Annotated in this window: 107 protein-coding genes, 1 tRNA gene, 2 rRNA genes and 5 pseudogenes (2 of these 115 only partly in view); 52 read left to right on the forward strand and 63 right to left on the reverse strand. The window is 32.5% G+C overall.

Annotated elements, in window-relative coordinates; translation table 11 throughout:
- The 5 genes from AAGD45_RS02560 to ybeY form a co-directional block, all read right to left on the reverse strand.
- Positions 1–179, reverse strand: partial view of a cation:proton antiporter gene (locus AAGD45_RS02560; protein ID WP_341761868.1) — the 5' end (the start) only. 1,549 nt of this gene lie to the left of the window's left edge; only the first 179 of its 1,728 coding nucleotides appear in the window; it begins with the start codon at positions 177–179; its stop codon lies off the left edge, out of view.
- An 83-nt stretch (positions 180–262) separates the two neighbouring features.
- Complete coding sequence (rsfS, locus tag AAGD45_RS02565; RefSeq protein ID WP_341761869.1) at positions 263–592, reverse strand: ribosome silencing factor; 330 nt, start codon at positions 590–592, stop codon at positions 263–265.
- Positions 593–896: 304 nt separating this feature from the next.
- Positions 897–2,531, reverse strand: a complete 1,635-nt coding sequence (locus tag AAGD45_RS02570; protein ID WP_341761870.1) for an ABC-F family ATP-binding cassette domain-containing protein — start codon at positions 2,529–2,531, stop codon at positions 897–899.
- Entirely contained in the window at positions 2,528–3,463 is a 936-nt protein-coding gene (locus tag AAGD45_RS02575) for a hemolysin family protein (protein WP_375331542.1), read from the reverse strand. Before AAGD45_RS02575 ends, AAGD45_RS02570 begins: the two co-directional genes overlap by 4 nt.
- 3 nt (positions 3,464–3,466) lie before the next feature.
- Positions 3,467–3,964: an rRNA maturation RNase YbeY gene (ybeY, locus tag AAGD45_RS02580; RefSeq protein WP_341762192.1), complete on the reverse strand. Its 498-nt coding sequence runs from the start codon at positions 3,962–3,964 to the stop codon at positions 3,467–3,469.
- A 177-nt stretch (positions 3,965–4,141) separates the two neighbouring features.
- Here ybeY and dusB point away from each other — a divergent pair, with 177 nt between their 5' ends.
- Positions 4,142–5,113 carry a tRNA dihydrouridine synthase DusB gene (gene dusB / locus AAGD45_RS02585; protein ID WP_341761871.1) on the forward strand — a complete coding sequence of 324 codons (972 nt, stop codon included), beginning with the start codon at positions 4,142–4,144 and terminating at the stop codon, positions 5,111–5,113.
- Between the two features lie 680 nt (positions 5,114–5,793).
- Positions 5,794–5,872 (forward strand): annotated as a pseudogene (locus AAGD45_RS08700) (transposase); the annotation flags it as partial.
- A 177-nt stretch (positions 5,873–6,049) separates the two neighbouring features.
- Here AAGD45_RS08700 and AAGD45_RS02595 read toward each other — a convergent pair.
- Positions 6,050–6,382 (reverse strand): HesB/IscA family protein, encoded by a 333-nt coding sequence (locus AAGD45_RS02595; RefSeq protein WP_341761872.1) that lies wholly within the window; start codon positions 6,380–6,382, stop codon positions 6,050–6,052.
- Between the two features lie 215 nt (positions 6,383–6,597).
- Between AAGD45_RS02595 and AAGD45_RS02600 the strand changes: the two genes are divergently transcribed.
- The 5 genes from AAGD45_RS02600 (at position 6,598) to AAGD45_RS02620 (ending at position 11,693) form a co-directional block, all read left to right on the forward strand.
- A complete protein-coding gene (locus AAGD45_RS02600; RefSeq protein ID WP_341761873.1) occupies positions 6,598–7,749 on the forward strand; it encodes a deoxyguanosinetriphosphate triphosphohydrolase in 1,152 nt (383 codons plus the stop codon).
- A gap of 3 nt (positions 7,750–7,752) precedes the next feature.
- Positions 7,753–9,486: an arginine--tRNA ligase gene (argS, locus tag AAGD45_RS02605; protein WP_341761874.1), complete on the forward strand. Its 1,734-nt coding sequence runs from the start codon at positions 7,753–7,755 to the stop codon at positions 9,484–9,486.
- Positions 9,487–9,510: 24 nt separating this feature from the next.
- Positions 9,511–10,320: an SPOR domain-containing protein gene (locus tag AAGD45_RS02610; RefSeq protein ID WP_341761875.1), complete on the forward strand. Its 810-nt coding sequence runs from the start codon at positions 9,511–9,513 to the stop codon at positions 10,318–10,320.
- A gap of 51 nt (positions 10,321–10,371) precedes the next feature.
- Positions 10,372–10,836, forward strand: coding sequence for a dUTP diphosphatase (gene dut / locus AAGD45_RS02615; RefSeq protein WP_341761876.1), 465 nt, complete (start codon positions 10,372–10,374; stop codon positions 10,834–10,836).
- An 86-nt stretch (positions 10,837–10,922) separates the two neighbouring features.
- Complete coding sequence (locus AAGD45_RS02620) at positions 10,923–11,693, forward strand: transposase (protein WP_341761877.1); 771 nt, start codon at positions 10,923–10,925, stop codon at positions 11,691–11,693.
- A 67-nt stretch (positions 11,694–11,760) separates the two neighbouring features.
- Here the strand turns inward: AAGD45_RS02620 and AAGD45_RS02625 are convergent, their stop codons facing one another.
- Positions 11,761–12,465, reverse strand: coding sequence for a winged helix-turn-helix domain-containing protein (locus AAGD45_RS02625; protein WP_341761878.1), 705 nt, complete (start codon positions 12,463–12,465; stop codon positions 11,761–11,763).
- A 472-nt stretch (positions 12,466–12,937) separates the two neighbouring features.
- Here AAGD45_RS02625 and rpsF point away from each other — a divergent pair, with 472 nt between their 5' ends.
- The 6 genes from rpsF to AAGD45_RS02655 all read left to right on the forward strand — a co-directional run bounded on the left by rpsF (position 12,938) and on the right by AAGD45_RS02655 (position 17,870).
- On the forward strand, positions 12,938–13,306 hold the full coding sequence (rpsF, locus tag AAGD45_RS02630) for a 30S ribosomal protein S6 (protein WP_341748149.1): 369 nt from the start codon (positions 12,938–12,940) through the stop codon (positions 13,304–13,306).
- 27 nt (positions 13,307–13,333) lie between these two features.
- Entirely contained in the window at positions 13,334–13,618 is a 285-nt protein-coding gene (gene rpsR / locus AAGD45_RS02635; RefSeq protein ID WP_341762193.1) for a 30S ribosomal protein S18, read from the forward strand.
- A 13-nt stretch (positions 13,619–13,631) separates the two neighbouring features.
- Positions 13,632–14,186, forward strand: coding sequence for a 50S ribosomal protein L9 (gene rplI / locus AAGD45_RS02640; protein ID WP_341761879.1), 555 nt, complete (start codon positions 13,632–13,634; stop codon positions 14,184–14,186).
- Positions 14,187–14,319: 133 nt separating this feature from the next.
- Positions 14,320–14,847: a hypothetical protein gene (locus AAGD45_RS02645; RefSeq protein WP_341761880.1), complete on the forward strand. Its 528-nt coding sequence runs from the start codon at positions 14,320–14,322 to the stop codon at positions 14,845–14,847.
- 308 nt (positions 14,848–15,155) lie between these two features.
- Positions 15,156–16,217: an IS110 family transposase gene (locus AAGD45_RS02650; protein ID WP_341761881.1), complete on the forward strand. Its 1,062-nt coding sequence runs from the start codon at positions 15,156–15,158 to the stop codon at positions 16,215–16,217.
- 702 nt (positions 16,218–16,919) lie between these two features.
- The gene (locus AAGD45_RS02655; protein ID WP_341761882.1) at positions 16,920–17,870 is read left to right on the forward strand and encodes an IS110 family transposase; all 951 of its coding nucleotides are present in this window, start codon (positions 16,920–16,922) and stop codon (positions 17,868–17,870) included.
- Between the two features lie 54 nt (positions 17,871–17,924).
- Here the strand turns inward: AAGD45_RS02655 and AAGD45_RS02660 are convergent, their stop codons facing one another.
- The 3 genes from AAGD45_RS02660 to AAGD45_RS02670 all read right to left on the reverse strand — a co-directional run bounded on the left by AAGD45_RS02660 (position 17,925) and on the right by AAGD45_RS02670 (position 20,908).
- The gene (locus tag AAGD45_RS02660) at positions 17,925–18,677 is read right to left on the reverse strand and encodes an IS5 family transposase (protein WP_341761883.1); all 753 of its coding nucleotides are present in this window, start codon (positions 18,675–18,677) and stop codon (positions 17,925–17,927) included.
- 140 nt (positions 18,678–18,817) lie between these two features.
- Entirely contained in the window at positions 18,818–19,768 is a 951-nt protein-coding gene (locus tag AAGD45_RS02665) for a transposase (RefSeq protein WP_341761884.1), read from the reverse strand.
- A 405-nt stretch (positions 19,769–20,173) separates the two neighbouring features.
- A complete protein-coding gene (locus AAGD45_RS02670) occupies positions 20,174–20,908 on the reverse strand; it encodes a TylF/MycF/NovP-related O-methyltransferase (protein WP_341761885.1) in 735 nt (244 codons plus the stop codon).
- Positions 20,909–20,925: 17 nt separating this feature from the next.
- Between AAGD45_RS02670 and AAGD45_RS02675 the strand changes: the two genes are divergently transcribed.
- The 4 genes from AAGD45_RS02675 (at position 20,926) to AAGD45_RS02690 (ending at position 26,558) form a co-directional block, all read left to right on the forward strand.
- Complete coding sequence (locus AAGD45_RS02675) at positions 20,926–23,592, forward strand: sensor histidine kinase (protein ID WP_341761886.1); 2,667 nt, start codon at positions 20,926–20,928, stop codon at positions 23,590–23,592.
- A 7-nt stretch (positions 23,593–23,599) separates the two neighbouring features.
- Complete coding sequence (locus AAGD45_RS02680; protein WP_341761887.1) at positions 23,600–23,971, forward strand: hypothetical protein; 372 nt, start codon at positions 23,600–23,602, stop codon at positions 23,969–23,971.
- 8 nt (positions 23,972–23,979) lie between these two features.
- Positions 23,980–24,579 carry a hypothetical protein gene (locus tag AAGD45_RS02685; RefSeq protein ID WP_341761888.1) on the forward strand — a complete coding sequence of 200 codons (600 nt, stop codon included), beginning with the start codon at positions 23,980–23,982 and terminating at the stop codon, positions 24,577–24,579.
- Between the two features lie 308 nt (positions 24,580–24,887).
- Positions 24,888–26,558 carry an IS1634 family transposase gene (locus AAGD45_RS02690; protein WP_341760830.1) on the forward strand — a complete coding sequence of 557 codons (1,671 nt, stop codon included), beginning with the start codon at positions 24,888–24,890 and terminating at the stop codon, positions 26,556–26,558.
- A 151-nt stretch (positions 26,559–26,709) separates the two neighbouring features.
- Here AAGD45_RS02690 and AAGD45_RS02695 read toward each other — a convergent pair whose 3' ends face one another.
- Positions 26,710–27,129, reverse strand: a complete 420-nt coding sequence (locus AAGD45_RS02695) for a helix-turn-helix domain-containing protein (protein WP_341761837.1) — start codon at positions 27,127–27,129, stop codon at positions 26,710–26,712.
- Between the two features lie 429 nt (positions 27,130–27,558).
- Here AAGD45_RS02695 and AAGD45_RS02700 point away from each other — a divergent pair, with 429 nt between their 5' ends.
- A complete protein-coding gene (locus tag AAGD45_RS02700) occupies positions 27,559–27,924 on the forward strand; it encodes a hypothetical protein (protein WP_341761889.1) in 366 nt (121 codons plus the stop codon).
- Positions 27,925–28,094: 170 nt separating this feature from the next.
- Here AAGD45_RS02700 and AAGD45_RS02705 read toward each other — a convergent pair whose 3' ends face one another.
- The 9 genes and pseudogenes from AAGD45_RS02705 to traW all read right to left on the reverse strand — a co-directional run bounded on the left by AAGD45_RS02705 (position 28,095) and on the right by traW (position 31,739).
- Complete coding sequence (locus AAGD45_RS02705; RefSeq protein WP_341761890.1) at positions 28,095–28,316, reverse strand: transposase; 222 nt, start codon at positions 28,314–28,316, stop codon at positions 28,095–28,097.
- A gap of 100 nt (positions 28,317–28,416) precedes the next feature.
- A complete protein-coding gene (locus AAGD45_RS02710) occupies positions 28,417–29,046 on the reverse strand; it encodes a hypothetical protein (protein WP_341761891.1) in 630 nt (209 codons plus the stop codon).
- Positions 29,033–29,170: pseudogene (locus AAGD45_RS02715) on the reverse strand (transposase); the annotation flags it as partial. The pseudogene AAGD45_RS02715 and the gene AAGD45_RS02710, both read right to left, overlap by 14 nt.
- A gap of 90 nt (positions 29,171–29,260) precedes the next feature.
- Positions 29,261–29,419, reverse strand: coding sequence for a TraU family protein (locus AAGD45_RS02720; RefSeq protein ID WP_341761892.1), 159 nt, complete (start codon positions 29,417–29,419; stop codon positions 29,261–29,263).
- A gap of 116 nt (positions 29,420–29,535) precedes the next feature.
- Positions 29,536–29,952, reverse strand: a complete 417-nt coding sequence (locus AAGD45_RS02725) for a type II toxin-antitoxin system VapC family toxin (protein WP_341761893.1) — start codon at positions 29,950–29,952, stop codon at positions 29,536–29,538.
- Entirely contained in the window at positions 29,949–30,215 is a 267-nt protein-coding gene (locus AAGD45_RS02730) for a type II toxin-antitoxin system prevent-host-death family antitoxin (protein ID WP_341761894.1), read from the reverse strand. Before AAGD45_RS02730 ends, AAGD45_RS02725 begins: the two co-directional genes overlap by 4 nt.
- Positions 30,216–30,369: 154 nt before the next feature.
- A complete protein-coding gene (locus tag AAGD45_RS02735) occupies positions 30,370–30,777 on the reverse strand; it encodes a type II toxin-antitoxin system VapC family toxin (protein WP_341761895.1) in 408 nt (135 codons plus the stop codon).
- A 5-nt stretch (positions 30,778–30,782) separates the two neighbouring features.
- Positions 30,783–31,034 carry a type II toxin-antitoxin system prevent-host-death family antitoxin gene (locus AAGD45_RS02740; protein ID WP_341761896.1) on the reverse strand — a complete coding sequence of 84 codons (252 nt, stop codon included), beginning with the start codon at positions 31,032–31,034 and terminating at the stop codon, positions 30,783–30,785.
- Between the two features lie 108 nt (positions 31,035–31,142).
- Positions 31,143–31,739: a type-F conjugative transfer system protein TraW gene (gene traW / locus AAGD45_RS02745; RefSeq protein ID WP_341761897.1), complete on the reverse strand. Its 597-nt coding sequence runs from the start codon at positions 31,737–31,739 to the stop codon at positions 31,143–31,145.
- Positions 31,740–31,815: 76 nt separating this feature from the next.
- On the opposite strand from traW, the pseudogene AAGD45_RS02750 reads away from it, so the two are divergent.
- From AAGD45_RS02750 to AAGD45_RS02770, 5 genes and pseudogenes are all read left to right on the forward strand, one after another.
- Positions 31,816–32,658, forward strand: a pseudogene (locus AAGD45_RS02750) (IS5 family transposase).
- A 352-nt stretch (positions 32,659–33,010) separates the two neighbouring features.
- Positions 33,011–34,891, forward strand: coding sequence for an LTA synthase family protein (locus tag AAGD45_RS02755; protein WP_341761898.1), 1,881 nt, complete (start codon positions 33,011–33,013; stop codon positions 34,889–34,891).
- 111 nt (positions 34,892–35,002) lie between these two features.
- A complete protein-coding gene (locus AAGD45_RS02760) occupies positions 35,003–37,039 on the forward strand; it encodes a ComEC/Rec2 family competence protein (protein WP_341761899.1) in 2,037 nt (678 codons plus the stop codon).
- Positions 37,040–37,042: 3 nt separating this feature from the next.
- Positions 37,043–37,912, forward strand: a complete 870-nt coding sequence (locus AAGD45_RS02765) for a hypothetical protein (protein ID WP_341761900.1) — start codon at positions 37,043–37,045, stop codon at positions 37,910–37,912.
- 171 nt (positions 37,913–38,083) lie between these two features.
- Positions 38,084–38,662, forward strand: a complete 579-nt coding sequence (locus AAGD45_RS02770) for a ribonuclease HII (RefSeq protein ID WP_410521071.1) — start codon at positions 38,084–38,086, stop codon at positions 38,660–38,662.
- Positions 38,663–38,798: 136 nt separating this feature from the next.
- Here the strand turns inward: AAGD45_RS02770 and AAGD45_RS02775 are convergent, their stop codons facing one another.
- Together AAGD45_RS02775 and lipB are read right to left on the reverse strand one after the other, a co-directional pair.
- Positions 38,799–40,127 carry a DUF2748 family protein gene (locus tag AAGD45_RS02775; protein ID WP_341761902.1) on the reverse strand — a complete coding sequence of 443 codons (1,329 nt, stop codon included), beginning with the start codon at positions 40,125–40,127 and terminating at the stop codon, positions 38,799–38,801.
- Between the two features lie 18 nt (positions 40,128–40,145).
- Positions 40,146–40,769 carry a lipoyl(octanoyl) transferase LipB gene (lipB, locus tag AAGD45_RS02780; protein WP_341761903.1) on the reverse strand — a complete coding sequence of 208 codons (624 nt, stop codon included), beginning with the start codon at positions 40,767–40,769 and terminating at the stop codon, positions 40,146–40,148.
- A gap of 432 nt (positions 40,770–41,201) precedes the next feature.
- Here lipB and AAGD45_RS08705 point away from each other — a divergent pair, with 432 nt between their 5' ends.
- Positions 41,202–41,561, forward strand: coding sequence for a hypothetical protein (locus tag AAGD45_RS08705; protein ID WP_410521072.1), 360 nt, complete (start codon positions 41,202–41,204; stop codon positions 41,559–41,561).
- Here AAGD45_RS08705 and AAGD45_RS02785 read toward each other — a convergent pair.
- Positions 41,559–41,939: pseudogene (locus AAGD45_RS02785) on the reverse strand (IS110 family transposase); the annotation flags it as partial. The gene AAGD45_RS08705 and the pseudogene AAGD45_RS02785 overlap by 3 nt on opposite strands.
- A gap of 147 nt (positions 41,940–42,086) precedes the next feature.
- Complete coding sequence (locus AAGD45_RS02790; RefSeq protein ID WP_341761904.1) at positions 42,087–43,601, reverse strand: IS1634 family transposase; 1,515 nt, start codon at positions 43,599–43,601, stop codon at positions 42,087–42,089.
- Positions 43,602–43,726: 125 nt separating this feature from the next.
- Here AAGD45_RS02790 and AAGD45_RS02795 point away from each other — a divergent pair, with 125 nt between their 5' ends.
- The gene (locus tag AAGD45_RS02795; RefSeq protein ID WP_341760830.1) at positions 43,727–45,397 is read left to right on the forward strand and encodes an IS1634 family transposase; all 1,671 of its coding nucleotides are present in this window, start codon (positions 43,727–43,729) and stop codon (positions 45,395–45,397) included.
- A 55-nt stretch (positions 45,398–45,452) separates the two neighbouring features.
- On the opposite strand, the gene AAGD45_RS02800 is transcribed toward AAGD45_RS02795, so the two are convergent.
- The 10 genes from AAGD45_RS02800 to odhB form a co-directional block, all read right to left on the reverse strand.
- Positions 45,453–45,779, reverse strand: coding sequence for a hypothetical protein (locus tag AAGD45_RS02800; RefSeq protein ID WP_341761905.1), 327 nt, complete (start codon positions 45,777–45,779; stop codon positions 45,453–45,455).
- Between the two features lie 110 nt (positions 45,780–45,889).
- Entirely contained in the window at positions 45,890–46,585 is a 696-nt protein-coding gene (gene dnaQ / locus AAGD45_RS02805; protein ID WP_341761906.1) for a DNA polymerase III subunit epsilon, read from the reverse strand.
- Positions 46,573–47,148, reverse strand: a complete 576-nt coding sequence (gene coaE, locus AAGD45_RS02810; protein WP_341761907.1) for a dephospho-CoA kinase — start codon at positions 47,146–47,148, stop codon at positions 46,573–46,575. The genes dnaQ and coaE overlap by 13 nt, the downstream gene beginning before the upstream one ends.
- Positions 47,149–47,161: 13 nt before the next feature.
- Positions 47,162–47,284, reverse strand: coding sequence for a hypothetical protein (locus AAGD45_RS02815; RefSeq protein WP_341761908.1), 123 nt, complete (start codon positions 47,282–47,284; stop codon positions 47,162–47,164).
- Between the two features lie 2 nt (positions 47,285–47,286).
- On the reverse strand, positions 47,287–48,225 hold the full coding sequence (locus AAGD45_RS02820) for a DNA cytosine methyltransferase (protein ID WP_341761909.1): 939 nt from the start codon (positions 48,223–48,225) through the stop codon (positions 47,287–47,289).
- A gap of 503 nt (positions 48,226–48,728) precedes the next feature.
- Positions 48,729–49,301 (reverse strand): VUT family protein, encoded by a 573-nt coding sequence (locus tag AAGD45_RS02825; RefSeq protein ID WP_341761910.1) that lies wholly within the window; start codon positions 49,299–49,301, stop codon positions 48,729–48,731.
- Between the two features lie 301 nt (positions 49,302–49,602).
- Positions 49,603–49,717 (reverse strand): 5S ribosomal RNA (gene rrf, locus AAGD45_RS02830).
- A gap of 156 nt (positions 49,718–49,873) precedes the next feature.
- A 23S ribosomal RNA gene (locus tag AAGD45_RS02835) occupies positions 49,874–52,653 on the reverse strand.
- Between the two features lie 198 nt (positions 52,654–52,851).
- On the reverse strand, positions 52,852–57,288 hold the full coding sequence (locus AAGD45_RS02840) for a pentapeptide repeat-containing protein (RefSeq protein WP_341761911.1): 4,437 nt from the start codon (positions 57,286–57,288) through the stop codon (positions 52,852–52,854).
- A gap of 21 nt (positions 57,289–57,309) precedes the next feature.
- On the reverse strand, positions 57,310–58,509 hold the full coding sequence (gene odhB / locus AAGD45_RS02845) for a 2-oxoglutarate dehydrogenase complex dihydrolipoyllysine-residue succinyltransferase (protein ID WP_341762194.1): 1,200 nt from the start codon (positions 58,507–58,509) through the stop codon (positions 57,310–57,312).
- A 193-nt stretch (positions 58,510–58,702) separates the two neighbouring features.
- Here odhB and AAGD45_RS02850 point away from each other — a divergent pair, with 193 nt between their 5' ends.
- A complete protein-coding gene (locus AAGD45_RS02850) occupies positions 58,703–59,482 on the forward strand; it encodes a hypothetical protein (protein WP_341761912.1) in 780 nt (259 codons plus the stop codon).
- Here the strand turns inward: AAGD45_RS02850 and AAGD45_RS02855 are convergent.
- The 3 genes from AAGD45_RS02855 to fabD all read right to left on the reverse strand — a co-directional run bounded on the left by AAGD45_RS02855 (position 59,479) and on the right by fabD (position 63,689).
- On the reverse strand, positions 59,479–60,468 hold the full coding sequence (locus tag AAGD45_RS02855; protein ID WP_341761913.1) for a ribonucleotide-diphosphate reductase subunit beta: 990 nt from the start codon (positions 60,466–60,468) through the stop codon (positions 59,479–59,481). The genes AAGD45_RS02850 and AAGD45_RS02855 overlap by 4 nt on opposite strands.
- A 393-nt stretch (positions 60,469–60,861) precedes the next feature.
- Positions 60,862–62,688 (reverse strand): ribonucleoside-diphosphate reductase subunit alpha, encoded by a 1,827-nt coding sequence (locus AAGD45_RS02860; protein WP_341761914.1) that lies wholly within the window; start codon positions 62,686–62,688, stop codon positions 60,862–60,864.
- A gap of 71 nt (positions 62,689–62,759) precedes the next feature.
- A complete protein-coding gene (gene fabD / locus AAGD45_RS02865; protein ID WP_341761915.1) occupies positions 62,760–63,689 on the reverse strand; it encodes an ACP S-malonyltransferase in 930 nt (309 codons plus the stop codon).
- Positions 63,690–63,727: 38 nt separating this feature from the next.
- On the opposite strand from fabD, the gene AAGD45_RS02870 reads away from it, so the two are divergent.
- The 5 genes from AAGD45_RS02870 (at position 63,728) to AAGD45_RS02890 (ending at position 68,954) form a co-directional block, all read left to right on the forward strand.
- Positions 63,728–65,686, forward strand: coding sequence for a lytic transglycosylase domain-containing protein (locus tag AAGD45_RS02870; protein WP_341761916.1), 1,959 nt, complete (start codon positions 63,728–63,730; stop codon positions 65,684–65,686).
- Positions 65,687–65,779: 93 nt separating this feature from the next.
- Complete coding sequence (gene rpmH, locus AAGD45_RS02875; RefSeq protein WP_341761917.1) at positions 65,780–65,914, forward strand: 50S ribosomal protein L34; 135 nt, start codon at positions 65,780–65,782, stop codon at positions 65,912–65,914.
- A 3-nt stretch (positions 65,915–65,917) separates the two neighbouring features.
- Positions 65,918–66,328 (forward strand): ribonuclease P protein component, encoded by a 411-nt coding sequence (gene rnpA, locus AAGD45_RS02880; RefSeq protein WP_341748130.1) that lies wholly within the window; start codon positions 65,918–65,920, stop codon positions 66,326–66,328.
- Between the two features lie 373 nt (positions 66,329–66,701).
- Positions 66,702–67,520: a hypothetical protein gene (locus AAGD45_RS02885; protein ID WP_341761918.1), complete on the forward strand. Its 819-nt coding sequence runs from the start codon at positions 66,702–66,704 to the stop codon at positions 67,518–67,520.
- Positions 67,521–67,586: 66 nt separating this feature from the next.
- The gene (locus tag AAGD45_RS02890) at positions 67,587–68,954 is read left to right on the forward strand and encodes a hypothetical protein (protein ID WP_341761919.1); all 1,368 of its coding nucleotides are present in this window, start codon (positions 67,587–67,589) and stop codon (positions 68,952–68,954) included.
- 86 nt (positions 68,955–69,040) lie between these two features.
- On the opposite strand, the gene AAGD45_RS02895 is transcribed toward AAGD45_RS02890, so the two are convergent.
- The 5 genes from AAGD45_RS02895 to sdhC all read right to left on the reverse strand — a co-directional run bounded on the left by AAGD45_RS02895 (position 69,041) and on the right by sdhC (position 73,987).
- Positions 69,041–69,676 (reverse strand): histidine phosphotransferase family protein, encoded by a 636-nt coding sequence (locus tag AAGD45_RS02895; RefSeq protein WP_341761920.1) that lies wholly within the window; start codon positions 69,674–69,676, stop codon positions 69,041–69,043.
- A gap of 4 nt (positions 69,677–69,680) precedes the next feature.
- Complete coding sequence (gene sdhA / locus AAGD45_RS02900) at positions 69,681–71,471, reverse strand: succinate dehydrogenase flavoprotein subunit (RefSeq protein WP_341761921.1); 1,791 nt, start codon at positions 71,469–71,471, stop codon at positions 69,681–69,683.
- Between the two features lie 369 nt (positions 71,472–71,840).
- The gene (locus AAGD45_RS02905) at positions 71,841–72,674 is read right to left on the reverse strand and encodes a HEPN domain-containing protein (RefSeq protein ID WP_341761922.1); all 834 of its coding nucleotides are present in this window, start codon (positions 72,672–72,674) and stop codon (positions 71,841–71,843) included.
- Positions 72,675–72,695: 21 nt separating this feature from the next.
- On the reverse strand, positions 72,696–73,079 hold the full coding sequence (gene sdhD, locus AAGD45_RS02910) for a succinate dehydrogenase, hydrophobic membrane anchor protein (RefSeq protein ID WP_341761923.1): 384 nt from the start codon (positions 73,077–73,079) through the stop codon (positions 72,696–72,698).
- Between the two features lie 521 nt (positions 73,080–73,600).
- On the reverse strand, positions 73,601–73,987 hold the full coding sequence (gene sdhC / locus AAGD45_RS02915) for a succinate dehydrogenase, cytochrome b556 subunit (protein WP_341761924.1): 387 nt from the start codon (positions 73,985–73,987) through the stop codon (positions 73,601–73,603).
- A gap of 337 nt (positions 73,988–74,324) precedes the next feature.
- Here sdhC and AAGD45_RS02925 point away from each other — a divergent pair, with 337 nt between their 5' ends.
- Positions 74,325–74,537, forward strand: coding sequence for a hypothetical protein (locus tag AAGD45_RS02925; protein WP_341748051.1), 213 nt, complete (start codon positions 74,325–74,327; stop codon positions 74,535–74,537).
- Positions 74,518–74,865: a type II toxin-antitoxin system PemK/MazF family toxin gene (locus tag AAGD45_RS02930; protein WP_341761925.1), complete on the forward strand. Its 348-nt coding sequence runs from the start codon at positions 74,518–74,520 to the stop codon at positions 74,863–74,865. The genes AAGD45_RS02925 and AAGD45_RS02930 overlap by 20 nt, the downstream gene beginning before the upstream one ends.
- A gap of 265 nt (positions 74,866–75,130) precedes the next feature.
- On the opposite strand, the gene AAGD45_RS02935 is transcribed toward AAGD45_RS02930, so the two are convergent.
- Positions 75,131–77,647 (reverse strand): DUF3971 domain-containing protein, encoded by a 2,517-nt coding sequence (locus tag AAGD45_RS02935; RefSeq protein WP_341761926.1) that lies wholly within the window; start codon positions 77,645–77,647, stop codon positions 75,131–75,133.
- Between the two features lie 111 nt (positions 77,648–77,758).
- Between AAGD45_RS02935 and AAGD45_RS02940 the strand changes: the two genes are divergently transcribed.
- Positions 77,759–79,063, forward strand: a complete 1,305-nt coding sequence (locus tag AAGD45_RS02940; protein ID WP_410521084.1) for a UDP-glucose dehydrogenase family protein — start codon at positions 77,759–77,761, stop codon at positions 79,061–79,063.
- Complete coding sequence (dnaE, locus tag AAGD45_RS02945; protein ID WP_410521073.1) at positions 79,053–82,637, forward strand: DNA polymerase III subunit alpha; 3,585 nt, start codon at positions 79,053–79,055, stop codon at positions 82,635–82,637. The genes AAGD45_RS02940 and dnaE overlap by 11 nt, the downstream gene beginning before the upstream one ends.
- A gap of 423 nt (positions 82,638–83,060) precedes the next feature.
- Here dnaE and AAGD45_RS02955 read toward each other — a convergent pair whose 3' ends face one another.
- From AAGD45_RS02955 to coxB, 5 genes are all read right to left on the reverse strand, one after another.
- On the reverse strand, positions 83,061–83,822 hold the full coding sequence (locus AAGD45_RS02955; RefSeq protein WP_341762197.1) for a gamma-glutamyl-gamma-aminobutyrate hydrolase family protein: 762 nt from the start codon (positions 83,820–83,822) through the stop codon (positions 83,061–83,063).
- Positions 83,823–83,833: 11 nt separating this feature from the next.
- Positions 83,834–84,274 (reverse strand): RDD family protein, encoded by a 441-nt coding sequence (locus tag AAGD45_RS02960; protein ID WP_341761928.1) that lies wholly within the window; start codon positions 84,272–84,274, stop codon positions 83,834–83,836.
- Positions 84,275–84,543: 269 nt separating this feature from the next.
- Positions 84,544–86,145, reverse strand: a complete 1,602-nt coding sequence (ctaD, locus tag AAGD45_RS02965; RefSeq protein WP_341761929.1) for a cytochrome c oxidase subunit I — start codon at positions 86,143–86,145, stop codon at positions 84,544–84,546.
- Between the two features lie 8 nt (positions 86,146–86,153).
- The gene (locus AAGD45_RS02970; RefSeq protein ID WP_341761930.1) at positions 86,154–86,771 is read right to left on the reverse strand and encodes a CatB-related O-acetyltransferase; all 618 of its coding nucleotides are present in this window, start codon (positions 86,769–86,771) and stop codon (positions 86,154–86,156) included.
- 10 nt (positions 86,772–86,781) lie between these two features.
- On the reverse strand, positions 86,782–87,591 hold the full coding sequence (coxB, locus tag AAGD45_RS02975) for a cytochrome c oxidase subunit II (protein ID WP_341761931.1): 810 nt from the start codon (positions 87,589–87,591) through the stop codon (positions 86,782–86,784).
- 184 nt (positions 87,592–87,775) lie between these two features.
- On the opposite strand from coxB, the gene AAGD45_RS02980 reads away from it, so the two are divergent.
- The 3 genes from AAGD45_RS02980 (at position 87,776) to AAGD45_RS02990 (ending at position 90,148) form a co-directional block, all read left to right on the forward strand.
- Positions 87,776–88,525, forward strand: a complete 750-nt coding sequence (locus tag AAGD45_RS02980; protein ID WP_341761932.1) for a YebC/PmpR family DNA-binding transcriptional regulator — start codon at positions 87,776–87,778, stop codon at positions 88,523–88,525.
- Position 88,526: 1 nt separating this feature from the next.
- Positions 88,527–89,261 (forward strand): sugar phosphate nucleotidyltransferase, encoded by a 735-nt coding sequence (locus AAGD45_RS02985; RefSeq protein ID WP_341761933.1) that lies wholly within the window; start codon positions 88,527–88,529, stop codon positions 89,259–89,261.
- Between the two features lie 581 nt (positions 89,262–89,842).
- A complete protein-coding gene (locus tag AAGD45_RS02990) occupies positions 89,843–90,148 on the forward strand; it encodes a hypothetical protein (RefSeq protein WP_341761934.1) in 306 nt (101 codons plus the stop codon).
- 46 nt (positions 90,149–90,194) lie between these two features.
- Here the strand turns inward: AAGD45_RS02990 and AAGD45_RS02995 are convergent, their stop codons facing one another.
- The 5 genes from AAGD45_RS02995 to AAGD45_RS03015 form a co-directional block, all read right to left on the reverse strand.
- On the reverse strand, positions 90,195–90,422 hold the full coding sequence (locus AAGD45_RS02995) for an HU family DNA-binding protein (protein ID WP_341761935.1): 228 nt from the start codon (positions 90,420–90,422) through the stop codon (positions 90,195–90,197).
- 3 nt (positions 90,423–90,425) lie between these two features.
- The gene (gene sppA / locus AAGD45_RS03000) at positions 90,426–91,340 is read right to left on the reverse strand and encodes a signal peptide peptidase SppA (RefSeq protein ID WP_341761936.1); all 915 of its coding nucleotides are present in this window, start codon (positions 91,338–91,340) and stop codon (positions 90,426–90,428) included.
- A 67-nt stretch (positions 91,341–91,407) separates the two neighbouring features.
- Positions 91,408–91,866, reverse strand: coding sequence for an SsrA-binding protein SmpB (smpB, locus tag AAGD45_RS03005; RefSeq protein ID WP_341761937.1), 459 nt, complete (start codon positions 91,864–91,866; stop codon positions 91,408–91,410).
- Positions 91,853–92,734: a 4-hydroxy-tetrahydrodipicolinate synthase gene (dapA, locus tag AAGD45_RS03010; RefSeq protein WP_341761938.1), complete on the reverse strand. Its 882-nt coding sequence runs from the start codon at positions 92,732–92,734 to the stop codon at positions 91,853–91,855. The genes smpB and dapA overlap by 14 nt, the downstream gene beginning before the upstream one ends.
- 305 nt (positions 92,735–93,039) lie before the next feature.
- Entirely contained in the window at positions 93,040–93,942 is a 903-nt protein-coding gene (locus tag AAGD45_RS03015; RefSeq protein WP_341761939.1) for a branched-chain amino acid transaminase, read from the reverse strand.
- Between the two features lie 62 nt (positions 93,943–94,004).
- Between AAGD45_RS03015 and AAGD45_RS03020 the strand changes: the two genes are divergently transcribed.
- The 4 genes and pseudogenes from AAGD45_RS03020 to AAGD45_RS03035 all read left to right on the forward strand — a co-directional run bounded on the left by AAGD45_RS03020 (position 94,005) and on the right by AAGD45_RS03035 (position 97,581).
- Positions 94,005–94,685 carry a response regulator transcription factor gene (locus AAGD45_RS03020; RefSeq protein ID WP_341761940.1) on the forward strand — a complete coding sequence of 227 codons (681 nt, stop codon included), beginning with the start codon at positions 94,005–94,007 and terminating at the stop codon, positions 94,683–94,685.
- Positions 94,669–95,970 (forward strand): ATP-binding protein, encoded by a 1,302-nt coding sequence (locus AAGD45_RS03025; RefSeq protein WP_341761941.1) that lies wholly within the window; start codon positions 94,669–94,671, stop codon positions 95,968–95,970. The genes AAGD45_RS03020 and AAGD45_RS03025 overlap by 17 nt, the downstream gene beginning before the upstream one ends.
- A gap of 76 nt (positions 95,971–96,046) precedes the next feature.
- Positions 96,047–96,889 (forward strand): annotated as a pseudogene (locus AAGD45_RS03030) (IS5 family transposase).
- Between the two features lie 335 nt (positions 96,890–97,224).
- The gene (locus AAGD45_RS03035; RefSeq protein ID WP_341761942.1) at positions 97,225–97,581 is read left to right on the forward strand and encodes a nucleotidyltransferase domain-containing protein; all 357 of its coding nucleotides are present in this window, start codon (positions 97,225–97,227) and stop codon (positions 97,579–97,581) included.
- 141 nt (positions 97,582–97,722) lie between these two features.
- Here the strand turns inward: AAGD45_RS03035 and AAGD45_RS03040 are convergent, their stop codons facing one another.
- Both AAGD45_RS03040 and AAGD45_RS03045 read right to left on the reverse strand, forming a co-directional pair.
- Positions 97,723–97,989, reverse strand: a complete 267-nt coding sequence (locus AAGD45_RS03040; protein WP_341760918.1) for a transposase — start codon at positions 97,987–97,989, stop codon at positions 97,723–97,725.
- A 20-nt stretch (positions 97,990–98,009) separates the two neighbouring features.
- Positions 98,010–98,390: a transposase gene (locus AAGD45_RS03045; RefSeq protein ID WP_341760917.1), complete on the reverse strand. Its 381-nt coding sequence runs from the start codon at positions 98,388–98,390 to the stop codon at positions 98,010–98,012.
- Positions 98,391–98,668: 278 nt separating this feature from the next.
- Between AAGD45_RS03045 and AAGD45_RS03050 the strand changes: the two genes are divergently transcribed.
- Positions 98,669–99,028: a HEPN domain-containing protein gene (locus tag AAGD45_RS03050; RefSeq protein WP_341762198.1), complete on the forward strand. Its 360-nt coding sequence runs from the start codon at positions 98,669–98,671 to the stop codon at positions 99,026–99,028.
- 749 nt (positions 99,029–99,777) lie between these two features.
- Positions 99,778–101,133, forward strand: coding sequence for a recombinase family protein (locus tag AAGD45_RS03055; protein ID WP_341761943.1), 1,356 nt, complete (start codon positions 99,778–99,780; stop codon positions 101,131–101,133).
- 144 nt (positions 101,134–101,277) lie between these two features.
- Here AAGD45_RS03055 and AAGD45_RS03060 read toward each other — a convergent pair.
- Both AAGD45_RS03060 and nth read right to left on the reverse strand, forming a co-directional pair.
- Positions 101,278–101,365, reverse strand: a tRNA-Ser gene (locus AAGD45_RS03060).
- Positions 101,366–101,567: 202 nt separating this feature from the next.
- Positions 101,568–102,206 carry an endonuclease III gene (gene nth, locus AAGD45_RS03065; RefSeq protein WP_341761944.1) on the reverse strand — a complete coding sequence of 213 codons (639 nt, stop codon included), beginning with the start codon at positions 102,204–102,206 and terminating at the stop codon, positions 101,568–101,570.
- Positions 102,207–102,256: 50 nt separating this feature from the next.
- On the opposite strand from nth, the gene grxD reads away from it, so the two are divergent.
- A complete protein-coding gene (gene grxD / locus AAGD45_RS03070; RefSeq protein WP_341747650.1) occupies positions 102,257–102,589 on the forward strand; it encodes a Grx4 family monothiol glutaredoxin in 333 nt (110 codons plus the stop codon).
- Positions 102,590–102,668: 79 nt separating this feature from the next.
- On the opposite strand, the gene AAGD45_RS03075 is transcribed toward grxD, so the two are convergent.
- The 5 genes from AAGD45_RS03075 to AAGD45_RS03095 form a co-directional block, all read right to left on the reverse strand.
- Positions 102,669–103,070, reverse strand: coding sequence for a response regulator (locus tag AAGD45_RS03075; RefSeq protein ID WP_341761945.1), 402 nt, complete (start codon positions 103,068–103,070; stop codon positions 102,669–102,671).
- A gap of 1 nt (position 103,071) precedes the next feature.
- On the reverse strand, positions 103,072–103,920 hold the full coding sequence (locus tag AAGD45_RS03080; RefSeq protein ID WP_341761946.1) for a HAMP domain-containing sensor histidine kinase: 849 nt from the start codon (positions 103,918–103,920) through the stop codon (positions 103,072–103,074).
- A gap of 206 nt (positions 103,921–104,126) precedes the next feature.
- A complete protein-coding gene (recR, locus tag AAGD45_RS03085; RefSeq protein ID WP_341761947.1) occupies positions 104,127–104,726 on the reverse strand; it encodes a recombination mediator RecR in 600 nt (199 codons plus the stop codon).
- Between the two features lie 30 nt (positions 104,727–104,756).
- A complete protein-coding gene (locus tag AAGD45_RS03090; RefSeq protein WP_341761948.1) occupies positions 104,757–105,242 on the reverse strand; it encodes an RDD family protein in 486 nt (161 codons plus the stop codon).
- Between the two features lie 103 nt (positions 105,243–105,345).
- The gene (locus AAGD45_RS03095; RefSeq protein ID WP_341761949.1) at positions 105,346–105,996 is read right to left on the reverse strand and encodes an MJ0042-type zinc finger domain-containing protein; all 651 of its coding nucleotides are present in this window, start codon (positions 105,994–105,996) and stop codon (positions 105,346–105,348) included.
- 95 nt (positions 105,997–106,091) lie between these two features.
- Between AAGD45_RS03095 and dapD the strand changes: the two genes are divergently transcribed.
- From dapD to AAGD45_RS03130, 7 genes are all read left to right on the forward strand, one after another.
- Positions 106,092–106,913, forward strand: a complete 822-nt coding sequence (gene dapD, locus AAGD45_RS03100) for a 2,3,4,5-tetrahydropyridine-2,6-dicarboxylate N-succinyltransferase (RefSeq protein ID WP_341761950.1) — start codon at positions 106,092–106,094, stop codon at positions 106,911–106,913.
- A gap of 122 nt (positions 106,914–107,035) precedes the next feature.
- Positions 107,036–107,725, forward strand: a complete 690-nt coding sequence (gene uppS / locus AAGD45_RS03105; protein ID WP_341761951.1) for a polyprenyl diphosphate synthase — start codon at positions 107,036–107,038, stop codon at positions 107,723–107,725.
- On the forward strand, positions 107,712–108,374 hold the full coding sequence (locus tag AAGD45_RS03110; RefSeq protein WP_341761952.1) for a phosphatidate cytidylyltransferase: 663 nt from the start codon (positions 107,712–107,714) through the stop codon (positions 108,372–108,374). Before uppS ends, AAGD45_RS03110 begins: the two co-directional genes overlap by 14 nt.
- Positions 108,371–108,688 carry a septum formation initiator family protein gene (locus AAGD45_RS03115; protein ID WP_341761953.1) on the forward strand — a complete coding sequence of 106 codons (318 nt, stop codon included), beginning with the start codon at positions 108,371–108,373 and terminating at the stop codon, positions 108,686–108,688. Before AAGD45_RS03110 ends, AAGD45_RS03115 begins: the two co-directional genes overlap by 4 nt.
- Before the next feature lie 14 nt (positions 108,689–108,702).
- On the forward strand, positions 108,703–109,314 hold the full coding sequence (locus tag AAGD45_RS03120) for a ribonuclease D (RefSeq protein ID WP_341762199.1): 612 nt from the start codon (positions 108,703–108,705) through the stop codon (positions 109,312–109,314).
- Between the two features lie 34 nt (positions 109,315–109,348).
- Positions 109,349–111,925 carry an N-6 DNA methylase gene (locus tag AAGD45_RS03125; RefSeq protein ID WP_341761954.1) on the forward strand — a complete coding sequence of 859 codons (2,577 nt, stop codon included), beginning with the start codon at positions 109,349–109,351 and terminating at the stop codon, positions 111,923–111,925.
- Between the two features lie 12 nt (positions 111,926–111,937).
- A complete protein-coding gene (locus tag AAGD45_RS03130; protein WP_341761955.1) occupies positions 111,938–114,013 on the forward strand; it encodes an ATP-dependent DNA helicase RecG in 2,076 nt (691 codons plus the stop codon).
- Between the two features lie 166 nt (positions 114,014–114,179).
- On the opposite strand, the gene AAGD45_RS03135 is transcribed toward AAGD45_RS03130, so the two are convergent.
- Positions 114,180–115,343: the 3' portion of a hypothetical protein gene (locus tag AAGD45_RS03135; protein WP_341761956.1), read on the reverse strand. Its footprint extends 480 nt past the window's final position; the window shows 1,164 of its 1,644 coding nt (coding positions 481–1,644); its start codon lies beyond the right edge, outside the window — the gene reads right to left on this strand; the stop codon is at positions 114,180–114,182.

Here is a 115,343-nt window from a genome sequence, read left to right on the forward strand (position 1 = left end):
AATTCTCCTAGTAATTTTGTTTGATCATATGTTACAATCTTAAATCCATGGTCTCCAATTACCGCTCCTGCAATTAAATAACCCAAAACTGGGCTTAGATTAAGGCGTTTCAGTATTGCTACAACAAATACAGCTGTTCCTATTAAAATTATAATATTGATAAGAATATGCTCTTCCATTTACACCTTTTCCCTAGAAGTATTAATACATTATTTTTTAAATACACTAAGTAGTTTTCAGTAAAAAATCTAATATTTTTAATTTATTTTTTGCTCCACATCTCTTCCAACTTAAAATATTCTCTAGTTTCTGGATAGAAAATATTAACTAATATATTTCCAGCATCTATTAATACCCATTCAGATGTTCCAAGTCCTTCAATATTAGTATCGATATTAGCTTGATGTTTTAACTCTAAAGCTAAATATTCAGCAATTGCTCCAACATTTTTAGTTGAACGCCCGCTTGCAAAAATAATATATTCAGCTAATGTAGTTTTTTGTCTTATATCTATTACTATTATATCTTCTGCTTTTTTTTCTTCTAAACATTTAACCACAAACTCTTTCAATAGTTCAGTATTTTCTATCATAATTATCTCCAATTACGCGAATTTGGGATAAGAATTTATCAATTCTTATCCCAAATTCGGTGAAATTATGGAAACAATCAGATTTGAGACGGCTCTGCATCTGATTGTTAAATTAATATTTTGCTAAAAACATGATTTTAATCTTTTAAAATCATGTTTTTAGCTTTAGAAAGGTTTAAAATGCATTCGCGTTAGCCGCTTTAAGAATGCATTTTTCCTTATATTAAAGCCAATTCGGGATAAGAATTAGTTAATTCTTATCCCGAATTGGAGTCAATTGCTAAAGTAACCTGAGTTTACTATACTATTTCACTCTCTTATTTGCCAACACCCAACTACTATCCAAATAATCATTACCATATTTATGCAAATATTCCTGATATTTACCTTTAAAATCAGTGATAGTTCGGTGGGATAGAGCAATAACCCTTGTGGCTATATTGCTAGCAAAATCTCGATCATGAGTTACTAATATTAGAGTTCCTTGATAGTTAATTAGAGCTTTTTTTAACATATCCTTAGATTCAATATCTAAGTGGTTAGTTGGCTCATCTAATATCAATATATTACTTTCTTCCAATATAATTTTTGCTAGTAATAAACGTGCTCCTTCCCCTCCACTTAAATTTAGAATATTCTTACTTACTTCATCTTTACGGAATAATAATTGACCTAGTACATTACGTAGCACATTATCACTTTCAGTAGGTATTTGGTCGGATAACCAATCAATAACACTCATACTTTCATTTAGTAATTCATGATGATCCTGAGCAAAATAAGAAACTTGCGTTTCATAACCCCATTCATAACTTCCTAAATCAGCAGAAATTTTATTAATAAGAATCTTAAGCAAAGTGGATTTACCAATACCATTTGAACCAATAATAATAATTTTTTCTCCACGTGAGACAGTAAAATTCACATTATTTAATATTTTTTTATCCTCGTAGCTTTTAGAAATACCCTGAACTTTTAACACTAATTTTCCAGATGGTCTTTTTTGCTTAAAATTAAAATATGGACTAACACGCGAACTTTCTTGGATGTCAGGTAATTCCATTTTTTCTATTTGTTTTTCTCGTGATGCAGCTTGCCTAGCCCTAGTAGCCAACGCTCTAAACCGGTCAACGAAACTCTGCATAGTAGCAATTTTTTTCTCTAAATGAGAAAATTCTTTAAGCTTTTGTTCGGTAACCAACTGTTTATCACGAACAAAAATATCATAATTACCAGTATAAATCTTGATAGTACCATAATCTATATCAAGAATATGTGTAGAAATATTATTAAGAAAAACAAGATCGTGTGAAATAAATACCAAAGCACCTTTGAATTTCTGTTTTAGATAATTTTCTAGCCAATAAATTGAGACTATATCAAGATGGTTTGTTGGCTCATCAAGTAACAATATATCAGGATTATTGAATAAACTTTGGGCTAAGAGTACCCTAAGTTTATAGCCGCCGGATAGAACGGATAAAGGCTGAAGATGATATTTTTCTTGTATTCCTAAACCAAGCAGTAACTCAACTGCAAAAATTTCTGATATATATCCATCATTGTCAGCTATAATTTGTTCCAACTCACCTAATCGATAACCGATTTCCTCATCACATTGATCAATTGCTAATAATTTTTCTTTTTCTTGTAGTGCTTGCCATAATTCACTTCTACCGGCAATAACGGTATTAATAATTGAGGTATTTTCATAAAGAAATTGATCCTGCTTTAAACATCCTATACGTGCATTTTTGACACAGGTAAATTCTCCGATACTAGCCTCTTCCTCTTGAAGCAAAATCTTAAAGAACGTGGATTTACCAGCACCATTTGCCCCAACAAGCCCATATCTATTACCATTTTTGATATGAACATTTACGTCGGTAAATAATATTTTTGCACCATAGCTCATGGCCAAATTAGTTGTAATAATCATAAGGTATTATCATGTAATATTGTACCATTTTTTAACCGCAGCTTAACTTGCTTAAGTGATCTTGGGCTTGCATCAATCACTTCAAGTTCAACCTGCTGCTCAATATCAATTTTAGTACCAACCAAAGGGACATTACCTACTTTTGCTAAGACTAGACCACCAATTGTATCGAATTCATCATTTTGGAGTTTTAGTTTCACACCTAGAGCTGATTCAAGATCCTCAACTTTCACTCGAGCATTTGATAAAATAGTATTATTATTGATAATTCTGAAACTATCATTATCTGATTTCTTATCATGCTCATCATTTATTCTGCCAACTATCTCTTCCATAATATCTTCCATGGTTACAATACCGTCAGTTCCACCATACTCATCCACAACTATCGATATCTGTACACGATCCCTTCGCATTTTTGCTAGTAAATCTATCAATTTCATTGAATGAGCAGAGATGATAGGTTTACGAATTATTTTTTTTAGCTGCAATTCTTGATTTGTAATAAGTTGCTTAGTAACAAGTATCTTGAACAAATCTTTTATATGAATAAAGCCAACTATATTATCCAGAGTTTCATCATAAACTAATGTTCTAGTATTAGGTATTCTGCTATTAAGCATTTGGCTTAACTCATCTATACTGGCAGTTAATTTTACTGCCTTAATATCAGATCTAGGGATCATTACATCTTCTACAGTTTTATGACCAAATTTCAGAAGATTCATAAAAATCTTTTTTTCTTCTAACGTCATTTTTTTACTGTTAGATTTTAGCTTTTTAATTGCATCATAAAAATTATCCTCTAGCTTCTCTTTAGAAAACAGCCGAGAGAAAAAAGATTTAAGAGTAATAATTTTTGAAGGATTTTTCAGCATAGCCCTTTTAGAATGAATAGATGTAAGGTTTTCTTTTTTCGAAGAAGTGGACAGAACCTAATATGGAGAGGCAATAGCAAAACCCTTTAATATTTCTATTTCTAAATTTTCCATAATATCTGCTTCCTCGTCATCTTGGTGATTGAATCCAAGTAAATGTAAAATACTATGTACCAAAAGATGGACAAAATGGTCTCCAAAGGCTTTATTTTGACTTATAGCTTCATTTTGAATTATTTCATAGCCAAAAGCTATGTCCCCCAAATACATATAATGTACATTAGGAGTAAATTCAAGTAAATGCCGAAAGTCTAATTCTATATCAGGAAATGATAGTACATTTGTAGCTTTTGCTTTGCCACGAAATTGGCTATTCAAATTCAACATTTCATTATTATTAGTCAGTAATATTGCTAACTCAAACTCTGCAACTCCCTTAAAATTCTTATATTTACTCAGTATAGCACCAACAACCTTCTTCACTAATAGTTTATTAATAAATTTTTGATTTTTCCAATCTTGACAAGCTCGAATAATCTCTACATTGATTTTCATGACATAATTTCTTGGCTGAAAATACTCAACAATAATGCTCAATAATATTATATAACAATATCCTGCAGATAATACTAAAAATTTTTCTTAGTGATAGCATTAGTTTGTGGTATCTTATGATAATTTATAATAATTATTCTATAATTAAAAGCTACTTAAAGTAATGAAAATATATTTATGATAAAAATAGGCAATATTCAGCTACCTCATCCGGTGATATTAGCTCCAATGTCTGGTGTTACTGATCTACCATTTAGAAAGTTAGTGAAAAAATTTGGTGCAGGACTTGTCGTTTCTGAAATGGTGGCAAGTAGAGCGATGATTATTGAAACAAGACAATCTTTGCAAAGATGTGCGATTATTGGGGACGATGCTACTGGTTCATGTGTACAGATTGCTGGGTGCGAACCTGATATAATAGCAGAATCAGCTAAAATGAATGAGGATATGGGGGCAAAGATTATTGATTTAAACTTTGGTTGTCCAGCTAAGAAAGTAGTAGGAGGATATTCTGGCTCAGCTTTAATGAGAGATGAGAAATTAGCTGCAAAAATTTTAGAAACTACGGTAAAATCTGTCAAAATCCCAGTAACTTTAAAAATGCGAACTGGTTGGGATGAGCAAACTAAGAATGCTCCAAATTTAGCAAAAATAGCCTATGATGTTGGAGTGCAAATGATCACCATTCATGGCAGAACAAGATGCCAGTTTTATTCAGGTCAAGCAGATTGGGAGTTTATAAGGCAAGTTAAAGATGTGGTGAGGATTCCAGTTATCGCTAATGGAGATATTACTTCTTTGTCTAAAGCCAAGGAATGCTTACAAAAATCAGGTGCTGATGGCATAATGGTTGGTCGGGGAGTATATGGTAGACCATGGTTTATTTCTCAAATAGCACATTATCTTAAAACCGGAGAAGAACTCCCGCCACCTTCAATAGCAGAGCAGCTAGAAATAATACTGAGTCATTATGATGCTATGTTAGAGTATTATGGAAATGATACAGCTGTTCAGCTAGCTAGAAAACATATAGGTTGGTATAGTAGTGGTTTAGCAAACTCAGCTGAATTTAGAGGAGGGGTTAATATGATGACTGATCCAATTCAGGTTAAAGAAAAGATCATGGAATTTTATGGAAAATTCTTTTAACATCGTGACCATAGTACCCTAAATTTTTCTATAATCGTTATAGCAAGGCTCTTTAGATGCCGTAGCGATCTAGGTAAACAGCTAGGCTGTTTTTTTAGAGTAACGCTTTGTGTATCCTGGATTGCCGCGTCGCCGCTTTTTCGCGACTCCTCGCAATGATGTATAGGGAAGCTATATTTACTAACTTTCGACAGTTATGGTAGAACTCCACGGGAGAAATATAAAGAACTCGGACATACTATTCCTTCTATAGAAGGAGTACATAAAAGTTATGATTCTTCAAAAGAAACTTTTGCTATACAGGATTACAAATATGACCAAGAATTTAAATCTGCTATTAAAAAAAAATATATTAAGTAACCTCAGTTCGATATAAGAATTAATAATTCTTATATCGAACTGGCTTTGTTATAAGGAAAAATGCACTCTTGAAGCGGTTCTACGAGTGCATTTTAACTTTTTTCATCATTCAATATGTGATTTTAATTATTAAAATCACATATTGAATGGAGTGTTATATTTTAACAATCAGGTGGGCAGCCGCTTCAAACCTGATTGTTTCTATATATAACACTGAATTCGATGTAACTTGTTACATCGAATTCAGGTTAAGTACTAAAAGATAAGTCGTAATTTTATCTGACAATTAGCTTGTAACAAGGTCTATAAGTCACACAAGTAGCAAAATAGAATTAGTATTTTTACCTCCCTATAGCCCTAATCTTAATCCGATTGAACGATTATGGAAATTTATGCATAGAATTGTAACAAATAATAAATTTTACCATAATTTTGCTCAATTCTCAGAAGCTATAGATAGATTTTTTGCTAATATTGATAAATCAAAGGTAATTTGCTTACTCTTATAACTGACCAATTTCAGACTATAACTTTTAATCATTTTGCCAACTCTTCAGGTTAATTGAGTATATACAGTTATACAGAGAATGAATTACCACACCCACACTTATTTTTTGCAAGGGGGTTTCTAATTTCAAAATAGGAACTACCTAATTCTTCGATAAAATCTATTATACAATCAACCATAAGCTGCTGAGATATTTCATCGATAACTACTTTAATATTATCTTTTTCTATAGTACAGTCATCTTTTGTTATATCATTGCTTGGAACGAGAGCGTATTTATAAACAAATCCAGAACAGCCTCCACCATCAACAACTACTCTAAGAACCAAACTTGGATTACTTTCTAGTTTTATTAGCTCATCTACTCTTTTAAAAGCATTATCAGTAACTTTTATTGACATAATCTTATATTATAAAGACCATTAGAATAATCCTAAAAACCTAATTTTGCAAGAGTTTCATTTAAAAACCTTGAAAAGCTTGCTAGGTAATTCTATACTGGCTTTGTTATAAGGAAAAATGCACTCTTGAAGCGGTTGACGCGAGTGCATTTTAACTTTTTTCATCATTCGATGTAACTTGTTACATCGAATTCAGATTAAATAGGAGTTAATATATGCTTGCTTCATATGCAGTAGATCCAGCCAAGACTAGGGGGAGATTGTTTAATGAATATCCTACATCTTATAGAAATGAATTTGAACGAGATCGGGATCGCATAATTCATTCAAAGGCTTTCAGACGTTTACAATATAAAACTCAGGTTTTTATTAATCACGAGGGGGATCATTATCGGAATCGCCTTACTCATTCGATTGAAGTTTCTACGGTTGCACGTTCTATTGCTAGAACCCTTAATTTATCAAGTGATTTAGCAGAGACTATAGGTCTTGCTCATGATCTTGGGCATACTCCTTTCGGTCATGCAGGGGAGATAGCACTAAATAAATGTATGGAAGATTATGGTGGATTTTCCCATAATGCTCATTCATTAAAGATTCTTACTAAAGTAGAGAAAAGATATGCGGCTTATGATGGATTAAATTTGACATGGGAAGTGCTAGAAGGAATTGTGAAACATAATGGTCCTTTAATAAATAATATACCTAAATATATAGTAGAGTATGATTTACAACATAACCTTGATTTAACTCATTATTCTTCAGCTGAAGCCCAAATTGCTTCGTTAGCTGATGATATTAGTTATATTTCCCATGATTTAGAAGATAGTATTGGTGCCAAGATTATTGACTTTAATCATCTAACGGAAATTAAATTTATTGATCAATATGCTTTTGAAATTAAGTCCCAATTTGAAAATATAACAACATCTCGACTCATTTATGAAGTAGTGCGTAAGTTGATCAGCGATTTAATTGCTGATTTACTGCTACAAACAAATAATAATTTACAAAAACAGAAAATAATCACAACCGATGATATACGCCATCTTGATTATCAGCTTGTTAATTTTACTGACAAAGCAAAAGAGCGTATAATGGAAATTAAACAATTCTTGTATGATAAAGTATATAGGTATAATAAACTGACCTCTATAACTTTAAAATGTCAGAAAATTGTACAAGAGTTATTTAGAGTATATATGGATAATGTTGATTTATTACCATTTAGTTGGAAAGAATTAATTATACCAGGGGATATAAAATCTAAGGCTGATATAGTAGCAGATTATATAGCTGGCATGACTGACCGCTTTGCTATTCAAGAATATCAGGCTCTTTATTCCTTTAATTCTAACAATATTTGATTTATGAATATATTTAATAAATTACGTGACGATATCATTAGTGCAGCTAGACAAATATGCGATAATGAAGATGTGTTACAATTGGCGGCTATAGAAATTCCTAAAGATAATCTCAATGGTGATCTTTCAAGTAATATAGCTATGATTATCGCTGCAAAACAAAATATTAAACCTAAGGAACTAGCTATTAGATTTAAGGAAATATTAACGCCTCTTCCATATATTGCATCTATAGAAGTTGCTGGTCCAGGATTTATTAACTTTACTATCAAAGCAGATATGTGGCATAACTCTATCAATGACATATTGTTGGATAAGGAGAATTTTTTTAAGATTAATTTTGGTAATAATCAAAAGGTTAATATTGAATATGTATCTGCAAATCCAACTGGTCCTATGCATATTGGTCATGCTAGAGGTGCTGTTTATGGTGATGCTTTAGCCAAAGTTCTAGATAGTACTGGCTATATTGTTACCAAAGAATATTACCTTAATGATGCCGGCTCTCAAGTGGATGACTTAGCTAATTCAGTTATTTTACGCTATAAACAAGCATTAACAAAAGAAGAGATCGTAATACCAGAAGGGCTTTATCCTGGAGAATATTTGGCAGATATTGGACAAAAGTTGGTGGAAAAATTTGGTAATAAATTATTAACAATGGCCGATAGGCAACGTCATGAACTCGTTAAGGATTTTTCAATAGAAGAAATGTTAGCTATAATTAAGCAGGATTTAAAGGAGCTAGATATTGAACACGAGGTATTCTCCTCGGAAAATTCACTGCATGATAGTGGTAAGATTGATGAAGTTGTACAAATGCTTACTAAAATGGGACTAATATATGAGGGGCAGTTGCCCCCCCCTAAAGGTAAAATAGATGAATCTTGGGATTCAAGAACTCAGAAATTGTTTAAATCTACGGCTTTTGGTGATAATCAAGATAGACCAATAGAAAAATCTGACGGTAGTTGGTCATATTTTGCCTCTGATTTAGCTTATGCTAAGGATAAAATAGATCGTGGTTTTGATCATCTAGTTTATATTCTAGGTGCAGATCATTGTGGTTACGTAAAAAGAATTGAGGCAATAGTTAAAGCCCTTGGTGGAGAAAAAGTTAAAGTTGATGTTAAGATTTGCCAGTTAGTAAATTTTGTTGAAAACGGTATCGCTATAAAAATGTCAAAACGTAGCGGTAATTTTACTAGTGTGCGAGATGTAACAAATGAGGTAGGTAAAGATATAATAAGATTTATAATGCTAACCCGTAAAAATGATATTGCTCTTGACTTCGACCTAGTAAAAGTAAAAGAACAATCAAAAGATAATCCTGTATTTTACGTACAATATGCTCATGTTAGGACAATATCTATACTGGAAAAAGCTAAAGAATCCATGCCAAAAGCATATGGTAAATTCTTAGAGAATGAGTATGACTTGTCGTTACTTTCCAGCGAAGAGGAAATAGAAATAATTAAACTTCTTGCTTCATGGTCAAAAGTTTTAGAGATTTCGGCAAAATATTTTGAACCCCACAGAGTAGCTTTTTATCTGATTAATTTAGCTTCAAAATTCCATGCTTTATGGAATTTTGGCAAAGAAAATAATGATTATCGGTTTCTAATTGAAGATAATATAGAGTTAACCACTGCTCGGCTTGCTTTAGCAAAGTCTATTCAAAAGATTATAAAAGTTGGTTTTGATGTTATAGGGGTAACGCCTATGAATAAAATGTAATGAAGTATTGTAATTTATAAGTTGATGACTAACCGCACTTTACTCTTACTAATTATTTTCTCAATAATTAGTGGTATTACATATTTAGTTTATACTAATTACAGCCGAAATAGTGGCCAAGTAGTAACAATTTACCCTGATCCATCACCTACAAAAATTAAACCACAAGATAGTGGGGGGATAGTGATACCAAATGCGAATAATATAATTTATGAGAGTTTACAACAAAAAAAGACCAACAAACCTGTAATATTACAACCTGAACCGGAAAAGCCATTAAATATCGCTAAACAAAAACTAGCAGAAAGTGATGAAGAACTTGACTCGATAGACACGATTTTATTTAGTATAGTAGAAACTGATCAAGCTAAGTATGAAAAACACAAACTAAGTAAAGATGAAGAAGAAACGGAAACAATTTTGCCTAATATAATAAAAAATGACTTGGTGCAAAAAGAGAATTTAATAGAGCAAAAATCTGTTCCAATAGTTCAACAATCTAATAATAAAGCTGGTTTAAATGTCATAAAAGTTACTGAATCACATCGCAAAATTGATGAAACACAGTTAAATAAGTCGAATCAAGGTGGTTATAAAATTCAACTAGCCTCGGTAAAATCTGAATCAGAAGCTAACCAAGAAGGAGAAAGAATCAAGAAAAAATATGCAAAAATTCTTAATAATACAGTAATAACTATCAAGAAGGTGCAATCTGATAAAGGAAATTTCTTCTATTTAATATTAGTAGGTAATTACCAAAGTATAAGCCAAGCTAAAGCGATTTGTAATAAACTATCTTACAATCAGCAAGGTTGTATAATCACTAATCGTTGATGGATTTTTAAGGCAGTTCCAGTCAATATCATACCAAAAAATATTATATTTATGAACATTAAAATTAAAAAATTAGAACATTCTGTAGATATTTTACCCAGTTATGCTACTGAGCATAGTGCCGGTATGGATCTAATAGCAGCAAATATTGAACCAATAACTATAAAATCACAAGAAGTAAAGTTAGTCCCCACTGGAATTTGTATAGCATTACCTAGTCATTTAGAAGCTCAAATCAGACCAAGATCAGGTTTAGCACTAAAACATGGTGTTACCGTGCTGAATTCACCTGGTACAATTGATGCTGATTATCGTGGTGAGATAAAGGTAATTTTAATTAATCATCATCCTAAAGAAGATTTTGTAATTGAGCGTGGTATGAAAATTGCTCAAATGGTTATTGCTAGGTATGAGCAGATCTTATGGGATGAGGTTGATTCGTTAGATGAAACCTCTAGAGGTTCTGGTGGATTTGGTTCGACTGGGAAATTCTGTACTAGTTACGACTTAATCTGACAATAAGTAATAATCAGGCAGCTTGATAAGTAATAGCCAAGTTGTCTTATCTGAGTTAATTGTTGTCTTTGAACCTACTGGTGGATATGAACATACATTTAAGAGAATTTTTAAAAATAAATAAATTGCCTTTTGCTACAGTACACCCTAATAAAGTGCGTAGTTATGCTAAAGCTAAAGGATGGCTTGCTAAAACTGATAATATCGATAGTAAATTGTTGCATGATTATGCAACGTGCTTTGCTTTACCAGTGAAGGTTACTTATGATAGTAATAGCCAACAACAGTTACATGCTTTATTAAAAAGAAGAGAACAATTATTAGTATTTAAGAATCAAGAAATTGCTAGGCAGGATACAGAGTTTAATGCTGTCGTCATTTTATCTTTGAACCAGCATATTGCTAGTTTAACAGCACAATTACAAGAGATTGAGGATAGTATCAAAGAATTAATTTCTCAAGATCAAGAAATAAAGGATAAAATTGATCGGCTTACTTCTATTCCAGCAGTTGGCATTACTCTTGCTAGCACTGTAATATGTGAAGCACCGGAGCTTGGCAATATTACTTTTAGGCAGTTAACATCTTTAGTAGGTCTTGCTCCTTTTGCTAGAGAAAGCGGTAGTTATAAAGGTAGAAGAAGTATTTTTGCAGGTAGAGGTAATCTTCGAAGAGTTCTTTATATGGCTGCAGTAGCTGCCTTACGATGTAATAAGCACCTACGCAATTTTTATGACCACTTAATTGCTAAACATAAACCAGCAAAAGTTGCTCTTGTTGCTGTTATGCGCAAATTACTAGCTTTTATGCACTCTATTGTAAAAAATAATTCTTCCTGGAATGAAAATTTATGTTAAGTTACTATTTTTTTATTGACTTCCATTACGGATGCTCAGGTTAAATAGATAATTTTTTACTTTAATTCTAAGAATTTGGCAAATCAAGGCAATATCCTATAGCACGGATCGTTTTTATAAATACCTCAGATTCTTTATTTTTTAGAGATGTTCTTATTCTATTTATATGTACATCAATAGTACGTAGGTCAATAGCTGTATCTCTGCCCCACACTTTGTCTACAATATCTTGACGGGAAAATATTACTTTAGGTGCTTTGATAAAAAGTTGTAAAATCTTAAATTCTGTTGGTCCTAAACGAATTATCCTGCCTTTATTAGTTACTTTATAGGTAGTAAGATCCATACTTACTTCCTTATATTTTATAACTTTATCTTGTAGAATTAAATTAGATCGTCGGAGTAATGATCTTATTGAAATCATTAGCTGATCTGAAGTGAATGGTTTAGTAAGAGAAACAACAAAGTTATTATCTTCCAAAGTATAATTAGACGGAGATTCTCCGGAATGTAGCAAAAAAATTATTGGTACTTTCTCTAAACCATTAATTTCTCTTAGTTTAGTTGCTATTTCTGTAGCAACTTTATCTTGTACCATTGAATCAACAATAATTATATCAGGGTGATTTGCAATAGAGTAGGCTATAGCTTTTTCTATTGTGTTAGCCTTAACAAGATTAAACCATGCTCTCTCTATGACATTAGATAAAGAAACGTTAATGCTTTTAGTTGATTCTATAATAAGAATTCTAGGTGGTAATTTATCGAACATTTTAAATACTAATTAAATGAAGACTTTAGGCATGACTAAATATCTTCTTTGTATACCCAAATGATTGAGGGATTGGAGCATAAAACAAGGTATAAGCATGCTAAACGTACATGTAAGTAATGTGAAGTACGCGAATCCTCAAAGTTTTTGCTGAGTCAATTTTTAAAGTAAAAAGAGTATAATTCAGTTATGCAAGAGTCTAATGTTACATTATTGTGAATTTATTGTAATGATATTAATTTGACTTTTTAAAGTGCAATATTATCGAATTAATTAATAAATTTCTACTAAATTTATTAATATAAGTCTACTAATTTAATTATTTATTTACAATCCGTGTAAAACGGTTATATTTTTGCAATCAAAAGGTATTAGTGATTTATTAATTATGCTCTATAATAAAGATAACACTTGAATTAAATGTTTTTTATTGTTATAAATGGCTTTATTTTGTAGCTGGAGATTCTTATATATGGCTTTTTACGAATCAGTTTTTATCATACGCCAAGATATTTCGTCTGCTGATGTAGATAAAATTACCGATGACTTTACTAAAATTGTTAAAGATAGTAACGGTGAAGTTATTAAAACTGAATATTGGGGTTTAAGAAGTTTAGCCTATAAAATTGGTAATAATAAAAAAGGACATTATGTTTTTATGGGGCTTAAAACTGATTTTTCGGTAATAAATGAACTGGAAAGGAAAATGAAGCTAAGTGAAAATATTATTAGGTTTGTTAATATCAATGTTGATTCAATAAGTGCTGAACCTTCGCCGATTCTAAGAAGTAAAGGTTCAGATCATGAAGAAATAGTTGATGTAACAATTAATAAAGACTAAATAGTAATAAAATTGGAAAAGATTAAAATGTTTGAGAATGATGCTGTTGACTCTCAGTCAATGACTAGAATGGCTGATAGAAATAATAAAAGAGTGTTTTTTAGAAAACGTAAGGGATGTCCTCTTTCTATTCCAAATGCTCCAGTAATTGATTACAAGAACCCTGATTTGTTAATAAAATTTGTATCAGAAGGTGGTAGAATGTTGCCTAGTAGGATTACCAATGTATGTGCCAAAAAGCAAAGAAAACTGAAGAATGCTATAAAAATTGCTAGAATCCTAGCGTTGTTGCCTTTTGTATTTCAAATTTGAGCAGAGGAATAAGATGGAAGTTATTTTGATTAAACCTGTAAGAAAACTCGGAAAGATTGCAGAGATTCTTAAGGTAAAAAAGGGGTTTGCTCGTAATTATCTTATCCCCAAAAAATTAGCAATTAGGGCAACAGAACCTAATAAACAGTTCATAGAAGCCCAAAAACATGATCTTGAAACGAAGGAGCTAAAAATAAGATCTGAGGCAGAAGCTATTAATAATGTTATAAGTGGTAAGGAATTAATATTTATTAAGCAGTCTGCTGATGATGGTCGGTTGTTTGGTTCAGTGAATAATAAAGAAATTGCTGAAAGTTTGTCTAAGGCTTCTTTGCACTTAATATCACATTTAAGTATAATTCTTGAGAAACCGATAAAGTCAACAGGTGTATTCGTGGTAGAGGTTAGGTTGCACGCTGAGCTTAGTACAAATATAACGGTAATTGTTGCAAGGTCAGAATCTGAAGCACAAGATTACTCAAGGAACAATAAGCAAGATACTATTGACCCCCTTGAAAGTTCTAATCAACAAGAAACCTCTACTCCTAACGATGTGGAGCAGATATAAGGTTTTGTCGCATTTGTAAATCGTGTTCTAACGAAAATTGTAAAACCTTAGATTTTGGATATTATGATGCCATGAGCATAACAAAATTCTCAAAAGTAGAAAAATTATTATTAGCTCCAGTAATTTGTCTTTTTTGAATCATATGAATATTTTCTATACCAGTAATGGTAAAAGATATATTTTAAGAAAAAATGGTTCTATAGCCCGAAAAGTTGAGTTTGATAGGAATAACCGAGTTGAAAAACTAGTTAGCAAGGTGGAAGAACGTAATATATATGTATCAACGCATAAGAAAGCAAAGCCAAAAACCGGTTTAAATAATATTCAAAAAATTGCCAAAGAATGGCGGATAGATAAATTTATCAACCTAAAATTAGACGGCAACCAAATAGTGGTTGAAATTAATCAAGATAAGAAAAAAGAGTTATTTGCTCTTGATGGTTGTTATGCGATTAAAACACAAATTGAAATTAAACTGATGAGTAAAGAATTGGTTGATAAAGCTTACCATAATTTACATGAAGTAGAATCGAATTTTAGCAGTATGAAGACGGGATTACTAGAAGTAAGGCCGATTTTTTTAAGGAAAAGCAATAGAACAAAGGGACATGTATTTGTCTGTATGTTGGCATTAAAAATATGGCACTATAATAAAAAATAAGTTGAAACAGGGTTGTGGAGTAACTAAGGATGGTAAATATAATGTGACCATTGAGGAAGCATTAAGAGAGTTGGAAAAATATGTTTTTTATATTATACTATCAAAGGTTGTAAAGTAGCAAGATTATCAAAATTAACGACTCTTCAACAACATTTATTCAATTTATTTGATCTAACAATGCCCCAAATGACAAAATCTGCAAAATGATAAAATAATGGTATGGACCTCCTGATATACAGAATGAAAAGTAGTTGCTAATCTTCTAGAGTTAATATTAAATATATTAAAACAACAATCAGGAGGCTAAGATGGAAGTTACCACAATTGGTATAGATATTGCAAAAAGAATTTTCCAAATTCATGGTGTAGATAAAAATGGTAAGACGGTATTAAAGAAAAAATTAATGAGAGATCAAGTTTTAACATTTATGGCTAATTTACCAAAATGTTTGGTAGGGATGGAAGCTTGCGGCGGAGCTAGTTACTGGGCAAGAGAAATAACTAAATTGGGGCATACAGTAAAACTAATGGCAGCACAATTTGTCAAACCGTATGTTAAAACTAATAAAAATGATCAAGCTGATGCAGAAGCTATATGTGAAGCGGTAACAAGACCAAATATGAGGTTTGTACCAATTAGAACTGTAGAACAACAAGATATTTTATCAATTCATCTAGTAAGAGAGAGATTGGTAAAAAATCGTACTGCCCTTGCTAATGAAATTAGGGGTCTACTACATGAATTTGGTTTTATTATTCCTCAAGGGATCAATAAGGTTATGACAAAATTAACCGAGATTTTAGATGAAGGAAATTTAAGCCAGCTGGGTTATCAAACATTTAGTGAACTGAAAGAGGAATTTTTGGATAATGACAAAAAAATAAAAGAGATAGAAAAAAGATTAAAAATAATAGCTAGCAACTTAACTCAATATCAACGATTAACAGCTATACCTGGTCTTGGTTTAATTACTGCTACTGCTTTAATAGCATCAATAGGTAATGCTACAAGTTTTGAGAATGGTAGGCAATTATCGGCATGGTTTGGATTAGTGCCAAGGCAGCATTCCAGTGGAGGGAAAGATAAGTTGCTTGGAATTAGCAAGCGAGGTGATGTTTACTTGCGTACTTTATTGATCCAAGGAGCTAGAGCTGTACTAAATGCCAAGATAAGATTTACATCGGAAGAACAAAAATCTAAAAAAGATTTTAGCAAATTTACGCAGTGGATGTTTAATTTATCTGAGCGAAATGGACATAATAAAACAGTAGTTGCTGTAGCTAATAAACTGGCAAGAGTGGTGTTTGCAGTACTAAGGTCAGGGGATGATTATGTAGAGAGTAAAGTTTGTAGCACAAAGCTATTATAATTAACATAAAATAAATAGTGGTTTATTAATTAATAGGTAAACAAAGAATATGTAAGAGATTCCAACCCGGAATATGCGTGAGATAATAATATTGATGGTAAATAAGACAAACCTTAGCTTACAAAAAAACTGATGACTACAATGGCTCTTTGAAGCCGATAAAATGATAAGTATATAGTTTGTAAGCCAGCGAATTCCATCAGGGCTGTAGGATAAATTACACATAATTTATTAACTATAAGCCGGATACATGTATGCATTTGCATTTTTGCTATTAGATGTTATTTTTTTCTTGCATTTTACAGGAGGTTCATACATGTAGTCAGTAACGAGAATTTAATTCTACACTCCACTCGTCGCATAATACTCACGTTCTATAGCATAATTTCTGCTCATATTTATCTCGAAGATGAGTCGCACCACTCGAGAAAAAGTTTAGAAAATCAAACATAGCTTTTTCTTTTTTATTACTTACTAAATCATTCTATCATTAATTATGCTATCACTAAGTTATTTTATCATTACCTAGGTTCTTATATCTTTAAATTATGATATAAGTAATTGTAAGAGGGTGACTTGATAGGTTCTTGATTGAAATAATCGTGCACAGAATAAGTACCCTCTTACAAGGTTTGCTTTGAACAAATTGCAGAAGGTGCTGGAAGCAGCAGCCTTGCACAATAAGATGAAGGAGATTATATCATGAGTAAAATAATAGGTCTAGATGTAAGTAAAAAATGGTTAGATATATGTTTATATGAGTCTAACAATAAACCGATATATAATTGTTTTTCCAATGATAAGTTAGGGCATGAAGAACTGATAAAATTAATAAAAGAGCAAGAAATTAAGATAATAGTATGTGAGCCTACTGGAGGTTATGAAGCAGAGATTTGCCAAGAATTGTATAATAATAAGCAACAGATACATAAGATCAATACCTATAGTTTTAATTCATTTAGTAAATCGGTGAATTTGTGTAAAACTGATAAGAAGGACGCATTTAAATTAGCATATTATGGCGATAAGATGCAACTTACAGCTAATTATTTATATCAAGTTGAATCAGAGACTTTGAAGAGATGTCAGCAAAGGCGAGAAGATTTAGTATTAATGCTTAGCAATGAAAAGAAGAGGCTACATCATAGTATTGATGGCATTGATAAAGAGAGTATAGAAAAACTCATTAAATTTTTACAGAATGAAATAGCTGAGCTTGATAAGAAATTAAATGAGGTAATAGATGAATCAGAAGAGTTGAAAGAGAAGGTAAAAATATTAGAGAGTGTGCCTGGTATTGGTAAATGCGTAGCTAAAAAACTAATTAGTTTTTTACCTGAATTAGGAAATAAAAATTATAGTAGTAACGAATTGTCAGCAATTGTGGGGATAGCTCCTTATGCTCGTGATAGTGGTAATAAGCAAGGACGAAGATTTATTAGAGGTGGCAGGAAAATACCACGAGATGCTTTATACATGGCGGTATTGGCGGGGAAAAATGGTGTCAAAAATAGTTTTCAATATTTAAAAGCTTTATATGATAGGCTTGTTAACAATTTTAAACCTAAAAAGGTTGCTATAGTTGCGTGCATGCGTAAACTACTTGAAGTGTGCCATAAACTTATTCAACAAAAACGTTGTTTTGTTATTTAGATAAATATTTTTTATTTTTTTGAAAATTTAGATAAAAGATAATTGACAAAAATTTTAACGTAACCATATTAAAGTTCCAACGAAATTTAGAAAAGCTAAAAAAGTGGCTGGGGCTTTATCAAATCTAGAAAATATACGCCTAAAATGTTTGATTTTACCAAATAAGCACTCAATTAAATGTCGTTCCTTATAAGTATGTTTATCATATTCACGTTGTACTTTACGGTTAGATTTTGGTGGTATAACAATCTCACACCCCTTATTTTCTAAACTTTCTACAAATGCACTACTATCGTATCCTTTATCGGCTATCACTGTCGTATTCTGAACATCTTGAGTAAGATTTCCCGCTTGAGTTATATCATTTCTTTGCTCAGCAGTTAGTATAAACTTTAATGGATTACCAAGGGCATCAACAAGGGCATGAATTTTAGTACTAAAACCACCTCTGCTTCTACCTAAAGCTGCTTCTTCTTGATTACCTTTGATATATCCAGATGAGCAAGCATGTACTCTTATAATAGTTGCATCAATCATAATCAATTCCATATCTGCATCTACTTTAACATAATCCATTAAAGCATCCCATATACCTTTATCAACCCATCTCTTAAATCTGCGATAAATACTATACCAACAACCATAATCATCAGGTAAAAGACGCCATTGGCAACCTGTTCTAACAATAAACCATATTGCTTCAATAAACTGTCTCATTTTTTCTTCATTCTTGTTGTGTATACCATTTCTTTCCTTAAAAAATGATAAAATTACTTCCCATGCTTGTTCTTCTATGTAATACTTCATATTGGTAGTTCCTTTTTTTGATAACTAGAAACTACCATTTCTTCTTACTATGGCAACTTTCTTTCCTCTTTCCTAACTACAATTTTTGTCAACAGCAATTATCTTTTATCTAAAATTTCAAAAAAATAAAAAATATTTATCTAAATAACAAAACAACGTTTTTGTTGAATAAGTTTATGGCACACTTCAAGTAGTTTACGCATGCACGCAACTATAGCAACCTTTTTAGGTTTAAAATTGTTAACAAGCCTATCATATAAAACTTTTAAATATTGAAAACTATTTTTGACACCATTTTTCCCCGCCAATACCGCCATGTATAAAGCATCTCGTGGTATTTTCCTGCCACCTCTAATAAATCTTCGTCCTTGCTTATTACCACTATCACGAGCATAAGGAGCTATCCCCACAATTGCTGACAATTCGTTACTACTATAATTTTTATTTCCTAATTCAGGTAAAAAACTAATTAGTTTTTTAGCTACGCATTTACCAATACCAGGCACACTCTCTAATATTTTTACCTTCTCTTTCAACTCTTCTGATTCATCTATTACCTCATTTAATTTCTTATCAAGCTCAGCTATTTCATTCTGTAAAAATTTAATGAGTTTTTCTATACTCTCTTTATCAATGCCATCAATACTATGATGTAGCCTCTTCTTTTCATTGCTAAGCATTAATACTAAATCTTCTCGCCTTTGCTGACATCTCTTCAAAGTCTCTGATTCAACTTGATATAAATAATTAGCTGTAAGTTGCATCTTATCGCCATAATATGCTAATTTAAATGCGTCCTTCTTATCAGTTTTACACAAATTCACCGATTTACTAAATGAATTAAAACTATAGGTATTGATCTTATGTATCTGTTGCTTATTATTATACAATTCTTGGCAAATCTCTGCTTCATAACCTCCAGTAGGCTCACATACTATTATCTTAATTTCTTGCTCTTTTATTAGTTTTATCAGTTCTTCATGCCCTAACTTATCATTGGAAAAACAATTATATATCGGTTTATTGTTAGACTCATATAAACATATATCTAACCATTTTTTACTTACATCTAGACCTATTATTTTACTCATGATATAATCTCCTTCATCTTATTGTGCAAGGCTGCTGCTTCCAGCACCTTCTGCAATTTGTTCAAAGCAAACCTTGTAAGAGGGTACTTATTCTGTGCACGATTATTTCAATCAAGAACCTATCAAGTCACCCTCTTACAATTACTTATATCATAATTTAAAGATATAAGAATCTAGAACACATGGATTTAAACAGGAGATTATTTTTTATCGACGCTAGACGAGTAGATGAAGTTGCTTGGTCAAAGGAGCAGTTAAATAGTCCGCTATCGAAGCAAGATATCCCACACACCACATATTAATCCCATTCCGGACCATAATTCTTGCCATTTTATATCTCGAAGATAAGAGTAGAGTTCATCTCTAAACAGTCAGAAACATTTGCTGCATAAAGGCATATGTGATTTAACAAATACGTACTAAGACTTGCTCATGAAACTTATTATAAGCTATGTATTCAAAAGATAAATTAGTATGCTGTATAAATTCTATAAATGACTTATGCTCATGTTCTTCCCAGCCATCGTAATTAAAATATTCATCAAATAATAAAAATGTGCCAACTACTATATTTGTAGATAGATATTTAAATATACTTTTAGTTGAGGAATATAAATCACAATCTATATGTATTAAAGATATGGGTGTGTCTTTTATTTCATTTTTAAACTGGGGGATAGTGTCTTCAAACATACCTTTATATATTGATATATTTGCCAATAAAGGTGGTACAATATCATCGCTTAATTTAAATGTACCTTTATTTGCTCCAGTACGCCAGTCTTCTGGAAGACCATCAAATGAATCAAATCCATAAACAATATTTTTAGAATTCAGTGCCGCAATAATGTTAATAGTTTTGCCAGTGCATACTCCAAATTCAATAATAAGACTATTAGTAACTGTTTTAACACTTTCTAGTGTAAATTTTAATATATCCGCATCGCAATCAAAAATTATGCAACCACGCATGTGCTTTTTTATGTAGCTTATAGTAGACAAATGATCTGTTACAGGTCTATTGGCTGTACAAAAATGAAGTATTTGGTTATTGCCATAATTATGCTTTAATTTTACATCCGGGAATATAATTGCATTATTTTGAAAATAATTGTAATTTTTAAAAGGTATTTTATGCATAACAAAAACAATTTTATATGTATATATCAAAATTATCTTATTTGGACATTAGCATCATTGTTTTATATTTACTAATTACTATTGTAGTAGGAGTATACTATAGAGCAAAAAACGTTAATATAATAGATTATGCAATTGCTAAAAAACAACTTAGTTACCCTATATTATTGTTCAGCTCACTTGCCACTATAATTGGTGCAGGTTCTACTGTAGGAACAATATCTGAAATATATAAACTAGGTGTTATATTTATAATACCTAATTTTGGATATGTTTTAGGTAGCTTTTTATTTGCAAAATTCATAGCCATAAAAATTGATAATAGGTTTAATAACAATATATCAGCTAGTGATATAATTAAAATCTTTTATGGTAAAAACGTGTCCATTGTAACAGCTATAATTGGATTTTCTTATTGTACAGGAATAGCTGGAGTACAAATTACTGCCTTAGGTCATATATTTAACTCTTTACTTGGTATGCAATATGAAATGGGAGTGATAATAGGCGGATTAATTATAGTAGTCTATTCATGTACAGGTGGATTTAGATCAGTAGCAATAACAGATGTAATACAATTTACGTTGTTAATTGTAGTTATACCAATACTAGCAAGTGTAATGCTGAATAAGACTGGAGGTATGACAGCTATACTACTACAATCTGAAAGTAATAAACTATCATTTTTCAATCAGGCTGATTACTTAAATTATATTATACTATTTTTTGCCTTATCTATGCCTACGCATCATTTAAATCCTTCATTAATACAAAGATATCTAGCCGCAATTAATCCAAAAGACATACAATCAATAATGTATACTTATTGTTTTATAAAGTCTGCACTTGTATTTACTTTAGCAATTATCGCATTATCTGGGTTAATTATATATCCTAATATTTTACCACATCACTTATTAAATATAGCAATAATAAACTTATTACCTAGTGTAGTAAAAGGTTTAACTATTGCTGGTATTTTCGCGGTAATTATGTCAACTGCTGATTCAAATATCAACTCAGCAGCTATCCTACTATCACATAATTGTATATTTAAAATACATTCTAGCTTCAATGAATTAAAGTTAGCTAAAATTGCAACATTTATTAGCGGAATTATAGGCATAAGTATTGGTTTGTTAAACTTAAATATTATTAGAGTTATTATGGACTTAGAATTAATATGGGGCATAATGGTTGGTATACCTATGATCATAGGTATTTTAAGACTAAGTAGACCACTTAATTTTTTTTGGTACTGCTGTGTTATAACATGTATTACAATGTTTTTAAATTATTACCTTAAAGTTGAGATTTGTATAAGTACACTTATAGTATCGTTACTAATATCACTCATGATATTAGTTTATAATTTATGGTGCAATAGTGGATTTAGATTAAGGTTAAATAAAAATATTACAAGCAAAAAGCAACATATTATTAAGTCTCAGTATAATATCACCCAATTTATACACTTTATTAAAAATAGAATGGAAGAAAATTCTATCAATGTAAAAGTATATGGTACATTTTGTTGTATAAATTATATAGTACCATGGTTCATGTGGGACTCTGACAAGGTTGATAACTTTAATGTAATCCTAGCATTACGTTTTATAGCGGGTTTTATTTGTGTAATATTATTAACGCATGATTATTGGCATAAAAAATATATCAAATATTTCCCATTATATTGGTATTTTACTTTAATATACACTTTACCTCTATTCACAACATTTATGGTATTGAATAACCCTACTTCTCAGTTTTGGTTAATTAATATTTCTCTTGCTATATTTCTGCTAGCTATGCTAGTTGATTGGCTTAGCTTTTGTATTATTTCATTTATTGGAATTATACTGGGAATAACATTACATTATGTTATTATACCGCATTCTATTCAAGCAGTACACTGTGAAGTAATGTATAATTTTATATATATAGTAATATACAGTACAACCATAGGATTCATTTTTAATAAAAGAAAAGAACTAGTAAGTACAGTAAGATTTAATACTGCAAAAAATATAGCTGGAACGATGATGCATGAAATTAAGTCACCATTACTTACACTTGCCTTAATTAATAATAATATTAAAAGAAAAATAAACAATCAAGACGATATAGGCACATTAAAAAAAATCTTGCCTAGAATAGATCAAGTCATTACAGAAACAGAATATTTAGTAGATAATATTTTAGCAAAATTAAAAAAAGATAGTAATGATATAAAATTAGAGCTATTATCTATCAAGCATGAAATAAATGTAATAATAGATTCTTATCCATTCATGAAGGACGAGCAAAATAAAGTGATACTATCAATAAACTATAATTTTAGCTTTTTAGGTGACAGTAGTTTATTTAAGCATGTCATACATAATTTACTTAAAAATAGTTTGTATTATACTAGGTCAAATAGTAATGCAAAAATATATATAACGTCAGAACGAATTAATGAATACAATTATCTTTTTTTTAAAGATACAGGTGAAGGTATAAAGCAAGAAGATTTAGGGAATATTTTTATACCATTTTATACTAGACGTGCAAATGGTACAGGTTTAGGGTTATCTTTTTGTAGAGAAATAATGCATTCTTTCGGGGGTGATATATCTTGTATATCTGAAGAGGGACAATATACAGAGTTTCAATTAAATTTCCCTAATTATAATAATACATAGCAAACATATGTCATTATTACCATTTTTTTGGCCGACTCAAACTTTAATATTAGATGATGATGAATTGTTTATCGTAGAACTAAAAGAGATATACAAAGATAAAAAGAATATTATTTTTTCTACTAGTCCAATTGACTCATTAAACTATTTATCAAATTTACAATTTGATAATCAATGGTATAAACATTTGTTAGATTACGGTTATTACGAAAAAAAACTATACGATATAGACTATAAAAAAATTTGTAATAATATTTATTCGCCCGAGAGATTTAAGCAAGTTACTACTATTATAGTAGATCACAATATGCCAAGTATGTCAGGTATTGAGTTTTGTACAAGGGTTGCCCAATATTCCATGCGAATAAAATATTATTAACAGCTAATATGGACTACAAACAAGCAGTAAACCATTTAAATCAGTCTATAATTAATGAATTTTATATAAAACAAGATATAATATATAATATAAGTGCATTTTTAGAGAAAATACACCGTAGTAGCTATGAATTTTTTCACAATATATCCAAAGATCTGAGTATATTAATAAGATCTAAAGCATTTCATTCTAAGGAATATAGAAATTATATCTATCAATTAATACAAGACTTAAATATAGCGGAATACTATTTATTAAATGATTTGGGTTGGTATTTACTATTAGATAATAATGGTCAAAGCTATGGAGTATTTATATTTAGCCAAGAAAGTGCAGATGAAATCATAGAAGAAGCAAGATTGCGTTTTGTAGATGCAGAAGCAATACAGTCATTAGCTAATTATCAAAATATTTTATGCTTTTATAGTACTTCAACAACCGATTGGCCAAAATCTCATGTATGGAAAAAGTATATTCATAGAGCAGACAAAATACTTATATCAGGAGATAATTATTACATTGCCTGTGTTAAAGATGGTATAGATATAGACTATAATAATCTATATTTCTATAATCAAATGTTAACTAATGCATCTAGCATTATTTAGCATTTATTAGTCCGAATTTTAAGTGCCCTTCAATCATACCTTTAATGTAAACTTTAGCATACTCAGGCTTCGTATTTGTTTCTAAGTATTGGTATAATGATTCTATATATTCATGCAAAATATTAATACTTATTTCTTCCTGACTTCCGCAGATTTTTTGATATTAGTTGTTATAAGTGGCATTAGTAAGGAGGTGAAGTGGTACTCTCGTTCTGTTGTGCCTAGTAGATATTTTATTATTGACTTTAACTGCGATGTTGTTTATTATTTAATTAATTGAATATAGCCCCATATTTTATAGCCCTAATATGTACATACGTCGTAAAAAAACTCCTAATAGTCCAAGGCAATCTATTCAAATAGTGGAAGGTTATCGTGATAGTAAAGGTAACGTCAAACAGCGTATAGTACGTCATTTAGGAGTCTTCATAGATGAAGTAGAAGAAGCTAAATTAGTTGCCCTAGCACAAGATTTGATTGCCAAGATTAAAGCTGAGAGAGAAGCTGCAATTGGGCAGAGGAATTTGTTTACTGATGATACTAACGAGGTTAAAAGAGGTCGTCCAACTAACAAGTTGTTAAAAGATATTCTACCTGTTAACGAAGTAAAACTAAATGAGGTTGTAGAAGTCAAGCGAGTTGTTGAAGGAGTGCATCAAATAGGGGGGCATGTTTATGATCAAATGCATTTTAACCAGTTACTAGCAAGGAAACGTGACGCTGGGATGCTGAAGGATTTAGTGTTAGCCCGTATGGTAAGACCAAATAGTAAAAAAGGGATAGTTGAGTATTTAAGCGATCAATTTGACAGGCATCATGATCTAGATGCTACTTATCGGATGATGGACAAATTACATGAGCAAATACCTAAAATTAAAGAATTATGCTTTAAAAACACCCTAACCCTGATTCCTAATAAAGAGATTAGCCTAGTATTTTTTGATGTCACTACACTATACTTTGAATCAGTAGAAATAGATGAGCTAAGAGCCTTTGGCTATAGTAAAGATCATCGCTTTAATACTACCCAACTAGTTCTTGCCCTAGCAACTAATGAGGATGGATTACCACTTGGCTATGAGCTGTTTAGTGGTAATACCGCAGAAGTTAGCACCTTAATTAAATCAATTAACAGCTGGCAAGCGTATCTTAAAGTTAAAGATGTCTGTTTTATTGCTGATCGTGCAATGTTTAGTAAAGCTAACTTGCAAGCTCTCGATGAAGGTGGTTATCGTTATATTGTGGCAGCAAAGCTTAAAACACTCAAGAAAGAAAAGAAAGAAGAAATATTATCAGAGGAAAACTATAAGCCTACTGTTATAGGCAATGATCTTACTTGGATTGCCGATCTAGAGCATGATGGTAAACGTCTAATTACCAGTTATAAATCTAAAAGGGCTATTAATGATGCACAGGAGCGACAAAAAATTTTAGATAAAATTAATAAGACTATTGGTGAGTCTGGTAGTACTAAAAAACTTATATCTAATAGTGGAGTAAAAAAATATACTTCTAGTGAAAATGGCAAGAGCTATATTGACGCAGAGAAGATAGAGCAGGATGCGTTGTGGGATGGCATACATGGGGTAATCACCAATGACCAAACTATAACTCCACATGAAGCAATAGCAAAATATGCTAGATTATGGGTAATTGAAGAGCAATTTAGAATCAATAAACATAATTTACAAATGCGTCCAATTTTTCACTGGACTAAACAAAGGATAGAAGCACACATAGCTGTGTGTTATATGAGTTTTGCAGTGCTTAAAACTATAGAATACAAGGTTGCTCTGACCCAAAAGATCAGTGTAACTAACATCGTTGAATTATTAATATCAGTACAGGCTTCAATCTTAAGACATACAAAGACTGGTGATCTTTATAGACTACCAAGTGCAATAAAAAACGAAGCTAGAAAAATCTATAAAACCTTTAACATCAAGCGTTCAGACCATGCTGAAATATATTTAAAATAACAAAATAATGTTGTGCCTAAATTTTAAAAATCCTAGCACTATGAGCCTTCTAAGCTTATGCCTTATTAAAAAATGCGGAAGTCGGGTGGTATAGATATAGACTATAATAATCTATATTTCTATAATCAAATGTTAACTAATGCATCTAGCATTATTTAGCATTTATTAGTCCGAATTTTAAGTGCCCTTCAATCATACCTTTAATGTAAACTTTAGCATACTCAGGCTTCGTATTTGTTTCTAAGTATTGGTATAATGATTCTATATATTCATGCAAAATATTAATACTTATTTCTTGAATTTTTAATGTATCAATAACATCAATAATTATTTGCAAAGCATTTAAATATGTTTTGATATTTACAATAAACTGCTTTTTATTTTTAACTAATGTGTCAATTGGGACATTCAATACATTTGCCACTTTATTATAATATTCAGGTTTCGTAGTTCTGTTGTAAATTATATTTGTAATAGTACTTTCTTTTATTTCTGTTAGCTCAGCAAGCTTGGTTACAGTAATCCCCTTTTCACTCATTAATATTCTTATAATTTCACCTGTAGTCAACATAAAGTAAACTTAATATATCGAATAATTGTAACTATTACAATATTTGCTCAAGTCAATACAATAACCTCTAGCTTATGTGTTTACAAGTAAAATTATAACAGTCAAAAATACTAATGTAGAATATTTTACAATTTTTATACAAAATTATAAAAATATATATACCTGAATAATATTGTATAATACAATATCTACTTGTAGCACAAACTTATTAGGGTATTGATAATATGTACCTCAGTACAGGACAAAGAGATTAAGGAGAGAATAAAAAATAGTAGATAACGCGTAGACAAAGCTCTATTAGTTAGGTTGTTAAAGACTTAAGAGGCAAGAGAATGATTACAGCGTTATCACAATTAATAGGAGACTACTTTATTTAATAGTTTTGCAAGTATAAAATTAATAGAACAAATAATATTAGGATTACTGCAAGTGAGAGATGTAAATCTTACACAACTTGCCTTAACGATAAAAGGAGACAAGCAAGAATCACGCTATAAGAAATTACAGAGATTTTTTGCCAAATGTGAATTATCATACACATCCTTAGCCAAGTTACTGGTTAGGTTGGCTGGAATTGATGCTGAACAATGGTTATTAGTGCTTGATCGGACAAATTGGAAATTTGGTAAGCTTGACATCAATATTTTAGTATTATCTATTTGCCATAAAGGCATTGCTATACCAATTATGTGGGATATGTTGACAAAAGCAGGAACTTCTAATAACGTTGAACGTCAGCAATTAATGGAAAGGTTTATTACTGTATTTGGCCTCAGTACAGGACAAAGAGATTAACAAGGTGATAATCGAAGTAAAGATGGTGTTATGGGCTTAATAAATTTTGTTATAACTTCCATCATTTCTTCAATATTCAAAAATATTCTCTGCAAGTAATCTAAGCCATACCTGAATAAGGAGATAGACTTTCTACCGTGTTTTTTAAGCTTTATGGGTCTGATAGAATTTTACCATTGACCCACAACATAAGCAAAAGTAAATGCTATAGCAAGTAAACCAAGCAATTTACTAATTCTATCTAAATGTATTATATGGGTGTTTTCAAAGTTAAATCCTCGTGTTTTAAGGCAAGCAAAAAGATTTTCTATTTCCCATCTTTTTTTATATATATTTAGTGCTATATTAGGGTTATCATTGGTAGCTATGATTACTAATTCTCCCTTGATCATTACGCAATGCCGCTACAGATACTTCCCAAATATCTTTTTCCTTTAAACAACATATATTCACCATTCTGTAACCTTCTAACAAACTGTTCTAATAGTTTGTTTATGTTTTTACATAATACGTAGCATTTTGTTTGCTGCTCTTAATTAAATGATTAGCAGTAACTAATTCATCTTCTGTTCTACCAATGGTAAGATTGGCTGTGATTCTAATATAAAATGGTATCATTTTATCAGCTAAAAACTTTAGCCATAAATCACCAATCAACTCCCGATCCCCAAGCAATGCTGACATCTTCTCTATGCCAAATACAGTAATAAACCTTTCCATTAATTGCTGACGTTCAACGTTATTAGAAGTTCCTGCTTTTGTCAACATATCCCACATAATTGGTATAGCAATGCCTTTATGGCAAATAGATAATACTAAAATATTGATGTCAAGCTTACCAAATTTCCAATTTGTCCGATCAAGCACTAATAACCATTGTTCAGCATCAATTCCAGCCAACCTAACCAGTAACTTGGCTAAGGATGTGTATGATAATTCACATTTGGCAAAAAATCTCTGTAATTTCTTATAGCGTGATTCTTGCTTGTCTCCTTTTATCGTTAAGGCAAGTTGTGTAAGATTTACATCTCTCACTTGCAGTAATCCTAATATTATTTGTTCTATTAATTTTATACTTGCAAAACTATTAAAAAAGTAGTCTCCTATTAATTGGAAAGTCATGCGGCATATATCTCCACTGACACCCAGTACGTAATACATAAAAAATTGCATTCAAAATCTCTCTTTTGCTATGTTTTAAAGGTCTACCTCCCTTTACATACGATACTTGAAACAACCCCTCTATCCTTAATCATTCTTCATCTGTTAAATCTGTTGGATAATTTTTTCTGCTCATTCTTCTATACTTCTTACTAATAATACTTTGTTCACTTCATCATACCTTAATTTTAGTTTGAGGACAAGCTCTTACACCACTACCAATATTAATTAAGTTGCCTATGCTTATTGGCAATATGCAACTCCAACAAATATCAGTAATTGGATTGACAAAATGCCCCTGACATGTAATACTTGCAGATACTGAAAATGGCATAAAAATAGCCACTAACAGTAGGATACTTAACCGTGTCTTTGTGCCTTGAGCTGGGTCGCCAAACTTTTTGCTCAAGGCCGTATTATTGATATTTGTCAATGTTTTTACCTCTTACATTATTCAAATTCCTCAAAAGGATTTAGTAATTTTACTGCAAATTTAGTAAAATGCTTGGTACTACGAGTAACTAAAACCATATCATGAACTATTGCTTGGGCAGCAATTAGGCTATCTACCTGATTTGTAGCATCAATAGCAAGTAATTCACCCCAACATTTACATACATTATTATCTATACCAATGGTTCTAGCGGTATATTTTTTAATTAAAATATCTTGCCACCTTTCTAAACTTAATGAGGCTATTAAATCTGTTTGTCTCTTTTTAGCAATCCCTTTTTGAATTTCACCAATTGTTAAGTAACTTATATATAATGATTCTATAGGTACTTGATATAACCAAGATATTACTTGGCTATTTGGACTTTTCTTACGAAACTCTGACAATATATTAGTATCAAGTAAATATCTCATATATCAATATCTTCCCTAGCTTTACTTGGTTTTCTTTCAAATAAATCCTCTTCATCATCATTATCAATTTTTGGTATGGATAATAAAAATTCTTTAAATGACATAGGAGGTTTTATTTTATCACCCATATAATCTTCCACTGAGATAATATAGACTGCTTTATGTCTCTTCTTATCATTTACTAATTGAGGTTGCCCGTTTTCAGCAAGTTCAATAATTTCTTCAAAATGTTCCTTTGCCTCTTGTAATTGCCATTTTTGCATAAATTACCTCTAATGTTGTTTATTTGTATATTATAACTGTTTTTTTACGACCACTAATCAATTTCTACTTCTTTTATTCTTAAAACTTTTCCTTCCTGCTGAATTATTGCTAGTACTTGCTTAATTTTATTTGTCAATGTTTTTACCTCTTACATTATTCACATTCCTCAAAAGGATTTAGTAATTTTACTGCAAATTTAGTAAAATGCTTGGTATTACGAGTAACTAAAACCATATCATGAACTATTGCTTGGGCAGCCAATTGGCTATCTATATCATTTGTTCCATCTATTACTAATAACTCAGCCCATTTTTGACAGACAGCTAAATCAACATTTAATATTTTATTGGAATAGGTTATTAGTATTTCTTCTAGCCAATTCTCTAAATTTAACGCTGTTGATTTATCAGTTTTAGCTTTCTTTAGTATCCCCTTTTTTATCTCCCCAACACTAATGCAGCTGATATATAATAACTTCGTAGGAATTTTATCAATCCATGCAAGCACTTTAGGATTTGGTATCTTTCTGTTTAATTCTGAAAGTATATTGGTATCAAGCATATATCTCATAATTCAACATCTCTAGCTTTGCCTTGAGCTCTTTCAAATAAATCTTCTTCGTCATCAACAGTTTTAGGTATTGATAAAAGCATTTCTTTAAAACTTTTCTTTGGAACTCTTGCTTTGTATTTTTCAGCAGAAACTATATATACTACGTCTCTAGATGACTTTACTATCTTTTGCATTTCACCATGCAATGCACTATCAACTAATTCTTCAAAATGTTCCTTTGCTTCTTGTAACTGCCATTTTTGCATAATTCACCTCTAATTTTATTAATTTACTTATAATAGCATTTTATTAGTTATGACTCAAATTTTACCTAAAATAGTCCATTGTGCATTATAACTGTTTTTTTACGACTACTAATCAATTTCTACTTCTTTTATTCTTAAAACTTTTCCTTCCTGCTGAATTATTGCTGGTACTTGCTTAATTTTAAATTTTGTTGTTAAAACTCCTGCTTGATCAAAATATACTTCTCTATCAAGTTCTTTCTGTAAATCAAGTGGTCTACCAGCTACTAATATCAATTTGTCTTCTGCCTTTATTACTGAGCTGCTTTGTTGCTGCTTAAACCACTCGACTTGCTCTTTATCTCTGCTATCAATAAATATCAACTTCTTGTCCAAGTTTATATGATCTAGCGGATTAACTTTTGTACCTATCTTGTGAAGTAGCTTGCCATCTGGCAAAATAATATCCTCTTTTATTATGTAGCTTGGATCATAAGTAAAATCTTGTGCTTTTTGAGTACGTTTGATATTGCTAACTGCTACCGGCTGCTCTATTCGAGTTTTAGCGATTTCTAACATCTTGCTTTTCTCCTGTTCTATATCAACTAATTTTAGTTTTCTTTCGATCATTGCTAAAAATCCTTCTTCTTTAACCTCAAAAATTGTTCCATATATGCCAAAATCCTTAGCAATAGTTATTTGTGGTAGTAGAATTACTAAAATCATTGTAAGAGCTTGTCCTCAAACTAAAATTAAGGTATAATGAAGTGAACAAAGTATTATTAGTAAGAAGTATAGAAGAATGAGCAGAAAAAATTATCCAACAGATTTAACAGATGAAGAATGGTTAAGGATAGAGGGGTTGTTTCAAGTATCGTATGTAAAGGGAGGTAGACCTTTAAAACATAGCAAAAGAGAGATTTTGAATGCAATTTTTTATGTATTACGTACTGGGTGTCAGTGGAGATATATGCCGCATGACTTTCCAATTTGGAAGACAGTATATGAACAATTTAGAAGATGGAAGAAGCAAGGTGTATTTGAACGTATGAACCATGAACTTATCAAGGATGTTAGAAGAAAATTAGGTAGAAATGAGTATCCTAGTGCTTGCATAATAGATAGTCAGTCTGTCAAGACAACAGAAAAAGTGGAGCTAAAGGTTATGATGGAGCTAAGAAAATTAAGGTCAGAAAGAGGCATATTATTACCGATACACAAGGCTTTGTGTTAGGTTGTTATGTCGGTTCTGCGAATGAGAATGATCGATACGGAGCTACAGTGCTACTCAGTAACATGCAAAAAGAGTACACTACTAATTAAACAAATGTGGTCTGATATGGGGTATCAGTCTAAAGATTTAAAGGATCTCATTAAGGAAAAGTATAACATAGATTTAGAAATTGTTAAACGACCAGTGTGCAGATTTTGGATACCAAAAAATACACCACTAGAACTATTGCCAACAAGGGAAGTTGGGTTTAAAGTACAGCCAAGGCGATGGGTTGTTGAGAGAACCTTTGCTTGGATAAATAGAAATAGAAGGCTCTCCAAGGAGTATGATTTTCTTACTGATTCTAGTGAAAATATAATTTTTTTGGCTATGAGTCGATTACTTCTTCGTAGGATTACTTCTATTACTTAGTTTGCGGACAAGCTCTAAGACATCGGTTTAATAGCTTAGGGTGTCAATCCCTGCGTAAGCAGCTTACTATTACCCATAAGTTTTTCTTGACATTTATGGTAATAGGAAGACTAATAGCTAGGGAGATAAGTTAAAATCGTCCCTTTAAAGGAAAGAAATAAACCGTCTATTAGCGAGAAGACCGTAGGTCGACGAAGCAATTGACAAGCTTCATGGATTGCCACGCTTACATACGTTCGCTCGCTAATAGACGGCTTAAGCCTTATAACAACACTTCGCTAATAGACGATTTTTTAACTTTCAACAGTTGTGACCTTACGACCTCCTCGCAATGACGTTAATTTAGATATATATGATAAAAATACTGTTTCATTTTCCTATTGTTAGAATTTACCTAATATTTCAGTTTATTACTCGTATTCTATTAAGCTCATATGCTTTATGGCAACAACAAATAACCATATCTGATCTAGTGTCAATTTTTGTTATTGGTACATTTAATGATCTAATATCTCTTTGTTATTTTTTACCGATAATTTTACTGCTGATCGTTGGTTTTTACAAATTATTGGCTCGATATAAATTGTTGTATTTAAGCTGTTGCTTTATCAGTTATTTCTATACCATTGCTCTCTTAATATTTATTACAATTGCCGAGATTACTTTTTGGGATGAGTTCGGTGTTAGATTTAATTTTATTGCTGTAGATTATCTAATTTATACCCACGAAATTATTGGTACTGTAAAGGAATCTTTACCCTATATAGAAATATCATTAGCTATTATAGTTATTGCACTATTGATTAGTTTTTTCTTTAGAAAATATATAATTAATCAAGCAAGTACTCTAAATGGCAAGAAACATATTTTTTGTGTGATAATGCTATTTTTGTTTAGCCTAGTTGCTTTTTATTTCTATAACCCTAATAAAATTGCTTTTAATTCTAATAAATATGCTATCGAACTTGCTAAAAACGGTTCATATGAGTTTTTCTCTGCCTATTTTAATAATAGCTTAGATTATAATAAATTTTATCCAGTAGTTGATAAAAAACAAGCTTTAGATACTGTTCGCACTAGTTTATCAAAAAACAAAGAACTATACTTAGATGATTCTACTATAGCACGTTATATCAAAGCTAATTCTTCTAATAATAAAAAATATAATATTATTTTTATTACTGTGGAGAGTCTTAGTAGTGAATTCATGGGTAAATTTGGCAATCAACAAAATATTACTCCAAATTTAGATAGATTAGCTGATGAAAGCATATTTTTTACCAATCTATATGCAGTAGGAACTAGAACAGTAAGAGGTTTGGAAGCTATTACTTTATCAGTACCACCAACTCCTGGTTCTTCCATTATCCGTAGACCTGATAACCAATCGCTATTTAATATAGCTACTATTTTTAAGAATGCAGGTTATGTTATTAACTTCATAAACGGTGGCTATAGTTACATTGATAATTTGCAAAATTATTTTCATGGTAATGGTTATAATATAGTTGATCGAGGTAATCTAAAATCAAATGAAATAAGTTTCTCTAATATTTGGGGAGTAGCTGACGAGGATATATTAATAAAATCACTAGAGTTAGCTGATCAAAATTATAAGGAAGGCAAAGCTTTTTTCTCATTAATTATGACTACCTCTAACCATCGTCCTTATACTTTCACCGAAGGTAGAATTGATCTAGCGTCTGGTAGTGGACGTAATGCAGCTGTTAAATATACTGACTATGCTATTGGTAAGTTTCTTGAATTAGCAAAAACTCGCCCTTGGTTTAATAATACTATCTTTGTTATCACTGCTGATCATTGTGCATCAAGTGCTGGCAAAACTGATTTACCGATTAATAAATATCACATACCTCTATTAATATACGCTCCTAATATATCAAAACCACAGATAATTGATAGTTTAGCAAGTCAAATTGACATTGCTCCTACTATTTTGGGATTATTAAACTTTTCCTATAATAGTAAGTTTTTCGGTCAAGATATGTTAAACATACCGGCAAAAAGAGCATTTATCAGCACTTACCAATTGCTTGGTTTTATGAAAGATAATCACTTAGTTATCTTAAGCCCACAGGGACAGCCAAAAACTTATAAATTAGTTGGTAAAGATAAAATAGAGACTGAGAATATTCCTAACTTAGTAGAAGAAGCTATTAGTTTTTATCAGATAGCTTATGATTTATATATTCAGGGTGAAATGAGGGAATAACACGAATTTGGGATCAGAATTTGTCAATTCTTATCCCAAATTGGGGTAAATAGATTTCTTGAATTACATCTAATAGTAGCTTATTTTAAATAAAAACCTACTGTTAGATGAATGACCCTAAGAGATTATAAATTAATTTTTAAGCTTGCCAAAAGCATTTTAGAACAGGAATATCACAATCTCAGCCTTTGGTATTTCGTTAGTTTCATTTATGGTATCGTTATTTATTTTACTTTAAGTAACGAACCTTCCTTTATATCTATTCTAGCTATTTTCACAATTTCTTTATCACTAATAATCTTAAGAAATAACATATTTGGGCGATTTATTTCGGGCATAATTATTGCTTTTTCATGCGGTATGTTAGTGGGCAAATATCGTATATCAAATTTACATGTTGTTGGTATTAAAAAGCCGATAATTTCACAAATAGGTGGCACTATAGAATCGATGAAACCGACCACTCATGGTATGCAAATTATCTTACATCAGGTCAAAATTCAAAAACTTAATAGGTCTAATCAGGTTTTAGAGAAAGTTAGGATAAGCATGCCAGCAAAATATGCTCAAGAAATTAATATTAACGATAGCATTAACCTAGTGGCTCAGCTTTATAAGCCTCAAAGTAGTATTCTACCAGGTGGCTATGACTTTGGCTTTTATGCATATTTGGCAGATATCAACGCCACTGGCTATGCGCTATCACCCCCCCAAATTATAGCACATAGTAATCTCTACACTAATAGTTTTATCTATAAAATTAAAAAAAATATTTACAACCGCCTAATCCAAATACTTGGTTCTATTAAAGGTAATTTCGCCGCAGCAATATTACTAGGAGAAACAAAAGCCATCGATAGAAAATTAATGAAAGAAATGAGACAAAGCGGTATATCTCACATACTTTGCGTCTCCGGTTTACATTTGTCATTGGTAGCTATGCTGTTTTTCATATCAGCAAGATTCTTATTAAATCTATCAAATTATATTGCTTATAATTACAACATAAAGTCAATTGCAGCAATTTGTTCTTTAATAGGCAGTTATGGTTATTTGGAGCTAAGTGGCATGCAAATTGCTGCCACAAGGGCATTCATTATGACGGCAATTTTTATTTATGCAGTTATGATAGGACGGAAGCCCTATCCCCTAAGATCGCTCGCGATTGCAGCTTTCATAATATTATCGGTAAATCCCGAATATATATTTCATCCAAGCTTCCAATTATCTTTTGTGGCAGTATTATCGCTAACTGCTGGTTACGAATTTTATATAAGAAATCAATGGATTTTAGGTAAAAGCAAGGGCATTTTTTCTTCCATAAAATTTTATATTGCCTCTAATATTTATTCAAGCTTCCTTGCAAGCATAGTAACTGCTCCTGTAGTAATAAACCAATTTTATACATTTCCTACTTATTCTATTCCCATGAACCTTATTGCTGTACCTATAATGTCTTTCTTTCTGATGCCGTTATCTATTATCTCATTATTCTTAATGATATTTGGTATAGATCAATATTGTTTAAAATTAATAGGTTTTTTCATTGATATAATTATTGCAGCAGTGAAATTTACTAATACCTTACCATTATCAGTATGGTATTTTGGTTATATAACCAAAATTAGTTTAATTACTTTCTTATTTGGATTTTTTTGGACTTGTTTATGGAGAACAAAGTGGCATTTCTTAGGTCTGATTATAATGATTATATCTGTAATCTTAATGCTAAATTCTCCTAAACCTAATTTCATATTTGATATAAATTTAAATGCTATTGGTATAAAAAATAACAATGGTGAACTTGACATTTATGTGAATGAGATACCAGAGTTTAAGCGTATATATTGGGCCAACTGGTTTGGTCAACAGGATGCTAAAATATTCCCTATAGAAAAAAATATTTTTACTTCCGATGGATACACAATTTTGATAAACTATAAGCCAATTGTTCCAAATAAAATATGTGAAAATGTCGATATATATATTAACATGTCGAGTAGAAACCAATGTAAAGGTAACAAAATTACTATTACTAAAGAATTTCTAAGAGAGTTTGAAGTAATAATGATATTTTGTAATCAGCACGAATGTACAATTAAAACAAATAATAAAAAAAGATGGCAGGGTAACTGCAAGAGTTTTTAGTGATTGCTAACATTAATTAAAGATATTTTTATGCCCAAATTAGAGAAGTTTAAATCAGATATAGCTAATATTGTTGGTGAACCAAAGGAAGGCTTTGTACAGGATATAGATAGATTCAAAAGCCTACTCAACTTTAGCTTTGATTCGAAATATACTCCTGAACTTGCTGAAGCTATGGAAAGCATGGGAATAGAGAAAGAAGTAAAAATACAGGTGTCGTTGGATGATGACACAACAAATGTACTTTCACAAACTGTTGAAGCTACTAGCCAAAAATTTGGTGAATTTAAAGGCAATATTAGCACCACCCTTAATGCTCATGGTGAACTTGCTAAAGGATATTCTGCCGAATATGTTAAAGGACAACCTAATTTAGATAAATTCGGTCAACAAGCTAAACAAATGGATACATTGATAGAAGAGTTTCCACATAAATCCTTACAGAAAACTGAACAAATTGATACAATTGCAACTATAGGAGCTGGTACAGAAAAAATGTATTCGGCATTGGAATTTTCACCAGCTGATCCAATGCATGTCAGAACTATTACAGATTTAGGTGCAAAACTGAGGCATTATATTAAATCATTTGTTAAATCACCTGAGGAACAAAAAGAGGCTTTTATTGAAAATGGTGCTGGGACAATCCAAGCTATTGATAAAGCAAATAGAAGTGATGGATTGCAAACTAGTAAGACTGCATTAGAAAAGATATTAAGCAAACTTGAGGGTACAGCCGGATCTCAAATATATCACCGTCTGAGAAAGACTCTCAATAAAAACGATATATCTATGGGAGATGGTAGTAGTACTATTAAACCTAATACCACCCCTTCTAACACAAAGCATTCTAATAAAGATAAGGGACGGTAGATCCCCGCCGTAGCCGTAACTCATGGGTGTCAATTTAAGCATTTTAAGTAACCTGATTTTTTTATTTTGAGTTCATAATGTCTGTTACTACAGTAACAATAGATGATAGCGATGATGAAGAACTATATATAAGGCGGAAGTACATAGAGTGTCATTTTTATGGGAGGCATGATGTTTAAATTAGAACAAAAATATTCAGGATTAGTAGCTGGAGTAGATGAAGCCGGCAGAGGACCGCTAGTTGGTTCTGTAGTAGCTGCATCTGTTATCATTGATCAAACAAAAATCATACATGGTATCAAAGATTCTAAAAAACTTACTAAAACAATGAGGGAGTTGTTATATAAACAAATAACCCAAAATTATATTTGGTCTGTTGGTATAGTGCATCACGATGAGATAGATAAAATTAATATCCTTGAAGCAACTAAAAAAGCTTGTACTATATCAGTAGCAAATCTTGCTGTTAAACCGGATACGGTATTAATAGATGGTAATATGAAATTTCACGATCCAAGATTTATTAGTATAATAAATGGCGATAATTTATCAATTTCTATTGGAGCAGCATCTATTATTGCGAAAGTTACTAGAGATCGCTTAATGCTTGAATATGCCAAAGAATTTCCGGAATATATGTGGCACAAAAACTCCGGTTATGGTACTAAAGAACATCTAAATGCTATAAGCCTTCACGGTCTTTCGCCTTATCATAGAAAAAGTTTTAAGATAAGAAGTTCTACATTATAGGCTATAGAAGGGCTATTTAAAAAAACTTGATTATACTCTTCTGCTCCTACGAATTGTTTTTTGAAAATATCATGGAAAGGAAAAATGCATTCTTACAGCGGTTTTGCGAATGCATTTTAAACCTTTTTAAAGCTAATTATACTTCTCTGATTTGTTTAAATATTAATTTTTTTTTACTAAATATGTTTATTTTACGAAAGAAATTAGTTAGATATCTTGGCTTTGATATATCACGTTTATAGCTTTGCTTAGTCATTAATACATAGTTAGAAATTAAGGAAGGTATAACTTCGGAATAATATACTTTATATAATCCTTGCATTGTTGCCATAGTCGTTAAATATCCCCATTTCATCACCTGTTGGGGTACTCTTGCTAGAGCTTCTATACAGGCAATTGTTTCTTCGATCTCAGGGTCACTATTTTTATAAACATCTGCGACTGGTGCTAAATTAAACTTCATATCTTCAATCATAGCTCTAATCATCAGCCCCATATATTGCTCTTTTATGAATCTCTTAATAAAAAACAATTTTCTTCTATTAACGAAAAATAAAAATTTCTGTTTATATATAAAGCCAAGTAATCTTGCCCAATAAGCCCTTATACCCCGTATCTTGTTTTTATTATAAAATTTTACCTTTTCTTCATAAGTAATCATTTGCCTCATCCCTATAGAGAGAAGCTTGGCTAATAGTTTATCACAATTAATAATATCATCTATTCTAGCCTGTCTTACATGGGGGGTTGCTTTTGTTCCAGAAAAATTTGCTGAATGACGACTAATTTGACTGCCACTTGCATCTCTTTTAATATCAGCAAAATGCCCAAGTTCTTGCCCAGCTATAATTTGCAATCTAGCAGCTGCTGCCCATCCATCACCATAAGTTGGGTGATTTTTATCATTTTCAGCAAATGGATTTCCACCGCAGGAAACAAAGACTGCTACATTCTTACCGTCAGTACTTTGCATACCACTATTAGAACCCGAACGTTGCCAATCAACTATATCCATCATATCACCGATATTATGGGAATAAGTAATAAATACCTGAACCTTATCATGCAATAACCACCTAATAACTATAGGATGGGCTGACTGAACAAAAAGCCTTGTTAATTTTTCAGTAACGGATTGGTCAACTGGTTGTAATTTCTGAATTTGTTTTTTCAAATCTGTATAAATCGATGCCAGTTTTTTATCTGATATAGAAGATTTGTATAGAGATCTTAATAACTGATTAGTTTGTTCAATTAAATTTGGCTCGGTTATTTCCTCTTTACTTATCATCAAACTAATATTGAACTTTGGATCAGAAAATCTTGCAAAATTACAACTATTATCGGTATCTATCCTAAGTTTTCCTGATTTGATTAATTGCTGAGCTAATTGTTCATATTCTATTTGCATGTCCTCAGGATAAATAGCAGGAATCTTATCAAGTATATGATAAATTGAACTCATAGGGGTATACTGAATATTTTAAAAAACCTCAAAGACTTTATCCTTAATAACTTCATCAAACTGATCTAACGTTATATCAATACCAAGTTTCTTAAACGAGGTCACAGGCATATCTCTCAAACCACAAGCAATAATTCCGGAGAACATATCAAGATTTGTTGAAATATTTACAGCAACACCATGATATGTAACCCATTTTTTAACTCTAATACCTATTGATGCAATCTTTGCGGGTACACCGTTTTCTTTTACCCATATCCCCACTATACCACTTATAGTAAAAGCTTTAATCCCAAAATATAACAGGCTATTTATAATCCATTCTTCTAGTAGTTTAATATATAGTTTTAAATCCTTTTGCCTTCGTTCTGAGGCTAAATCAAGAATGGGATATATTACTCTTTGTCCACTACCGTGGTAGGTAAACTTTCCCCCCCTACCAGTATAAATTACCGGTATATCTCTAGGATTTAACAATTCATTTGCCTTAAAACTAGTACCTGCGGTATAAATATCCTTATATTCAACTAAATAAACAATCTCTTGTGAAGATTTATTGATTAAACTTGTAACCTTATCTTCCATCAACTTTATTGTGTCTTCATATTCTGAAAAGCCTGATAAGGTAACAAATTGAACCATAATATTAACCAAGGGTGAGCGAACGCAAGCAGTACATGAAGTACATAAGTACGCGAAATCCCCGCAATTATTTGCAAAAACCAATTCTTCAAAGCAGAAGAGTATATTATAATAACCTAAGTTCGATATAAGCACCAAACAAAATGCTACGCATTATGTAAAAACATAAACAAACTATTAGAACAGTTTGTTAGAAGAATTATTAATTCTTCTATAGAACTGGCTTTGTCATAAGGAAAAATGCACTCTTGAAGTAATTCTGCGGGTGCATTTTAACTTTTTTCATCATTCAATATGTGATTTTAATAATTAAAATCACATATTGAATGGCTCAGTACAGGACAAAGAGATTAAGGAGAGAATAAAAAATAGTAGATAACGCGTAGACAAAGCTCTATTAGTTAGGTTGTTAAAGACTTAAGAGGCAAGAGAATGATTACAGCGTTATCACAATTAATAGGAGACTACTTTTTTAATAGTTTTGCAAGTATAAAATTAATAGAACAAATAATATTAGGATTACTGCAAGTGAGAGATGTAAATCTTACACAACTTGCCTTAACGATAAAAGGAGACAAGCAAGAATCACGCTATAAGAAATTACAGAGATTTTTTGCCAAATGTGAATTATCATACACATCCTTAGCCAAGTTACTGGTTAGGTTGGCTGGAATTGATGCTGAACAATGGTTATTAGTGCTTGATCGGACAAATTGGAAATTTGGTAAGCTTGACATCAATATTTTAGTATTATCTATTTGCCATAAAGGCATTGCTATACCAATTATGTAGTAGACCCCTAATTTCATTAGCAAGGGCAGTACGATTTTTTACCAATCTCTCTCTTACTAGATGAATTGATAAAATATCTTGTTGTTCTACAGTTCTAATTGGTACAAACCTCATATTTGGTCTTGTTACCACTTCACATATAGCTTCTGCATCAGCTTGATCATTTTTATTAGTTTTAACATACGGTTTGACAAATTGTGCTGCCATTAGTTTTACTGTATGCCCCAATTTAGTTATTTCTCTTGCCCAGTAACTAGCTCCGCCGCAAGCTTCCATCCCTACCAAACATTTTGGTAAATTAGCCATAAATGTTAAAACTTGATCTCTCATTAATTTTTTCTTTAATACCGTCTTACCATTTTTATCTACACCATGAATTTAGAAAATTCTTTTTGCAATATCTATACCAATTGTGGTAACTTCCATCTTAGCCTCCTGATTGTTATTTTAATATTTAATATTAACTTTAGAAGATTAGCAACTGCTTTTCATTCTGTATATCAGGAGGTCCATACCATTATTTTATCATTTTGCAGATTTTGTCATTTGGGGCATCGTTAAATCAAATAAATTGAATAAATTTTGTTGAAACTCGCTTAATTTTGGTAATCTTGCAACTTTGCAACCCTTGATTGTGTAATATAAAAAACATACTTTATCCAGCTCTCTTAATGCTTCCTCAATGGTCACATTATATTTACCATCCTTGGTTACGCCACAACCTTGTTTCAACTTATTTTTCATATAGTGCCATATTTTTAATGCCAACATACAAACAAATACATGTCCCTTCGTTCTGTTGCTTTTCCTTAAAAAGATCGGTCTTACTTCGAGTAATCCTGTCTTCATACTGCTAAAATTCGATTCTACTTCATGTAAATTATGGTAAGCTTTATCAACCAATTCTTTACTCATCAGTTTAATTTCAATCTGTGTTTCAATCGCATAACAACCATCAAGAGCAAACAACTCTTTTTTCTTATCTTGATCAATTTCAACCACTATTTGGTTGCCATCTAATTTTAGGTTGATAAATTTATCTATCCGCCATTCTTTGGCAATTTTTTGAATATTATTTAAACCAAGTTCTAGCTTTGCTTTCTTATGGGTTGATACATATATATTACGTTCTTCAATCTTTGCAACCAATTTTTCAACTCGGTTATTCCTATCAAACTCAACTTTTCGGGCTATAGAACCATTTTTCCTTAAAATATATCTTTTGCCATTATTGGTTACTTCACATAGCTGTTCTTCAAAAAAACTATATTGCAAAACTCCGCTTTTCTTTAAGCTTTCAATCTCAACTTTACTTAAGGTTGTAATATAGTCCCATCCTTCTTTGCTCAGGGCTTCTTTGCCTGTCCTCTTAATCATTCCTTTATCACCAACAAAGACGATATTCTTAATACCAAAATTAGATTTTACTAGCTCAATCTGCTCATAAATGGTAGAAGGATCAGCACTATTACCCTTAAAAACTCTAACAGCCAAAGGTTCGCCATGATCATCAGTTAATAGACCAATCACTATTTGCTTTTTACCCTTCTTTTTATCCCGATTGTACCCATATTCCGCAAGTTCATTCTCTGTTCCTTCGAAATAGCTGGAAGTGACGTCATATAAAAGCATAACAGGCGGCTTGTTATTTTTCTTTTGATAAGTTTTAAATAATTTTAATTCGATCTTTTCTTGGTTCTCTTCTAACCATTCTAGAGCCTGATATAAATGGTTTTCATCAAATGAATCGACAGATAATACATCAGATATCGCATGCGATTTCGCCCATTTCACGCTGGAAAGTCTAGACCCTTGGTGAGCAAAGCGTGCTAAAACCAAAAATAGACTCAATAAAGCTTCTTTGCTTCTAGTACCAAGAGCCTTAGTAATACCAATTTCATCAGCAATTCTTTTTAGTAGAAAAATAGTCCCAAAACTTTCACCAACCTCAGGAACACCATCTAAACCATCAAATTCACCTTTAAGCATCTTCTTCCTGACTTCCGCAGATTTTTTGATATTAGTTGTTATAAGTGGCATTAGTAAGGAGGTGAAGTGGTACTCTCGTTCTGTTGTGCCTAGTAGATATTTTATTATTGACTTTAACTGCGATGTTGTTTATTATTTAATTAATTGAATATAGCCCCATATTTTATAGCCCTAATATGTACATACGTCGTAAAAAAACTCCTAATAGTCCAAGGCAATCTATTCAAATAGTGGAAGGTTATCGTGATAGTAAAGGTAACGTCAAACAGCGTATAGTACGTCATTTAGGAGTCTTCATAGATGAAGTAGAAGAAGCTAAATTAGTTGCCCTAGCACAAGATTTGATTGCCAAGATTAAAGCTGAGAGAGAAGCTGCAATTGGGCAGAGGAATTTGTTTACTGATGATACTAACGAGGTTAAAAGAGGTCGTCCAACTAACAAGTTGTTAAAAGATATTCTACCTGTTAACGAAGTAAAACTAAATGAGGTTGTAGAAGTCAAGCGAGTTGTTGAAGGAGTGCATCAAATAGGGGGGCATGTTTATGATCAAATGCATTTTAACCAGTTACTAGCAAGGAAACGTGACGCTGGGATGCTGAAGGATTTAGTGTTAGCCCGTATGGTAAGACCAAATAGTAAAAAAGGGATAGTTGAGTATTTAAGCGATCAATTTGACAGGCATCATGATCTAGATGCTACTTATCGGATGATGGACAAATTACATGAGCAAATACCTAAAATTAAAGAATTATGCTTTAAAAACACCCTAACCCTGATTCCTAATAAAGAGATTAGCCTAGTATTTTTTGATGTCACTACACTATACTTTGAATCAGTAGAAATAGATGAGCTAAGAGCCTTTGGCTATAGTAAAGATCATCGCTTTAATACTACCCAACTAGTTCTTGCCCTAGCAACTAATGAGGATGGATTACCACTTGGCTATGAGCTGTTTAGTGGTAATACCGCAGAAGTTAGCACCTTAATTAAATCAATTAACAGCTGGCAAGCGTATCTTAAAGTTAAAGATGTCTGTTTTATTGCTGATCGTGCAATGTTTAGTAAAGCTAACTTGCAAGCTCTCGATGAAGGTGGTTATCGTTATATTGTGGCAGCAAAGCTTAAAACACTCAAGAAAGAAAAGAAAGAAGAAATATTATCAGAGGAAAACTATAAGCCTACTGTTATAGGCAATGATCTTACTTGGATTGCCGATCTAGAGCATGATGGTAAACGTCTAATTACCAGTTATAAATCTAAAAGGGCTATTAATGATGCACAGGAGCGACAAAAAATTTTAGATAAAATTAATAAGACTATTGGTGAGTCTGGTAGTACTAAAAAACTTATATCTAATAGTGGAGTAAAAAAATATACTTCTAGTGAAAATGGCAAGAGCTATATTGACGCAGAGAAGATAGAGCAGGATGCGTTGTGGGATGGCATACATGGGGTAATCACCAATGACCAAACTATAACTCCACATGAAGCAATAGCAAAATATGCTAGATTATGGGTAATTGAAGAGCAATTTAGAATCAATAAACATAATTTACAAATGCGTCCAATTTTTCACTGGACTAAACAAAGGATAGAAGCACACATAGCTGTGTGTTATATGAGTTTTGCAGTGCTTAAAACTATAGAATACAAGGTTGCTCTGACCCAAAAGATCAGTGTAACTAACATCGTTGAATTATTAATATCAGTACAGGCTTCAATCTTAAGACATACAAAGACTGGTGATCTTTATAGACTACCAAGTGCAATAAAAAACGAAGCTAGAAAAATCTATAAAACCTTTAACATCAAGCGTTCAGACCATGCTGAAATATATTTAAAATAACAAAATAATGTTGTGCCTAAATTTTAAAAATCCTAGCACTATGAGCCTTCTAAGCTTATGCCTTATTAAAAAATGCGGAAGTCGGGGGAACACCATCTAAACCATCAAATTCACCTTTAAGCATCTTCTTAAAAGCTTCAATACGTAACTCATCCCAATTAGTTAGATTAGCTATGGTTTTATTTAATACTTTCCCGTCTTCGCGATAAGAGGTACGAAGCAATATTGCAGGACGAGAATTTCTATTTGGAACAGTTGTAATATACATGAAAGAGATTATATCTCTAAATTCCAGCATTGTCAAATAAAAAATATCATTTACATGACTACAAACTTCATGCCAAAACCACTGCAAACCTGATTCTTTAGGTGTTTTAAGCACTTTTTCGTCTAGAAGATGAGACGTGAGTACGCGAATACCACGCAGTTTTGCGAAACCAATTCTTCAAAGCAGAAGAGTATATATGTCATTCTCACTTTCACACACTGGTTCTACAACCAAATTGGAGAAAGAATTTTTGACAAAAACTCTTTATGTTTTTGTAACTCTTCCTTAGTTGGTTTGATAACTATAGTATTTTTTTTATTTGCCATAGTAGTTTGAACCACTAACTCGTCTATATTTTGTGCCTTTTGGCTATTAATATTGAAACTTATTTGCCTACCTCCAGTAAGTTCAACATAAACTTCTGCCAGTAATGCCGCATCTTTAAGTGCCCCATGCAACTTACGTGAAGAATTGTCAATTTTATATCTTTTACATAATGCGTCAAGATTAGCTTTCATTCCAGGAAACATCTTCCGAGCTAAAGCAAGAGTATCGGTAACATTGGAAAGTTCTAAATACTCTGTAGAAGGTCTTTTAAGCAGAGATAACTCATAATTAATAAACTTAATATCGAATGCTGCATTATGTATAATAAGCCTGCTATTGTTAATAAACCCTAAGAACTCGTCAACAATTTCTTCAAAAAGTGGTTTATCTTTTAAAAATTCCCCCGATATGCCATGTATTCGATAAGCTTCCGTCGGCATATCTCGCTTTGGATTAATATAAAAATGGAAATGTTTGCCGGTTAGAACTTTATTAACCATCTCAATAGCACCAATTTCAACAATTCGGTGACCACTCTTGGGATCTAAACCAGTTGTCTCAGTATCTAAAATTACTTCTCTTAATTGCTGCATTTTAATTTTTTTATTAGTTGAGTTATTTGTTTATTTAAATCTACTAGATTAACATCAGTATTAATAACAAAATCTGCTTTTTCTATTTTAATCTGTTGTGGCAATTGAATTTGTGCTATTTTATTATAAGCTGTTAAATTAAAAGCCTCTCTAGACATTGCACGTTTTAATCTAGATTCTTCTGAGCAGAATGTTGTAACATAAAAATCAAAATATTGATCAAATCCAGCTTCAAAAAGTAATGGTATCTCAGCAAATGTAATCTCTGATTTACTATTTTGCTGTTTAAAAAGAAACAAACTCTCCACTACAAATGGATGAATAAAATTTTGCAGTTTGTTTCTTGCTGAATCATTAGTGTAGATTAGCTCTGCAATTTTTCTTTTATCAAAGCTTTTTAGATCAGGTAGTAAGTTAAGAACCATATTTTGTATTTCTGACTCTTCGTATAGGTTCTTAACATATTCGTCAGCAGAAAAAGTTATAAATCCTAGATTAGCTAAATAATTTAAGACAAAAGTTTTCCCTGAAGCATAACTACCGGTGATTCCTACCGCGATCATTCTAATAAATATTTTATTTTTCTAAAATTTCTACTTCAAAGTTTTCTTGAATTTTTTGTATGATTTTTTGATGATCTCCTATGCTATTTTTAAACAGAACCTCAACATTTTTTCCTATATAAGCATTTCTATTCATAATTATGATATTCCAATTGAATCATAAATATTACTAATCATCTTTGGTATAACAGCATTGCCAAGCTGTTGACAACCTTTTATCCCTTCTATAACATGGTGATTTTTTGGAAATCCCATTAAGTTTTTACATTCATTAACTGATAATCGTCTAATTCTATTATTAATTAAATATAAGCCAGTTCTTGCACCTACTCCTCCACCAAAAGCGGAAAGAGTTATTGCATGTCCCAAGGGGCTATAGATTCTTTCTCCTTGACCGCCTTTATTAACATAACCAATTCTTAGAGGTCTTAAATTTCTTTCAATTTCTTTATTGCCATCTATTACTATGTCATCTCTTTTAATATATAAACTATCATCAACTTTTTCTTCTAAAATATCATCCAAATAAACTTTTGCAAAAGTTTCTTTTGGCGGTAAATATTTAAATTTTAGATCATTATCGTAATCTTTACGTAAACAAACAAAATAAACCCTTTCTCTTGATTGAGGTATACCAAAAAAAGAAGAATTTAGAATATGCCTATAAACTTTATAACCAATTTCATCCAATTTTATATCTATTGTTTTAATTACCGATCCATTATCAATATTAATTATATTTTTGACGTTCTCAAGCAATAAAACATATGGTTTATGATATTGGGCGATTCTAATTATTTCATAAAATAATCTTCCGTTACTGCCTTTTAATCCCAATTGCTTACCAGAAATACTAAAGGGTTGACAAGGAAAACCTGCACATAGAATATCGTGTTTTGGTATTTTTTTTTCTGAGATTTCATTTAAATCGCCATAAGGTCTTTCTCCGAAATTTTTTACATAAGTTTCTTGAATATCCTTATCTATATCTGAAGAAAAAACACACTCCATTCCTTTTCCTTCTAAAGCAATCCTAAATCCACCAATACCGCAAAACAAGTCTATAAATTTATACACATTATTCCTGTTTAAATAAGTTATGATATAGTTAATTCGGTTAGATTTGATCAGGGCAATTTAAGAACCGTACCAATAGTTGGTATAAATATAATCTTAACTACTATCGATGTCATTCCTGCAAAAGTGGAAATGACATCGCTTTTAGCTAAGAGATCATTGGGTTAGGTATATAGGATGTTAGCAAAGTCATATAAATGCTATATAAAGCAAATTTTTAAGTAATTCTTTAGTTAAATTGCCAACAAAATAAGTAAAAAAGTAAAATTATATAATATATTCTCAAAATATGACGATAATTTTACTTTATTACTACTTTGCCAACACCCTTTAATATCATTTGAGTATATATACTCTAGAATAGAAAATCAAGAATTGCGTCGTCATTATCTAGCGGTACTCACCAACCTAGTCCCTCGGTAACTCCCGCTACTATCATGATTTTGATTACATCGTCTACCAACTCTTGAAATCATAGCAGTATACTCAGCTGTATTTTTTATTCAAAAATTCTTCAGTTCGCGGGTACTCCTATTATTGCAATATACTTTTTGGACTAAAAATGACCCCAAAAATATACATATATAAACTGTTAATGAATATGCACATTTAAATAATACTTCTTTTAAAAACATCGACAAAACTCTACTTGTAGAGAATATATTTACAAAAAATCCTGACATCACAATGCCATCTACAACCGCACCCATCATTAAACCAGCAAAATTTCTTGTATTCAAAGAACATGTTGACTTGAGTTGTACAAATACACTTGTACTACAATATGTTGATAACAATATAGATACAAAAGATACAAGTATAATTCCATTAATAACACGACCATGAATATAATAATTGAAGTCCCATAACAAACAAAAGCTTACTATTATACACAACGTTACAGCAATCCAAGCTTTTTTCCTACCATATAGTTCAGATATGATATTTGCAGTTACAGCTAAAAACACAAATACTAAAGAACACTGAGATATTTTATTAAAAAGATTTAATGAATAAGTGAATATACCAAGTAGTATTACTAGTAGTATGTAAAACTTAGTGTTAATATTGTTCATATTACCTCCTTCTTTTTGTTCTAATTTTATCAAATAATATGGATTATTGTTAGTAGATAATTTAGTTGATTTTTTAAAACTTACTTTTTAAAAGACTTGCTTGCAAGGGTAGTTAAATGATTTGGAGAATTGGAACACAAAACAAATGTCTAATGACAATTTGTATACTCTTCTGCTTTGAAGAATTGTTTTTTAAAAACATCAGGAACTCACGTATTACTTTAGTTTACCCCTCATTTTCAAATCCAATTCGTAGAATCATTTGAGTGTATATGGTCTTCATAAAAAATTTGCATTGCAAGCTTGGCAGCAACTTACTCTCCCATGCCTCAGGGCATAGTACCATCAGCACTACGAGGTTTCACGTTCGAGTTCGGTATGGGATCGGGTGTTTCACTCGTGCTATAACCACCAAGCTAGCAATACAAATTTTTTTTATATAATAGACTTCTTTAGACATTTATTCATAGAACCATAGTTTCAAAAGAGGTCTAAAATTTGAGTTGTTGATAAAACTGAAAACCTTTTTATGTTTCTTGCAGAATTAATGCTGTACACAAGTACAACCTCAGCAAAGTAAAACAATTGAGCTATTAGTACCAGTTAGCTACACACGTTACCGTGCTTCCACACCTGGCCTATCAACGTGGTGGTCTTCCACGGCTCTGATAGGGAAGTCTAGTTTTGAGGTGGGTTTCCCGCTTAGATGCATTCAGCGGTTATCCCTTCCGTACTTAGCTACCCAGCTATGCCGCTGGCGCGACAACTGGTCCACCAGAGGTACGTCCACCTCGGTCCTCTCGTACTAAAGGCAGATCCTCTCAAACTTCCTACACCCACGGCAGATAGGGACCAAACTGTCTCACGACGTTCTAAACCCAGCTCACGTACCACTTTAATCGGCGAACAGCCGAACCCTTGGGACCTTCTCCAGCCCCAGGATGTGATGAGCCGACATCGAGGTGCCAAACGATTTCGTCGCTATGGACGCTTGGAAATCATCAGCCTGTTATCCCCGGAGTACCTTTTATTCGTTGAGTGATGGCCCTTCCACTCGGGACCACCAGATCACTATGACCGACTTTCGTCTCTGCTCGTCTTGTCAGACTCGCAGTCAGGCTAGCTTATGCCATTGCACTCTAATAGTTGATTTCCGACCAACCTGAGCTAACCATCGCGCGCCTCCGTTACTCTTTGGGAGGCGACCGCCCCAGTCAAACTACCCACCATGCATTGTCTCGGATCCTGATTCAAGGATCGCGGTTAGATATCAAGAATCAAAAGGGTGGTATCTCAAGGGTGACTCCACAGTGGCTTGCGCCACCGCTTCATAGTCTCCCACCTATCCTGCACATCTAATTCCTAATACCAGTGCAAAGCTATAGTAAAGGTTCACGGGGTCTTTCCGTCTAACCGCGGGAACTCCGCATCTTCACGGAGAATTCAATTTCGCTGAGTCGATACTGGAGACAGCGGGGAAATCGTTACGCCATTCGTGCGGGTCGGAACTTACCCGACAAGGAATTTCGCTACCTTAGGACCGTCATAGTTACGGCCGCCGTTCACTGGGACTTCAATTCAGAGCTTGCACCCCTCCTCTTAATCTTCCAGCACTGGGCAGGCGTCAGACCCTATACTTCGTCTATTGACTTTGCAGAGCCCTGTGTTTTTAATAAACAGTCGCTACCCCCTAGTTTGTGCCACCTATAAATGGTTGCCCATTTACAGGTCATCCTTCTCCCGAAGTTACAGATGCAATTTGCCTAGTTCCTTCAGCATCGTTCTCTCAAGCGCCTTGGTATACTCTACCTGTCCACCTGTGTCGGTTTAGGGTACGGTCTTTAATGAGGGTGTTATTTCCTGGAAAATATTCACTGCACACGCAATCCAATAAGCGTATACAATTTACTATCTCCGTCACATCCCTCAGGTTCAGGAATATTAACCTGATTCCCATCGATTACGCCTTTCAGCCTCACCTTAGGAGCCGACTAAGCCTGCGCAGATTAACTTTACGCAGAAACCCTTGGACTTTCGGCGAGAATGTTTCTCACATTCTTTATCGCTACTTATGTCAGCATTCTCACTTCCGATACCTCCAGCAAACTTCACAGTTCACCTTCACAGGCCTACGGAACGCTCCGCTACCATTTGCACTATTAAAGTACAAATCCGCATCTTCGGTACATGACTTGAGCCCCGTTACATTGTTGGCGCAAGAAAACTTATTTAGACTAGTGAGCTATTACGCTTTCTTTAAATGATGGCTGCTTCTAAGCCAACATCCTAGTTGTTTTGGTTTTCTCACATCCTTTAACACTTAGTCATGATTTAGGGACCTTAGATGGCGGTCTGGGCTTTTTCCCTCTCGACTATGGACCTTAGCACCCACAGTCTGTCTGCTATGCTGTACTCGTCGACATTCGGAGTTTGGTTGAGTTTGGTAAGTCTGTAGAACCCCCTAGCTCATCCAGTGCTCTACCTTCGACGGTAATCGCTATAACGCTCTACCTAAATAGATTTCGCGGAGAACCAGCTATATCCGAGTTTGATTGGCCTTTCACCCCTAGCCACAACTCATCCCCTACTTTTTCAACAGTAGTGGGTTCGGTCCTTCAGCGGATATTACTCCACCTTCAACCTGGCCATGGCTAGATCACTCGGTTTCGGGTCTAATTCATCTAACTAAAGTCGCCCTATTCAGACTCGCTTTCGCTACGCCTACACCTAACGGCTTAAGCTTGCTAGATAAACTAAGTCGCTGACCCATTATACAAAAGGTACGCCGTCACAGAACATATAAACGAGCTTTAAAACTCAATGTCTGCTCCGACTGCTTGTAAGCATTCGGTTTCAGGTCTATTTCACTCCCCTTATCGGGGTTCTTTTCACCTTTCCCTCACGGTACTTGTTCACTATCGGTCACTAGAGAGTACTTAGGCTTAGAGGGTGGTCCCCCTTATGTTCAAACAGGATTTCACGTGTCCCGCCTTACTCAAGGACTCCAAAACTTTTTACCTATAAGGGGCTATCACCCTCTATGGCCAACCTTTCCATGTTGTTCTAGTTTTTATTCTGAAGCCACTGGCCTAGTCCGCGTTCGCTCGTCACTACTAACGGAGTCTCGGTTGATGTCCTTTCCTCCAGCTACTGAGATATTTCAGTTCACTGGGTTTGCTTCGCATAGCTATGTATTCACTATACGATACCTGCTAAGCAGGTGGGTTTCCCCATTCGGAAATCTTCGGATCAAAGCTTATTCGCAGCTCCCCGAAGCTTATCGCAGCGTATTACGTCCTTCATCGCCTTCTAGTGCCAAGGCATCCACCAAATGCTCTTATTTTATTTACTTTGATTCTTTTAAAGCTTGAGATTGTACGATGTGTACAGAACTAATTCTGCTACTTTACAGTATCCACTCACGATCATAAATTTTTATTATCGCAGTGTGTATTTAGTTTTCAGTTTTATCAACTTTTCAAACAGCTACAGGATTTTTGCCCTGTGTGAAGTTTTATACCGATTATTCAGAACAATGTCAAACATTATTTTATCTGATTAACAGATTTGTTTGTCTTTCTTTGTTAGCATTTCTATCATATCTTTCTCTATGTTCATTTGGCGATATTGTTTGACTTACTTTAGGCACTGGTGGAACAACTTCTATTTTTTTTATAGTAGCTTTACTCAAATCTACATTTTTTAGCAAAGGATTTGATTTAACTTCTTCGCTTATATTCCCAACAACTCTTATATTATCTAAATTCATTGTTTTTTCCGGATGTTTTTTATTATATTTTTTAATTTCCGGAAGAAGTGTAGTTAAAGTATTACCATCAATGATAGCTCCTTCAAAGTCTATATGTTCTTTAAAAGTAACTCTCTTAAAAGAGCATTCTTTCAATTCAGCATTTTTCAGAGAACATTTTCCTAATGTCACTTCATTAAAATTAAATCCTTTAATTTCAAAATTATCTAATTTCATATCTACTTTTTCAAAAGATAATCCTCTTAAATCTTTATTCCTTAAGGAATAATCAAGTATCGGTGAATACTCAGATGAATTATTTCGACTATATTTCTCAGCCTGCTCCTGAAAGATGGAAGATAAATCTATTTTCTTGTCTGACTTAGCTATCACAAGAGGATTTGGCAAGACATCTTCAATAATTTGGTTTATTTTTTCACCAATTACTTTTTCACGTGTTGAATTAGACACAAAATGTTTTTGAAAATTATACTTCCAAAGGTTAACAGTAGCTCCTACAACTAAACTTAGAACTTTTGTATCAGATAACAAATTAATCAATGGACGAACCATTGCACTATATTCTCCCTTCTTATATGAAGCCGTTATTGTTCCTACTTCCTTAGCATGATCCCCTAGTGCTTTAACAACTGCTTCACCTTTTAGTTTTAGTTTTTTACCCATCTCGGTTTCATTTAAAAATTTCTCAACCACAGGACCAAGGTCTTTAGCATGTTTTATTAAAAGCTCAGGTATTTTTTCTTGTAAAACTTCTTTAACCTTAGGATTATCTTTATTAAACTTAATAAGAGAGTTTACTAATTTACCAACTTTTTCTGCTTGTTTGGATTCAGGTACGTTCATAACATCTTTAGTTTGCTCAATGATTCGCTCTACCCCCTCTTTGTCTGCTAAACAACTTTCAGTAAGTTCTGCTATTATCGGTAAAACATCAACAATAAATGGAATAGTTGCTGCTGTTGCATCACGTACAAATTTAGGATTCAGACCAAGATATCTTATATTTTGCTGCACTTCTGTTTTATCCAAAAATTCTAAAATATTCTTTTTATTATCAGCAAAATATTGTGGTAGAGTCGATTTTAAGGCAGGAGCTAAATCTTGAACAACCTTACTAGTACTATCTAAAATAGACAATATCATGGCTTTTTGCGTTCCTATTATTTCTTCTTTTCGAGTCGGAGATAAATTTTTATCAGTCAATAATTCTAAGCCCAAATCTTGATGTTTCATATAAAACTCATAAATCATAACCATTTCAGGAGTATGCTCTAATATCGTGCTACTTGCATTATTTACCAGTGATACAGTATCCCTAAAAAATTCTTTTGACACAAATCTAGTAAATTTATCGTCCAGAATATTCTCAGCAATTTTGGTAATTTCTTTTTGATTAGCTGGATCACGTAAAAACTCAACTAAATCTTTCTTGACTACTTCTACTACTTTAGGGCTAATGAAGATTCCCGAAGCATTCTTAATGATATCATGTCCTGAATTCTCGTTAGAAATTATTAGATTTTTATAAATTTCTTGTACTTTTTTATTTGATTCTCCTTCTAATAAGCCACCTCCTAATTTTAGCACCAACGGCACTATCCTTCTAATAAAATTTTTATCTACTCCATCAAATATATCAGGATTAACTCTACTAGCTTCTGTAGGTGAAATCATTGGAGCGGGATTTAACACAGCTCTTAAAACTGGCAACAAAACATGCTGAGCAATCTGATCTTTCAATAAATCAGATCGTGCTTCATTCAGAGCAGGAATATATATATCAGCTACTACACCAGCTCCCTTGATTAGATTAGATGCATGCTCTACTTGTTCTTTTTGTAATTTTTGCCTTTCTTCGATTAGCAACTTATCACTTAATAATTTTTCACTCACTTCTTGAAATTTTAAGTAATCAGCATATAGCTTATCATATAATAGCTTCTTTGTATCTAGAGGATTCCTAATAGCTGAAGGTACTATACTAACGATATCCAAAAGAAATGTTCCTGTCTCTTTTAATAAACCTACAGCGATGTGAGGTAAATTCTCTGATGTTAATTCTAATTGCTCCGCTTTTTTTACTTGCTCCAATTGTTTTTGCTCTTCTTGAAGCTTCTGCGGGATAATTTCTTGACCATTCTGAATGAATGTGCCTTTTAAACCAATCAAATTTACGTCCACAATATCAGTATCAATATCAACCGTAGCTTTAGACAAATTAGCCTCAGCTAACTTTGCCGCACGTAAATTAACCCCTTCTAACTTAACCTTTTCTGCTTGTACTTTTTCCAATATTGCTTGCTGCAATTTTGATTTTGTAAGATCACCATTCATGAATATTACTTCGGTAAAATTACCTTCCTGAGCATCAATACTCCTCATTATACTATTCGAGAAATCAGCCTTTTGTGCATGAACTTTTTTTAGTATACTATAACTTGCATTAATTCCTTTAGCCTTCGCTCCTTCCAAAACTGCCTCTGTTAAGTTAGCAAATTTGACCTCTACTCCTTCTAAAATTGCATTTTTGAAATTTGCCTTTTGTGCTTCCACCATATTTAGATTGGCCTTAATAAAATTCACTCCTTCAGCATTAATCCTTCTTAGAATAGCTGCTTCTAAATTCGCTCCATCCAGCTTAGTCAAACCACTTAACTCAGCATCCGACAAATCTAATCCTTTTGCTTCTATGTTCTGCAATATAGTATCTTTAAATTTTGCTTTATGTGCTTCAGCCTTTTCCATCAAAGCATTAGATAAATCACTCTCTATAACTTGACACTCTGTTAAAATAGCTTTATCTAATATTGCATGCTGCATTTGTACTCTTCGTAAATCTGCTGAAATTAAAGAAATACCTTGCAAATCTGCCTGATTAAATGTTGAATCAGTCAATTTTGCGTGATCCCATTTACCATTTTTTATATTCGCATAATCAAAGTTGGAGTTATTTATCACAACCTCTTGACCATTAGAACGAACCATAAAAGCATGTGTGAACTGACTATTATCAACGACTGCCTGACTTAAATTACTATTAAAAAAATTCGCGTTATCTGCTTTAGACCCTAAAAAATTAGCTCCATCAAGTTCTGCACTCTCGAAATTCGCTTCACTAATATTAGTGCCATCAAATTTACACCCGGACAAAACGGACCCCGCAAACACAGCACCCCGTAAATCTGCTCCTGAGAAATCTAAACTGGATAAATCAACTCTATCATACCATTCATTATTAGTAGAAGTATCAACTCTACTAGAACAATCTGCAATAATTCTTGCTCCTGATCTTATCTGTGATTTCTCTAATTTAGATTTAGCAAAATCATTTAAGCTTAAATTTTCATTACTCTTTCTTATCTGCAAATATTGCTCTATATCTTTCCGAGCTAAGGGTACATATTGCGTTTCTTGATTTCGCTGTTCTTTAGTTGATCCTCGTACATAAGCTGGATCAAAAGTACAACTGCTACTGCCAAAAATATTTTGAAAAGTTTCATGCATTGAATTATCTTCTCTAGGAAATATTTTTTGCTCAACCATTAGCTTCAGCTCTTCTTCCAGCCTATCATATTCTGAATTCCCGGTTTTATAACCTCCAATACGCCAAGCCTGAGCTTTCAAGCTTAACTTCTTCTCCGCCTCCTCTAATTCTTTTTGTTTACTACTTATAAGATCTTGCTGCTCTTTTTTGCGAACTAAGTCACTTTTTATGTCAGCATATTTTCTGCCTAAAGAAGAAGTAGTACTGAATTTTATCCCCTCAATATCACGTTCTTTCCCTATTTGAGAGTATCCTTTATAGCTATCAGAAAACCTACAATTAGCAAGGTCAGCCCCTCTGAAATCTATGCTTCTTAAGACAGTATCTTCGAAATAAGCATTGTCAAAATCAACATCACAAAACACCGCATCAGCTAAATTACATCCTGTAAAAGTAGTATTTTTAAATATACAACCAGTAAAATCTCCTCCGCTTAGGTCTGTTACATTACTAGACCTACTAAAAGTCCTATCGGATAAATCTGCTGCTACTACTACATTACTATCTGAAAAATATTTTTCCTTTAAATACTGGTTAAGGCTTAAACCTCCCTTGGGATCATCTGCCAAAACTGCATGCTGAGCTGTGATATAATCCTTTATATCCTCGCTAGTAGGACGAAATTTTTCAATCTTAACAGCGAGATCATAGAAAATAGGTTTATTTTTCACCATAACTTATACTCCTTCTTTGTATTAAAGATTTAATAACAATTTCTCAGGATTCTCAATCAATCCCTTTATTTTTACAAGAAAAGTAACTGCTTCTTTGCCATCAATAATACGATGATCATAAGATAAAGCAATGTACATCATGGGACGTATTTCTATCTTACCATTAACCACTACTGGTCTTTCTTCGGTCTTGTGAAGGCCTAAAATACCGGATTGAGGAGGGTTAATAATCGGAGTTGATAATAGTGATCCATAAACACCGCCATTTGAAATGGTAAATGTTCCACCTGATAAATCAGACATAGATAATTTTCCTTCTCTAGCCTTTTTACCCAAACCAGCAATTTCTTTCTCAACCTTAGCAAAACTCAATTTGTCAGCCTGCCTAACTATTGGCACTACTAGACCTTGCTCTGTCCCTACTGCAACACCAATATCATAATAATTCTTATACAGAATCTCATCCCCTTCTATCTCGGCGTTTACCGATGGAACTGCTTTAAGAGCTTCAATAGTAGCTTTTACAAAAAATGACATAAATCCCAGCTTAACGCCATGCTTCTTCTCAAACTCTTCACGATACTGCATACGCAAATTAATAACTTTCAACATATCAATTTCATTAAAAGTAGTTAGAATAGCTGCAGTATTTTGTGATTGTTTCAAACGATCTGCTATAGTTTTACGAAGACGTGACATTTTAACACGCTCAACCATCCCTTCATTTGCCCGTACAACATTGGCTATAACATTGTTTATAACAGGTAATTCTGTTTCTTTTGCAGGCGGGGTATTTATGAACTCTAGTACATCTCCCTTGGTCACTCTGCCTTCTCGACCAGTACCTTTTATGTCAGCTAATTGCAGTTTATTTTCGCTCACTAATCTTTGCACCGAGGGCGGAACATCAATCTTGTTTATACTTGCAGGTTGTTGTTGTATCTCTTTGTCTAGTGTACTAGGTGAAGCTACACTAGAAACTGCTCCTTCGGTAATTTGTCCTACGCTCTCACCCACATATACTGTATCGCCCTCATTCTTAAGTATTTTGCTTATTACACCAGAGGAAAGTGCATTTACTTCTAACGTAACTTTCTCTGTCTCAAGTTCTAAAAGTAGCTCATCCACTTTTACTACATCTCCTTGTTTTTTATGCCATTTAGCAATAGCCGCTTCTGATACAGACTCTCCAAGAGATGGAACTATAATTTCAATACTCATAATTATTTTATTCTCCCAATTATATTCTATTATACTATTATTTATATCTTGCACTAATAACAAAAATTGTTTTAACACTCAAATGATGTTAAAAACATCTATCTATAAAACATTTATTTTTTTGCAGTCATTTTAATATACTATTATTTTATTTACCACTAATATATATCCATAGAATATTATAGGGAATGAAATGAAAGATCGGAAAGAAATTGAGCCATACATGGCATATAAGCCTACTCAGGTATATAATGTCTTGAAAGATTTATCTAGAAAGCAAGGATATACACTATCAGCAGAGACGTATGAAAATCCGGGTAATCCTGAGAATAAAATCAATTATTATCTTAAAAATGACAATAATTATATCACTGTCCCATCTCATGATGCTCAAAAAGGTAGTCAGCTTACAACAACTGCAGCCCCATTAAAGGATACACTTGGAGTATTAAGCCAAGATCCTAACTGGAAGAAAGCAACAATTCCTATTTGTCAGTCTAACAAATATTTTTTTGGACTTCTGACAAGGAAACACTTCACATATTTAGAACTTAATAAAGATAATGCTGGCAATATAACATCTCATCATCATGATTCCAAAGGATGGCTTAGCCGTTTCTACCCACTAAAGCCAATTAGAGATTCACTAGAAGAAACATTTGGAAAAGATAGAGTTACCTTTAAATCATCATATCTAGGTCACCAAAAAATAGCTGATAATATAAATTGCGGTCGATTCATCCTGTCTTATATAAAAAACGTTATTACTGGTGATCCTGCTAAAAATAAAATAAATCCTCAAACGCAGACAAACTTATTTAGTGATTTTGACACGACAATTAACAAACCACCCATGGAGGAAAAGATTTTACCTAAAGCTAAAGCCCCAACACCAAAACCCCCAAATATGGTAAACCACGTATCAGTATCACGCATTAGTGGAAAACCTAATAATACAGCAAGAACACATTAAGAAGTCGTACCACTCCCACTATCCATCTCAGCAAATACATCTTCCCACGATCCAGTAGTTGCAGCTTTGGTATATTCAGTCACCCTTCCTTCAAAGAAATTAGTATGTTCAGCACCGTTTAAGATTTCATCAAGCCAAGGCAACGGATTAGTATCAATTAAATAAATCTCTTTAAGTCCAAGTTGCATTAATCTGCGATCGGCAATATAACGAATATATTTCATTACGTCTCTAGCTGTTAACCCCTCAATACCACCAACTTCAAATGCTAGTTCAATAAAGGCATCTTCAAAATGCACAATAGTCGCACACGCCTCATAAAGACGGCTACGAACTTCCTCAGTCCATACTTCAGGATTTTCTCTAATAAAAGTTTTAAATAACATAATGATAGAATCAGTATGTAACGTCTCATCCCTTACTGACCAACTAATAATTTGCCCCATACCTTTCATTTTATTGAAACGAGGAAAATTAAGTAAAATGGCAAATGAAGCAAATAGTTGCAATCCTTCAGTAAATGCCCCAAATACTGCTAAAGTCGTGGCGATATCTTCTTTCGTTTCTACACCGAAACGCTGCATATAGTCATATTTATCTTTCATTTCTTTATATTTAAGAAATGCTGAATATTCAGTTTCTGGCATACCTACGGTATCAAGCAGATGAGAATAAGCAGCAATATGAATTGTTTCCATATTAGAAAATGCTGATAACATCATCAGTACTTCCGTTGGCTTAAATACCCTAGAATAATGTTTCATATAACAATTATTTACTTCAATATCAGCTTGAGTAAAGAAACGAAATATTTGAGTTAATAAATGTTTTTCTCCAGGACTTAAATTATATTTCCAGTCTTTTAGATCATCAGCTAGCGGCACTTCCTCTGGTAACCAATGAATTCGTTGTTGAATATGCCACGCTTCATAAGCCCATGGATAAGAAAATGGTTTGTAGATTGGACTGGCATTAAGTAAAGACATATTATATTTCCTTTTTAAGTATACTACTAATAAAACGTCATTGCTAGGAGACCGTAAAGTCGACGAAGCAATCTATATGACAAAAGCTTCATGGATTGCCACGCTCACATACGTTCGCTCGCTAATAGACATATACGTCTATAAAACGTCATTGCGAGGAGATCGTAGATCGACGAAGCAATCTATAATTTCACCGAATTTGGGATAAGAATTGACAAATCCTTATCCCGAATTCGCGTATATTCATTAGACTTCCTGCATAATTCGCTTTTGCGCAAGGATTTGTAGGAGACACGGAACCTCGACCCGCAGCGTACTCAAATGTACGTGAGGAGCAGAGTACCGGTATCACGCACAAATTACCAGCAAAAGTAGAATTATGCAGGAAGTCTATTACTGACAGGATAAACATTCATCATAAGACACAACTTCTTTTTCTTGTTTTTTCTTATTATCTCTTTCAATATCTCGAAAATCCGCTTTCTTGACATCGTGTGATACTTTATCAGCTCTTTGAATTGAGGTTGATCTACAATAATATAAACTCTTAACCCCTTTTTTCCAAGCTCTAAAATGGATATTATTTAAATATATCTTACTTACATTGCCTACTAAGAAAACATTTAGAGATTGAGATTGTGAAATATGTGGTGTCCTATCTGCTGCTAGATCAATAAGCCAATTTTGATCAATCTCATAAGCAGTTCTAAAAACATCTTTTTCATGGCTGGATAAAAAGGTTAGATGTTGAACTGAGCCTTCATGAGTTGCAATTGATGACCAAACCTGCTCATTATTAAAACCTTTGGTGCTTAACAGCTGTTCTAAATATTTGTTACGTACATTAAAAGATCCAGTAAGAGTCTTTTGGACAAAACTATTAGCAGCAAATGGTTCAATTCCAGGCGAACTATTGCCAGCAATAATAGAGATTGATGCCGTAGGAGCAATAGCTGTTTTATTACTAAACCGTTCGTTAATATCTACTTCAGCTGCATCGAGGCAAGCACCACGTTCATCAGATAGAACTACTGAAGCTTTATCAACTTCTTTATGAATATGTTCAAATATTTGATTATTCCAAACCTTTGCCATTACCGACTCTATTGGTACATCCTTTGATTGTAGGAATGAGTGAAAACCCATAACACCTAAACCTACACTACGTTCACGCATTGCTGAATATTTAGCTCGCTCCATGGTACTAGGTGCTTTAGTAATAAAATCTTCAAGTACATTATCTAAAAAACGCATTACGGTAGGAATAAACTCGGGGTCATTTTGCCAATCATCAAAATATTCTAAATTTACAGAAGACAAACAACACACAGCGGTTCTAACCTTACCCAAATGATCAATGCCAGTTGGCAGGGTAATCTCGCTACAAAGATTAGAAGTTTTTACTTGTAGCCCAAGTTCTTTATGATGCTGCGGAATATATTTATTGACAGTATCAATAAATAAAATATAGGGTTCTCCAGTTTCTATTCTAGTAGTTAGTAACTTAACCCACAAATCTCTAGCCTTAACTTCACGTACAACTTTTTTAGTAGCAGGGCTGATTAATGGAAAATTTTCATCACTCTCAACTGCTTGCATAAATGCATCTGTTACAACTATGCCGTGATGCATATTTAAAGCTTTACGATTAGTATCACCACCAGTATGGCGTCTTAAATCTATGAATTCCTCAATTTCAGGGTGATCAATTGGTAAATATATAGCAGCATTGCCACGTCTAATTGATCCTTGAGAAATAGCTAAAGTCATAGAATCGACAACCTTGACAAATGGAATAATGCCAGAAGAAGTACCTTTGCCTTTAATTGCCTCATTAATAGAACGAACATTGCCCCAATAGCTTCCTATACCACCACCACGTGAGGCTAACCAAACATTCTCCGTCCAAAGATCTACAATACCTTCCAAACTATCATCTGTTTCATTCAAAAAACAAGAGATAGGCATTCCTCTGTCAGTTCCACCGTTACTAAGAATTGGTGTAGCTGGCATAAACCACAACTTGCTTATGTACTCATATAATTGCTGGGCTGACTCTGCATTATCAGCATAATAGCTAGCTACTCTAGCAAATAAATCTTGAAAATCCTCTCCTGCTAGTAAATATCTATCTTTTAGAACTGCTTTGCCAAAATTAGTAAGTAAATCATCTCGTTTCTGATCAATTTTTATAGAAAATTTAGTATTTGTCGTTGTCATTGTTATATTATCTTATTTTTTTAATTTAATTGAGATCATAGCAGATTTTTGTCTTAGCACTAATACCATAATCACACAATTTTTAAAAATTTTTCTAATTCTACAAGACTCGAAACATTAATCAAATCAAATTTATGGTCAGTTTTCTTTAGCATGTTCGTCAGAACCTTACCTGCACCTATTTCAACTATTTGCTCTATTTTCAGATTTTCCAATTCGTTTAAAGTTTGGCGCCACCTCACCCTACCGCAAATTTGGGAAATTAAGTTTTGTTTTATCTCTATAGGGTTAGTTGTTGGTTTGGCTGTAACATTTTGCACCACCGGAACAAACGGTTTATTAATTACTACTTCGTCTAAAGCCTTTGCCATTTGCTCTTCTGCTGGCTTCATCAAACTACAATGAAAAGGACTACTTACATTCAATTTAATAGCTTTATAGCCCAAATCTTTTACGATAGATATTACCTGCTCCACTGCTATAGTTTCACCACTGATGACTATTTGTCCGTCTATATTATCGTTGGCTATATCAAGGTTAGTAAACTCTTTTACGATCTTTTCAAGCTTTTCTAGAGGAATACCTATACACGCCGCCATTGAACCTTCACCTACTGGATAAGCCTCTTGCATAGACTTACTACGTATTGCTAGCAATTGGGTAGTTACTTGTATATCTATACTTTCCACTGCACATAATGCACTATATTCTCCTAAAGAATGACCTGCAACATATAAACACAGGTTAGTAATATTTCTATTTGTTTGTTGTTTAATGACATTCAATATTGCCATAGACACTGCCATTAGTGCTGGTTGAGCATTGATAGTCAAAGTTAAATCTTCACTTGATCCATTAAAAACAATATGACTTAATTTTCTTCCAAGAGTATCATCAACAATTTCAAATGTTTCTTTTGCCACCTGAAAGTTATCGTAGAATTCTTTCCCCATACCAACCATTTGTGACCCTTGACCTGGAAAGACAAATGCTCTATTCATAATAATACCATAACAATTTAATTTATCTACTGCCGATTATGAGAATTCCAACAATACTGTCAATAGTTTTAATTATTCTAAATTTATCAATATCAGAGTCAATGGCATTGGACTGTATTAAAGAAACTTTTATACATTTAGACAAAAAAGCATGGCAAGATTGTGAAAAGATGGCAAAGTCTTCAAAAGATAAAGTCTTAATCAAAATTATTATGTCTCAAAGATTCTTAGACCCGAATTATAAGAAAAATAGCTTTGAAGAGATAATAAAATTTATACAAAACAATCCCCACTGGCCACAAGTCGACAAACTAAAAGAGATGGCAGAACAATATTTAAACTATGACACAGACCAAGCTTTAATTGTAAACTGGTTTAGTGAAAATGAACCAATTACTGCTTTAGGCTATAAATTTTATGCTTTAGCCAGTAGAAAATTAATAAAAGATCCACAAAAATTAGCGAAGATTATAAAAAATGGTTGGATTTATGGGGTCTTCACGCAAGCAGAAGAAAGCAACTATTTGAGTAATTTCAAAAATATATTGTGTGAAGAAGATCATGTAAAAAAAATGGATGAATATTTATGGGCAGGGAACACGTGTAGTGCAAAAAAATATATGCATTATGTGAGTAATGGCTATAAACAAAATTTTATTGCTCAAATTGCTATATTAAATAAATCCAGTGATAGTGAGAAACTGTTTCAAGAAGTATCAGAAAAATATTATACCCCTGCTTTATTATTTCGCTATTTGGATTCCAAGAAACAACAGGTTCCTACTAGCCAAACTATTGCTCTATTTAAGAAAGTAAAGCAAGATAAAATACATTCCGCCTGTTGGGCTCGTTTACAATATTATTATGCTAGAGAATTTATTGACCAAAAAGATTTTGTCAGTAGTTATAAAATAATTAGCATACCTCTTACTGTCTACCCTGAGCATGTAAGAGAAGCAGAATGGCTTAGTGGCTGGCTTGCCCTTAGATTTTTGCATAAGCCGGACATTGCTTTAAGTCATTTTAACAAATTTATGAAAGTTGCAGCCAAGCCATTAAGCGTATCAAGGGGGCAATATTGGCTAGCTAGAAGCTATGAAGCCAAAGGGGATAAAGAGCAAGCGAATAAATTTTATCATATGGCTAGCAACTATTCCCATAGTTTTTACGGGCAGTTGGCCAATATCGAACTTAACAAACGGCACTTTATTTTACCACAAAAGCCTACCTCCACTAAGCATAATAATGAAAATAGTGAAATTATTAGAGCCATAAAATATCTAATTAAATATGGTAAACATGATTTAGCTCTGTTATATGCTAAAACGGCTATTGAAAAATCATCAAAACCCTCTGAGATTTTATTAATTACCGATATAATTAGTACAAGGGGCAATACTTATCATACAGTAGAGGTAGCAAAAACTGCTTGTCAATATCATACTTTTATTAAGGATTATGCTTTCCCTACCCCTTATACTAAGGCAGTAAAAAATAGCCCCCTAGAACCAGCTTTAACATACAGTATTATGAGACAGGAATCGGTTTTTAATCAATACGTAATTAGTACAGCCAACGCTAAGGGTCTAATGCAAGTTTTAGAAAGACAAACTTGTGATATTGCTAAATCTATTGGCTGTAAATGTCATATTAAAAAATTAACTACTGACCCTAAATATAATATTATGCTAGGTACTAATCATTTTAAAGAATACTTACAACTATATAATGGTAATTATCTTTTAGCCATTGCAGCTTATAATGCTGGTCCTTGTAGAATCACAAGATGGATTAATCTGTTTGGTGATCCTCGTGACTTTAAAAATTTACGACAAATAATTGATTGGATTGAACTAATACCATATTATGAAACTAGAAATTATGCTCAACGTGTTTTGGAAAATCTGCAAGTTTATAGATCTATTATTAGTAAAAATAATAACTTAAAATTAAAACAAGATCTTTTAAAGACTAAAGATAATAAGAGAGAAATATAGCTATACCCTAGTTTTAAATAATGTTATTTAAGTTGACAGTTTAACATTATCTGACTATAAAGAAATATATTATTTCGTATTGGATATGAATTTATGAAACGTACATTTCAACCTAGCAATTTAGTAAGAAAAAGAAGACATGGATTTAGGGCAAGAATGGCGACTGTCGGCGGTAGAGAAATTTTAAGGAAACGCCGAGCAAAAGGCAGAAAAACATTATCAGCGTAGTAAGTGCTTATCTCATCCCTAAAAAATCAGAAAGAATTTGACCTAGTTAATAAGTTAGGAAAAAAGTTCCATAGTCCTTATTTTATCACAATAATAGCAAAGAATTCTACTAAACTCTTTGCAAAACTAAATGTAAAAGGTAATATTGACAACCTATGTAAGAAATCTAGTGAGATTTTATATAATTCGTCAAATACATTACTTTTTGGCATGAAAGTCGGAAAAAAGTTAGGAAACGCTGTTATTCGTAATAAAATCAAAAGACGCATTAGGCATTTAGTTAGACTGCTAAGCAAGGAATCAAAATTCAAACAAAATAGTTGGGCAATGATAGTCATCCCTAGGAAAGGTTTTGAGCAAATTGAATTTGCAACTTTATTAAGTGAACTATACAAGATAGTTTCACAGGTGTAATCCTTACTGCATAAATTACCTCCTGCAATCAAAAGTTATCATTCGTATAAAAATATCATCCTAGCCTTGATGCGGAATCTAGCCCTTATTCAACCACCATCAAGTTGCCCCAATTAGGGATAAGAATTAGTTAATTCTTATCCCTAATTCGCGTAAGTTAAGTTGAAAATAATTTAGATTGCATAATACTGATACTAGGCTAGTGGAATTTAGGTTCAGAATTAGCAAACAAACTTTCCTACTTTTTAATGATTTTTATTATTAATATTCAAATTTAAGTTGAGTTATTTTTGCTTATTCTTTATAGTTATTCGTAATAATATGTTTTATACGTACCGTTAGGGCATAATTTATTTTTCAACAGTTTCATTATATGAAAAAATTTTTAACATTATTCATATTACTAATTATTTATAGTAATACTTTTGCTCAAAAACAAGTATCTAATTTAATCACCCCAGTTAGTTATTTTGTCAATCATGAGCAACAACTTAAAATCCTTGATGAACATTTAAGTAAATATAGACAAGCAAGTATAGTTGGTATTAGTGGTATAGGTAAAACTCAACTGATTAGGATGTATAGTTATGAGAATAAAAATAATTATGATCTAATTTGGTTTTTTGATTGTAACCTTGATTTTGATGAACAATTTGTTAAATTAGCAAAACAACTCAATATGGTTAAACAAACTAATATATCTGAAGAAGTTGCTTTAGCAAAAAAAGAAGTAATATCATATTTAACTGCTACTAATAAATGGTTATTGGTGTTTGATAATTTAAAAGTTAATGAAAATAAGAAAGTACAAGATTTAATTGATTGGGAGCATAATGGTCAGGTCGTGTTTTGTTCGCAAGATAATGAAAAGTTATCTAATATTATAGCAATGCCCCTACTTGATGTGTCTACTATTGTAGCTTTAGCTAATAACTTATTAGACAATAAAAATAACAATAATATCGAATTTTTAACGCAATCTTTTAGTGGTTATCCAATATTGATAGTGCAAGGAGCTCAATTACTTAACAAAGTTAAAGGTTTAGATAAAGAGGAATATAAAAAGAAAATTTATCAATCGACTGATAAAATAGCAACGAATATTAACATGGTTATTCAAGAATTAAAACCAAGTGCAATAAAGTTGTTGAATAAAATAGCTTTATTAAATAACCAAAGCTTCTCGAAATAGCTTCTTAGCACCATTACTGATCATAAAGATACTTTAGATGATGATATATATCAATTATCTAAATCTATGCTAATCAGTAATATTGATCCTAACAAAGATAACCCTATTTTTGAAATGCATGATATAGTTAGCAATAAAATAATGGAACTAAATGGTGATAATAATAAAATATATTTAGAAAATATGATTAGCAAATTACCTAAATTTAAAGGGTCTTATTCAGGATATGTATGGAAAAGAGCCAAGACTATACTAGAAAACTTAGAAATTCTTTTAAAAAACTCTGAGAAATATAATATTAATCTATACTCAATACTTACCTTAAAGGCTGAGTTATTCTCTCTGTATATCAACCTTCATAATGCCAGCAAAGCACAACAAATGTTTGATTGGTTTAATCAAAAAGATAAAGAATTTAAATTGTGGAAAATGTCTGAAACTCAAAAATTTTATTATGCTAAGTACTTAGGACTAATAGGAGTGTGTCATATTGTGATATTCAGGAATTTTGAAACAGCGATTTCTTATATTACTAAATCATTAAATATTTTAGACAAGCTTGATAACGATGAAGCTACTTATTCCTGTAAATTTAATTTTTTTGTTTATACATCTACAGCTTATATATTTTTAGGTGAAATAAAACTAGCTAAAGAATTTCTTAAAGAGATGGAAAAATTAGCAAAACAAGGAATAATACAAGAAGCTGATATGTCTGCAATAGATTATATAAAAAGTGTATTATGTTGGCTACAAGGCAAATATAAAGAATCTTTAGACTTGGAAGGTGAAGCTACTGCACTACTTATAAAAAATGGATTGCATATTGATGACCTACTCATTATGGAGCTATATATATATATATATAAAATAAATATATTGAATTATCTTGGTAGATATCAAGAAGCTTATACTCAAGCTCAACAGCTATATGATATACATAAGCCCCTAAAGCATAAGGATAATAAAATATTTGCAGATATTTATATAGAAATGGCAAGAAGTCAATTAGGTTTAGGTAAAATAGATAAAGCTTATGAATACATTAATAATGCTATTTCTATATTGTTAGTACAGGAAAACTTAACCCCTGAGAGAACAAATTATTCTAAAAATCCGAGCTTAGCAGTAAGTTATGTAGTACAAGGTGATATCTTGTTTGCCCAAGATAGCCTTAAGCAAGCAATAGAATCTTATAAAAAAGCGTTTGTTATATATCATTATTTATATGGAACTAGAAGTAAAAATGTTGCTCAAGTAAGTTATTTGTATAATCATGGAGCAAGAGCTGGCTGTAAAAGTAAAGATTTATATAATTATAAATTTTTTGGCAAGCCACAAATTAAGGAGTTTGGCATACACCATCCTAATACCGTTGATATGCTTGAATATTGTAAACAATATGACATGTATCTGTGGACCAAGAACAATTAAGCATTAAGGTTCTTAAATCGTTGGAATTTTATATTAAGTGGCAGCTCATCGCAACTACCTTAACACTGGTTCTATCTATGCAATTGCTAATAGAGATTTCCAACGAGTATATACTCCACTGAATCGGTTGATGGAGTAACAGCTAATTTATAACCATATTCCGTAATTAAGTAGTAAGTGTAATATTCATGAACATTTTCTATACTTACATCATCAATAGTTCTGTTTCCAAGCAAAATATCTGCTCTACCCTGATCAAGCCTAAGGTTTGGAGCTGTTACTACAATTTTTATACCAGTGAAACTGTCATTTTGCATCTCTAGTTCAACCTTAATAACAGCATCTCTGTATATATTGCTAGATGCCGCAATAATTAAACACATAATAATCTGAGCTATATTGTTATCGATATTTGTGCTAATTAACCTTGTGAACACTAGTTCAATATTATGATTTTTTGATTTTAAAAAATCAGTACTTAATCTATTAATTTCTGCAATAGCAATTTTGCTCCCCTCAGAAGGTAGAGAGTATAAATAACGATGAAACTGTAAATAGCTCATGAGTCTATTTGTACTATCCTGAACCAGTTTAGTAGCTTTCTCTTGATATTCTATAGTTTTTATTAATCCAATAGCGTTATCTATAACACCTATTGATCCTGCAAAATCATGACATATTTTTTCATTTAAAGCTTGGCATAATTTTAGTGAATTTAGCATATTCTTAATAAACTCGTTTAGCTGGTGCAATGCTATCTACTTCATCTGTCAAAGTTGTAAGAGTTACAGGTTTGTAATCTAATTTCACCTTACCTTGCTCATCAATCCAAGCAAGTGTATGTTTCATCCATTCTTCATCATTACGCTCTGGGTAATCTTCCCTAGAATGAGCCCCCCTACTCTCTTTTCTAGCCGCTGCAGAATGCACAGTAATTACCGCTTGATCTAATAAATTAGCTAGTTCTAATGCTTCAACCAAATCGCTGTTCCATATTAATGATCTATCATTAACCTGAATATTTGCATATTCCTTTCTTACCTGGTCAATCATTTCTATTCCTTCATTTAGAACCTCTTGAGTTCTAAATACCGCTGCATGATTTTGCATGATTTTTTGCATTTTAAGTCTTAAGTCAGCTACTGGTAGACCTCCTTTAGCATGACGTATACCATCAAATCTGCTAATTATTTTATCTAATATAGACTCCGGCAAGCTTTTATGCTTTTGCCCTACTTTAACAATTTCAGCAGCTTTTTGTGCTGCGGCTCTACCAAATATTACTAAATCAAGTAAAGAGTTTGATCCCAAGCGATTCGCACCGTGTACTGAAACACAAGCAGCTTCACCAATTGACATTAACCCGGGAATAATCTTATTATGATTATCCTGACCTTTATCAATAACTTGACCATGGTAATTTGTTGGTATTCCCCCCATATTATAATGCACTGTTGGTAACACAGGTATTGGCTGAAGGGTTACATCAATACCAGCAAAAATTTTAGCCGTCTCTGAAATACCGGGTAAACGTTCGTGAAGAATTTCCGGCGGCAAATGATCTAAATGTAAGAATACATGATCTTTATGCTCACCTACCCCCCTACCCTCTCTGATTTCCATAGTAATAGCTCTTGATACTACATCTCTTGAAGCAAGGTCCTTAGCAGCGGGAGCATATCGTTCCATAAATCGCTCTCCATTAGAATTTACTAAATACCCACCTTCTCCTCTAGCACCTTCGGTAATTAAGCAGCCAGCCCCATATATACCAGTTGGGTGGAATTGGACAAATTCCATATCTTGCAAGGCAATAGAACTTCTTGCTGCCATGCCACCTCCATCACCAGTACAAGTATGAGCACTTGTCGCAGAAAAATAAGCTCTACCATACCCGCCAGTAGCTAGTACCACTAAGTGAGCATGGAAACAGTGAATTGTTCCGTCATCAAGATTCCAAGCAACTACCCCTACACATTCTCCATTATTCATTAATAAATCAAGGGCAAAATATTCGATAAAAAATTGGGCTTTATTTTTTAAAGCCTGTTGATATAAAGTATGTAATATTGCATGACCAGTACGATCTGCTGCAGCACAAGTCCTTTGAGCTGCTTGTCCCTTACCATAATTTGTTGTCATACCACCAAAGGGGCGTTGATAAATTTTGCCTTCTTCTGTTCGAGAAAAAGGTACTCCATAATGCTCAAGCTCTAGCACTGCTGCAGCTGCATGTTTACACATATACTCAATTGCGTCTTGATCACCCAACCAATCCGAGCCTTTTACGGTATCGTACATATGCCAACGCCAATCATCTTGCCCCATATTACCAAGAGAAGCACTAATACCACCTTGGGCAGCCACAGTATGACTCCTAGTTGGGAAAACTTTGCTAATGCAAGCAGTATTTAAGCCCTCTTTCGCCATACCAAAAGTAGCCCTAAGACCAGCTCCACCTGCTCCAACTACCACTACATCAAATTGATGGTGGATAATATTATAAGATTTAGACATTTATATAAATTCCTTTTGTTCATAGTACTCTACATTTTTCTATAATCGTCATAGCAAGGCTCTTTAGATGCCGTGGCAATCTAGGTAAACAGCGAAGCTGTTTTTTAGAGTAACGCTTCGCGTATCCTAGATTGCCACAACTGTCGAAAGTTCAAAAATCGTCATTGCGAGGAGGCATAAGCCGACGAAGCAATCCATTTTTGGTTACTTTTATGGATTGCTTCGTCGACCTACGATCTTCTCGCAATGACGTTGACCATATACAACATTTAGGGTGCTATGCCTTTTGTTACAGAATATATCATATATTTATTCTTGACTAAGCTTTTCCAAACAAATTTTTTCAGTAATTTTTTGCAATTGCTCTACTCAGTCAATTAAATAAAGCAACTGCTCCTTAGTGATTCTGTAATGTTTGTCATATCTTGCTTTAACATAAGCATCACGAAGTAATGTGAAACATTTTTTTTGCTCTTCACTTTCATAGGGAAATATTCGACAAAGATCATGATAAAAAATCCGTGCAGTTTGGTTTAGTTCTAATAAATCATGTAATTTAGGTTTATAACCGTCAAATACTAATAAAATAGCATTATAAAAACTCTCGGTAGCTTGGTGAAGTAAAAAGGCTGATATACGATAGTTTCCTCTTTTTAACGGATATTGACAACTAATAAAAAATTCTTGACCTAAACCAAACCAATATTCATATTCTTCTGCAGCTATTGGTCTGCGTTCAGACCATGGCAGATCCTTAGCTTCAGATAGAACAAACTCGCCAGTATCATATAGCAAAATTCCTTCTTTTCTAATATCACGAAAAAAATACTTACCTTTTTCAAGTTGGTCATTTACAAAGTGGATAGACTCAACTATTAGTGTCACGGATGGTTGTGTCATGACCACTAATCGGTCTGTATTAATATCTATTGGGAATTTTCTTTCTAATCTTTTTTCTATATTATGTTTTAAGTTAATAGCTTGATATCCAGCATATTTTCTTTTCTTTAAGACCAATAACAGATCTATATCACTCTGATAATACTCCCTTGAGGATAGATCTTGTACCCAATCACCTCTAGCATAGGAGCCAAATAAAATTATCATTGCTATTTTTGATCTTCCAGAAGCTAGAATTTCTTGGACAATAATGTCTAATCTTTCTTTAATAACTAATGAACGTTCAGGTAATGTGGTTTTCATAAGATTATTTTTATTAATCCATCAGATTACTATAACATAAAATAATGCTACCACTAAGAATGCAATCGTTATAATGCAAAATATTTTAAGTAATATAATTAACCCTGTGCGGAGCTTAATACAACTAATATAATCTTCAATTACCACACACATACCAAGCATTGAATGATAGAAAGCGGTAATAAGCAATATTCCTAAAGGGACAATATTGTAAGGTCTTTGTAAAGTACTAACAAAATGAGTAAAACCCTCTCCAGTAGTATATTTAATAAAAAATATTAGCCAAATAGAACAAATTGCCAAAATAATAGCTGTTATTCTTTGATGCAACCAGTGACTCGAACCACTTTTTGCCGAACCAACCCCTTTAGCTTTCGCCAAATCTGTCCTTAAATTATTATTCATATAGAGGCCATAAGTTAAATTATTATTTCACCTTACGTATAGTATTTAAAAATTGCAGAATAAGTACAAGAGTCTATTAGCGAGACCACGCATAGGCGTCAACTTAAGAGCATAATGATTGAACATGTATAAGTAAATCAAACCTAAACGTCATTGCGAGAAGCCGCTGCAAGCGGCGACGCGACAATCTAAGATACGCGAAGCGTTACTCTAAAAAACAGCTTCGCTGTTTATCTAGATCGCCACGACATCTAACGATGCCTCGCGATGACGGCTGTATTTAATTTGTTTATACATGTTCAATCATTACGCTCTTAAGTTGACACCTATGTGTCATTGCGAGGAGTGCGTAAGCACGACGAAGCAATCCATTTCTAATTACTTTATGGATTGCTTCAACCACTACGTGGTTTCGCAATGACGTCTTGTACTTTTCTGCAATTTTTAAATGCTATACGTAAGGTGAATCACTAATAGACATTTAGAAATTTATAAACAATATTAAAACCTGTTCTGGTTAGCTATAACAACCAAAAAACTAACGTCATCAATATCGAAGCTACTACCACAAACCAACCTGTGAAGTTAATAGCCCTTATTGAAAAGCAATGCCCACTATCCCAAATTAAGTGACGCACCCCATTACATAAATGATAAAACCATGCAAAACTTATGAATATTAGAGGAATTCTCAGTAAATTACATTTAAAGCACTGTAAATATTCAGGATCAAATTTGCTAAAAGCTAATAAAATAAAGCACCACGACAATATTGATAGTCCAAAAAATAAGCCTATCCCCGTTATACGATGCAAAATAGACAAAACGGAGCTTATCTGCTTTTTATATATCGTCAAATGAGGAGAAGTAGGCCTACTATTATAAATTTCCTGCTTTGTTTTTATCATAAGTTTCTGTCATAAATTATCTATAGGTGTAATAGACTTCTTTCGAAACTCGCTTATGCTGAGGGATTTGAAGGAGACGCGGAACGCAGAACCGCAGCGTACTCTAATGTACGTGAGGATTCGAGTACCGCATCGACGTACAAATCACCAGCAGAAGTAGAGTTTCGAAAGAAGTCTAATCTATATCCTGAAATAAATTCAGGATGAAGCCCCTATAACTCTAAATAGCAACAGTATAAACGCTAGTTAGAAAATACTCAAGTTTTCATATTGTATTGTATTGTATTGTATTGTACAATAACTATTATACAATAATGAAGTTAATTTTATGAGAACGATGAGTATTAGTTTAAACGAGACTTTATATGATAAATTAAAATATATGATTCCTTCTAAAAAAATTAGTAACTTTGTAAGCAATGCTATTGCTAAAGAATTAGAAAAAAAGGAACTGGAACTTACTTTGGCATATAAAGATGCAGAGCAAGATAATGAACGCCAAAATTTGCTAAAAGAGTGGGATGCAATAGATGACATTAGTAAAAAATAAAGAAATAATACGAGGCAATATTTATTGGGTAAATCTTGATCCAACAATTGGAACTGAAATTCAAAAAACAAGACCTGCAATAGTTATATCTAATAATATTCAGAATAAAATATCTAGTAGAGTAATAATTATCCCCATTACCTCAAATATTAATAATATTTTTCCTTTTGAAGTAAGAGTTACAGTTAACAACAAAATTGCAAAAGCGTTAACTGATCAAATTAGAACCATAGATAAATCTAGATTGGGAGAGTTTATAGAACAGTTGAATAAAACTGAGATTATTAATATTGAAAAAGCTATTAAAGTTACTTTAAGTTTGACTTAAGTAACCTAGGTTCGATGTAACATTACCGTGTCCTCATATGTCAATCCCTGCACCTTCGGATGTCATCAACTGTTGAAAGTTAAAAAATCGTCTATTAGCGAAGCGCTGTTGTAAGGCTTAAACCGTCTATTAGCGAGCGAACGTACGTGAGCGTGGCAAATCCATGAAGCTTGTCATATAGATTGCTTCGCTTACGCTCGCAATGACGCTGTGGTATAGGTGTTTATAAACTTTCAACAGTTGTGGGTTGATGACATAGGGACTATTACTCCTTATACTTCATCTCCATAGAGTAAGGCACAACCTTTGAAAATATTTTACCAATTATTGGTACTTTAGTGATAACGTTACTTGCAAAAAAGAAAGAAGGTATTACATTACCTTTAAGCTTCATTTGATGTTTATTAGTATCAATTGTACCTTGCATTGTAAAATCAAAAAATGGTCCGGTAGCTGATGTATCAGCAATATTTATGGTATTACCTATATAACTAAATCTACCTGTCATGTTCCTAAACATGATATCCTTATTATTTAATATAAAACTCATAAAACCTGGGAAAGAAACAACCGATACCATTCTAGTAAGAAAAGGCACATCGGTAGTAACAAAGTGCTTGATATCAAATGTTCCATCTACGATTGGTATCACTTCTCCCTTTTTGGCATCATATCTTTTTGTATCAAGTGTCAGATTTATAATACCAGATTTCATTTTATTATACATACCAATACCTCTAAATAAAGCTCCAGCATTATCACAGGTAACTATCCATTGTTCTAGATCTTTTTTATCTGTAAGTAGCATTTTAAAAGATCTAGTACCAATTTTTGAATTTAAAGAACCAGAAAAACATTTTATTTTATTACAATCAATTTGTAAATTAAGCTTATCAAGCATTATATTATTTTTTAACCTTACCCTATCTACATCAACTGTTAAATGAATATTTTTTGCATCTCCTTCTTTCTCTAAGAATTGCATCATATTAGATTCAGACAAATCTAGTTGTCTTCCCTGAATTTTAGCATTCAAGCTATCTTTACCTAAAAGCAAATTCCCCACTAGATCAGTCGTATTATACTTTATTACAGGTAAAGTAACATCATACTTATCTTCTGCTACTTTAACCTTACCAACTATTTTTAAGTTATTTTCTCCCGAAAGATTAAAATCAATATCACCATTTAGGTTATTATATAACTTGCCAGTTAAAGTAAAGTTAGCTTCACTACCAAGTTTTTTATGTATAGATATTTTATCAATATAAAATTCTAAGTTTTTGAGGTTAGTATTGGTTTTAATGAAGCTTTTCCCATCTTTTTGCTCTTTATATTCAAAATCTAGGACACTATTACCTGAGATTAACTTTAATATACCAACCTTTTGGTTATTACCCACAATGGTAGTTTTTACTTTTAATAGATTCTGATAATCATCTTGGTTATTATCAGTGACATTAACATCGATAAGTAAATTACTGTCATAGCCATTAATTTTACCTATACCGATCAAATTTACCTTATCGCCATTAAATGTTCCAGTTATTTTAGCATTTTTTAATATGACATTGTCACTAAATGCTTTGCCATTTACTCCCGTTATTATTGTAGAAATGTCATAAGTATTTTTGATAACTGGGCTAATCGGTATTATTATGCCAATTTTTGAATTAGCAATTCCAGTAATCTTTTTAAGATCGATCCCTTGTTTTTTTATCTTGTTATAATCCTCATTTGATATGAAATCAATTAAATCGTTAACACTCCCCTTAGCATTAACATTAACGATAAAATTTGATTTATCCATCCCTTGCCAATCAAAAGTTATTATCCCACCCGAAATAAGACTATTACTACTATATGCTTGATTTAATATGAACTTAACAGATAGCCCAGATATAGTAACATCAGTATCAATTTTTCGTAAAGGGGGATAGTCCTTATCATATTGATATTCAAGATCTACAACATGCAGCTTGGCCTTCAATGCAGTTTCTAGAGAAATATTCTTTTCTAAAGAATTTTTATCAAAATTAAAATCAAATTCTCCATTTCTAATATAACCACCTTTCATATATTCCTGTAGAAATAAAATTACTTGATTATCAGGAATAATTTTCTCAGCAATTTGATAAATCATTATAGGAATATTCTGAGCATTACCAGTTGCTTGAATTATGCTACTATCCAATACACTATTGAATAATAGATAGGCTTTATCACCAAACTCTAGTTTGCAATTGATCGATTTCTTAGAAGCTCTAGAAATTTTACTGTTATAGGAACAAAATCCTTCACCATCAGGTAATTTTTCACCATAACTATCAAGCAAAGAAATATTTTTTATAGGACCTAAGTTTAACTGTGTTTCAATCTTATTTTTAAAAAAATCCACAATGGATCTAGCAGATATTTGAGCATTTATTACTGGTTGATTATCTTTAGAGATTAAGGAAAAACTATCTATATCAATAGTACTAAGAATTAAAGGCTTGGTTGTTATATCATCAATAATAAAACTGATTTTGAAATTAGTAATTTCACCTTGGGCGTTATTTGCTAAATCCATAAAGATTTTATCGATTGATAGAATATTATTTCTTACTTGTAAATTCTTAATCCGTATTTTCATAGCTTTTTTATCAAGGTAAAATTCTATTACCTTCTTAATTGGCTTATCTAAATATCCCTTACTACTACTTAATATTAATAAAGTTAAAATTACTACAATTGTGCAAACTATTATGCTTAGGTTAATAAAAAATCTTTTAATGAGCATCATCTTGTTATTTAGTACTTGATCAGTTAATATATACTTTGCAGCAATATAGCACAACAAACTTGTTGCACTAAGTATATACTGAAAAAAATTTGAAAATTATTTATGAATATTAGACTTCATTTTATAGGCACTGGTTACGTTGGATTAGTATCTGGCGTAATGATGAGTTACCTAGGACACGACGTTACTTGCTTAGATACCAATATTTCTAAAATCGATCAGCTTAAAAAAAATATTTTACCAATTTATGAACCAAAATTAGCCAAGTACCTACCGCCATTAGTGAAGTCTAGTAAGTTGAAGTTTACAGCCAGCTACTCGGCTGAATTAAGAAACTCCCAAGCGGTATTTATTACAGTAGGAACACCACCACTACCCTCAGGGGAGGCAGATTTACAATATATTTTTACTGCTATCGATAATTTATGTGAATGGATCAACAATGATTGTTTGATTGTTATTAAATCAACTGTACCTCCAACAACATGTAACCAAATTATTGATTATTTAAAAAAAAGAAATCTTAAATTTCCTGTTGCCTCAAATCCTGAATTTCTTAGAGAAGGTACTGCTGTAGATGACTTTTTAAACCCTGATAGAATATTAATTGGCACAAATAATAAACTCGCAGAAGATTTATTAAAAAATATCTACCTGCCTTTGACTACAAAGAATATATCTCTTATATGTACTGATTTGGTTACTGCAGAACTTACCAAATATGCCTCAAACGCTTTCTTAGCAACAAAGATTGCTTTTATTAATGAAATGGCAAATTTGTGTGAGAGAACTGGGGCAAATATCAAAGAACTCTCGATTGCTATGGGACTCGACAAGAGAATAGGTAAAGAATCTTTAAATGCTGGACCTGGATTTGGTGGTTCATGTTTTCCTAAGGATCTCTTAGCACTTTCACAAATAGCGGGGTATTATCAATGTAACTTACAAATAGTTAATTCTGTTATAAATAGTAATGATCAGAGAGCCTATGATATGGCGGATAGGATTCATTATATCATAAATGATAATTTGACTAATAAAAATATTACTGTATTGGGCCTTACTTATAAGGCTGGTACAGATGATATTAGAAGCAGCCCTCCTATTAAAATCATCAAAATCCTAGTTGATAAAGGAGCTAATATCAGGGCATTCGATCCAATAGGTATGGATAATGCTAAAAAAGAACTAAAAAATATATTTTTTGCCGATTCAGCACTTAGTGCTTGCCAAAATAGTGATATAATTGTAGTGGCAACCGAATGGTCGGAGTTTAAAGATTTAGATTGGTCGCTTATTCGCCATCAAGTTAAATCTCCTATAATTATTGATTTCAGGCATATTCTTAACGGAGATATGCTAAAATCTCTTGGGTTTAAATATTATACTATTGGTACGCAATATGAAGTTTGATTTTATTCACTTAAGAGTACAAAGCTCATACTCATTTCTTGAGAGTGCCTTAACAATTGATCGTATAGTAGAGCTGGCACAATTACACAAAATGCCAGCGATTTGTTTAGCAGATAAGGGTAACTTATTTGGCTCACTAGAGTTTGCTTTAAGTAGCTGCAAGGCAGGGGTACAACCTATAAATGGGGCAATTGTAAACGTTGCTTTTACTAAAGATAATTTTTGTGAAATGGTGCTGATTGCTAAAGATGAGGTAGGTTACAAAAATTTACTAAAAGCAGTTAGTGCTAGTTTCACTGAAAATGATCGCAAAATTTGTAATCATATTACTTTTGATGATTTAGTTAAGTACCATGAAGGGCTTATTATCTTATCCGGTTATACTGATGGGATAATTGGCAAAAGCCTGATTGATGGAAACGAAGAATTAGCCATTTTTTGGGCCACTAAGCTACAAAGCATTTTTGGTGATCGTTTCTATTTTGAGATTATGCGGCATAATTTAGCAATAGAACAATCTATAGAAGCAAATTATATAAAAATAGCCGATGACCTTGGTATTCCACTAATTGCTACCAACAAAGTATTGTTTAGCGATGTTAACATGCATGATGCACATGATGTATTATTATGTATATCTGCTGGTGTTAGCAAAGAAGAGGAGAATCGTAAAAAGGTTAGTACTGGATGTTATTTTAAATCACCAAAAGAAATGCTAGAACTTTTTAGTGATTTACCTAATGCTGTACAAAATACCGTCCATTTAGCCCAAAGATGCCACTTTATGGCACATGCTAATCCACTAATGTTACCAAATTTCTCTAGTCTAGATATTAATGAAATAGATCTAATTAAGCAAAACTCCACAGCAGGGTTACTATCAAGACTTGATACAAAATTTAAATGGGAGAATATTGCCATAGATAAACAGCAAGATATTAAACAACAATATCTAACTCGTCTTAATTACGAACTAGATATTATTTGTCGGAGGGATTTTGCTGGCTATTTTCTTATAGTCTCTGACTTCATAAAATGGAGTAAAGAGCAAGATATTATGGTAGGACCTGGTAGAGGCTCCGGGGCGGGATCAATAGTTGCTTGGAGTCTTCTTATCACTGATCTTGATCCTATTAAATTTGGTCTACTATTTGAGCGTTTTTTGAACCCTGAACGTATATCAATGCCAGATTTTGATATTGATTTTTGTCAAGAACGACGAGAAGAAGTTATTAATTATGTACGTTCTAAATACGGGGATAATAAAGTTGGTCAAATCATCACTTTTGGTAAGATGCAGGCAAAAGCTGTTATCAAAGATGTATCACGAGTTCTTGGCTTGCCTTATAAATATGCCGAATATCTAACTGAGCTTGTGCCATTTAATGCTGTTACTCCCGTCACATTAAATCAGGCTATAAAGGAAGTAAAGGAGTTGAACAACGCCGCCCATGGCAGCGGTCTATATAATTTAGATGGTCAAGAGGAGCTAATAAAACAAGTATTGGATACATCCTTAGTGCTTGAAGGACTTAACAGGCATGCTTCTACACATGCAGCGGGAATCGTTATAGCTGGCAAAGATTTAGTAGAAATATTACCAGTTTATAAAGACCTAAATTCGGATATGTTGGTAGTACAATATTCCATGAAATATGCTGAGATTGCTGGTTTAATTAAATTTGATTTTTTAGGTCTGCAAACTCTGACTGTTATTACTAAATGTCTAGAATTATTAAAACAGCAAGGCATAAATATTGATTTTACTAATATGCTATTTGATGATCAAAAAACTTATGAACTACTATGTAGTGGTAGAGCTACCGGTGTTTTCCAGTTTGAAAGTAGTGGAATGCAGGATACTTTAAGACGTCTTAAACCTGACTCCATCCAAGATATAATAGCGTTAGGAGCATTATACCGCCCTGGCCCTATGGATAATATCCCAACTTATATTGCTTGTAAGCATGGTTTGCAGCTACCAGATTACTTGCATGAGATGCTTAAACCAATTTTAGAGGAGACTTATGGAGTTGTTATATATCAGGAACAGGTCTTAGAAATTGCCAAAGTAATTGCCGGCTATAGCTTAGGTGGAGCAGATTTACTTCGTAAAGCCATGGGCAAAAAAATAAAATCTGAAATGGCAGAGCAAGAAGAAACTTTTATTAAAGGTGCAATAGCTAACAATATTTCACGCCAGCAAGCAGAGTCTATTTTTATAACAGTGGCTAAATTTGCTAGCTATGGTTTTAATAAAGCACACGCATCAGCTTATGGTGTAATATCTTATCAAACTGCCTATCTGAAAGCAAATTTTCCAGCCGAATTTTTGGTAGCTTGCTTAAATCTTGAATTAAATAATCATGATAAAATCAATCTATTCATGCAAGAAGCTAAAAATAACAACATTACTATTATCCCTCCTAATATCAATCTTTCCGCTGGTTATTTTAGTACTACTCATGAAGAAGGCAAGACATTTATCATCTATGCCCTAGGTGCTATCAAAAGTGTTACTAGCACTTTTGGCAAAATATTAGCAGAAGAAAGAGTTGAAAATGGTAAGTTTAAAAATATTATAAATTTTATTGAGAGATTACCGCTTAAATCTATTAATCGAAAATTATTAGAGAATCTTATTAAATCCGGGTGTTTTGATACGTTACATTCTAATCGTAATCAGTTACTGTTAAGTATCGCTAAACTTTTAGCTTATGCCTCTTCCTACCATGCAGAAAAAGTTTCTGATCAATTTAGCCTGATTAAGGTAAATTCTGCAAGTCAACAAGTGTTAATTGAAGCAGAACCACTTGATAATAATACTGTCTCTTCTTATGAATTTGAAGTATTAGGACTATTCATTACGCTACATCCATTATCAAGATATCAAGATTTGCTAGCTAGGCTTAATATTGCAACATCACTTGACTTACAAAATGATAGTGGTTCTACTTCTAGTAGGCAGATAAGGATAGCTGGGGTAATACAAAAAAAAGATTCACGTATGTCATCTCGTGGAAGGTTTGTAACCTTACAACTATCCGATCAATTTGGTATTTTCGAATTAACTATTTATAGTGAAGAAATACTTAAAAATTTCGTTCACTTACTTGACATTCAATGTTTAGTTGTAGCACACTGTGATTTGTTTAAGGATGCTGGGGGAACAAGGTTAATCGCTAAAAGCTTCACAACTATTGACGATATAATGAATGAAGAACGACTAGAGATAAAACTCTATCCACAAAATCATTATGAACTATGTCAAATCGTTGATTTGCTTAAAAAGCGTATTAGCCCTGAACGTAGTAATACAAGAATAATTTTATTGCTTAAAGTAAGTATACAAGATGAATTTCAAGAGTTGGCTAGGTGTACGAGTGGTGAGCGGACTAGGCGTAGTCAAACCGTTGTTCCTACGCGAAGTCCCATCGTGCCACAACGCCAACACTTGAAAGGCAAAGGGTATATAAATAATAACTTTACTGCTCGAGTCCATTTACCAGAAATTTTATGTCTAGAAACTGAAGATTTTGAATTTTTAAATCGGTTTATGCTAGGTTCTAGTTAATTCCCTAGATTTTACCTCATTCTATGTAAGAGATCATTAGACTTCTTTCGAAACTCGCTTATGCTGAGGGATTTGAAGGAGACGCGGAACGCAGAACCGCAGCGTACTCTAATGTACGTGAGGATTCGAGTACCGCATCGACGTACAAATCACCAGCAGAAGTAGAGTTTCGAAAGAAGTCTATTTTAACAGTCTCGATGTCATCCCATAACTGTTGAAAGTTACAAAATCGTCTATTAGCGAAATGCTGTTGTAATGCTTAAACCGTCATTGCAAGGAATCGCTGCAAGAAGCGGTGACGTGGCAATCTTGTGAAGTAGTACTCAAATCACCTAGAGGCTGCCTAACAAAGGTAGATATTACTTCATGAGATTGCCACGTCGGCGATTTCATCGTCTCCCTCACTAATAAACGGTTCTTTGGCTAAAACTTTTTCGGCTTAGCTATAGCTTCGATCAATCCTTTAAATAAATTTAAATCTAAATCATTAGGGTTTAAATATTCAGGATGCCATTCTACTCCTATAACAAATTTGTGATTTATTGACTCAATTGCTTCAATTATCCCGTCCGGTGCTGTTGCTGCAACTCGGAGTCCCTCGCCTATTTTTCCTATTGCTTGATGGTGGCTCGAATTAACCATACAAGTTTGCTTATTTCCCGATAAGTTTGCAAGAATAGTGTTTGGTTCTATCGTTATAGAATGCGATAATGTATGTTTGGGGACAGGTTGCTCGTGGTTAATAGCCGTAGTTACTCCTGCTTGTGACTTTATGTAATCAGGTATATGCTGGATAAGGTTGCCACTGCATACTACATTTAACATCTGCATACCACGACATATTCCAAGGAATGGCATATTCTTTTCTAGAGCTTTTTGGGTAAGTAGTAACTCAAAATTATCACGTTGGTCGTTGGTAGCTGTTCTATCACAAGTGAATTCTTGACCATAAAATTTAGGGTGAATATCCTCATCACCGCCGGGAATAATTAGTCCATCGATAATTGACAGCATCACTTCAATTGTATCATATTGATAGGGTAGCATTAAGGGGATTCCCCCAACTTTTATCACGCTATCTGCATAATTTTGCCTAATTGCATACCAAGGAAAAGTAGCATAGGCATATTTTTCAGAATTATTAGCCAAATCTAGAGTGATCCCTATTACTGGTTTTTTCTGTATCATACTAAACCTTATCGCTTTACCATGCGAGTGCCACAGATTATGTCATGTAAACACTTTTTTTCATCAGTACATATCATGCAGACAATACTTATAATCCCTAATATTACAGTACTACTTATTAGTGCTAATATAATAAATCTAATCAACGCTTTTAAAAAGCTTATTCGTGTACCATCCTCGTTTATGATCTTCATGCCCAATATATAACCGCCAAGAGTTGCTTGCATTGAAGATGACTCAAATATTGCCTCATATATAATTGTTAATGATAGCATTATTAATGTCGGAATGGAAGAATAGGCTAGTGCCTCAGCTATTACTGCACCGTCTAGTAGAGAGTTACTTACTAGTATCATAGTCACACAAATTAGAAAAAAAATAATTAAAATTCGATCCAAAACTACAGCAATAGATCTTCGCCAAAAGCCACAATAGATATATTCATTCATAAAATTATTTTCCTTTATGTGATGTTTCAAAAGTATGAAATACCCTAATTCGGGATAAGAATTATAATTCTTATCCCGAATTAGCTGTGATATAAAGAAAAATGTACTCTTGAAGCGGTTCTGCGAGTACATTTTAACTTTTTTACCGTTCAATAGATGATTTTAATTATTAAAATCATCTATTGAACGCAAATTATATTTTAACAATCAGGTGTAGAACCGCTTCAAACCTGATTGTTTCTATATACAGCCGAATTTGGGATAACTTGTTATCCCGAATTCGCGTGAAATGGTGGTGGAGAGGAGATGGTCCATTCAAGAGTATCTGCCCCATCACCCCAAGGATTATTTGGGCATTTCTTCCCATATTTCAAAGTATAAATAACAATGAATACAAAGTAAAGAGCTGCAATAAATGAAATACTGGCTCCGATAGATGAAACCATATTCCAGCCGGCAAACGCATCCGGATAATCCGGTATTCTTCTTGGCATACCAGCTAATCCCAAAAAATGTTGAGGGAAAAATGTCAAATTAACACCGATAAAGGTAACCCAAAAATGAATTTTGCCCATCATCTCAGGATATTGCCGTCCGGACATTTTACCAAACCAATAATAGAACCCAGCAAATGCAGAAAATAATGCCCCAAGTGACATGGTGTAATGAAAATGTGCTACAACATAATATGTATCGTGTAAAATTCTGTCGATTGCTGAATTTGATAATATTATGCCAGTAACTCCGCCAATAGTAAATAGCAAGATAAACCCTATGGAAAATAACATAGGGGTTTCAAAAGTAATTGATCCTCCCCACATTGTGGCAATCCAGCTAAAGATTTTAATACCAGTAGGTACAGCGATAATCATAGTACCAGCAGTAAAATATATTAATGCATTGTACGAAAGACCAACAGTAAACATGTGGTGAGCCCAAACTATAAAACCAACAAATCCGATAATTACCATAGCTACCACCATACCAAAATAACCGAATATTGGCTTACGGGAGAAAGTAGAGATGACCTGACTGACTATACCAAATCCCGGCAATACTACAATATATACTTCTGGATGACCAAAAAACCAAAATAAATGCTGAAATAATACTGGATCTCCGCCACCATCAGGTTTGAAAAAAGTAGTACCAAAATTTCGATCAGTCAGTAACATGGTTATTGCACCCCCTAACACAGGAATTGCCAGTATCAACAAGAAGGCAGTAACCAAAATTGACCAAACAAATAAGGGCATTTCAAATAACCCCATACCATCAGTTCTCATATTAAAGATAGTGACAATCATATTAATTGAACCAAGAATGGAGGAAAGTCCTGTAAGATGTAAACTTAAAATAGCCATATCCACAGCAGCCCCAGGATGTCCTACTAGACTACTTAGAGGAGGATAAAATGTCCAACCAGTACCAGCTCCTCCATCAACCAAACCTGACAGCATTAATAATATAAAAGCAGGGACAAGTAGCCAAAAACTTATATTATTTAGCCTTGGAAAAGCCATATCCGGGGCACCTATTAAAATTGGTATGAAGTAATTACCAAATCCGCCAAATAAAGCTGGCATAATCATGAAAAATACCATAATTATAGCATGAGCGGTAATTAATACATTGTATAGCTGATAATTACCACCTAGTAGATGCCCGCCGGGTACTGCTAGTTCTAACCTAAAAATAACAGAAAATAATCCACCAACAAGCCCAGCAAATATGGCAAATATAATATACATTACGCCAATATCTTTGTGATTAGTGGAAAAAATCCATCTTTGTAAACCCGTAGGGGTTTCGTGATGATCAGATATTACTTCTGCAAGAGGTCTAGTAGAGGCTTGATCTTTAAGTGTCATAATGGTTACTATTTACATTCTTTAAGTTGTTCAATATCAGCCCCTACTATGACCTTGATATTTCTAGTAATTTTATCATAATCCCAATCCCACCATTTTATTTGTACTAACTCATTGATTATATCATCGGAGAATCTTTTTCTAATAATTTTACTAGGATTACCTGCAACGATAGAGTAGGGGGGTACATCCTTGGTAACCACTGCATATGCTCCGATAATTGCTCCATCTCCTATTGTTACTCTTGGCATAATGACTGCATTCGTACCAAACCACACATCATTACCAACTACGGTATTTCTTCTTTTATCAAGAGTTGGCATATAATTGTTCCAATTCTCGAAAATAAAAAATGGATAAGTAGAAAAGCCATCCATTGGGTGATTCACATCATCCATGATGAAAGTGGTTCTCATGGCGATAGAACAAAACTTACCGATAATTAATTTACACTCATGGCATCCTATGACATTATTGCGCTCAAAATATTCTGGGTGCTGGCTATCATGATAGTAAGTATAATCACCTACCATTATGTTAGGATTGTGAATAAAATGTTTTAAAAATACGGTTTCTTTAACCTGTTTTGCGTAAAGATGTGGATAATGCTTGTTGAAATGTACCATAATAACTCTTTTATTTAATTGATTTGAAGGTTAATTCTTTGTTAGCCTTTATATTCATAGAGAATTTTGATTTTGCCATAATCAACCAGTTTTGAAATTCTTCCTTGCTTACCACTTCAATGGCAATCGGCATAAAACCGTGATTAACACCGCAAAGTTCTGAACATTGACCATAATACACGCCTTTTTTGCTAATTTTAGTCCAAGTTTCATTGATTCTTCCGGGAACAGCATCCATCTTTATGCCCAGTGCCGGTACTGCAAAACTATGTATGACGTCTCCCGCCGTAATTAGAAATCTCACAGTAGTATTTTCTGGTATGATAATACGGTTATCGACATCTAATAAGCGTTTTTGACCAAGTTTTAATTTTTCATCGGTAATTAAATAACTATCAAATTCGATATTATCGTGATCAGGGTATATATAATGCCAATACCACTGATAGCCCACGACCTTAACAGTCATATCTATTTCAGGAATTTTTTCTGCAAAACGTAAAATACGAAATGATGGTATGGCAATAATAACTAAAATTATTATAGGGATTATCGTCCAAATAACTTCAATTAAGATATTATGAGAAAATTTTGCTGGAATAGGGTTGGCTTTTGCATTAAATCTAATACAAACATAGACTAGTAAAATGGTAATAAAGACAACTATTCCTCCTGATATTAACAGTAGGAAATTGTGAAACCCGTGAAGCTCTTCCATCAGAGGGCTTGCTGGAGTTTGTAACAACATTTGCCACGCCTGAGGTTCTGAGGCTAAGCAATTGTGAGCAAATAAAAGATATAAAATTACAAATTTTTTCATATTTGGTATTAGTGGGTTTGATTCTATATGCTATAGTTAGACAATATAAGACGATATATAGTTTTATTAAAGTAAAAAATAGGGTATAGTGCAAAAACTTGAGGAATTTATCATTGACTTTAAGCTGCCTTCTGATACGATTCGGCTTACTAATAAGTATACTCAAATGATTTAAGATTACAATATGGCAGGTCATTCAAAATTTAAAAATATTCAGCATCGAAAAGGTACGCAAGATAAGAAAAGGGCGAAAGTTTTTACTAAGCTAATTAGAGAAATTATCACTGCTGCTAAAATGGGAACTGATGTAAGCAATCCACGCCTGCGGAGTAGCATAGCTGCAGCACGCAGTCAGAATTTGCCGAAGGATCGAATAGATAAGGCAATAAGTGCAGCAAGTGATTCGAATAATAACGAACATTATACAGAGATTAGATATGAAGGCTTTGCTCCGGGTGGTATTGCAATAATAGTAGAGGCTTTAACTGATAATAAAAATCGCACAGCTGCTGAAATTAGGTCGGCTTTTACTAAATTTGGTGGTAATTTAGGTGAGACTGGAAGTAGCAGTTATATGTTTGACCATCTTGGAGTAATACAATACCCAGTGGAATTAACATCGGCAGAATCTATATTGGAAAGTAGCCTAGAGGCTGGGGCAAAAGATGTGATTTCTGAAGAAGATGCGTATTTAATCTATACAGATATTGAGGATTTTGTACAAACTCTTGAATCTTTGACTAATAAATATGGACCTCCTGAGGAATCCTATATCGGTTGGATTCCTCAGAATATTATGATTATAGAAGATAAAGATAAGGCAGAGAAGCTATTAAAATTAGTGGATCTTTTGGAAGAAAGCGATGACGTACAAAAAGTTTTTGGTAATTATGAATTATCTGATGCAATTTATCAAGCTATGAAGGATATTTAATATGGATTGCCAAATTATTGTTCTAGCTGCTGGTAATGGTAGAAGAATGGAATCTTCGTTACCAAAAGTAATGCATGAAGTTGGTGGTAGACCTATGCTTGATAGGGTGCTAACAAATGCCAAAAAAGTGACTAACGATGTTATCTTAGTTCACTCATTGCAATTAGAAAAATATATTTCTTCTTATAAAGAGGTTTGTAAATTTGCATTGCAGCTAGAACGATTGGGTACTGCTCATGCGGTATATACTGCTTTAGACTTAGTTGATGACAATAAAATTGTAGCAGTGCTTTACGGAGATAATCCTTTAATCACCGCAAATATTATTAACGATTTATTAGACCACCTAATTTCTACAAATTCAGCCATTACAACGTTATGCTTTAGACGTGATAACCCGGGGCAATATGGACGAATAGTTACTGATGAACTAGGAAATTTTTTAAAAATTGTGGAATTTAAAGAAGCAACGAGTGAAGAACAAGCTATGACAATTTGTAATTCTGGTATTATGGCTTTTGAAGCTGGTATATTAAAAAAATATCTACCTACTATTTTTTTAGGTAAGGTTGATAGATCAAAAGAGTTATATTTGACCGCCCTTGTAAAAATAGCTAAGGATAGTGGAGAAAAAGTATCATATTTGCTATCTTCAGACCACGACATAGTGCTTGGAGTAAATACTAAACAGGAGCTAGAAGAAGCTAATAAAACTATTGCTAAGTTAATGGGCTAGGTAATACACACAAAATTCTTCAACGTCATTGTGAGGAGTCGCGAAAAAGCGGCGACGCGGCAATCTAGGCACAACTGTTGAAAGTTCAACAAACGTCATTGCGAGGAGACCGTAGGTCGACGAAGCAATTGTAAGTTAAAAGTATGATATAATAGATATTGAAGTCAATGTCCATATGACAAGCTTCATGGATTGCCGCGCTCACGTACGTTCGCTCGCAATGACGGTTTAGGGCTGACAACGCTCATCGCAATGACGTTTGTTGAACTTTCGACAGTTGTGGCAATCTAGGATACGCGAAGCGTATTAGAAAAAACAGCTTCGCTGTTTACCTAGATCGCCACGGCACCTAACGGTGTCTTGCGATGACGGTTATACAAAAAATGCAGGGTACTATGCCATGTGAGACGCGATACTAAAACATTTTCAATACAAACATATTTCTAAAAAATATAGTTTTTATTGAGTGTTTTAATGTTACAAATTAACCTCAAACGTTAAATTAATTGGCAACTTGGGTTAAAGAATTAGATGTAGACGTTGATTACAGCCTAATTTGAGTAAGTAAAAAGTCAAAAAATATGCCAAACCCAATAACTTACACAATAGAAAACTTAAGCGATGCACGAGAGTTCTTATCCAAATTCCATAATCCGGTTATTTTAACTAACAAAAGTGGTAGCACGAGATATTACGGTATGCTAGTGTGGGATTATATTTTTAAAAAACTAATTGAAGAATTTCCCCAAATCGTAAAAATTATTGTTAATGTAGGAAACGATCACGCAGCTTTATTTACCGCTATCAAACTTAATTACCAAAATATAGTTTATACTGGTAAATCAGCAGAGGCTAGGAAGTTGGCTTTGGCTAATAGTATAACATGAGAACGCGAATTCGGGATAAGAATTATTCCCTCCCTTTTCCAAAAGCCTAGCGATGTCCACGATAATAGACAGTTTTATATGACCGCTCACTATTGGGAAATTTCCGCTCCCTAATTGAGAAGCTACCGAAGCCTCTAATTTCAATACGATTTTGCTCAGCGAGGCTAGACTGTAAATAATCAAATACCAAATCTATAGAATCTTTTATATCTTCCTTAGAAAGATAATTAAGTTCCTTAGATATTTTATCCACTAAATCAGACTTTCTTGCCATAAATTAAAAAATTGCTTTTATCCCTTGAAATTTATTTTTAAAAAAACTTGGTAAAACACTATCAAAATCCTCCATAATAATTTCAAGAAATTTTGATTTCGGTTTTATTTTAAATTCTTTTACCTTCAAATCTTTATTAATTTTTTTGACTTCCTGTAACCATTTAATCGCATCATCCTCAGAACCCAGAGCATCAACAAGTTTTAGTTTCAAAGCTTGGCGACCAGAATATATCCGACCATCAGCTATTTTTTTAACTTCTTCAATTGCTAATCCCCTTCTTAAAGCAACGAGTTCAATAAAATAATCATAAGTATCCTGTACATTAGACATTATAGCCTGACGAACAGCTTCTGTAACTTTTTCAGTAGGATTAGGAGCGGCTTTTAATTCCCCGGATTTAAAATTATTGAAGGTAATACCTAGTGTCTTTGCTAAATCTGTGACTTCTAGAGTTTGGAGAATCACACCAATTGAGCCAGTAATCGTTCCATTATGACTAATTATGTAATCCCCTCCTAATGATATCAAATATCCTCCACTCGCTGCCAATGTACCCATAACAATTACTACCGGTTTTTTTGCTGATATTTTTCTGAGTATATTATAAATTTTCTCTGATCCAACCACAGTTCCACCAGGAGAATTGACATTAACAATTAGAGCATTAATCTTATCATCATCAATGATTTTCTCCAATCTTTTATCACGTTTTGTATCCTCAAAAATTATATCTTCTATTGAAACTGCAGCTATATAGTTACTATTAGTAGTTACATATTCAGAACTTGACAAATCAAATTTCTTAATCATCACAACAATTAAAACTATAAACATTAAAATTGTTGCTAACTTCCACAGCCTTAATTTTAATTTATTTTGCTTTCTTTCAATTATGTAGTCAGGAGTTATTGTCATTAACTTTGCCTATTTGTTTATATGGAAGTATAATGGGCGCTTTAGGCTCTAAGAAGTCAATTTTATCCTACTTCGCACGCATAATCCGCCCCTGTTCCCTCTTCCAATCTTGTTCTTTAATAGATTGTCTTTTATCATGTAATTTTTTACCTTTTGCTATACCTAACTCAACTTTTACTTTATTTTTTTTATTGAAATATAAAGAAAGAGCAACAAGAGTGTAGCCTTTTAGGCGAATTTTACCAATTATTTTCTTTATTTCACTAGAATTAAGAAGCAACTTACGAGTCCTTCTAGTCGAATGATTAAATCTGTTAGCTTTGTCATATTCCGCAATATGGCAATTATATAAAAACACTTCATTTGCAGAATTTTCTGCATGACTATCTTCTATACTAGCTTTTCCTTGACGCAGCGATTTAACTTCACTCCCGGTTAATATTATGCCAGCTTCAATTTTTTCTTCAATAAAGTAATTGAAATATGCTTTTTTATTTTGTGCTATTATTTTCTTATATTCCGACATAGTCCATAGCTTTATTTACTTTTTCCTCAGTAACTTTCAACGCTGAAGTTAAAGGAAGCCTTAACTCATTAGAACATAGCCCTAATCTGCACGCTGCATATTTCACTGGTATTGGGTTTGTTTCTGCAAATAATGCTTTATATAAGGGTAGTAATTGCTGTTGGATTCGCAGAGCTTCTTCATAATTACCAGCATGACAATTATCCTGTAATTTCTTGCACAAACTAGGTGCTATATTAGAGGCAACAGAAACGCACCCTACTCCCGCGTGAACATTATAAGATAAAGCTATTTCATCATTACCACACAATAAGTTAAAATCTTTGCTTACAGCAGCCTTAATTCTCAAAGGACGTTCTAAATCATTACCTGCATCTTTAAAAGCGACAATACGCGGTAGTTTACTGAGCCTAACTATCGTGTCATCTGAAAAATCAACCAAAGTTCTACTAGGTACTGAATATAACATGATTGGCAAGTGGCTAGCATTATGTATAGCTTCAAAATGTAAATAAATTCCTTCTTGCATGGGTTTTACGTAAGAAGGAATACTACACATAAGCCCATCAACAGGAATTTTTGTACATATTTTTATCATATCTATGGCTATACTGGTAGTAATAGCGGAACAACCTGCTATTATTTGGGTACGGTTTTTAGTAATTTCTACAGCCACTTCTAGCAAAGATTGATATTCCTGTAAACTTAAGCTAGGTCCCTCACCAGTAGAACCAGCAATCACTACTCCATCAACTTTATTATCAATTTGATAGTTAAGTATTTTCTCCAAAGAAACAAAATCTAATTTATTATCCTTAAAAGGGGTTATAATGGCTGTAATAAGCCCTTTAAATATATTATTTTTCATAAACACCACCTAGATTAATCTGAGTTCGATATAACAAGCTATCAATATCATCCCTATTGGTTATGTCACCATAACTGTCGAAAGTTCAACAAACGTCATTGCGAGGAGACCGTAGGTCGACGAAGCAATCTATATGACAAACTTCATGGATTGCCGCGCTTACGTACGTTCGCTCGCTAATAGACGGTTTAAGCCTTACAACAGCGCTTCGCAATGACGGTTTTTTAACTTTCAACAATTGTGATACCTACGCAGGGACATAGAGACAGCCTTACTTTTAAATTATCCTGTAATTATATCATATATTATTTACGCACTAAGCTATTATATTCTTTTTTTAACAAATTAGTAATTTTACTATCTTCAAAGATAATATTTTGATCACCACGGTTAATCGATTTAATCCCCTTAACTTCTGCAGCTGTACCAGTCATAAAACATTCAGTAAACTCCCCTAACCTATCTAGAGTTATGTATTCTTCCTTAACCTCAAGATTTAACTCTTTAGCAAGTTTTATAACTGTTTGACGCGTTATGCCATTTAAAAAACTATCAGCTATCGGTGTAAATAATTGCTCTCCTTTAACAAAAAAGATATTTGTAGTAGTACATTCAGCAATAAATCCTCGCCAATCTAATAGAACTGCATCACTATAACCCAAAGACTTAGCTTCTTTTTGGCATACTATCATCATATTGTAATGTCCTGACGATTTACACTGCGGCGGTAGTGAGTTTGGATGACATTTCCGCCAACGTGCAATATGCAAACTTAAAGCATCAGAAGGTCTAGGAATTGATGGAATAGCAGCAATTAATAAATTAACCGATAAATTTCCATTAGTTAGATTAAGAGATTCACTACCATACCAAATTAAAGGACGAACATACGCATCTTTAATATTATTTTTTTCTATAAGTAAGTGATGGGCTTTTATAATGTCTTCAAAACTATATGGCATTTCCATAGCTAAAGTTTGTGCTGATTCTATCAAACGCTGCGTATGTTCTTCTAATTTAAAAATTTTTCCATCATAGGCTTTTTCTCCTTCAAAAACTCCACCAGAATAATGTAAACTATGAGTAAGAACATGTACTTTAGCTTCCTGCCAAGCAATAAAATTACCGTTAATCCAGATATAACCTGATAATTGTTTAAGGTTTCTAGGCCGCTCTTCCACAATTATATTTTCTTGTGTTATTATCATTGTCAACCTTCCATTATTCAGTTAGTATATTTTCACTACTTATAAATACCGAAACTTTATTTATGCAAAGCCCTAAGCCTCACATTCTTGTAGTCGATGATGATACTCGAATACAAAAACTTTTAAAACAGTTTTTGTATAAAAATGACTTTTTAGTATCAACAGCAGCTTCTGTCCAAGAAGCTGAGGAACTATTAAAATCCTCTATTTATGACTTAATTATTTTAGACGTTATGTTGCCGAATGTTACAGGGCTTGATTTTGCCCATACTATAAGATCAAGTAAAAACCTTATACCAATTGTTATGCTAACTGCACTATCACAACCAAGCGATCGTATCAAGGGATTAGAATCCGGTGCATCTGATTATCTGACCAAACCTTTCGAACCGAAAGAATTATTACTCAGGATTAATAACCTATTAAATAGCTATAATAATTATAAAAAACAAGATAAAATCAAGCGATTAGGCAATAATTATTATAATTTAGAATCAAAGGAATTTGTCAAAAATAACCAACCTATACAATTGAGTTCTACAGAACAAAAATTGCTAGAAGTATTATTAAAACACAATGGACAAGAAATGAAACGTGATGAGTTGTCAAAAATAATGGGAGGACTTAGCCCTCGCTCTATCGACGTACAAATTGTCAGAATAAGAAGTAAGATTGAAGATGACCCTAAAGAACCAAAATATCTAAAAACCATTCGGAATAGCGGTTATGCTATCTATACATAAACTTATACCACAAACTTTACTGGCTAGATTTGTTCTCATTATTATTGTTCCAACATTAATAGGACAAATTCTAGCAGTGTTTTTGTTCTATGATCGTCACTGGTATAATGTTTCTTATTATACTAGCAATATTATTGCTAATGAAATTATTTCCCTTCTTGAACAAGACGACAATAATCTATTAGAAAAAAACACAACAGAGACAAATTATTTAAATTTGTCGTATCAGTTTCATCAAGAATTAAACTTGCCACGCAAACAACCTAGAATTAGTGAAGAATTAGAGATTTTTAAAAATATTATTAACGTAAAAATTAATAAGAAAAATATAGTAAAGATTAATGATTCAAAAAGAATTGAAGTATTACTCCAATTAACCGATGGTTTACTAAAAATAACTTTCCCCGCAAAATTATTGATGAATCCAACTGCTTACATTTTTGTTCTATGGTTAATCTTCTTAACTATTTTACTACTTTCTGTTTCCTTAATCTTCTCTAAAAAGCAAATTAACTCCATTTTAACTCTTGCAGATGCTGCTGATCAATTCGGACAAGGAATCACAAGATTACCAACATTTAAACCTTCTGGGGCAAAAGAAATCAAAAAGGCTGGTATTGCTTTTCTGAAAATGAAAGAACGAATTGAACAACAAATCACTAAAAGAACTAGAATGTTAGCTATGATTTCACATGATTTATGTACTCCTTTAACTAGAATGAAATTACAACTGGAGTTAATGAACAAATCTGAAGAAACAGAAGGTCTTAAGGAAGATATACTTACCATGCAACAAATGATAAAATCATACCTTGACTTTGCTAAGGGTGAAAATGGTGAAGAAGCTCAAATAATTGAGTTATCTTCTTGGCTGTCTACTATCATAAATAAATGGTCTGTTGCCAATATTGAGCTGCTTGCAACAGAGCAGATAATAGCACAAATCAAGCCTATCAACTTTGAACGTGCAATATCTAACGTAATAAGTAATGCTATAAAATATTCTACAAAAATAAGAATTACTGTATATTCTAGTTCTACTAATGCCATAATAAAAATTGAAGATAATGGTATTGGCATAAAGGATGCAGAGAAATTATTAGTGTTTAAAGCATTTTATCGTTCAGATAAGTCACGCCCACTTAATAATTCAGGTAATGTTGGACTTGGTCTTGCTATTACTAAAGAAATAATCATTGATCATAATGGAACAATATCCTTGCAGGATAGTAAAAATTTAGGTGGTTTATTGGTTGAAATTTCGCTACCTAACCTCAAGTGTTGATGTAAGAGCTTGTCCTCAAACTAAAATTAAGGTATGATGAAGTGAACAAAGTATTATTAGTAAGAAGTATAGAAGAATGAGCAGAAAAAATTATCCAACAGATTTAACAGATGAAGAATGGTTAAGGATAGAGGGGTTGTTTCAAGTATCGTATGTAAAGGGAGGTAGACCTTTAAAACATAGCAAAAGAGAGATTTTGAATGCAATTTTTTATGTATTACGTACTGGGTGTCAAGTGGAGATATATGCCGCATGACTTTCCAATTTGGAAGACAGTATATGAACAATTTAGAAGATGGAAGAAGCAAGGTGTATTTGAACGTATGAACCATGAACTTATCAAGGATGTTAGAAGAAAATTAGGTAGAAATGAGTATCCTAGTGCTTGCATAATAGATAGTCAGTCTGTCAAGACAACAGAAGAAGGGGAGCTAAAGGTTATGATGGAGCTAAGAAAATTAAGGGCAGAAAGAGGCATATTATTACCGATACACAAGGCTTTGTGTTAGGTTGTTATGTCGGTTCTGCGAATGAGAATGATCGATACGGAGCTACAGTGCTACTCAGTAACATGCAAAAAGAGTACACTACTATTAAACAAATGTGGTCTGATATGGGGTATCAGTCTAAAGATTTAAAGGATCTCATTAAGGAAAAGTATAACATAGATTTAGAAATTGTTAAACGACCAGTGTGCAGATTTTGGATACCAAAAAATACACCACTAGAACTATTGCCAACAAGGGAAGTTGGGTTTAAAGTACAGCCAAGGCGATGGGTTGTTGAGAGAAGCTTTGCTTGGATAAATAGAAATAGAAGGCTCTCCAAGGAATATGATTTTCTTACTGATTCTAGTGAAAATATAATTTTTTTGGCTATGAGTCGATTACTTCTTCGTAGGATTACTTCTATTACTTAGTTTGCGGACAAGCTCTTAATACAAGTAGCGATACCGCGGAAAAATGCATGTACTATTGTTGGTGAGAACTATGAAGTATATGATTCATAAGGGAGTTTGGGCTTGTGTAATTCATAGACTTTGTTACAAAATAGTAAATATATTAATGTGGTTAAAAAGGTATCTATTACACTAGAAAAGAGCATGTTTTGCTTGCAACAATATCACGGTACTCAAATGCAATCTTAAATGTTATAGAAAAGATTTCTTGTATATAGGTGAATTTGCAAAATTCTTTTTGCAATATCTATGCCGATTGTAGTAATCTACATTATAGATAGCTGCATTACAAATATATGAAAACTGTTTTACCTGAACGCTCCCTGATAATTCAAGAAAGACTTGATAATATCGTCAAAGAAATTCTCGCTGTATCAAAGCACAAGATTGCGATGATTATTTTATTTGGCTCTTATGCTAGAGGAGATTGGGTACAAGATGAGTATAAAAAAGGTCACATTACCTACAGCTATCAAAGTGATCTCGATATTATGTTAGTCATGAAGAAAGGCAAACATGCCGGTCTTGCAGGGTTATCCATAGAAGATAAAATAGAAAAAAGGTTAGAAAAAAAATCATTAAGAAGTCCTTTTGAATTATGGGTAACTTTGGTGCTAGACACTGTTAACAAAGGTTTCGAAGATTTATTTTAATAGCAGCAAAAGCAATAAAAGACAGGAAGGAAAGATCATCTTTTTCATAACGAAGTCCAAGACGCCTGTTTTCTTTAATCTTACCAAAAAATCTTTCTATTGCTCCTTCTAACAAACTGTTCTAATAGTTTGTTTATGTTTTTACATAATACGTAGCATTTTGTTTGCTGCTCTTAACTTATATTTTTCCTTGTCATATATAATCTCTATCTTCCTATTCTTTCTTCCGGGAATTACCGGTATATTATTTTGTGAAACAAGATTCTGACGATTTTTATTACTATCATATCCACGATCTTGAATAACACAGCACCCTACAATTCCTGCACTTAACTCTTCTGCCATAGCAATATCATTTCTATTCCCTCCTGTCAGGAATCCTTCTACTATATGCCCTTGTACTGTCATCGTAAGGTGCAGCTTCGTACTCATTCCTCCCTTGCTCTTCCCCTTGCTTTGACTCCCCCTTTTAAGCCGCCGCCATGTCGGTGCACCTTGAATATACTGCTATCTGAGATAACTATATTAATCGTTATCTTCTTGCTACACTGTAGAAGCATTAATATCTTCCACCATATTCCTCTTTCACTACCTCGTTTAAAACGTTGATAGATAGTATGCCAGCAACCATAACATTTTGGTAAATCTCTCCATGGTACGCCAGTTCTCAGCACATACATTATTGCACAAAATACTCTGTAATGACTTATTTGAACAGGTCGACCCTTCCAAATATAATTCTTCTCTATAATTGGCTCTATTTCTTTACGGAAAAAATCAGCCTTAATAGGATATAATCGTTGATCCATATATATCTCCTTTTTAAGACCATTCTATCCTATTCTTACTTTCTTTTCTATACCTTTGTTAACAGTGTCTAGAATCAATTAAGACGGTAAATAGTCAGTTAGAGAAGGGGCATTATTTCTTTTCCGATATAAAAAAAGAAGGAATTCTCTTATATGATAGCGGTGAATTTCAGCTGGCGGAAGCTAAAAACTTACCCTGGGGAGAAAGAAGACAAATAGCTAAAGAGGATTATGAGTATTGGTTTGAAAGAGGTGTAGAGTGTATAGATGCAAGTAATATATTTTTACAAAGAAATAGCCTTAATAAGTGTGCTTTTGAGTTACACCAAGCTACTGAGTGTTTTTATAATGCTATCCTGTTAGTCTTTTCTGGCTATAAACCTAAACTACACGATATAAGAAAATTAGGTAGTATAGCCGGAAATTACAATGAAGAATTATGGCAGATATTTCCTCATTCTAGCGTTGAGCAAAGGCAATGTTTTAGATTACTTGAACAGGCTTATGTTGAGGCTCGCTATAACAAAGATTATAGAATAACTAAAGAACAGCTACTTTACCTTATTGATAGAGTTAAAAAATTAAAAACAGTGACGGAAAAAATTTGCTTGGAAAGGATTAATAAAGAGATAATTTAAGCTCCTTAATATAGACAAAGTAAGTCTATAAACGCGATGACCTATAAGTTTAAGATATTGGGGTGTTAGATGTAGTAGTTTTGTTTATTATTATTTCCAAGTGTCCGTATGACTAACCCATTCCTCAGTATTACCTATCCTTTCATCTGCTAATTTAGCTAATATTTTATCCTCTTGAAGTTCCAAACTAGTTATAATAAGATATTTTGCTACTTATAGATAAGAACTCTTTGTTGATTTTAGCAAGACCTGCAATTTCATCAAATATTTTTTTGTCAAGATCACTCCAATTTATTTGTTATGACTCAATTGTATCATATCTGATACAGAATATCAATAAGGTGATCGATGTAAACAGTGGCATTCGGTTAAGTTTTTAACTTATCTATTTTAAAGCAAACCCATATAAATAAAAAAGCCCATATTTAGACTTGGAGAGTAATAATTCAAGAACCAGTCCCTTCCCATAATGATACTAAAAAGCCGTGTAATAGCCTTAAAATAATAAATAGGGGTATCTATGATAAACCACTTGATAAAGTTACTCCTGCTACGAGTTAAAACAATTATTTCTACAATAACCTAAAATTATCAATGACAAAAAAATGTTACACTTGGCTCTAATACTGAAGGAGATGGGGTAATTTAATAATAATTCAACTTGACTTGTGCGGTGCTTGATATATCTCTGCTCTTTGAGTAGATACTACTTTCTAATTAAAGCAAAATTTATTATCTAAGGAGAAAATATGACAGACAAAGCAACAAAATCAATAATTTTAGTTCGTATTTCAACAAGGGAGCAAGAAGAAGGGTATTCAATTGAAGCTCAAAAATATAGATTAGTAGAATATTGCCAACGTAAAAATCTTGAAGTTATCGAAACTTTTGAAATTATCGAATCTTCAAGCAGAGGTGATCGCAAACAATTTAAAGAGATGATCAAATTTGCTAAAAGCCATAGAGAAACAATTGCTATAGTTGCTGATAAAGTAGATCGAGTACAAAGAAGAATCTCAGAAATTTCATTACTAGAAGAACCAATAAAAGCTGGTAAGATAGAATTACATTTTAGAGCAGAAGGTTACATAATAGATAAAGATTCTCAGTCTCATGCAAAGCTAATGTGGGGAATGAACGTGTTGATGGCACAATCTTACGTTGATAGTTTAAGTGATAACGTTAAAAGAAGCCTAGATCATAAATTGCGTAAAGGAGAGTGGATAGGACCAGCCCCTCTTGGTTACCTAAATAGTCGAGATGAAAGAGGAAACAGTATAGTAATTCTCGATCCTGTAAGAGGTTCTATCATAAAAAAACTCTTTGAAGAATATGCAACAGGAATGTATACTCTTAATTATTTGACTGAAAAAGCTAAGGATCTTGGTCTTAGAAGCAAAAACAATTGCTACGTCAATAAAACAGTAGTGCATCGAATGATCCAACAACCATTTTATTACGGTGAAATAAGAGTAAAAGGAGAGATGTGGTCACATGGTTACCAAGCAATTATAACAAAAGAGACTTTTATGGCATGTAAAGATGTACGTTTAGGGTGGAAGAAGAAGCCTTTTAAATATGGTGGTAAGGATTTTCTTTTTAGAGGGTTAATAACCTGTGCAGTAACTGGTAAAGTTGTAACAGCTGAAACTCACAGCAAAACATATTCAGATGGTAAAGTGGACGAATGGACTTATTTAGGGACATGGGATCCAAAGAATCCAAACAAAAAGATTTATGTAAGAGAAGATGAAGTTTTAAAGCAGGTAGAAGAGGTTTTTAAAAGAATAGGTATAAGAGACCAAGAAATGCTAAAAGAGACTCTAGCCTATTTAAAAAACACAAATGAGCTAAAGAAAGATGAGCATGGGCAAGCAACAGCTGCTTTAAAGAAAGAACATACCGAAAATGAGAATAGATTAAATTCATTAATAGATTTGCGACTCAATGGAGAACTTAGTACAGAAGAATTTCAAAGAAAAAAACAACAATTAAAAGATCGCCAATATGAAATTGCTCGTTTAATTAAAGTTTATGAGGAAGCAGATGATAAATTTACTGATACCGCTACAACGCTAATAACTCTAGCATCGCAAGGTCTATGAAACTTTTAAAGGTTCTGAAAGCCCTCAAAAACGCAAAATGATAAATTTCGTATTTCAGAACCTTAAACGTCAGGGGCAAAAAACTTGAGACCTCTCTACGTTTCCCGTTCGATATTTTTGAAAAAACGACAACTTGTACCAAAGTGGCGGAGAGGAGGGGATTTGAACCCCTGACACGTTACCGTGAACACGCTTTCCAGGCGAGCGCCTTAAACCACTCGGCCACCTCTCCATCTATAGGAATTCAGAATAACAAGTTACATCAGATTCGGTTAACTACGTAAACAATAGGTTTGGTATACTATTCGTCTTTAAAGTGTTAGCATTGTCTTACTATCGGGACTTTGCGTACTCACATACTAAATATACGATTAGTTAACTTGCCACTCGTACTCCTAGCCAATTCTTTAAAGCAGAAGTGTATCTACAGTTTGCTACTTCAGAAAATTATTAGCATAATACTCACAATATTCTTTAACTGGGCAAGCAGGGCAATTTGGTACTCGTGCTTTGCAAATATACCTACCAAGTAATATCAACCAGTGATGAGCATGTTGTAACCATTTTATATCGATAACTTTAACTAATTCAAGTTCTACTTTTTTGGGAGTATTACTATTTGCCAGTCCTAATCTTTTAGAAACTCTAAATACATGTGTATCAACTGCGATAGTTGACTTACCAAAGAGGCAATTCAATACTACATTAGCAGTTTTTCTTCCGACACCTGGCAATTTAATTAAGTCATCAAAATTGTTAGGTACTTTGCTGTCATACTTATCTATCAAAATTCGACAAAGTGCAACAATATTTTTTGCTTTGGTTATAAATAAACCTATTGATCTTATATAAGTTCTTACCCCTTCTTCCCCGAGTTCTAATATTTTTTCTGGTGTATTATACTTCACAAACAATAATCTAGTTGCTTTATTAACTGAAACATCAGTTGCTTGTGCGGATAATATCACCGCTACTAATAGAGTAAAATTATTAACATATTCTAGTTCCGTTCGGGGAGTAGGATTATTTTGGCTTAAAATTTCAAAAATTTTATCAACTATTTGAGCTTGCATAATATAACATTTAAGAGTAAAAGAAGTTATAATTTTTATCAGGTTTAGGAATGTTAGAGAATAGAAATTTTGATTTTATAAAAAATGAAATTGCTAATCATGATATTGTATTATTTATGAAAGGCACTGCCAATTTTCCTCAATGTGGTTTTTCTGCTACCGTTGTTTCTATCTTAAAAAAACTTGGCGTAGAATTTCGTGATATTAATGTTTTAACCAATCCTAGCTTACGTGAAGATATCAAATCTTTCAGTGATTGGCCTACTATACCACAGCTTTATATAAAAGGGGAATTGATAGGTGGCTGCGATATAGTACGTGAGATGTATGAAAATGGTGATCTTGTTTCATTATTAAAAAATAAACATATAATATCTAAGTAACCTCAATTAGATATAAGAATATTTATCTTATATCTAATTGCTTTATAAATGAGTATACTCTTCTGCTTTGAGTATATATCTAGTTATGGAACTGCCTTATAGTTTCAAGCAGTTCTTCGTTTTTATAAGGTTTATGAATTAGGTATGTTGTTTGTTCTTGTAAGAATTCTTGCATTTCTTGGTGATTGCTAGAAAAACCAGTTTGAAAAATTATAGGAATATGTGCAAGGTTATCATCACTTCTTATCTGCTTATGTACTTCATAACCTGTCATATCAGGAAGAGAAATATCAAGAAATATTAATTCTATTGTATTAGCATGTGTTTTAGATAAATTAACTGCTTCTTGTCCGGAATAAGCACTGATAATTTTATATTTTTGTTCATAATGTAGCACTAAGTTTATTACGTCATGGCAAATTGGTTCGTCATCAACAAAAAGTATAGTAAATACTTTTGCAATATTATCCTTTGTAAGCATTTTATGTCTCTTTTTTATTGTATACAGGAATCATAAATTCTAATTTTGTTCCTCTTTTACGGTTATTCTCGGCATAAATATAACCATTATGAGCCAGTACAATTTCTCGGCAAATAGATAAACCAACACCTGTACCAAGAAAATTATTATTAGTTCGTGAACTACGAGTAAATACTTCAAAAATAGTCTCAAGTTCTGAGTCTGGAATTCCTATACCTGTATCGATTAGGCTAAAGCGCCAATAAGGAATATTTTCATGATTTTTTAAATCAATTACCGCTATAATTAATCCTTCCTTAGTATATTTGAGTGCATTATTAAATAAATTATTTAATAATTGGTTAATCCTAATTTTATCTCCATTAATCATTGCTTTTGTAATACTATGATCAATAAGAATAATATTAACTCGATCGTTAATTATGTTTAATTCTGTAAGTTGTTGCACAGTCTCTTTTATAGAAGATAATAGATCCATAGCAACAAAATTAAACTGCATTTTTCCGATACTAAACTTAGATAGGTCTAGTAGGTCATTAATTAATTTTATAAGACGCTGATTATTTTTAGCTATTATACTGACATACTTTACGTGTTCTTGCTCATCCATTTTATCCCAATTTTCATATAAAAACTGAGCAATACTACTTCCCCCATGTATCGAAGTCCTAATTTCGTGAGTAACGTGATTTAAAATATTATCTTGCTCTGATATCTTTTGTTCTAATTCTAATATTTTAGTTTTTGAATTATTTCTTAAATTAAACCACGAAAACATCTTGTACCTGCAAATATAAAGAACTACAGGAATCAAAAATATGACTAAAATAGTCCAAAAAAGTTGGTACATATGCTTACTTTACTTAAAATAATTATATGCAAGATAAAATATAAAATAACTAATGAAAATATCTAAAAATTTCAAATTAACATTTCATATAAATAATTCTAATTTAGTAATCTTTGATAATTTATTAACAAAATTTAATATAATATATAACCAACAGCTTATATATTATATTAAATTTTTCAACACAATAAATAATTTTTAATAAATTAGTCAAAAGGCTGTCTTAAGGTTATTGCAGCTGATAAAGTTCCTTCATCTAAATAGTCTAGTTCTCCACCTATTGGAATGCCGCTAGCTAATCTTGATATTTTGATAGTATAATCTTTAAAATATTCAGTAATGAAATAAGCTGTAGTTTGACCTTCTAAGGTGGAATTAGTTGCAATAATTATTTCATTAATGTTATTCTCTTGGCATCTAGCTAGTAATTCTGGTAGTCTTAATGCTTTAGAATTATGGCTACTTGCAGTTGATAAATTATGTCCTAGTACATGATAATATCCATTAAAAATACCACTACGCTCTATTGCCCACAATTCTGTCACTGTTTCAACAATTGCTATAATAGATTTGTTGCGATCATCAGATGAACATACTCTACAAATATGATGAGAATCTATGTTGCCACAAATATCGCACTTAACAACATTATTATCTACGTAAGAAAGAGCTGAAATTAAACCTTTTAACCTAACGTCTTTTTCTTGTAAAAGATGCAGGACTATACGCCTTGCTGATCTTTGACCAAGACTAGGTAGTTTGGAGAAAAGATAGATCAATTGATCTATTTCATTTAGTTTATTCATTTTAGCATACCTTTACTACTTATAACTGTTTTAACTCTTAATAACCGCTGTTCCAGCAATTTTATCATGCAAAGCTTGGCGTTGTTTAGAAAAGAGTATAAACCAAATACCAACTAGCACTAATACATATCCACAAAATCTTTTAATTAATTGCCATTTACTAGGTTTTCCAAGAGTTATTGCATCTACTATTTTCATATGCATAATCATTTTTCCTGGAGTAGCACCAAAATAAATCCAAAAACCAATAAAATATGTTGCAGCTAGGGCAAAATTAATTATAAACATTAAAATAAATAATGTAAGAACACTACTAGCAGTTATATTTTGAACTAACTCCGGTTTCGTGCTACCCATTATTAGTATGTCCGCTATACTAGCTTTAAAAAAAAATAAAGACAGTTTAGATAACATAAAGTGGGTGATCGGAGTTGTAAAAATTGACAACAAAAACGAATCTAGGCAAGAAGCAAAGAGCCTAGGAATTAGTTTAGGGTATATAATTTGTTTATTCATTTTTTTCTATATATATCACGGAAGTTCGATGTAACTGTTACATCGAATTCAGGTTATGTTATGGGAGTATTCGAACTGATTATAAATCTCTTTCAGAAGAAGTCTAATGTAATATGAAATCCAAACTATTACCAAGCATAATATTTAACACCTCACTTGAACGAGGAACTACATCAAGATACGTAGCAATGTCGATATGTTGCTTGGGGGACAGTTTAATATTTTTTTGATTCATTATATAGGATTTTACTGTTACATATTTTTTATTGAGCAATCTAACCCGAATAAGTGGTATTGTCACATCATGGTCGGAAGTATTACTTATCCTGTAGGAAACTTTCATTTGTCCCATTTCTTTATTTTGTTCAACATGTATATTTCTTATAGTTAATATATTATTATTCTCTTTATACAGAGCTGGTATATTAAACTTCTCGTGAAATAACATTAATAATAAGAAGACAATTAAACTAAGCCACAATAATATAGATAAAATATGCGATTGCTCAGGAATTTTAGTTGGTAATAAAGCCGGTAAGTTAGTACCTTTGGTTAAATATATTTTATTATTTTCATTAGTGCTAGCGTTTTTTGTGGTATTATCTGATATAATAGGAGGTTCTTGCTGATCAAACTCTGCCCTTTGATACCATATATGGTGGCATTTTGAACATTTGACCTTCCTACCAGTCATACCTATTTGTTCTCTTGAAACTATAAAGGTAGTGTTACAATTTGGGCAAGCAATACTCATTTACGTGATCTAATTTGTATACTCAAATTTGAGTATATAGGTTGACTTAAAAATAAAGTAAATTATGATTTTTTTAATAGTTTAGCAAGGACGTTATGCAAAAACACATCAATACTATAGAAGAATTGTGGCAAATACGCGATAAATTAACCAAGGATTCAGAAAAAACTAACTACGCCAAACAAATATTGAATAATATTATTGATGGTTTAAATCAAGGATTAATTAGGGTTTGTGAAAAAGAAGGGGCTGATTGGCGAGTTAATCTTTGGGTGAAAAAAGCAATTTTATTACATTTTATTGTAACTGATTCGCAAATCCATTCTGGCGATTGTATGAAATGGTATGATAAAATTGCTCCCAAATTTTCTACAAATCATAATGAAGAATTATTTAGAACCCATGGCTGTCGTATCGTTCCCGGGGCATTTATAAGAACGGGGGCATATTTAGCTAAAAACGTTATTGTTATGCCTTCTTTTATTAATATAGGTGCATATATAGGAGAAGGAACAATGATTGATACTTGGGCTACCGTAGGATCATGTGCGCAAATAGGGAGGAATTGTCATATTTCCGGCGGGACAGGTATTGGTGGGGTACTAGAGCCAATACAAAATACCCCGGTAATAATTGAAGATAATTGTTTTATAGGTGCAAGATCAGAAATAGCAGAAGGGGTTTTAGTAGAAGAAGGAAGTGTAATTAGTATGGGAGTATTTATTGGTGCTTCTACCAAGATAGTAGATAGGGAAAGTGGAAAGATAATTTATGGTAGAGTTCCGGCCTACTCAGTTGTAGTACCTGGCAGCCTGCCTGCTGATTCGGGAAAACCAAGTTTATATTGTGCAGTAATCGTTAAACAGGTGGATAAAGGAACTAGAAGTAAAGTATCTATAAATGATCTATTACGGTGAAATTTTCCTATAACTGACCGCAAATATATGTCCATTAATGGCATTTCTGTGTTATTATATAGCTAACCTGAGCAATAGTAATTGTGATAACTTCGAGTCATTCCAGCGTATATACAATAAATATGAGTACAATCAACAAAGTAAATCATTTAGCCATTATCATGGACGGTAATGCAAGGTGGGCTTTAGAAAAAGGTTTACCAAAATCTGAGGGACATAGAGCAGGTGCTAATAGAGTAAAGAAACTATTACCAGATTTTATAGAACTTAATATACCTTACGTGACACTTTATACTTTCTCATCAGAAAATTGGCGTAGGTCAAAGACTGAAGTGACCTTTTTACTAAAATTATTACGTTATTATCTAAAAAATGAGACTACACTACTACACGAAAACGGAGTCAAAATAAAAGTTATCGGTAGATTGGATATGTTAGATAATATGTTACAAAAACAAATCCATGATGCTATAGAATTAACAAAACATAATAATAACATAACTCTTTGTATTGCTTTTAGTTACGGCGGGCGAGCAGAGATTGTTGATGCATGTCAGAAAATCATCAATTCTAGTAAAACACAAATTAGCGAGAATGAGTTTGGTAATTATCTATATGATCCAGGAATGCCTGATGTAGATTTGTTAATTCGTACTGGTGGTCTATGTAGAATCAGTAATTTTCTACTATGGCAAGCTGCCTATGCTGAACTATATTTTTTACCTAAATACTGGCCTGACTTTAACAAACAAGATATACTAGAAGCGTTAAACGATTATTCAAAAAGAAAAAGGAATTTTGGTGCCAGATAAGAGGCTTAACATAGTAGTAAGAATATTATCAGCCCTAGTAATAGGACCAGTATTTATTATAGCGATAATGTTTATTAAGTCATTATTTTATATAGTTATGTTATTAATTGCCATAATTATGTTATATGAATGGTATCAAATGACAAAATCGTCCTTTTTTCATATATTACTGGGCTTTATTATTATTCCCATTCCTACTATATCTTTAATAATAATTGCTACTGAAGATAAAAATCGATGGCTATTATTACTATATTTCATTATAATATGGTCAGTTGATATATTTGCTATGATTGGTGGGAAGAATATAGGCGGACCTAAGCTGGCCTCCAAGATTAGTCCTAACAAAACTTGCAGTGGATTAATCATAGGGGTATTAGCTAGTGGGCTTACAGCGTTTTTATTAAGTTTAGTACCTAGCTTTGACTTACCAACTGACTATTTATTAAACAAACGGCACTTAATTATAGCAGCTATTTGTTTAGCACTAATAGCACAAATGAGCGATTTATTTATTTCATATTTTAAGCGTAAATTTGCTATAAAAGATACTGGCACTATAATACCAGGTCATGGCGGTGTTCTAGACCGGTTTGATAGCATAATTCTTACCGCCCCAATATTATTTTTTATTATTAAAATATTATGAATTATCGATATTTTATTGATTCAGTTAAAAATTCCAAAAAGATAATATTTAATGTTTTGCTATCTTTATTATTAGCTTATTTTGTCTTCCATTCTATTTGTGGTAATAGAGGGGTTATTGCTTATTTTACATTAAATCAACGACTCGAAAAAACCTATAGTGAACTAGAAAATTTAAGGGCAGAACGCATTGAACTTGAACATAAAGTAAAACTACTTAGACCAGAATCTCTAGATAGAGATATGCTTGACCAAGAAGCAAGAAGAGTTTTAGGGGTAGCGTTGCCAAAAGAACAGGTTTTTACCATAAAATAACTTAGGAGGTTATTATCAGTATTATAGTTTTTCAGAATGATCTCCCGGAAGATTTTAATATTGCAGGAGACCTAGCAATCGATACAGAAACGATGGGATTAAACTTACATAGGGATAGGTTATGCCTTTTGCAACTGAGTAATGGAGATGGTAAGGCTTACTTAGTAAACTTTATTGACAAGAATTACGTAGCACCTAATTTAAAAAAACTATTACTTGATAAGAATCGATGCAAAATATTTCACTATGCTAGATTTGATTTAGCAGCAATAAAAAAATATCTTGGAATAGATTTGGAGAACATATTCTGTACAAAAATATCTTCTAAACTGGTTAGAACCTATACTGACAGTCATGGTTTAAAGGACTTATGCCGCGAACTACTTTCAGTCCAAATTTCTAAACAACAACAATCTTCCTATTGGGGAAGGTTGGATCTTACAGCTGAACAAAAAGAATATGCCGCCAAAGACGTCCTTTACCTACATCAACTTCGTGCTATCTTGCAAGATATGTTACTAGCCGAAAATAGGTTAGATATTGCAAAACAGATTTTTAAGTTTTTACCTATTAGAGCCAACTTAGACCTAGTAGGATGGAACGATATTGATATTTTTATGCACTAAGCTCTAGATGCTGCGAACAAATATAGTTACTATTATGAGTGAAGAATTACTGCAACGCAACTTAATTAAAAATCCTCAGAAAATAGGAACTTGGAATTTTTATAATATTGGTGCAACAACTATTAGTGCTTTGAAAGGAGCTGATATAATAAGAAGTATAGATTATGGAAGTGTTGAACATAGAAAAGTTGATGCAATTATTGTAAAGCAGAAGGAAGTTATAGCAATAATTGAATATAAACATCCTAAGCAATTTAATACAGTTGACAAGAAAAATCAGGCTATTTTACAAGGAATTGAAGTTGCAAAGAAGTTAAAAACCAAGCTAATAATTGCAACTGATACTCAAGAAACACTTTGGATTAATGTTGCAACTGGCAATAATATTGAAGATGCGAATGGTAATGCTTTTAAATATAAATTTAATCCAACAGATGAAAATTTACAAAAAATTATTACAGAAATAATACAATCGATAAATGAGAAAAATGATAGGATTTTACCTAAAAAACTAGTCAATCCAACAGATCTTTCTCAACAAATTTGGCAAGATATTTGGAGCGTAAGTGGTGCAACTCCTGAAAATTGCTTATATAGTTTTGTTGAGTTGTTTATATTTAAATATTTAAGTGATTTGAATATATTAACTGGTACTTATTCGTTTGATAAATTAATAGATATGTACAAATATGATGAATATAACGATGTACTACAACATTATGCAAATATTATAAGACCCAAAATAAAAGAGTTATTTCCAGAAAATCCTATAGACAAAACAACCATTATAAATGGCACTATATTTGTAAGTAAAGATCAAAAAGCCGTTACTGGATACGGAACTGTCTTTAAAAAAGTTTTAGAAAAGTTTAGAGACTATGGTAAACTTGAACATATTGATCATGATTTTAAAAGCAAATTATTTGAAAGCTTTTTAAAGGAAAGTATAAGTAAAAAGAACTGGGGACAATTTTTTACACCGATTAAAGTGGTGCGTGCAGTGAATGAAATGGCAGAAGGTGCATTAAAAGAAGGCATGACAATTTGTGACCCTGCTTGTGGTGTCGGAAAATTTCCTTTGGAATTTATAAAAGATAAACTTGATAAATTATTCACTATTGAAAATGGTGCAATAAAACAAAAGGTAAAAATAGTTGGTTTTGATAAAGGTTTTGATAAAGATGAACAAAAAACGATTATCTTAGCAAAAGCAAATATGCTGATTTATTTTTGTGAGTTGATAAAAGATAATGCGGGACTTACAAAGGAATTTGCTAATATATTCAATGAAAGCTTTATTTTAAAGACTAAATCAATACTAGGTACATTATCAGAAATTGTTGAAAACCAGTATGATCTAATTCTGACAAATCCTCCTTATGTTAGTAGTGGAAGTAGTAATTTTAAGGCAGAAATTGTCAAAACGAACCTAAAAAACTATTACAAAATCAATGCAATGGGTGTTGAAGGTTTGTTTGTGGAATGGATTATAAAAGCTTTAAAACCAGATGGCAAGGCTTTTATAATTGTACCTGAAGGAATGTTTAGCAGGCAAAATGATAAAAATTTAAGACAATATATTTTAGATATTTGCTATATTGATGCAATAATTTCATTGCCTATTAAAACATTTTTTACAACTAATAAAAAAACATACATTTTAGCATTAACAAAGAAGAATAATACTACTGAAGTACAAACTGACCCAGTATTTACTTATTTAGTAAGTGAGATTGGAGAGAGTAGAGATATTTATAGATTTGATATTGAACAAGATGATCTAAAAGAAGCAGTTAATTTATACAATGCTTTTAAAGGAAGTAAAAAATATTTTGCTACTATCAATCATGATAAGAGATGCAAAATACTGGAATTTGAATGGTTTAAAAATAATTTAAGAGATTGGAATATTGATTGCAATTGGAGTAAAGAGGAAAGGATAGAACTTGGAGCAATAGACAAGTTTAATCTAATTTCTCCAATAGAGTTTAGCTCCATACTTGAAGACACATCTCAATCATTAAATAATGCATCTATAGAAATAAAGGATGAATTTCATATAGAGACCTATTCTCCTCTTTATAAAGAACTGTCAATAGCTGATATTTTTGATATTAAAAAAGGGTTAGCAAAATATACAAATATTTTTGTCAAAAATCATAAAGGTGATTATCCCCTATATTCAGCACAAACAATTGATCGAGGTATTATTGGTTATATTGATAGCTATGACTATGATTGCGAATGCTTAACGTGGACAACAGACGGAATTTATGCTGGTACAGTATTTGTGCGTAACGGTAAATTTTCTATGACAACACATTGCGGAGCATTAATAACCAAAATACCAAATATCTCTTTAGAATATGTATATTCCTATTTGACTGAAAACTTAAAAACTTATGCAAAAGGTACTCAAAATAAAAGAGTTACTGTTGAAATTATCAAAAATGTTAAAGTCAAAATCCCAATAACTCAATCAGGAGAATTTGATCTACAGAAACAAAAAGAAATAGCAGAAAAATATCGTAAAATTGAAGAAATAAAAAGAAATCTGAAAGCAGAGCTAGAAAAAATTGAAAATATTAAAGTTGATATAGGATTATACTAATTAAAAAAATATATGTTAACTATCAGTAAGTTTTTTTTCTTACCAATTAAATCACGTATTAACGTTAGTGATAATATAATTATTGGACTTAAAAGATTGGGAATAATCAATTTAAGAGATTTGTTATTTTATAGTCCTACTTCTTATCAAGTTAAAATAATTTCACCAAATTTATCTTCACTAAAAAATGGTCAGTTAATTCAAACTGAAATAACAATTGAAGAAGTTCTTGTGCCTAAGAACAAAAAACAGCCTTTGAAAATCTTAGGATATAATGAAACTGGCTCAATTCTGCTGATATTTTTTAATAGACCCTCTTATTTTATCCTAAGTAAACTTACAATAGGCAGTAAACATACAATTAATGGTAAGGTACAAGTTTTTTCTAGCTTACCTCAAATAGTCCACCCAATATTTATTTTGGATCAAAAACTTACCAGCCCCCTAGAACCAATATATCCTTTGACCTATGGGATAATTAATAAGCAACTTTATTCCTATATAATAAAGGGGCTTGATTTGTTTGAGAAAGAGTGGAGCTGTATTCCTGAGAGTTTTCAAGAAGTAAAGGACTATACTAAATCATTATTAGAAGATTTAAAAACTTTACATTTATATCAGGTTAAAACTAAGAAATTAGAAGAATTACATACTCAAGCCTTAAGACGATTGGCAGAAAAAGAACTTTTTGCTAATCAAATGTCATTACAATATCTCCGCCAGCAAACAAAATTAAAACAAGGTAATTCATTTACAGGGTCTAGTCAGCTACAACAATCAATACTTAAGACATTAGGCTTTGAACTCACACTAGACCAAAAAAAAGTAATCGAAGCAATTGAAAAACATCAATTATCTCCTACAGAAATGATGTGTTTACTCCAAGGCGATGTTGGCTCTGGTAAAACCTTAGTAGCTTTATTGACAATGGTCACTGTAGCATACCATAAATTTCAAGCTGCACTAATGGCCCCTACCGATTTATTAGCAAACCAGCATTACCAATTCTTCGTTAAAGCCTTAAGTGAAACTGGAATAAGGCTTGGTTTACTTACTGGAAAAATATCTAGCAAAGAACGAAACAAAGTTCTATCAAGCCTAGAAAATGGAGATATTGATATATTAATTGGCACTCATGCATTATTTCAAGAAAAAGTAAACTTTAAAAATTTAGGTTATATCGTCATTGATGAACAGCATAAATTTGGTGTACAACAACGGTTGGATTTAATTAACAAAGCCTCGCATCCCGATGTTTTGGTGATGACCGCAACCCCTATTCCTAGAAGTCTTACTTTGACCATGTTTGGAGATATGGATATTGCTAAATTAACAAGCAAACCAAAAAATCGACTACCAATTATTACTAGCATATTGCCAAAGACCAAGCTAAATGATGTAATTTCAGTTTTGGATAAAAAGCTAAAATTTGGAGAGAAAATTTACTGGATATGTCCCCTTATCGATCAAAATGATGAAGAGTTAACAACACAGGCAAAAAATACAGGATTAACCGACATCAATACTAGACTAGTTACTATTGAGAATGCCTACCCTAACATTACAGGTACTATACATGGCAAAATGAAAAATGAGCAAAAAGATATGATTATGCACCAATTTAAGAATGGTAATATTAAAATCTTGGTTGCTACAACTGTAATTGAAGTGGGTATCGATGTACCAGAAGCAACCTTAATAGTCATAGAAAATGCTGAACAGTTTGGTTTAGCTCAGTTACATCAGATAAGAGGTAGAGTTGGACGCGGGACTTTACAATCTCATTGTATTCTTCTATATGATCCTCAAAAATTAAGTATGGTTGCAAAATCTAGATTTGAAGTGATGAGAAACAGCAATGATGGTTTTTATATAGCAGAGCAAGATCTACTCTTAAGAGGTAGCGGAGAAATATTAGGAACAAAGCAAAGTGGTGAAATAAGATTCTTTTTCGCTGATCTAGCTAGAGATTTAGACCTTTTAACTAAAGCCAATAAATTAGCAGAAGAAGGTTCAAAAGATCATTCTGAACTCTCTCTACTTCAAACAAAATTATTTGCTAGAGTAGAGTTTAATGAATTGAACTAACAGTTCAACCGTTATTCATTCTGAAGTTATATACTCAGGTAGAACTTCAAGAATTGGCGTTGTCGTGTCTAAAGATATCCGCTGCTCCGTTACTCATGTACGCTCTGCTGCTCGACTTTGCTACTGCCTAGCTCTTCTTGAAGTTATACTATCGTCTATCAACTCTTCATTTACGAGCAGTATATTTAGCAGAATATTCCCACATAGGATTCCAATAGGTTTCCAATAATATTTTACTAGCTTCCATACTATCTACAATAATGCCAAATTGTTGTAATGATGTTGGGTAAAAATTATGACTACCAAAATAAAAAACTTTGTCATCTACTATCCAAAACTTATTATGGCTTCTTGCATTGGTATTAATACTATGATTATAACTTATATAAGCAAGATGGAGATGCTGTTTTAATTCTTGTTCGGCTACTTTACTCTCAACATGATAGTCAGAAACTATCGTATTAAGTATATAATCATATAAATATTGTAAATCTACATGATCTGAGTAATTAAATCTGAATAAGTTGCTGGTCACTATATATGTATCTACTGCATTATTATGTATAGCATATGCTATTGCTTTAATAATATTGCCATTAACAGTACTAATTGGTGGCAGTACTTTATCTAGCAGTGGATAATTACTCTCTTTAAAAAATAGGGCTTGTTGGCTAATTTTGATAGAGCGAGTAGCATTTTTTAGAGCAAATACCCTTGCAATTTCTGATTGATCAGCATCATCACCAATGCCAACTCCATTGTTCAATTTACTAATAAACATTGCCTGTACAGGTAATGAACTATTAATATTAAATTCGTTATTTAAGGAAATAGCTTTAGCACATTTTGTTGCAATATACCCCTTCTTATATGTATAACAACGGTTTACTGCTATATCTCGATGATGTTGTACATATTTCCATAATATATTAGCATAAGTTGTTGCCCCATTTACAACAGGTCCAAATATTTTAATATTGGCATCATTAACTGGCTCTGCTTGAGTGTAATCCTGACCAAATAAATTTTCTCCACCAGTGATTAATGTATTACCATCCACCGCAATAATTTTGCCATGATTCCAAGAGAAATCAAGAGAGATATCATGTTGTTTCTCTTGATTTCCACAATTGGATTTAAATGTACATGACCTAATATTAGCAATTGATATAATTAGTTTATTATTGGCTGGTAATTTAGAAATAATATTATTTAAATAGCTTTTCATCCATTCAGGTGGGACTTCTTTATACGTACCATATAATAAGCGTATAGTTATAAGATGAGGAGAATTAATGCTTTTTTTACCTAGCGTTATTATAGCATTTTT

Origin of the sequence: Candidatus Tisiphia endosymbiont of Thecophora atra (assembly GCF_964026395.1) — a bacterium.
Taxonomy (GTDB): Bacteria; Pseudomonadota; Alphaproteobacteria; order Rickettsiales; family Rickettsiaceae; genus Tisiphia.

Excerpts from the sequence above, each read along its gene's own strand:
- AAGD45_RS02570 (WP_341761870.1), bottom strand. The coding sequence starts at position 2,531 with ATGATTATTACAACTAATTTGGCCATGAGCTATGGTGCAAAAATATTA.
- AAGD45_RS03045 (WP_341760917.1), bottom strand. The coding sequence starts at position 98,390 with ATGGATCAACGATTATATCCTATTAAGGCTGATTTTTTCCGTAAAGAA.
- AAGD45_RS02985 (WP_341761933.1), top strand. The coding sequence starts at position 88,527 with ATGGATTGCCAAATTATTGTTCTAGCTGCTGGTAATGGTAGAAGAATG.
- dapA (WP_341761938.1), bottom strand. The coding sequence starts at position 92,734 with ATGAAAAATAATATATTTAAAGGGCTTATTACAGCCATTATAACCCCT.
- AAGD45_RS02665 (WP_341761884.1), bottom strand. The coding sequence starts at position 19,768 with ATGAGTAAAATAATAGGTCTAGATGTAAGTAAAAAATGGTTAGATATA.
- AAGD45_RS02730 (WP_341761894.1), bottom strand. The coding sequence starts at position 30,215 with ATGCAAAAATGGCAATTACAAGAGGCAAAGGAACATTTTGAAGAAATT.
- AAGD45_RS03075 (WP_341761945.1), bottom strand. The coding sequence starts at position 103,070 with ATGCTTACAAAGGATAATATTGCAAAAGTATTTACTATACTTTTTGTT.
- sdhA (WP_341761921.1), bottom strand. The coding sequence starts at position 71,471 with ATGTCTAAATCTTATAATATTATCCACCATCAATTTGATGTAGTGGTA.
- AAGD45_RS02990 (WP_341761934.1), top strand. The coding sequence starts at position 89,843 with ATGCCAAACCCAATAACTTACACAATAGAAAACTTAAGCGATGCACGA.
- AAGD45_RS02925 (WP_341748051.1), top strand. The coding sequence starts at position 74,325 with ATGAGTATTAGTTTAAACGAGACTTTATATGATAAATTAAAATATATG.
- AAGD45_RS02930 (WP_341761925.1), top strand. The coding sequence starts at position 74,518 with ATGACATTAGTAAAAAATAAAGAAATAATACGAGGCAATATTTATTGG.
- AAGD45_RS02685 (WP_341761888.1), top strand. The coding sequence starts at position 23,980 with ATGGACTACAAACAAGCAGTAAACCATTTAAATCAGTCTATAATTAAT.
- sdhC (WP_341761924.1), bottom strand. The coding sequence starts at position 73,987 with ATGATAAAAACAAAGCAGGAAATTTATAATAGTAGGCCTACTTCTCCT.
- AAGD45_RS02670 (WP_341761885.1), bottom strand. The coding sequence starts at position 20,908 with ATGCATAAAATACCTTTTAAAAATTACAATTATTTTCAAAATAATGCA.
- AAGD45_RS02855 (WP_341761913.1), bottom strand. The coding sequence starts at position 60,468 with ATGTCTTTACTTAATGCCAGTCCAATCTACAAACCATTTTCTTATCCA.
- AAGD45_RS02770 (WP_410521071.1), top strand. The coding sequence starts at position 38,084 with ATGTTTAAATTAGAACAAAAATATTCAGGATTAGTAGCTGGAGTAGAT.
- AAGD45_RS02840 (WP_341761911.1), bottom strand. The coding sequence starts at position 57,288 with ATGGTGAAAAATAAACCTATTTTCTATGATCTCGCTGTTAAGATTGAA.
- AAGD45_RS02755 (WP_341761898.1), top strand. The coding sequence starts at position 33,011 with ATGATAAAAATACTGTTTCATTTTCCTATTGTTAGAATTTACCTAATA.
- ctaD (WP_341761929.1), bottom strand. The coding sequence starts at position 86,145 with ATGACACTTAAAGATCAAGCCTCTACTAGACCTCTTGCAGAAGTAATA.
- uppS (WP_341761951.1), top strand. The coding sequence starts at position 107,036 with ATGAGTACAATCAACAAAGTAAATCATTTAGCCATTATCATGGACGGT.
- AAGD45_RS02680 (WP_341761887.1), top strand. The coding sequence starts at position 23,600 with ATGTCATTATTACCATTTTTTTGGCCGACTCAAACTTTAATATTAGAT.
- lipB (WP_341761903.1), bottom strand. The coding sequence starts at position 40,769 with ATGGTTCAATTTGTTACCTTATCAGGCTTTTCAGAATATGAAGACACA.
- AAGD45_RS02625 (WP_341761878.1), bottom strand. The coding sequence starts at position 12,465 with ATGTTCGATAAATTACCACCTAGAATTCTTATTATAGAATCAACTAAA.
- grxD (WP_341747650.1), top strand. The coding sequence starts at position 102,257 with ATGTTAGAGAATAGAAATTTTGATTTTATAAAAAATGAAATTGCTAAT.
- AAGD45_RS02695 (WP_341761837.1), bottom strand. The coding sequence starts at position 27,129 with ATGTTGACTACAGGTGAAATTATAAGAATATTAATGAGTGAAAAGGGG.
- AAGD45_RS08705 (WP_410521072.1), top strand. The coding sequence starts at position 41,202 with ATGATTACAGCGTTATCACAATTAATAGGAGACTACTTTTTTAATAGT.
- AAGD45_RS02790 (WP_341761904.1), bottom strand. The coding sequence starts at position 43,601 with ATGCCACTTATAACAACTAATATCAAAAAATCTGCGGAAGTCAGGAAG.
- rpsF (WP_341748149.1), top strand. The coding sequence starts at position 12,938 with ATGGCTTTTTACGAATCAGTTTTTATCATACGCCAAGATATTTCGTCT.
- argS (WP_341761874.1), top strand. The coding sequence starts at position 7,753 with ATGAATATATTTAATAAATTACGTGACGATATCATTAGTGCAGCTAGA.
- rpmH (WP_341761917.1), top strand. The coding sequence starts at position 65,780 with ATGAAACGTACATTTCAACCTAGCAATTTAGTAAGAAAAAGAAGACAT.
- AAGD45_RS02690 (WP_341760830.1), top strand. The coding sequence starts at position 24,888 with ATGTACATACGTCGTAAAAAAACTCCTAATAGTCCAAGGCAATCTATT.
- AAGD45_RS03080 (WP_341761946.1), bottom strand. The coding sequence starts at position 103,920 with ATGTACCAACTTTTTTGGACTATTTTAGTCATATTTTTGATTCCTGTA.
- AAGD45_RS02970 (WP_341761930.1), bottom strand. The coding sequence starts at position 86,771 with ATGGTACATTTCAACAAGCATTATCCACATCTTTACGCAAAACAGGTT.
- AAGD45_RS02935 (WP_341761926.1), bottom strand. The coding sequence starts at position 77,647 with ATGCTCATTAAAAGATTTTTTATTAACCTAAGCATAATAGTTTGCACA.
- AAGD45_RS03090 (WP_341761948.1), bottom strand. The coding sequence starts at position 105,242 with ATGAATAAACAAATTATATACCCTAAACTAATTCCTAGGCTCTTTGCT.
- AAGD45_RS03035 (WP_341761942.1), top strand. The coding sequence starts at position 97,225 with ATGAAAACTGTTTTACCTGAACGCTCCCTGATAATTCAAGAAAGACTT.
- sppA (WP_341761936.1), bottom strand. The coding sequence starts at position 91,340 with ATGACAATAACTCCTGACTACATAATTGAAAGAAAGCAAAATAAATTA.
- coaE (WP_341761907.1), bottom strand. The coding sequence starts at position 47,148 with ATGATCGCGGTAGGAATCACCGGTAGTTATGCTTCAGGGAAAACTTTT.
- AAGD45_RS02655 (WP_341761882.1), top strand. The coding sequence starts at position 16,920 with ATGAGTAAAATAATAGGTCTAGATGTAAGTAAAAAATGGTTAGATATA.
- AAGD45_RS02735 (WP_341761895.1), bottom strand. The coding sequence starts at position 30,777 with ATGCTTGATACCAATATACTTTCAGAATTAAACAGAAAGATACCAAAT.
- AAGD45_RS02660 (WP_341761883.1), bottom strand. The coding sequence starts at position 18,677 with ATGAAGTATTACATAGAAGAACAAGCATGGGAAGTAATTTTATCATTT.
- nth (WP_341761944.1), bottom strand. The coding sequence starts at position 102,206 with ATGCAAGCTCAAATAGTTGATAAAATTTTTGAAATTTTAAGCCAAAAT.
- AAGD45_RS02610 (WP_341761875.1), top strand. The coding sequence starts at position 9,511 with ATGACTAACCGCACTTTACTCTTACTAATTATTTTCTCAATAATTAGT.
- AAGD45_RS02675 (WP_341761886.1), top strand. The coding sequence starts at position 20,926 with ATGTATATATCAAAATTATCTTATTTGGACATTAGCATCATTGTTTTA.
- AAGD45_RS03025 (WP_341761941.1), top strand. The coding sequence starts at position 94,669 with ATGCTATCTATACATAAACTTATACCACAAACTTTACTGGCTAGATTT.
- AAGD45_RS02960 (WP_341761928.1), bottom strand. The coding sequence starts at position 84,274 with ATGAATGAATATATCTATTGTGGCTTTTGGCGAAGATCTATTGCTGTA.
- dusB (WP_341761871.1), top strand. The coding sequence starts at position 4,142 with ATGATAAAAATAGGCAATATTCAGCTACCTCATCCGGTGATATTAGCT.
- dapD (WP_341761950.1), top strand. The coding sequence starts at position 106,092 with ATGCAAAAACACATCAATACTATAGAAGAATTGTGGCAAATACGCGAT.
- AAGD45_RS02710 (WP_341761891.1), bottom strand. The coding sequence starts at position 29,046 with ATGACTTTCCAATTAATAGGAGACTACTTTTTTAATAGTTTTGCAAGT.
- AAGD45_RS02895 (WP_341761920.1), bottom strand. The coding sequence starts at position 69,676 with ATGCTAAATTCACTAAAATTATGCCAAGCTTTAAATGAAAAAATATGT.
- AAGD45_RS02600 (WP_341761873.1), top strand. The coding sequence starts at position 6,598 with ATGCTTGCTTCATATGCAGTAGATCCAGCCAAGACTAGGGGGAGATTG.
- AAGD45_RS02775 (WP_341761902.1), bottom strand. The coding sequence starts at position 40,127 with ATGAGTTCAATTTATCATATACTTGATAAGATTCCTGCTATTTATCCT.
- AAGD45_RS02980 (WP_341761932.1), top strand. The coding sequence starts at position 87,776 with ATGGCAGGTCATTCAAAATTTAAAAATATTCAGCATCGAAAAGGTACG.
- AAGD45_RS02795 (WP_341760830.1), top strand. The coding sequence starts at position 43,727 with ATGTACATACGTCGTAAAAAAACTCCTAATAGTCCAAGGCAATCTATT.
- AAGD45_RS02885 (WP_341761918.1), top strand. The coding sequence starts at position 66,702 with ATGAAAAAATTTTTAACATTATTCATATTACTAATTATTTATAGTAAT.
- recR (WP_341761947.1), bottom strand. The coding sequence starts at position 104,726 with ATGAATAAACTAAATGAAATAGATCAATTGATCTATCTTTTCTCCAAA.
- AAGD45_RS02825 (WP_341761910.1), bottom strand. The coding sequence starts at position 49,301 with ATGAACAATATTAACACTAAGTTTTACATACTACTAGTAATACTACTT.
- AAGD45_RS03055 (WP_341761943.1), top strand. The coding sequence starts at position 99,778 with ATGACAGACAAAGCAACAAAATCAATAATTTTAGTTCGTATTTCAACA.
- rpsR (WP_341762193.1), top strand. The coding sequence starts at position 13,334 with ATGTTTGAGAATGATGCTGTTGACTCTCAGTCAATGACTAGAATGGCT.
- AAGD45_RS03125 (WP_341761954.1), top strand. The coding sequence starts at position 109,349 with ATGAGTGAAGAATTACTGCAACGCAACTTAATTAAAAATCCTCAGAAA.
- ybeY (WP_341762192.1), bottom strand. The coding sequence starts at position 3,964 with ATGAAAATCAATGTAGAGATTATTCGAGCTTGTCAAGATTGGAAAAAT.
- AAGD45_RS02815 (WP_341761908.1), bottom strand. The coding sequence starts at position 47,284 with ATGAATAGAAATGCTTATATAGGAAAAAATGTTGAGGTTCTGTTTAAA.
- AAGD45_RS03115 (WP_341761953.1), top strand. The coding sequence starts at position 108,371 with ATGAATTATCGATATTTTATTGATTCAGTTAAAAATTCCAAAAAGATA.
- rplI (WP_341761879.1), top strand. The coding sequence starts at position 13,632 with ATGGAAGTTATTTTGATTAAACCTGTAAGAAAACTCGGAAAGATTGCA.
- dnaQ (WP_341761906.1), bottom strand. The coding sequence starts at position 46,585 with ATGCAGCAATTAAGAGAAGTAATTTTAGATACTGAGACAACTGGTTTA.
- AAGD45_RS02870 (WP_341761916.1), top strand. The coding sequence starts at position 63,728 with ATGAGAATTCCAACAATACTGTCAATAGTTTTAATTATTCTAAATTTA.
- AAGD45_RS02760 (WP_341761899.1), top strand. The coding sequence starts at position 35,003 with ATGACCCTAAGAGATTATAAATTAATTTTTAAGCTTGCCAAAAGCATT.
- AAGD45_RS02595 (WP_341761872.1), bottom strand. The coding sequence starts at position 6,382 with ATGTCAATAAAAGTTACTGATAATGCTTTTAAAAGAGTAGATGAGCTA.
- AAGD45_RS03130 (WP_341761955.1), top strand. The coding sequence starts at position 111,938 with ATGTTAACTATCAGTAAGTTTTTTTTCTTACCAATTAAATCACGTATT.
- AAGD45_RS02705 (WP_341761890.1), bottom strand. The coding sequence starts at position 28,316 with ATGATCAAGGGAGAATTAGTAATCATAGCTACCAATGATAACCCTAAT.
- AAGD45_RS02725 (WP_341761893.1), bottom strand. The coding sequence starts at position 29,952 with ATGAGATATTTACTTGATACTAATATATTGTCAGAGTTTCGTAAGAAA.
- AAGD45_RS02620 (WP_341761877.1), top strand. The coding sequence starts at position 10,923 with ATGAACATACATTTAAGAGAATTTTTAAAAATAAATAAATTGCCTTTT.
- AAGD45_RS03095 (WP_341761949.1), bottom strand. The coding sequence starts at position 105,996 with ATGAGTATTGCTTGCCCAAATTGTAACACTACCTTTATAGTTTCAAGA.
- traW (WP_341761897.1), bottom strand. The coding sequence starts at position 31,739 with ATGATTTTAGTAATTCTACTACCACAAATAACTATTGCTAAGGATTTT.
- fabD (WP_341761915.1), bottom strand. The coding sequence starts at position 63,689 with ATGAATAGAGCATTTGTCTTTCCAGGTCAAGGGTCACAAATGGTTGGT.
- dnaE (WP_410521073.1), top strand. The coding sequence starts at position 79,053 with ATGAAGTTTGATTTTATTCACTTAAGAGTACAAAGCTCATACTCATTT.
- AAGD45_RS02860 (WP_341761914.1), bottom strand. The coding sequence starts at position 62,688 with ATGACAACGACAAATACTAAATTTTCTATAAAAATTGATCAGAAACGA.
- dut (WP_341761876.1), top strand. The coding sequence starts at position 10,372 with ATGAACATTAAAATTAAAAAATTAGAACATTCTGTAGATATTTTACCC.
- AAGD45_RS02740 (WP_341761896.1), bottom strand. The coding sequence starts at position 31,034 with ATGCAAAAATGGCAGTTACAAGAAGCAAAGGAACATTTTGAAGAATTA.
- AAGD45_RS02650 (WP_341761881.1), top strand. The coding sequence starts at position 15,156 with ATGGAAGTTACCACAATTGGTATAGATATTGCAAAAAGAATTTTCCAA.
- AAGD45_RS02905 (WP_341761922.1), bottom strand. The coding sequence starts at position 72,674 with ATGAAAACCACATTACCTGAACGTTCATTAGTTATTAAAGAAAGATTA.
- AAGD45_RS03015 (WP_341761939.1), bottom strand. The coding sequence starts at position 93,942 with ATGATAATAACACAAGAAAATATAATTGTGGAAGAGCGGCCTAGAAAC.
- AAGD45_RS02890 (WP_341761919.1), top strand. The coding sequence starts at position 67,587 with ATGCTAATCAGTAATATTGATCCTAACAAAGATAACCCTATTTTTGAA.
- AAGD45_RS02995 (WP_341761935.1), bottom strand. The coding sequence starts at position 90,422 with ATGGCAAGAAAGTCTGATTTAGTGGATAAAATATCTAAGGAACTTAAT.
- smpB (WP_341761937.1), bottom strand. The coding sequence starts at position 91,866 with ATGTCGGAATATAAGAAAATAATAGCACAAAATAAAAAAGCATATTTC.
- odhB (WP_341762194.1), bottom strand. The coding sequence starts at position 58,509 with ATGAGTATTGAAATTATAGTTCCATCTCTTGGAGAGTCTGTATCAGAA.
- AAGD45_RS02720 (WP_341761892.1), bottom strand. The coding sequence starts at position 29,419 with ATGCCATTTTCAGTATCTGCAAGTATTACATGTCAGGGGCATTTTGTC.
- sdhD (WP_341761923.1), bottom strand. The coding sequence starts at position 73,079 with ATGAATAATAATTTAAGGACAGATTTGGCGAAAGCTAAAGGGGTTGGT.
- rsfS (WP_341761869.1), bottom strand. The coding sequence starts at position 592 with ATGATAGAAAATACTGAACTATTGAAAGAGTTTGTGGTTAAATGTTTA.
- AAGD45_RS03040 (WP_341760918.1), bottom strand. The coding sequence starts at position 97,989 with ATGACAGTACAAGGGCATATAGTAGAAGGATTCCTGACAGGAGGGAAT.
- AAGD45_RS02850 (WP_341761912.1), top strand. The coding sequence starts at position 58,703 with ATGAAAGATCGGAAAGAAATTGAGCCATACATGGCATATAAGCCTACT.
- coxB (WP_341761931.1), bottom strand. The coding sequence starts at position 87,591 with ATGAAAAAATTTGTAATTTTATATCTTTTATTTGCTCACAATTGCTTA.
- AAGD45_RS03020 (WP_341761940.1), top strand. The coding sequence starts at position 94,005 with ATGCAAAGCCCTAAGCCTCACATTCTTGTAGTCGATGATGATACTCGA.